The sequence below is a fragment of the Stenotrophomonas sp. ZAC14D2_NAIMI4_6 genome, from assembly GCF_003086875.1.
In the GTDB taxonomy this organism is placed as follows: Bacteria; Pseudomonadota; Gammaproteobacteria; order Xanthomonadales; family Xanthomonadaceae; genus Stenotrophomonas.
Genome location: NZ_CP025996.1, coordinates 115,344 through 228,257 on the forward strand (window position 1 = coordinate 115,344; position 112,914 = coordinate 228,257).

The following is a 112,914-nucleotide window of genomic DNA, read 5'->3' on the forward strand; positions in this document are numbered from 1 at the left end:
AGCGGCCGGTACCAGTTCCAGCAGGTCGCGCAGTGCCGACGGCGGCCGTGCGTGCACCGCATCGCAGTACTGCTGCCAGGCACGTGGATCACCGCTGCGCGCCGCGCGCTGCAGGGTGGTCACCACGTCCGGGTTGTACATGTGGTACTCGCCGCCGTGTACGTACTTCAGCAGGCCGCCTACATCCACGCCCTGCTGTGCATCCCAGGCCTGCGCGCACAGCTCGCGGGCGTCGGCGTCCAGGCGCGCGAAGCCGGCACCGCCAATGCGCGAAGCGGTATCGGGGAAGCACAACTCGACCACCTCCGGTTCCAGGCCGATGATCTCGAACAACTGCGCGCCGCGGTAACTGGCCACGGTACAGATGCCCATCTTCGAAATGATCTTCGACAGGCCCTTGTAGACGCCCTTGCGGTAGCGGCGGCCGATCTGCGACTGCTCGCCGCCCTTGCTGAGCTTGAGGATGCCGCGCCGGCCCAGGTCGAACAGGGTCTGGTAGGCCAGGTACGGGTACACCGCGGTGGCGCCGAAGCCGAGCAGGCAGGCCATGTGGTGCGGGTCGCGCGCGGTGCCGGTTTCGACGATCAGGTTGACGTCGCAGCGCAGGCCCAGGCGCGAGAGGTGGTGGTGGATGGCACTGGTGGCCAGCAGCGCATGCACCATCGGCCGCCCGGCCACCGGGTAACGGTCGGACAGCAGCAGCATCACCATGCCCTCGCGGGCGGCCTGTTCGGCCTCGCTGCAGATGCGTTCGATGCCGGCGCGCAGGCCCTCGTCTTCGCTGTAGGACAGATCCAGCAGACGGTTGGCCTGCACGTACTGGTCCATCTTCAGCAGCTGGCGCAGCTTGCGCTGGCTCAGCACCGGCGAATTCAGGATGACGTGGTTCACCGTCTCCGGGCCGGCGTGGAAGATGTTGGTCTCCTTGCCGAGCTGGGTGGACAGGGACATCGCGCAGTCTTCGCGCAGCGGATCGATCGGCGGGTTGGTGACCTGCGCGAACGCTTGGCGGAAGTAGTCGTAGAGCGGACGGCTGCGCTGGCTCAGCACCGCCATCGGCGTGTCATCGCCCATCGAGCCGGTGGCTTCCTGCTCGGTTTCGGCCAGCGGCCGCAGCACCTGCTCCACTTCTTCGCTGCTGAGCTGGTACAGCTTGTGGTAGCTGCGCAGGGTGCCTTCGTCGAAGGGTTCTTCCACCAGCGACGGGTCGATCAACTCGGTCTGCAGGTAGGTCACGCCCTGCTGCAGCCACTGCTTGTACGGCGCGCGGCCGCGGTTGATACGGTCGATGGCCTCCGAATCGAGCAGGTCGCCGCGCTTGAGGTCGATGGCGATCATCTCGCCCGGCCCCAGCTTGCCCTTGCGTACCACCCGTTCGGTGGGCACTTCCCACACACCGGCTTCGGAAGCGACCAGAAAGTGGCGGTCGGCGGTCAGCATCCAGCGCGCCGGGCGCAGGCCGTTGCGGTCCAGGGTACAGACCGCGTAGCGGCTGTCGCAGGCCACGATGCCGGCCGGGCCGTCCCAGGGTTCGCTGTTCAAACCGTAGAACTCGTAGAACGCGGCCAGGTCCGGGTCCTTGAATTCCAGCGACTGGGTGGCCGGCGGCACCAGGATGCGCAGCGCCTGGATCAGCTCCATGCCACCGGACACCATCAGTTCCAGCATGTTGTCCAGGCTCTGCGAATCCGAGCCGTGCATGGAAATGACCGGATCGAACTCGGCGATATCGAAGCGCGGGGTCTTCCACACCTTGCTGCGCGCCTGCGCCCAGCGCCGGTTGCCTTCGATGGTGTTGATCTCGCCGTTGTGGGCGAGCATGCGGAACGGGTGCGCCAGCGGCCAGCGCGGCAGCGTGTTGGTCGAGAAGCGCTGGTGGAACACGATCGCGCTGGAGGCCAGTTCGCGCCGCTGCAGATCGGTGTAGAAGCGGCTGAGCTTGTCCGGCAGCACCATGCCCTTGTAGCTGATCGCGTTCGGGGTGAGCGTGGTGACGTAGAAATCGGCGTGCTCGCGCAGCTGCTGTTCGCTGCGGCGGCGGGCCAGGAACAGGGCCAGCGCGAAGCCGGCATCGTCCTGGCCGACACCGGCATCGACGAACACCTGTTCGATGCGCGGCAGGGTGTCGCGCGCCAGTTGGCCGCACACGCTGTCGTCGGTCGGCACCAGGCGCCAGCCGGCCACCTTGCAGCCCACCGCTTCGATCTGCTGCTGCAGCTGCGCGCGGCAGGCCTGGGCGGCCGCTTCATCGTGCGGCAGGAACACCAGGCCAGCAGTGAAGCGTGCGCCGATGGCGATGCCGGCCTCGCTGGCCAGCAGTTTCAGGAAGGCATCGGGGCGCCGCAACAGCAGGCCGCAGCCGTCGCCGGTCAGGCCGTCAGCGGCGACGCCGCCGCGGTGGGTCATGCGCGAGAGCGCGGCAATGGCGGTGTCGACCAGCAGGCGCGAAGGCTGGTCGTCGAGCTGGGCGACCATGCCGAATCCACAGGCATCGCGCTCGGAGCGCGGGTCGTAAAGCCCTTGGCGGTTGCGGGGGGCCATCTCTACCTCGATGCGAAATGAAATGAGCGGGGACACTCGTGCCCGCTCATTCCCTGGAGCGCATCGTGAGGCCACCGGATGCCTCGACTAGATCACAGTTGCTGCAACGCCGCAACACACGGTTGCGCGTGCAACCAAAGCGCTGGCAAGTGCCTGCCAGCGCAGGGGTTTTTCAGCCGCAGCGAACGCCGCTCACCACGTCCTTGGCGTCCACTTCCACATTCAGGCGATCACCCAGGAATTCCATGGTGGCCACGTCGTTGGGCTTGAGCACGCGCACCTGGCTGGCGCCGGCATCTTCCTGGGCCTGCTTGCCCACCGCATCGGTGTAAGCCTGGCCGACCAGGCTCTGCACCTGGCTGGCATCGCAGGTGCCGGCCGGCGGTGCTTCGGTGGCCTTGCCGGCTTCGTCGGCCGGGGCCTTGGCCGCTTCGGCGGCCTGCTGGGCATGGGCGGTCGCCGCATCCTGCTCGTCCATCGACGGCGCCTGGCAGGCGGTCAAGGCCAGCACGGCCGGCAGCAGCAGGGCGGACAGGGATCGGGCGCGGATCGGGAACGACATCAAGGACTCCAGAAAGGGATGGAAGGGTATGCCCCGAGGATAGCCGCGAACCCACCCTCACGTGTTTGTCTTGCGTTATTGACGCGTCGGCTGCACGGCGCTGGCCATGCTGCCAGCCATGCCCAACGCCCCCACCCCCGAACGCCAGGCTGCACGCGCCGCCGGCCTGCGCTATGTCGATGACACCCAGCCGGGCATCAGCCGGCGCCGCGCCGGCAAGGGTTTCAGCTACCGCGATGCAGACGGCCACGCGCTGCGCGACGCCGCCACGCTGCAGCGCATCCGCGCGCTGGCCATTCCGCCGGCCTATACCGCGGTGTGGATCTGCGCCCATGCCAACGGCCACCTGCAGGCCACCGGCCGCGATGCGCGCGGCCGCAAGCAATACCGCTACCACGCCGACTGGGCCGCCGTGCGCGACGCCGGCAAGTTCGACCGCGTGATCGCCTTCGGCGAAGCGCTGCCTGCCCTGCGCCGGCGCCTGGCGCGCGACCTCAAGCAGCCCGGCTTCCCGCGCGACAAGGTGCTGGCAGTGGTGGTGGCCCTGCTGGCCGATACCCTGGTGCGGGTGGGCAACGAAAGCTATGCGCAGGAAAACAAATCCTACGGGCTGACCACGCTGCGCAACCGCCATCTGGACCTGCTGCGCGGTGGCCGTGTGCGCATGCGCTTCCGGGGCAAATCCGGGCAGTTGCACGAGGTGGTGGTGGGCGATCGCCGCCTGGGCACGCTGGTGCGCGGCATCCAGCAGCTGCCCGGGCAGTCGCTGTTCCAGTACCGCGATGACGAAGGCGCGCTGCAGCCGGTGGATTCCGGCGCGGTGAACGACTACCTGCGAGAGGTGATGGGTGAAGACTTCACCGCCAAGGATTTCCGCACCTGGGGCGGCACGCTGGCGGCGGTGCAGGCATTCGCCGCCACCGAACTGCCCGAACCGGCCAGCCAGCGGGCGCTGGCCAAGGCGCAGCGCGAGGTGGTGTGCCAGGTGGCGGCCCGGCTGGGCAACACGCCGGCCGTGTGCCGCAAGGCCTATATCGACCCGTGCGTGTTTGCCGGCTGGGAGCGCGGTGAGCTGGCCTCGCTGGCCGGCCTGCGCGGCCCGCGGCAGTGGGAACAGGCCACGCTGAAAGTGCTGCGCCGGGCGCGGCGGTTGGCCCGGCGGGGAGGCTAAGGTCGCGGCGACTCGGGTCGACTGCGGCTATTTCGGAATTGTCCGATTACGGTCTGTGCAGTAATTCAAGGATACGCCTGCGGGCGCTGGTTAGGCTGGGGCCCTGACGGATGACAAGGACGCGGACATGCCCGAGATGGATATCAGTAGTGCAGCCGACGAAGTAATGCGGTTGCTGCGGGAGAACCAGGCACGCGCTGCCGCTGAACGGCTGGAGGCTCTGTGTGATGGCCAGGCTGCGGTTGTCCAGGAGTCACTGGACCGGTACGTCTCGGTTCGCGGCGCGGCTGAGCTGGGAGCGCTGCAGGCCGCTGGGGGTGTTGCCGCCGGGCACAGGGCCATCGTCAGCCCGATGCTGGATCGACTGCGTGAGGCGTCGCGGCCGCCGCGGATGCCAGATGCTGAGGAAACGAGGGATCTGAGCCAGACACAGCAATACGACGTGTACGGCAGCGTAGTAGCAGTACGGGGTAGTGCGGCTGCGCATGATGCCATGGGTACCCAAGACCGGGTCATCCTTGGCTTGCGTAAGGAGGACCGCACGACCACGGAGCTCGGTCGAGGTGACTACAACGACCGCATCGTCGTGCTCTGGAAGGATGCTGAGGGTGGCCGGTATGCCCGTGAATTCAACGAGGCTACCACCGAACCTACCGCCCAGTACGATGCCCACGCCGCGACCAGGCAGCCGAGTCCGGGGTTTGAAAACGTGATTCGGAAGAAGAAGACCGAAGGAGAAGACGTCAATGGCGATGGTGTCAGGGATCTTGGCCGGTTGACCGAGGGAACCACCGAGATGCGGGCGGCCACACACCCGCGCCGAGATCATCCAGCCGAGTTCGCCCTTCGCCCGAGCTCGGCAGCAGTCATTGCCGGCGCTCGTCGCGTCGAGCGTGACAGCAATGGCGACGGTTGGTTTGATGCACGCGATACCTACGGAATGCAGGACCTCAACTCGACCTTCAAGATCCATCGTGGAAGCTCGCGGAACACCGATTCAGCCGGTTGCCAGACAATCGGTGGTGGAAAATACGACGACTTCATCGAGGTCGTGCGCGGTACGCCTGGACAGAACAGCTGGCAGTACGTCTTGACCTCGGTCGCACCAGGACAGGTTCGCGAGCGCGGTGGTCAGGAAGTTTCCCCCGCAGCAACAGATGATCCGCGTCTGCCGTCACATCGTGACCATCCCCTACAGCAGCAGATCAGCCAAGGCTTGCGTGCAATGGGCGGTGCCTATGCAGAGCACGCAGACGAGTACAGCCTGGTGATGTTGCTTGAAACGAAGGCTGCGGGTCTGAGCCGAGTAGACCAGGTGGTGGCAAGCAATCCGGTGCAGGGAGGCGCGGCCGGCGAGACGCTGTTCCTGGTTCAGGGGAGCCTCACCGATCCAGCTGCACAGCGCGTTGGAGTGAATGCGGCCAAGATTGCAGAGACCAACGCGGAGGCCAGTCTGCAGGAGCTTCAGCGGCAATCGCGGGAGCAGACGCCCCCGCACCAGACGCCTGCACAGCAACAGGAAGCACCTGTCTTGGGAGGACGCTGAGCCATGCAACACCGTTACCTGACTACATCGGTTGTTCTGTTTTCGCTGTTGATCTGCAGCGCCTGTACCTCCAGCCGTGAAAGCCCTCTGGCACCTCGCCTGATCCCGCCCGCCGGGGAATCCTCGTCCGTTGCTGCAGTGCGCGACGAAGGGTTGCCGGGGTTGCCCGATGTGAGCGGCGCCCCCGACCTTCCAGGCAGAGTGGGCTCGCTGCCTCCCGACGCCACGCGAATACTGACGGGGTTGGGCTGCGTTCTGGACGGTAGTGCCAAGGTGCTGCTGACCGAGGTCATGGGCGAGGATGGACGCCGCGATGTGATGGTGTCCGACCATATCGGCACGCGCTACCGCTACTGGCTCCGATCATTCTCCGGCAGTGGCGACACTACCGGCTATCTGGTGCAGCTGAACGGATGCCCCGTCTCTACGGTCGGCATGCGGGCATACATTGCCCGCGGCGCCGCCGCGCCGCAGGACGTGACGGCGTCGGTTCTTGCGAACAGTGCGCTGCCCGACGCCGCCACCATGGCCGCCTACGCTGAGGCCGGTGTGAGCGATCTGTTCGCCCTCACCTGGAAGCTGGATAAGGTCCCGGTAGTGCGCTGGGTGGCCGAGCCCGACGTGGATCGACCCATCGCATTGGATGGCCGAACTTTCGACCGGGGCAACATGGTGCACGCGGGCTTTCTGGTATGGGAAAAGGATCGCTTCACCTTTCACAAATCCGTTCCGGCAGCCCTGTGGCCCTGCAAAAAATGGGAGGCACTTTCCTGCAGTGAGGATCCTTTCCTGAAAGGCTGGTAGCGGATGGACAAGGACGCGGACATGCAGACGATCAGGACCAGACAGCCGATGCAGCACGCCGCTTCGACCGGTAAGGGAAGCCGAAGCAAGCTTCACCGTGGCCTGACGTCGTCGGCGTTCCTGCTATCGCTGCTGGCTTGCAGCACGTCCGCCACGGACCTTGGAGTCGGGCTGCCTGGATTGCCCGCCGCAAGCGGCAGCTCGGGTTCCGGGGGGAGTTACGGCCCGTTGCCGGCACACGCCAAGCAGGTGCTGACAGGGCTCGGGTGCCGTCTGGACGACACGGCCAAGACGCGGGTGCTCTATGTAGACGGTGCGGGTGGGCGTCAGGACGTGATGGTGACCGACATCAGCGGATCGGCTTTCCACTACTGGCTCCGATCATTCTCTGGCAGTGGCGACAGCACCGGCTACCTGCTGCAGCTGAAAGGCTGTCCTGCCTCCACGGTCGGCATGCGCGCCTACATCGCCAAGGGCGACGCCGCGCCGCAGGACGTGACTGCAGCGGTTCTGGCACAGAGCGCACTTCCCGACGCCGCCGCGATGGCCACGTACGCCAAGGCAGGGGTGAGCGAGATGTTCGCCCTGATCGAGCAGCTGGGCACCGTTCCCGTGCGGCGCTGGATTGCCGAACCGGACCCTGATCGCCCCATTGAAGAAGACGCCCGCACGATTGACCGCGGCAATTTCGTGCATGGCGGCTTCCTGGTATGGGAAGGGGATCGCTTCACGTTCCACTGGACGATCCCGACTGCGATGTGGCCATGCCGCCGCTACCCGACCATTCCCTGCAGCCATGACCCCTTCGTGAAGAGGCCATAGAGGTACTCCGTAGCGTCGAGCTTGCTCGACGGCTGTTACCCGCAATAAATGGCGGTGATGTTGTTGGTGCGGCCGGTCTCGATGGTCAGGCGATCACCGCCTTCGCTTGCCGCGCCCGCTGCGGGATCGGCGTTGCCGCTGGCCGTGTTGCCGCTTTGCTCGCGGCTGCCACGGGTGACCTGCACGTTCAGGCTGTCGCTGTCCACGCGGGCGCGTTCGACGGTCACGTCAGAGGCAGCCAGCCCGACCGCGCCGCGCACCATGTCGGTGTGGCACTGGCCGGAAATCACGCCGTCGATGGGCTGGATCTGGGCGACCGGGCTGCTGCTGCAGGCAGCCAAGGCGAAGCAGACGGCGGCGGTGGCAATGGCGTGCTTCATGGGGGCGTTCCTGATGTGTGTCGTTGCTGCAGGGTGCGACGACACGCGTGGTGGCGGAATGAAGCCGTGCACGCGATGGATACAACGCACTCACTGCGCCCAACAGCCCCGTAGGGACACTGCACGAGCGGCGCCCGCCGCCCCCGGTAGCGCCGGCCTTTGGCTGGCGGCCCCTTTCCCTCCCGAGGAGACCCGCATGGCCACGACCAAGACATTGCCCGCCCGCCGCAAGGCATCGCCCAAAGTGCGCAAAGGCAGCACCGCGACGAAGCCGGTTGCCGACAGCGATCGCCCGCGCGTGGTGAAGACCGCCACCCGCAAGGCCGCCGCCAGCGATCCGCGTGCGGCCCGCGTGGCGTCGCGGCAGCGGCGGCTGCAGGACCAGGAGAAAGCCAAGGAGGCGCGCGCCACCAAGAAGGCGGCGAAGAAGACGGCCACCCAGGCCGGCACGCGCAAGCAGCCGGAAACCATGCCGGCCCAGCATCTGCCCAAGCCCGGCCACGAACATGCGCTGGAGTTGGCGCCGCGCTTCCTCGCCCCCGACTACGTGGGCAGCGGCAAGCTGCAGGGCATGCGCGCGATCATCACCGGTGGTGACTCCGGCATCGGTCGCGCGGTGGCGGTGCTGTTTGCCCGCGAGGGCGCCGATGTGGCGGTGCTGCATCTGGACGAGGCCGAGGATGCGGACATCACCCGCCAGCATGTGGAACGCGAAGGCGGTCGCTGCGTGGTGATCGCCGGCGACGTGCGCGATCCGCGCTTCTGCAACAAGGCGGTGAAGCAGGTGGCCAAGGCCTTCGGCGGCATCGATATCCTGGTCAACAACGCCGCGTTCCAGCTGCATTGCCAGCGTCTGGAAGACCTGGAAGACGCCCACCTGCAGGAGACCCTGCAGACCAATATCGGCGGTTACATCCAGATGGCGCGCGCGGTGCTGCCGCACCTGGGCGAAGGCGCCAGCATCATCAACACCGGCTCGGAAACGGGCATCTTCGGCAGCAAGGCCTTGATCGACTATTCGGCCACCAAGGGCGCGATCCATGCCTTCACCAAGGCGCTGGCCAGCCAACTGCTGCCACGCGGTATCCGGGTGAACTGCGTGGCGCCGGGGCCGGTATGGACGCCGCTGAACCCGGCCGACAAGCAGGCGCAGGACGTGGCTGAATTCGGCAAGGACAGCGACATGGGTCGGCCCGCACAGCCGGAAGAGCTGTCGCCGGCTTATGTGTTCCTGGCCTCGCCCGCGTGCGCCAGCTATATCAGCGGCGCGATCCTGCCGGTGATGGGCGGGCCGCGCGGCTAGCGAAGAGCAACGTTGAGGCATGGGGTCAGATCCCTTTCGCAAGCGAAAGGGATCTGACCCCGCTCACTCCCCCTACCGTTCGTCGGCCCATGACTTCCGGGGGGTTGACTACATCTGTCGTCACGCCGACAGTAACTACACGTGTAGTCAATGGAGTGGTGTCATGCGCGGCAAGACCATCGGGGACCAGGAACTGGCCCTGCTGCAGTACATCGATGAACATGCGCCGGCCAGTGTCGGCGAGGTCGCCAGTGGCTATGGCGAGGCCCGCGGGCTGGCCCGTTCCACCGTGCTGACCATGATGGAGCGCCTGCGGGCGAAGGGGTATCTTCAGCGCCAGCAGCAGGACGGTGTCTACCGCTACCAGGCCACCCGTGGCCCGGAAAGCGTGCTGCAGGGCGCGGTGGCCCAGTTCGTCGACAACACCCTGCAGGGTTCGGTGTCGCCGTTCGTGGCCTATCTGTCGCAGCGCCAGCAGGTCAGTGACAACGAACTGGCCGAGCTGGAAGCGCTGGTCGCCGAACTTCAATCGCGTCGCCACGAGGGCTGAGCCATGGATACCACGATGCTGATCGCGTTGCTGGAACGGCTGGGATGGACCAGCCTGCAGACTGCCCTGCTGGTGGGGCTGGTGTATCTGGTGTGCAAGCGGCTGCCGTCGCTGTCGGCGGCCACGCGCTGCCGCCTGTGGTGGCTGGTGTCGCTGCAGGCCGTGTTCGGCCTGGCCTGGAGCCAACCGCTGCAGCTGCCCTGGCTGCCGGCTCCTGCTGAGGTGGCGATGACCACCACCGATCTGGCCGCCGATGCGATCTACCCGCTTGCGCCCGAAGCGTCGGCGCAGCTGCTGGCCGCCGCGCCGATCGACCAGACCCACGACATCGCCGCGTCCATCGGTACGGGCGCATCGCCGCTGGCCGTGTGGGCACTGGCGCTGGCCGCGCTGTGGTTGTCCGGCGTGCTGCTGATGGCATGGCGTACCTTCGGTGAATGGCGGCAGTGCCGCGCGCTGCTGGCCGCCGCGCACCCCTGCGAAGACGCCGCCCTGGTGCAGGCGCTGCAACTGGCGGCCGATGCCCATGGCGTGCGCCGTGCACCACGCCTGTGGATGAGCGCGCAGGTGGACGCACCGCAGCTGGTCGGGCCGCTGCGCCCGGTGCTGCTGCTGCCCGCCGGTGCCAACGCGCTGCAGGGCGATGCGCTGGACCTGGCGCTGACCCACGAACTGCAGCACCTGCAGCGCCGTGACCTGCAATGGGGGCTGCTGCCGGCCCTGGCGCAGCACCTGTTCTTCTTCCATCCGCTGCTGCGCATGGCCGTGCGCGAATATGCCCAGGCCCGCGAGGAAGCGGTGGATGCGGCGGTGGTCGGCCAGCACGGTGCCAGCCGCCACGCCTATGGCCGCCTGCTGCTGCAGCTGGGCGTAGCACCGGCACCGCATCTGGGCGTGGCCAGTGCCGCGCCCAGCACCACCAGCCTGAAGCGCCGCCTGCTTTCGCTCCAACCGCGCCGGTCCTGCCCGCGTGTGCTGGCGGCCGCGCTGACCACCCTGGTACTGGCGCTGAGCGTGGCGCCGATGCAGCTGGTGGCCGCCCCGGTGCCGCCGGCACCGCCCGCCCCGCCGTCGCCGCCGGCTGCGGTAGTGGCGCCCGCTGCACCGAAGGCGCCTGCCGCCCCGGCGCGCGCACTGCCCGCCGTGCCGGCACCGCCGTCCGCTCCCGCCGCGCCGCCCGCCCCGCCGGCCCCGCCGCTCGATGAGGACGATGACGACAGCTTCACCACGGTCGGCCAGCTGCACCTGGGCAACGACATGGAACGTGGCCACGTGTTGATCGACCACGGCCGCAGCTACGCCAGCGCCACCATCGACGACATCAAGCAGGCCCGCCGCGATGTCGGCCGCGAGGGCCCGGTGCTGTGGTTCCGCGAGGGCAACAAGCGCTACGCCGTGCGTGACCCGGCGCTGATCCAGCCGCTGCAGCGCGTCTACGCGCAGTCGGCGGAAGTGGGCCGGCAGCAAGGTGAACTGGGCCGCGAGCAGGGCGCGCTGGGGCGCCAACAGGGCGAGCTGGGCCGCAAGCAGGCGGTGCATGCACGGGAAATCGCCCGCGTGGCGACGCAGGCGGCCAGCAAGGCCGTGCGCGCCACCGACATCAACCGTGAGGCTGCGGCCGAGGCGGCAAGGGCGACACGCGGTGTGACCGACGATGCTGCGATTGCCCGCGCGGCCGATGCCGAAGTGCGTCGTGCAATGCAGGACCTGCAGGACACACACAGCCGCGACATCAGCGAGCTGGCCGATCAGCAGGCCCAGCTGGGCCTGCGCCAGTCCGCGCTGGGCAGCCAGCAGGCCGAACTGGGGGAACGCCAGGCCCAGCTGCAGGCGCAGGCCACCGCGCAGGTGAAGCAGGTGATCGCCCGCGCGATGGCCAGCGGCAAGGCACAGCAGCTGTAGGACCGCTTCGCTCGCCGGGCATGGCCCGGCGCTACCGGATCGATCGCGTCCGGTAGCGCTGGCGCGATTACATCAACCGCAGCTGGCGCGCTCGATCCTGTTCTGCGCGTCCACCTGCACGGTGACCCGGTCCTGGCGGAAGTCCATGGTGACCGCCATGCCCGGCTTCACCACCCGCGCGTTGCGCGCGCCGCTGTCGGCCACCAGCTTCTTGATGGTGGCCTCATCGGCGGTCTTGCCGGTGAATGCCTCCAGCGTGTCGGGACGGCACTCCTGCGGGCCATCGGACACCTTGGCCGGCAGGCTGCCGGTATCGGCGGTGCTGCTGCCGCCGGCATGGCTGCAGGCAGCCAAAGGCAGGATGGCGGCCAGCAGCAACAGGGAAGAAGATCGCATGGGCACGACTCCGCAGGATGGAATAACCGGCAGTGTCGCCGCTGCGCGTGTCAGCTGTGTCAACGCTGCCTGAATCCGCGCCGCGCTACTGCCCGACCAGCGCCAGCGTCTCGCGCTCGCGCTGTTCCTCGCGCACCAGCCGCTGCAGCAGCAGGGCCAGGGTCACCACGTCCTGGTGGTTGTGGTCGGCCACCCGGCGCAGGTTCAGCGCGTCGCCACCGCGCAGGTAGCGCAGCCACGCACCGGGTGCCTCCGAACCCGGCAGATCATCCTCGCGTACCACCCGCAGCAGCTGGCGTTCGATGGTGGACAGCTTGCAGTTTTCCCAGCTGCCGCGATAACGGCGGCGCGTGGGGTAGAGCAGGTCCACATGGTCCAGCGCGCTGATCGGATCGCGCTGCCGGGCCAGCCGGTAGCGTGCCTTCAGCAGCGGTGCGTCGTAGCTGCGGCCGTTGTAGCTGCAGAACACCGTGGACGGGTGCAGCCAGCCGGCGAACGTGGCCAGCATGGCCTCTTCGGCGGCCATCGTGGACATCAGCAGCTGGCGGATGCGCAGGCCTTCGCCGCGCTGCGGGCAGGCATGCCAGTCCGCGGCGCCGATCATGAAGGCGCGGGTGCCGGTGCCGCCGGCCAGGCCGGTGGTTTCGGTATCGAAGAACAGCAGGTCGCGTGCGGCCACGTACTGGCCATCGCGGCGGGCGAAGTCCAAGGACAGCGGCTGCGCCGGAATCGGCTGTGGCTGCAGCGATTCGATCAGGAACAGGCCCGGCGCGATTTCCTCGCCGGGCAGCTGCCGATCCTGCGCGCTGGCGCGTGCCGGTGCCGGACCGCCGCGTGTGCGCAGGCCAAGCAGGCGATGCAGGCTGCCCACGTCCGGCCGCCGCAGCGGTGCAGCGGCCGCCGCCGGCGCAGCGGCACCGGTCGGTTTGTGGCGGATTTCCTGTTCCACCCAGGCGAACACCGAGCGTTCGGCGGGCGGTTGCCGTGCATCGTTGGCGGCCACCGGGGGCGGTGCTGCCGGCGGCGGCTCGGGAACGGCCGGCGCACTGGCTTTCGGGTCACCGGCCTGTCTGCGCAGCAGGCGCAGTTTGTCCAGGCTCAGGCTCACGGCGCCAGCAGCTCCATCGGGTCGCGCGTGGTCACCACCACATCCGGCACGTGCTGGCAGGCGTGTGCATCGAACAGGTCAAGCACGCGCAGTGCCAGCGCACGCGGCGAGGTTTCGTCCTCTTCCTGCGCGGCCAGCACCGGGCCCACGCAGGCCGGGCAGCCGGCCTTGCAGTCGCAGCGCTGCACCAGTTCACGCGCGCGCTGCACCAGCTCGGCCTGGCGCTGCCACAGCGGCTCACTCAGGCCGACGCCGCCAGGGAAGTTGTCGTACAGGTACACGGTGGGCACGAATTCCTGCAGCAGTTCCACCACGCCGGGATCGCCATTGCTGCCGCGCAGCTGGCCACGGCCACTCTGGTCGGCAATCGCGAACCAGGCACCATCGCCATTGCCGACCGACTTCTGCAGATCGCGCGCGTCGGCCATCACCGCCACGGTGGCGACGATGTGCAGCGCATAGGCCGCGCCGAGGAAACCATCCAGCGCATCCTGCTTGCTGGCGAAGGCGCGCAGCAGCAGCGCCTGCGGCAGCTGCCACCACACCGCCGTGGTGTGCAGTTCCTGGTCGGGCAGGTTCACCGGCCCGTAGCCGATGTTCTCGTGGGTGTAATAGCGGATCTTCTTGTAGCCAGCCACGCGGCGCACCACGTGAACTTCGCCATGGTGTGAATCGCCACGACCAGCCACGCCACCGTCGAAGCGGTCCAGCACCTTGAGCTTGGTGAAGTCGATGCTGTCGGTGTAGTAGTCCACGTGGGTGCGGGTGACGTAGGCCTTGCGGCCTTCCCAGTCCAGCGTTTCCACCTGGTACGGGGTGGACTGCACCATGTGGATGGCGCCTTCGTACAGGGTGAGCGCGGCGGCGGAGTAATCCACTTCGGCGATGATCTGCTGGCGGCCATCGCTGCGGTCGACCACCACGAAGTTGCCATCGGCCACCGCGCGCAGACTGACCGCGTTGGCCGGATAGCTGTCGGCGATCCATTCCCAGCGCTCGCCTTCGCGGTGGATGACCTCGGTTTCGGCCAGCGCTTCCAGGAACACTTCCGGATCGATCGGGCCGAAGCCATCGCCGACCCGGAACGGCAGTTCGAAGGCGGCACAGCGGATGTGGTCGAACAGGATCAGTGGCTGGTCCGGCGCGATGCGCGCGTGCTCGGGCGAGGCCTCGGCAAAGAAGTCCGGATGGCGCACCACGTACTGGTCCAGCGGCTGCGAGCTGGCCACCATCACCCCCAGTGCGGGCTGCTGGCGGCGACCGGCGCGGCCGAAGCGCTGCCAGGTGGCGGCCACGCTGCCGGGGTAGCCATTGAGGATCACCACGTCCAGGCTGCCGATATCCACGCCCAGTTCCAGCGCCGAAGTGCTTACGATGCCGTCGATGTTGCCGGCACGCATGGCCCGCTCGGTCTCGCGGCGCTCGGTGGGCAGGTAGCCGCCGCGGTAGGCGCGGATGCGTGGCGGCTTGCGCGGGTCGTGGTCGAAGATGTCCTTCAGGTACTTGGTCAGCACTTCCACCATCAGCCGGGTCTGCGCGAACACCAGGGTCTTCAGCCCGGACTTGATCGCGATGCGGGCGATGCGGTTGCTCTGCGACCGTGCCGAGGCCCGCAGGCCAAGGTCGGGGTTGATGACCGGCGGGTTCCACAGCAGCACCTGCTTGGGCCCGCTGGGCGCACCCGATTCGGTGATGGCGGTGACCGGGGCTTCGATGAGCGCTTCGGCATGCGCCTGCGGATTGCCGATGGTGGCCGAGCATAGGATGAACTGCGGTTGCACGCCGTAGAACGCGCAGATGCGCTTGAGCCGGCGCAGCACGTTGGTCACGTGGCTGCCGAACACACCGCGGTAGGTGTGCACTTCGTCGATGACGATGTAGCGCAGGTTCTCGAAGAACTGCGCCCACTTGGTGTGGTGCGGCAGGATGGCCTGGTGCAGCATGTCCGGGTTGGACACCACGATGTCGCCGTGCAGGCGGATAGCCTGGCGCGCATCGCCGGGGGTGTCGCCGTCGAAGGTGAAGGCCTTCACGCCCAGGTCGCCGGCGCGGTTGAGTTCCAGCAGCTCGGCTACCTGGTCCTGGGCCAGTGCCTTGGTCGGGAACAGGTACAGCGCCTTGGCCTTGTCCTGCATGGCCGCGCTGACCACCGGCAGGGTGTAGCACAGCGACTTGCCGCTGGCGGTGGGGGTGACGATGGCCACGTGTTCGCCGCGCTGGCTGGCATTCCACGCTTCGGCCTGGTGGCTGTACAGCTGCTCGATGCCGCGCGCCTTCAGCGCGGCGGCCAGGGCCGGCGGCACCGACTCGGGAATGGGCGCGTAGCGGCCCTCGCGGCCGGGAATGGCGAAGCTGCCGGTAATGCGGTCGTGGTAGCGGCGCTGCAGGCGGGCGCTGAGCAGCGCGCCATCGCGCGCCGGAAGGCCATCGCGGGTGGCGAGCTTCTGCTCGGCATCGGCAGTGCGCTTGGCGAGTTCGTAGGCCATGGTGAGCGGGGTGACGGTTTGCGAGGGGTCACATGGCACCACAGATGGGTCTCAGGGTGTGAGACCGCGGGCCGGGATGCAGTAAACCATTCAGTGCCGGGGCCCCGCAGCCGCTGTCTTCCAGCCCAGCGCAGCGCGCCTGGAAGCGCGCCTGACACTGAACGCCTGCACGGCTCGCCAACAAAATCTGAAGCCGCCATGCGTATGCTCGCAGACTGGACACATCCGACAGGGCAATGGCTGTGGCACGACGGACACTGCAGGGAGCACTTCTGGCCGGCATGATGCTGGCCGTCACCGCGCATGCGCAGCAGCTGCCTGCGCCGCCGGCCGAGACCAACGTGCAGGCAACGCCAGCACCCGCATCCGCACCGACGCAGGACAGCGTGACCACGCTGGGTGAAGTTCGTGCCTTGAAGCCGGAAGACGACCAGCCGCTGGATCTGTACCGCTTCAAGAACCCGGTGAAGTTCGGCGACAACCGTTTCAGCCGCGATTGGCAGGAACCGCCTACGCCCGAGCAGGTCAGCCTTGGCGGGGGTTACATCATGATGGGCGTGGTCAAGGGTGTGCTCGCCGCAGGCCGCGGTCTTAACAAGCTGACCGGTGGGCCGGACCAGATCCAGTCGGCCATTGCACGGCCACCGCCGGAACTGAGTGCCGACCAGCAGCGGCGCGCATTGCAGTTCTGCCAGCAGCAGGACGGCTGCGGCGCACCGCCACAGGACTAGGCGCTATCCTGCGGTCTTTCTTTCCGAGGCTGCCTGGATGCTGCTGCGTTCCCTTTTCCTGATTGCCCTGTGCGGCCCGTCGTTGGCGCTGGCCAGCGAACTGGCAGACGACGGTTCATGCCGCAATGGTGCCTTCCCTTCGCAACAGTCCGACTTTGCCGTGGCCACCGTGGTGGGTACGCCGCGTCTGTACCTGCTGCGCGACCTGGACGGCTGCCCGGAAAAGGGTGAGGCCGTGTGCCGCCAGCGCAGCTACGTGGTCAGCGGCGATACGGTGGTGACTGGCCGCGACCTGGGCTCGTACCGCTGCGCGTTCTTCCCCAACAAGGTGGGCGGCAGCGCGGGGTGGGTGGACCGCAGCAAGCTGCAGCCTGTGCCGCAGTTGACGCCGACCCTGCAGGGATGGGCGGGTGACTGGAAGGACGGCGACAACGGCCTGCAGATCCGCGTACGTGGCAGCCAGTTGCAGGTGGAAGGCGATGCCTACTGGCCGTCGGCCAATCCGTCGCTGGAAGAGCGGCCGGGTGGGCCGCACATCGGTGCGGTAAACGCGTCGGCTACGCCGCGCGGAAGCCAGGTTGATTTCGTCGAGGATACCTGCAGCGTGCACGCGCAGCTGCTGGGCGATGTGCTGGTGGTGTCGGACAACAGCGAATGTGGCGGCATGAACGTGCGCTTCGACGGGGTGTACCGGCGTGCGGGCAAACGCTGAGGGATCCGACCCCGGTAGATCCACGCCATGCGTGGATGCTGTCTGCGATCCGCGTGATGGGGTCAGAGCCCTTTCGCACGCGAAAGGGATCCGACCCCGGCGTTCATCTACGCCGTTCAAGCCACCACAGCTGCGAAGCGCACAGCACGAACGCCAGCCACCATGGCCAACGCGGGCCGGCCACCGGCTGCATCGCCTGCGCGCTGACCGGCACGGTGGTTGCCAGCGCCTGCGTCGTTGCATCGATCATCGCCTGGCGGTGCAGGACGGCGGCGTCCTTCGTGTCGAACACATAGCGCCATACCGCCGCGTCGCCATGCTGCAGCCGCTGCCAGCCTGCTTCACGCGGCCACCAGCCAGCGCAGCGCTGCGACGCTGTGGCGGCGTCAACGACCAGTGGCACGCCTGCATCCTTTGCATCGAAGGCCTGCAGCGGTGCCTGCACGCCGCACAGGGCAACGCGCTCGCCCAGCCAGGCCTGCGGCTGCGGTGACCAGAGCGCGTCGCCGTTACGCTGCGCGCGGGCCACGCTGGCCAGCACCGTGCTCCACAGTTCGCCGTGGCGATCATCGCGACCGGCCAGCACCCAGCGCCACGTGTCGGTGAGCGGCAGCAGGCCGATACGGCCTTTGCCGACGCTGCGCCAGCTGCCGATCGGCGCGCCGGTCTGGTCGTGCAGCAGTGCATTGCTGCCGGGCGACTGCAGATCCAGTGCTTCCAGCGCGGGCAGTGCGGCCGTGTGCGAGCTGCGGTCGGCGGCTTCGCCGTCGGCGCTGGGCAGTGTGCCGGCGGCCAGCGGACCCCGGCGCGCGGCCAGCATCGCGCTGTCGCCATCGCCGGGCAGTGCAACGGCATGGCTGCCGCCATCACCCTGCACCGGCAAGCCGAGATCGCGCAGGCGCTGCCGTGCGCTGGCCGACGGCGCGCCGCCACTACGGACCAGCACGCCCAGCCCGTCGCGCAGGGCCTGGCGCAGCACGGACACCTGCCCGGCACCCAACGCTGCCAGGCTGCGTTCGTCCAGCAGCAACAGATCGCTGCGCGCCAGGCTGGCGGCGTCCAGCGGCACCGCACCGTCACCCACGCTGAGGCCGGCGCCGGTGTCGGCCTGGACCTGTACCTGCAGGCCGGCATCGGTGGCCCAGCGGCGCAGGTACTTCAGCTCCGGCCCCGGCGCGCTGGCGCGCACCCGCAGGCGCAGCGGCGGCGCCGCAACGGTCTGCTGCGGCACCGGCACGCTGTCCAGCACATGGGCCTGCGCATCCAGCAGGCGCAGATGGAACACGCTGCGGCCGGGCGCGCGGGCGATGCCGCTGAGGCGCACGCGACCATCGGCGCCCAACGTCGCTCGATCAACCACGGTGTCGGCCGGGTCCAACAGTTCGGCGCGTCCGCCGGTGACGCCGCGCGCCTGGGCATGCACCTCGAAACGGGCACCGGGCGCCGCATCGGCCGTGGGCTGCAGCGCGATCCAGCCACGCGGCGCAGGAGATGCCTGCCACGTCACGCTCGCTGGCAGCACGGCATCGCGATCGCGGGCTGCCAGCCCGGCACCGACCAGCGTGAGCGTGGCGGCAGGGTGCCTGCGCAGCGCGGTGGCCAGGTCGGGCACACGTTGGCCACCCACTACGTCGGGCGCCTCCGGCAACAGCAGCACTGGACCGTCACTGGCCGGCACGGCACCCGCGGCGGCGGCGTCTGCACTGAGCACGACCAGACCGCCCGCGGGCTGCTGCGCGCTGGGCGGCAACAGGCAGAAGTACAGCAGCACGGCGGCAATCGCCTGAAGGCCCAGCCGCACCGCGCGCCGGCCGCGATGCGCGGTGGGCGTGCGCAGCTGCAGCAGGCTGGCCACGACCACGATGACGGCCAGGGCGACGGCCAGCCACAGGTTCAACGCGGCGGCCGTCATGGCAGCGCCTCCAGTGCATCCAGATACTGCTGGCCCATCGCATCGGTGGCCGTGCGCAGCATCACCTGCGGCAGCGGGCGCTGCAGGGCGCGCCACAGCTGCGCACGCAGGCGCTGGCGGCAGTCCTTGCAGCCTGGCTCGATACGCAGTTGCTCGATGGCGGCGGCCAGGTCCAGTGCATCGGGCAGGAAAGCGGCATTGCGCTGCTGCCAGCTTGCCAGTGCATCCAGGTCGGCGGTGCCATCACCATCACCCAGCCGCTGCCAGGCCTCGACGATGGCCGGGTCCGGTGGCGTGCGTGGCGCCAACGGCAGTTCACGGCTGGCCAGCCCGGCGCGGTCACCGCCCAGGCGGCGGCTCTCATCAATGGGCGGCAGCTCCGGCCCCACGCGGGCCAGGTAGATGCGCTCGGCCTGCTGCACCTGCTTGATGAAACCCAGCGCCTTGTAGGCGAAGGGCAGTGCCTGCTCGGGGCGGCCCTGGCGCAGCTCGCCTTCGGCCGACCACATCTGGTCCAGCGCGGCCTTCAACGTGGCTCGCGTCTGTGGGTCCAGCAGGGTGGCCGCTTCGGCGTGGTCGTGGGTGTGGCCGTATTCGGAAAGCACGTCGGTGGAACTGCCGAATACCGGCGGCGTATCGGCGCTGCTGGCGGTGCCGCCGTGATCATGGTCATGATCGTCGCCGTGGTCGTCGTGATCGTGCGCGTCGGCGCTGGGCGCATCGCTGGTGGGCAGATCGCTGGTCGGCGGCGGCTTCGCTGCGCCTTCGCTCTCCTCGCCCAGGAACTGGCCGTAACGCAGGCGCAGGATGCGCTGGTCCACGCCGATGGCATCGCTGCGCGTCACGAACGCGTCGGCAGCGAGGGCACGCCGCTGCCGGATCAATGCTTCGGCATCGATGATGATCTGCCGCTGGCTGCGGAAGTAGGCCGGCAGGGTCTTCTTGATGCGGCCTTCCAGTTCGGCGGTGAGTGCCACCTCCGCACTCGGCAGGCGCAGGATCACGCTGCTGCTGCGCGCGGTCTGCGGCCGGGGGGCATGGTTGTCGCGGACCTCCAGCTGCGCGATCACATCGCCGCCGGGCTGCGCGCCCAGTGCGGCCAGATCCAGCGTGTGGGCGAAGCGCCGCGCGCTGGCTTCGCCGGTGCCGGTCAGCGCCACGCGGCGTGTTGCGAAGGTGATGTTCTCGCCACTGCCCTGGGTGGTGGTGATCGACAACATTGCCCCCGCAGCGACGCCATAGTCATCGCTGGCTTCGAAGCGCAGCGTCCACTGGCGTTGCCCGGGCGTGCCCAGCACCAGGCTGGATGCCGGTTCCAGCACGCGCACGCTGGGGGCCCGGTCGGCCACTACGTCCAGCCGGTGCAGGCGGGTTTCGGCCAGCGCCGGTTCGCTCACCACGCGGTACAGCACGGGCGCACGCGCAACGTCCTGCGCCAGCCAGTGGCCGTCCTGCTCGCGCAGCGGCAATTGCCGGCCATCGTGGAACTGCAGCCAGGCCCTGGTCGGGGCGCGATCAAAGCGCAGTGACCAGGACAGCCGGCTGTCGGCGGCGACCTTGGCATCCAGGGCATTCTGGGTGAGGGTCGGTTGCCCCGTGTAGGCCGGCGCGTCCACGCGCAGGCGAGTGGACTGCAGGTGCAGCGGTCCTGCGGGCGTCTGCCGGCCCGCTGCCGGCGCGTGCGCAGGCTGCGACGGTGTGCCCGCACGCGGCCAGCCCAGTGCCAGCAGCGCGATGGCCAGGCCGCCCAGCCAGCACAGCAGCAGCGCGCCGCGCGGCCAGCGCGGACGCAGCTCCGGCATTGCCCGTTCCAGGGTGGCCAGCACGTGCGTGCGCTGGCGCTGCTGCAGCGGATTGAGCGTGGCGGCATCGGCAAACAGCAGGTCGGCGCTGTCTTCGCTGCTGCCGCTGCTGTCGAGTTGCCGCTGCAGCCACTGCCGGTCCAGCCGACGGGCATGCGCGGTGGCCAGTGCCGCGCAGGCGAGCAGACCGACCGTGGCGACCACGCAGGCCATGTCGAACCCGCCCAGGCGCAGGGCCAACGTGGCGGCGGCCAACGCCCCGGGCAGTCCCAGCAGCAGGGTGATGAGCGCGCGTCGGCGTCGGGCGCGGCGCCATGCGAGTTGAGGTGTCTTCATGCCGTCGTCCTGCGCCGCGCGCTGCTGGCCATGCAGCGCTCCAGCGCGAACAGCAGCACGATGGCCAGCAACAGCCACGCGGTGGGCTCGAGCACTGGCGCTGTGGCGGCCGGCAGTGCCGCGCGCTGTGGCGCCTGGTCCAGGGCATTTCCCAGCCGCGGAGGCACCGGTGGCTGCAGCGCCAGCAGCAGGGCACGCGCCAAGTGCGGATCGCGCAGTGCCTGGGTCTTGGCGACATCCCAGTCAGCGGGCAGCGACAGCAGACGGCCGCGGCCGACGCGCTGCTGCCAGAGCAGGGGGGCACCACTGGCGTCGCGCAGCAGCACACTGGCGTTCGCGGCGGGCTTGGCGGCAGTCAGCACCTGGCCGCCGTCGCCCAGCCACGCCTGCCAGCGGGCGGGCAGTGCCTCGCCCCGGGTCCATACGGCGGTTTCGCCGCGCGCGGGCAGGGCATCGACAGGCAACGCATCCGGCGCTGCCTGCACGCCCCACGCGCGCTGCAGTGCGTTCACCCAGTGCTGCGCCGCCCTGGGCGCATCGGCCTGCACGCGCAGCCGCGGTGGCGCTGCTTCCGCCTGCTCCGTGGCGACTGCGAGCGGATGCGCATGCCATTGCACGTCGCGTGACAGCTGCACCCGTGCGCCATCCAGGCCGGGCAACGGATCGGGCACGTGCACGATCAACGCGGTGCCTGCAGAAAGCTGCGCGTCCAGTTCGCGCAGCAGGCTGGGCAGGGTGGCGCTGGCGGGCACCGGAGCTTGTTCGATGGCCGGGAAGCCGGGCGCCAGCCAATGCCAGGTCGCAGCGTCGGCGCCACCCCGCAAGGCGCCCGCATCCAGCCCCGGGGCGACCACGGTCCAGGCGGCGGGCACCGGCGCAGGGCCGGTCAGCGCAGGCCTTGCCAGAAGCAATGCCAGCGCAGCCAGCAACAGCAAGCGCACCAGCAGCAACGGCCAGTCATCGAAACGGATGCGCTGGCGCGGGCGGATCTGCGCGCGCAACCAGCGCAGGGCCGCGAAATCCAGCGGCGTGTAGGGATGGCGGCGGGCCAGGTGGATCAGCAGCGGCAGCAGCCAGGCAGCCAGTGCGGCCAGGCCCAGCGGGAACAGCAGGTTCATGCGCTGCCCCGGCGGCCGAACAGGGCCTGCAGTGGCTGGTCCAGCGGTTGGTCGAGCCAGCCGGTGGCGCTGGCGATGCCGCTGGCCTGCAGGCGTGACTGCAGGGCGGTGCGTGCGGCAGCGAAGCGCTGCAGGTAATCGCTGCGGATTGCCGCGCCATCGCCCAGCAGTTCGTCGCCGGTTTCCGGATCGCGGAAGCGATGGCCAGCATCGAACGGGAAGTCGCGTTCGTCGGCGGTCAGGATCTGCAGCAGCATCACCTCGCGGCGCGCGCCGGCCAGTTGTTCCAGCAAGGCGATACCGGCTTCGTCGAAGCCGTCGCCGATGGCCAGCAGCAGATCGCCGGGGCGCACGCGCTCCCACAGCGGCCGCAGGCGCTCAGCCACCGGCCACGCGCCGCGGGCCTGCAGGGCATGCAGCTGCAGATGGATGCGATCGCGCTGGCGTGCACCGCTGGCGGCCGGCACCAGTTGCAGGCCATCGCCGTTGATTGCCAGCAGGCCGAAGCGGTCGCCTTGCTGCAGGGCCAGTTCCAGCACACACGCGGCAACGCCGCGCATGTGGTCCAGGCGCGTGCGCTGCGGTGCTGCACGGTCGGCCTGGCCGGCCGAGGCGGTGGCGTCCAGCAGCAGCCAGACGGTGATCGGGCTTTCGCGTTCGGATTCGCGCACGAAGAAGCGGTCGGAGCGGGCGTACAGCTTCCAGTCGATCTGGCGCAGCGCGTCGCCCGGCTCATAGGCGCGGTACTGGGCAAACTCCAGGCCGGCACCGCGGCTGCGGCTGGCGTGCTGGCCGATGCCGCTTGCCCCGCTGGCGAAGCGCGGCGACAGCCGCAACGTGCGCAGGCGCGCACGCAGGTCTGGCGGCAGGGTCAGCGGGATGGCGGCGCTCACGCGGCAATCAACCGGGGAACGGTACGGCCTGCAGCAGCGCTGCAACCACGTCGTCGGCGCGCTTCTGCTCGGCTTCGGCGGCGAAGGACAGCAGCAGGCGATGGCGCATGACCGGTGCGGCCAGCGCCTGCACGTCCTCGCGCGTGGCGGCGAAACGGCCCTGCAGCAGTGCGCGGGCCTTGGCTGCCAGCACCAGTGACTGCCCGGCACGCGGGCCGGCGCCCCACTTCACCCACTGGTTGATGGCCGCCGGCGCACCGTCGCCGGGGCGGCTGGCGCGTACCAGGCGGGTGATCCAGGCCAGCACGTCGGGGCTCACGTGGACCTGGCGCACGGCGGCCTGCAGGGCGATCACCGCCTCGGCGTCCATCACTTTCGGTACCGCTGCGTTGGCGCCGCCGGTGGTCTGCTCCAGGATCTGCCGTTCCTCGTCTTCGCTGGGATAGTCCACCAGCACGTGCAGCAGGAAGCGGTCCAGCTGTGCTTCGGGCAGCGGGTAGGTGCCGGCCTGCTCGATCGGGTTCTGCGTGGCCAGCACGAAGAACGGCGCGGGCAGCGCATAGGTCGTTCCCGCGTAACTGACCGTGCGTTCCTGCATGGCCTCCAGCAGCGCCGCCTGGGTCTTGGGCGGGGTGCGGTTGAGCTCGTCGGCCAGCAGCAGGTTCGTGAAGATCGGGCCCTGCTGGAAGCGGAAATGACGATGGCCGGTGCCGTGGTCTTCCTCCAGCAGTTCGGTGCCGAGGATGTCGCTGGGCATCAGGTCGGGGGTGAACTGCACGCGCCGGAACTGCAGTTCCAAAGCCTGCCCCAGCGAGCGCACCAGCAGGGTCTTGCCCAGCCCGGGCGCGCCTTCCAGCAGGCAGTGGCCGCCGGCCAGCAGGCCGATCAGCAGTTGCTCGACCACCGCGTTCTGGCCCACCACGGCATGGGCCAGGGCATCGCGCAGTGCATGCAGGCGCGGCAGCAGGGAATCGAGGTCGGGCTGGGTCATGGCGGTGTTCCGATCAGTTGTTCAGTGCGTACATCACGATGTTGACGCCGAAGCGGGTGTTGTCTTCGGCCAGGAAGCGCTTGTTGCGCCAGTCGTAGTCCCACTCGCAGCCGTAATCCTTGTTGCTGTAGAGCACGCCCAGGCGGCCATCGACCTCGATGCCCTTCAGGTAGTCGTGCACCAGGTCGTCGCCCCAGCCGTTCAGTTCGAAGCTGGTAGCGGGTGGGCCTTCGGGGAAACGGAAGAAACTGCGGTACAGCGCGTGGTTGTTGGGCAGCTTCTGCAGTGCCTTCGGCCCGAACAGGCGCGCCATCTGCGCTTCGAACGAGGTGGCGAACAGGCCGTCGATGTCATGGTTGCAGTCATCGACGAAGACGAAGCCGCCGTTGCGCACGTAGCGCACGAAGTTCTGCCGTTCGGCGGCGTTGAACTCCACCAGGGTGTGGCCGGCCAGATAGCAGAAGGGGGCTTCCAGCATGCGTGGATCGGCCAGGGCCACTACGTGTTCCTGCGGGTCCACGCGCAACGAGGTGTAGTCGATCAAGGACGTAATGAGGTTGGACGGCATGCGCGCGTCCACGTCCCAATCGCCGGAATCGTACTGCAGGCGGGTGAACCAGAAGTCGTAGCGGGAACTGCGCGGGCCCGCCTGCGCCCACGCTGGCAGCGCCGCCGCCGAAGCGGCAGCGGCCAACCAGCGCAGGCAGGCCCGGCGATCCATCAGACCGCGTCGGACAACGACGTGAAGGTGAAGTCGCGCAGCTTCATCGGCGGGATCATCATCACGAAGCTGGATTCATCACCGGCCACGCGCACCGGCTTGCCCAGCTCTTCGATGTTGTTGAGCATGATGACCGGCGATTCGTTGAAGCGGAAATTCTTCACCGGGTGCTTGATCTGGCCGTTCTCGATGTAGAAGGTGCCGTCGCGGGTGAGGCCGGTCAGCAGCACGGTCTGCGGGTCGACCATGCGGATGTACCAGGTGCGGGTGACCAGGATGCCCTTCTGGGTGCCGCGCACCAGATCGGCGGTGCTCTTCTCGCCGCCGCTCATCAGCAGGTTGCCCGGCGTGGCCTTGGCGGTCTTGCCCTGCTTCTGCGCCCAGAAGCGCGAGTAGTCCAGGTTGGCTACCTTGCCGTTCTCGATGATGGCCATGCGCTCGCGCGGCATGCCTTCGCCATCCCACGGCAGCACCGGCGCTTCCGGGTGCCAGGGGTCGGCGTACATGCTCACGCGCGGGTCGTACACCTGCTCGCCCAGCTTGTTGCCGCCGCCCTTCTTCGACAGGAAGCTGCGGCCTTCGTCGGCCGAGCGGGCGCTGAAGAAATTCATCATGAAGCTGATCAGTCCCGCCGCCGCTGCCGGTTCCAGGATGACCGTGTACTTGCCCGGTTCCAGCGCCTTGGCCTCGGCCGATTCGGTGGCCTTGCGCATGGCGATGCGGATGTCCTGCTCGGCCTTGAAGTCGGCGGCGTCCTTCAGGTTGCGGCCGACCCAGCCCGAACCGCGGCCGTCTTCGGTGCGCACGGTGCAGGTGTAGTCGAAGCTGGTGGTGCGCTGGTAGCCGAAGTTGCCATTGCTGTTGGCCGTGGCATAGAAGCCCTGGCCATCTTCCAGGAAGCCGGCGGCGATCAGGCCGTTGCCACGGCAAGGGGCGATCGAATCGGCTGCGACCTTGGCCCGGAAGGCCGGGTCGATGGCCGCAGTGGACTCGCTGAAGGTCGGGCTGGAGCGGTAGCTCTGCTTGCCGATGGCCGGCATGAATTCCGGGTTTTCCGGGGCCAGGCGGGCCAGGTCTTCGGCGCGGCGCACCACGCGTTCCAACGCGGCATCGTCGAACTCGTTGATCGAGGCCGTGCCCACACGCTTGCCGAAGGCCACGGTGACGGCCAGTTCGGTGTTGTCGACAATGCCGCTGGTGGACACGTTGTTCAGCGCGAAACGGATGTTGCCGTTGAGCGAGCCGACCAGGACGGCGCTGCATTCATCGGCCTTGGACAGGGCGATGACCTTGTCGAGGATGGCCTTGGCCTGGGCTTCGGTGAAGATACTCATGGTGTAAGGGCTCCTGACCGGTCAGCCGAGGCTGCGTGCGGTGTTGATGACGTTGATGCCGTTGAAGCGCGCGGTGGACGAACCGTGCGAGACCGCCGAAACCTGGCCTGGCTGGCCCTTGCCGTCGAAGAACGAACCGCCCAGGCGGTAGTCGCGCTCGTCGGCCACGGCGGTGCAGGCGTTCCAGAACTCCGGCGTGCGGATCTGGTAGGCCACGTCTTCCAGCATGCGGGTGATCTGCCCGTTCTTGATCTCGTAGAACAACTGGCCACCGAACTGCGCGTTGTAGCGCTGCTGGTCGATCGAGAACGAACCGTCACCGATGATGTAGATGCCGTTCTCCACGTCCTTGATCATGTCGGCCACGCTGAGCGGGGTCTTGCCCGGTGCCATCGACACGTTGGCCATGCGCTGGAACTGCACGCTGGACCAGGAATCGGCATAGCAGCAGCCGTCCGATTCGGTCTTGCCCAGGATATGGGCCTGGTCGCGGATGGTCTGGTAGTCCACCAGCTTGCCGTTGCTGATCAGGTCCCAGCGCTTGCACTTCACGCCTTCATCGTCATAGGCAACCGCGCCCAGGCTGCCCGGCTGGGTCTTGTCGGCGAAGATGTTCACCTGCTCGCTGCCGTACTGGAAGTGCTGTTCGCGCTTGTCCAGGGTGGCGAAGCTGGTGCCGGCGTAGTTGGCTTCGTAGCCAAGCACGCGGTCCAGTTCCAGCGGGTGGCCGATCGATTCGTGGATGGTCAGCCAGGTGTGCGACGGGTCGAGGACCAGGTCGTACTTGCCGGGCTTCACCGACGGCGCCTTCAGCTTCTCCTGCGCCTGCTTGGCGGCCGCGATGGCGTCTTCCTTCATGTCGTAGGAGGAGCCGTAGTTCACCACGCCGTTGGGGGTGAGCACCTTGCCGGCGGCGGCGCCGTCCAGGTACTCGTAGCCCAGGCCCATCGGTGCGGACAGGCCTTCGCGGGTGCGGAACTTGCCGCTGGCCTTGTCGATGGCGGTGATCGTCATCGGTGCCCAGATGCGGTGCACGTCCTGGTCGATGTAGGAACCATCGGTGGAGGCAAAGTACTTCTGCTCGTTGACCAGGAACAGCATCGAGTTGACGAAGCTGGCACCGGCGCCCATCGCGGCCGCGTTGACGTCCAGCAGCAGGTCGACCTTTTCCTTGATCGGCACCTCCATGGCGTTCTTGCGGATCGGCGTCTTCCAACTCACCTCGCCCACGCCCGGTGCCTTGGCCAGCTGCACCGGTGCGGTCTGCACGCCGGCGTTGGCCTTGGCAATCGCGGCGGCCTGCTGCGCGGCGCGGGCCACGTCGGCGGTGCCCAGCGCATTGGTGGCGGCAAAGCCCCAGGCACCGTTGACGATCACGCGGATGCCCACGCCGGTGGACTCGGTGTTCACCACGTTCTGCACCTTGTCCTCGCGGGTGATCACGAACTGCCGCAGGTAGCGGCCGATGCGCACGTCGCAGTAGGTGGCGCCGGCGCTGCGCGCGGCCTGCAGGGCGGCGTCGGCCAGGCGCTTCTTCAGCGCCGGGTCCAGGCTGGACTGCAGCTGCTCGGCGGCAATGGCCTTGCCGAAGAACGAGGGCACGATCAGGCCGCCCGCGGTAAGCCCGGTCAGGGCCAGGAAGTCACGTCTTTGCAAGGCTGCTCTCCACGTCGAAGGATGGGAAGACTCAGGCGCCGAGACTGCGCGCGGTGTTGATGATGTTGATGCCGTTGAAGCGGGTGGTGGACGATCCGTGCGAGACCGCCGAGACCTGGCCGGGCTGGCCCTTGCCATCGAAGAAGGAACCGCCGAGGCGGAAGTCGCGCTGGTCGCAGATCGCGGTGCAGGCGTTCCAGAACTCCGGCGTGCGGATCTGGTAGGCCGCGTCCTCGACCATGCCGGCGATCTTGCCGTCCTTGATCTGGTAGTACAGCTGGCCGCCGAACTGCGCGTTGTAGCGCTGCTGGTCGATGGAATAGGAGCCGCGGCCGTGGATCCAGATGCCGTTCTCCACGTCCTTGATCATGTCGTCCACGCTCAGCGGCGCCTTGCCCGGCGCCAGAGAGACATTGGCCATGCGCTGGAACTGCACGCTGGACCAGGAATCGGCGTAGCTGCAGCCGTGCGAGGCCTCGCGGCCCAGAATGTGGGCTTCATCGCGGGTGGCCTGGTAATCGACCAGCACGCCGTCGCGCACCAGGTCCCAGCGCTGGGTCTTCACCCCTTCATCGTCGTAGCCCACCGCACCGAGGCTGCCCGGCTGGGTCTTGTCGGCGAAGAAGGTGACGAGGTCGCTGCCCCAGCGGAAACCGGCATCGCGCTTGTCCAGGGTGGCGAAGCTGGTACCCGCGTAGTTGGCCTCGTAGCCCAGCACGCGGTCCAGTTCCAGCGGGTGGCCGACGTTCTCGTGGATGGTCAGGAACAGGTTGGACGGGTCCAGCACCAGGTCGTACTTGCCGGGCTTCACCGAGGGCGCCTTCAGCTTCTCGCGCGCATGGCGGGCGGCGGCGATGGCGTCCTCGACCGGGTCGTAGGAATCGCGGTAGGCGGTGATGCCGCCGGGCAGCTGCACCTTGCCGCGCGCATCGCCATCGAGGAATTCATAGCCCATGCCCATCGGCGAGGACAGCCCGGCACGGGTGCGGAACTTGCCGCTGGCCTTGTCGATGGCGGTAGCGGTGAACGGCAGCCAGATGCGGTGGATGTCCTGGTCGATGAACGAGCCGTCGCTGGAGGCGAAGTACTTCTGCTCGTTGACCAGGAACAGGGTGGAGTTGATGAAGTCGGCGCCGGCGTCCAGCGCGGCGCTGTTGAGCGCCAGCAGCAGTTCCACCTTGTCCTGGATCGGTACGGCCATGGCGTTCCTGCGCACCGGCGTCTGCCAGCGCACGTCGCCCACGGCCGGGGTGGGGGCCAGTTGCACGGGGCGGGTCTGGATGGTCGCGTTGGCGCGGGCGATGGCGGCTGCCTGCTCGACGGCCCCGCGCACGGCGGCCTCGGTCTGCTGGTGGGTGGCGGCGAAGCCCCAGGCGCCATTGACGATCACCCGCACGCCCACGCCGGACGACTCCCGGTTGGTCACGTTGCCGACCTGGTGCTCGCGGGTGATGACCGACTGGTTGAGGTAGCGGCCGATGCGCACGTCGCAGTAGCTGGCCTTGGCGCTGCGGGCGGCGGACAGGGCCACCTCGGCCAGGCGCCTGCGCTGGGCGGTATCAACCGGGGCCAGCAGCTGCTCGGCCGCGATCAGCCGCGAATGCGGCAGCACCAGGCCCGCCAGACCCAGACCGGAAAAAGCCAGGAACTCACGTCGTTGCACAGCGTCTCTCTCTCACTTCCGTGCGGCTGGCAACGGGCCAGGCCGATCACTTCAACTCCCTGACTTTCGCCAGCGCGGGGCATGGCGGCAAGTGACTGCAGTCATGGGTGGGGAGGGTTTGGGCAGGGCTTGCAGCCCTGCACCTGCTTGGGGCAACGGCAACGGCCAAAGCCAGAGCCAGAGCCAGAGCGGCATTCCGTGGGTGGGCGGGGCGGTGTCGGATTGCGGGGACGCCGTGAATCCGTCCATGGAGGCTTGGCAGCCGCATCCATGCGGCTGACACCCCGCAATCCGACACCACCCCACCTCTGACAGATTCCTGCAGCTGTTGGGAACTGCGATGGTTGTCCGCGCGGCTGTTGGTAGGTGTCGACCTTGGTCGACACATCTGTCAGATATCGATACATAAAAATGGGGTCAGATCCGTTTTCCTTCGGAAAACGGATCTGACCCCAAGAGCTGTCCTGACAGAACGCAGCCAACTGTCGAAGGCGGGGTGGGTCCGGTTGAGGGGGCGTGAGCCGCATGGATGCGGCGACCGAGCTTACATGGACGTACTTGCAGCGTCCCCCTCAACCGGACCCACCCTGCCTACCCACAGGAAACCAGCTTTTGCTGTTGCTTTGGCCGTTGCCGTTGCCTCTGCAGGTGCAGGGCTGCAAGCCCTGCCCAACAATCCCCCCTCGTGCACAATGGGCCGACTCCGCCTGGACCCCGCCCTGATGTCGAGCAAGCCGTATTCAGAAGCCTGCGAACGCAACCGCGAACCAATCGCCGCGGCGCTCGACCCGTGGATGGGCGATCGCCACCGGGTGCTGGAAATCGGCAGCGGTACGGGCCAGCATGCCGCGTTCTTCGCGGAGCGCTGGCCGTGGCTGCGCTGGCAGCCCAGCGATCACCCCGACCATCTGCCGGGCATCGAGGCCTGGCGCGCCGAGGCGGCCTTGCTGAACCTGCTGCCGCCGCTGGCGCTGCAGGTGGAACTGCCGCCTGCGCCAGGTCTGGCGCTGCCCGCAGGCAGCACCTTCGACGCCGCATTCAGCGCCAACACGCTGCACATCATGGGCTGGGACTACGTGCAGGCCTTGTTCGCCGCCCTGCCGCCGCTGCTGCGCCACGGCGCGTTGCTTGCGGCGTACGGCCCGTTCAATTACGGCGGCCGCTACACCAGCGACAGCAATGCGCAGTTCGATGCCTGGCTGAAGGCGCGCGACCCGCGCAGCGGCATCCGCGATGTGGAAGCCGTGCAGGCGCTGGCCGCGGACAACGGCTTCACCCGCCTGCGCGACGTGGCCATGCCGGCCAACAACCGACTGCTGCTATGGCGATTGGGGTGATCAGGTAGCGGATTGTTCGAATTGACGCAGGCAGCGCTGGCAGCTTGCACTGATGCCGTCCACCAGACGTTCCAGAACCGGGTGGCGCATGCCTTCTGCCTGCAATCCCGCAAGCAACGCCCGGGCGATGCCGGGAAGCTCTGTTGCCATGTCGAACAGGCCCGACAGTGCTTTCTGCGGGTCCAGCTTCATTCCATCAGCGGTTGCCTCCCAATCCGCCAGGCGGACATCCCACCAGCGGTAATGACTGCCGATCTTCATGGCCATCTTGATCTTGCGTTGCTGCAGATGTGCATAGGGCAGTGCACTTGAGATGTCATACAGCGGGGCAAGGCGAACGTTTCCTTGTGCGCCGATCAGCAGCGAATAGTTCTTGGCATGCGCGTCAGTGCCGCCTATGAGATAGTTGAACTGCAGTGCCTGCAGCAGTCTTTCGACATCCGCTCGGGGCTTGCTGGAATGTTCCCAAAGCACGCGCGCCAGATCGGCCGGCCCCGGTCCGCCCTGATTCTGGTACTTGATGTGTGGCATGACACCCAACGCCTGGCAGAAGTCTTCCTGGTGAACGCGTTGCCAACCCTGCGCTGTTCGTACGCGGTCGAAGCGCGTCACCGCAATGGCCTGTGCATCCTCCATGCAGATCATTTCAGTGGACGCAGCCGACATGCCGAGTTGACTGGCCAGGCGCAGACAGAAGACCTCGTTCTCCACGAATCCGTCGTAGTCGCCACTGGGGGGTTTGAGGATATGCGTGGTGGGGATGCGACCGGCCGGAATTGCCCAACCTCCATCGTCGCGTTGCATCAGGGCGATCTTCGGTTGCGCCCCGGCCAGGCTGAACTGGCCGACATCATCGGGTTGCCGCGCTGCAATCTGGTCCACTCGGATCCGCTGAAGGCGCTGGGCGACCTCATGGAGGGACAGCGGCTCCTGCTGATCGTCCTCACCGGCAAGTACGGCGGCGAGCCGTTCGCCTCGTACGAACTGGACCGCGCCGGCACAGTCTTCACCGACATGTGACAGCAACGCGACCGGGTTGCGGGACGAAACATGGAACCGGGAAGCCCATCGCTGCAGAAGGGCCTCGTTGTCGGGCAGCAGCCCCCACAGGACCGCAGAGAGCGTGGCAGCGGGCGCGCTGTTCTCTGTCAATGGAAGTGCAAGTGACAAGGGATAGGCGCCCGGCGTCTGGCGCCAACTGTCTGCATACCGGAATGTCGGATGGCCATGTGCATCCTGTCCCAGGTATCCAGCCAGTCTGTTGGAAAGGAGTACGTTGAGGTCCATGCGGGAGGCACGATGTCCGGGAGGAAGGGGCTGTCAGACGGCCTTGTGGGGCTTTCTACGCCCCAACGTCATGGCAGTCGCGCGGTGCTCGTCCGGGCGCAGCCCGTTGCCATCCACGATAGTGTCGATATCAGGCAGTTCCAGAGGCATTTCCGACGATGCAGCGGAGGAGGCCATTCCCTCGACAGTGCCCGTAGCCAGTATCAGGCCGAGGACGTTGAGCGTCCGCAGCACCAGTTGCAGCTCCACCCGCGGCTTGCCCTTCTCCATTTCGATGACCCATTGCCGACTGACGCCTACGCGTTCGGCCAGCTGGGCCTGATCCCAACGGAGTGCTTTGCGACGCTGGCGGATGACCAGGCCCAGGTCTCGGGACGTTCGCAGGATGTCCATAGCTGGAATGTATGCGCTCGGCAACATTTAATCAAAAGTCGACGTTCGATAACATTTCAAGAATGTCATTGAACGGCGACAATTTCTCAAATGTTGGCGTTCGCTGGCATTGATCGCCAGCGCTTCAGGCGCGAAATCCTTCCGGGCAGTCGGCCAAGGGCCGGGAGGGTCCTGCTGCCGATTACGCCACCTGCACGATATGCAGCGCCTTCGGGTTGCGCCACTGCGCCAGGAGCGCCGCTTCGCGCGCCTTGGCCTGCGCGAAATGGGCTTCCTTGACGTGGCCGAAGCCGCGGATGTGCTCGGGCACGCTGGCAATCTCCACCGCCAGCGACAGCCGGTCGTCCTCCAGTCCGTCCAGCAGCAGCTGCACCGTCGCCTCGTAATCGGCAATCAGCTGGCGTTCCATGCGGCGCTCTTCGGTGCGGCCGAACACATCGAAGCGGCCGCCACGCAGGAACTTCAGCCTGGCCAGCAGGCCGAAGGCCTTGAACATCCACGGGCCGTATTCCTTCTTCAGCAGGCGGCCCTGTTCGTCCTTCTTGGCGAATAGCGGCGGCGCCAGGTGGAAGCGCAGCTGGTAGTCACCCTCGAACTGCTGCTGCAGGCGGCGCTGGAAATCGCCGCTGGTGTACAGGCGCGCCACTTCGTACTCGTCCTTGTAGGCCATCAGCTTGAACAGGTAGCGGGCCACGGTTTCGGTCAGCGCGGTGGAACCGCCGATGCGCTCGCCTTCGGCCACGCGCACGCGTGCAACCAGATCGCGGTAACGCGCGGCATAGGCGGCATCCTGGTAGTCGACCAGGAACGCAGCACGGCGTTCGATCATTTCATCCAGCGAACGCGACAGGCGTGCATCGTCCAACGGCAGGAACGCGACGTCGCCACCGTGCGAGGGCAGGCCACGCAGTTCGCGTTCGTCGCCGGTGTTGCGCGGCGCGGCGGTGGCACCCCATTCGTTGCCTTCCCATTCGCCCGGCGGCAGCGGGTGCAGCGGGCCGGGCGTGGCTTCGGTGTCGGTGTGGCGGTTGCGCACCAGGCCGGCAGCCTGCTGCACGGCCTGCGGGTCGACCGCGGCCAGGCGGCCCCAAGCGAAGGCCTGCTGGTTCATCGCCACGGCGGCGCCATTCAGTTCGATGGCACGCATCAGCGAATCGAACGACAGCGGCACCAGGCCCTGCTGCCAGGCGTAGCCCAGGATGAACAGGTTGGCGGCGATCGCATCGCCCAGCAGCGCGGTGGCCAACTGGGTGGCATCCAGCAGCAGCGGCTCCTGGCCGCCCAGCGCCACGCGCACGCCGGCAATGATGTCGGCGGCCGGGAACTGCATGTCCGGGCGGGTGGTGAAGGTGCCCGGCATCGCTTCGTAGGTGTTCAATACCACCTGCGAGCGGCCGGCGCGCACCTTCGACAGCGCCCAGTAGTCATTCACCACCACCATGTCGCAGCCCAGCACCAGGTCGGCCTCGCCGGCGGCAATGCGCACGGCGTGGATATCGTCCGGGCGCCGCGCGATGCGGATATGCGTGGTCACCGCGCCGCCCTTCTGCGCCAGGCCGGTCTGGTCCAGCACCGAAGCACCCTTGCCTTCCAGGTGGCCGGCCATGCCCAGCAGCGCGCCGATGGTCACCACGCCGGTGCCGCCCACGCCGGTGATCAGGATGTTCCAGGGCTGTTCCAGCGTGCCGCGCACGGTCGGCGCCGGCAGGTTGTCCAGCAGCGTGGAGGCATCGCGCTTGCTGCCCTTGCGCGGCTGGCCACCGTGCACGGTCACGAAGCTGGGGCAGAAGCCATTCACGCACGAATAGTCCTTGTTGCAGTTGGACTGGTCGATTTCGCGCTTGCGCCCGAACTCGGTGTCCTTCGGCAGCACCGACACGCAGAAGCTCTTCTTGCCGCAGTCGCCGCAGCCTTCGCAGACCAGTGAATTGATCAGCACCCGCTTCTGCGGATCTTCCAGCTTGCCGCGCTTGCGGCGGCGGCGCTTCTCGGTGGCGCAGGTCTGTTCGTAGATCAGGATCGAAACACCCTTCACTTCGCGCAGGCGCTTCTGTACCGCATCCAGTTCACTGCGGTCGTGGAACTCCACATCGCTGGGGAAATGCTCGCGCTGGCCGGTCCACTTGCCGATGTTGTCCGACAGCACCACGATGGTGTGGATGCCCTCGGCGCGCATCTGCCGGGCGATGTCGGGCACGCTCAGCGGGCCGTCCACCGGCTGGCCGCCGGTCATGGCCACCGCGTCGTTGTAGAGGATCTTGTAGGTGATGTTCACCCCGGCGGCCACCGCCTGGCGGATCGCCAGCGAGCCGCTGTGGAAGTAGGTGCCGTCGCCCAGGTTCTGGAACACGTGCGGGGTATCGGTGAACGGCGCCTGCCCGGCCCAGGTCACGCCTTCGCCGCCCATGTGGGTGAAGGTGTCGGTGCTGCGGTCCATCCAGGTCACCATGTAATGGCAACCAATACCGGCCAGCGCACGCGAGCCTTCCGGCACGGTGGTGGAGGTGTTGTGCGGGCAGCCCGAGCAGTAGTGCGGCACGCGCGGGAAGCTGGCGCGCGGCAACGCAAGCTCGGCTTCCTTTTCCTGCATCCACTGCAGGCGCTGCTCGATCGATTCGTTGTTGAAGAACTTCTGGATGCGGCGACCGATCACGCCGGCGATGGTGGCCGGGGTCAGTTCGCCGGTGGACGGCAGGATCCACTCGCCGCTCTCGTCGTACTTGCCGACGATGGACGGGCGCTGGCCCCAGCTGGCCGGCCAGTTGAAGAACTGCTCCTTCATCTGGCGCTCGATGAAGGCACGCTTCTCCTCCACCACGATGATGTCTTCCAGCCCCTGCGCGAAGCGGGCGATGCCCTGCGGTTCCAGCGGCCAGGTCATGCCGACCTTGTACACGCGGATGCCGATGTCGGCGCAGGCCGCTTCGTCCAGACCCAGGTATTCCAGCGCCTGCAGCACGTCCAGGTAGCTCTTGCCGGTGGTGACGATGCCCAGCCGCGCGCGCGGCGCGTCCATCACCACCTTGTCGATGCCATTGGCGCGGGCAAAGGCCTGCGCGGCCTTCACCGCATAGCGGTGCAGGCGCATCTCCTGGTCCAGCGGCGGGTCCGGCCAGCGGATGTTGAGGCCGCCGACGGGCATGTCGAAGTCTTCGGGCAGCACGATGCGCCGCGCCAGCGGATCGACTTCCACCGAAGCCGACGATTCCACCGTTTCGGCGATGGTCTTGAAGCCGACCCAGCGCCCGGTGTAACGGCTCATTGCCCAGCCGAGCAGGCCCATGTCCAGGATGTCCTGCACGCCGGCCGGGTTCAACACCGGCATCATCGCGCTGACGAACTCGTCTTCGCTGCCATGCGGCAGGGTCGAGCTGCGGCAGGCATGGTCATCGGCGGCCAGCGCCAGCACGCCGCCGTATCGCGAAGTGCCGGCGGCATTGGCGTGCTTGAAGACGTCACCGCAGCGGTCCACGCCCGGCCCCTTGCCGTACCACATGCCGAACACGCCCTGCACGTTGGCGCCGGGGAACAGGTTGGTCTGCTGCGTGCCCCAGACCATGGTGGCGCCCAGATCTTCGTTCAGGCCGGGGGTGAACTTCACCTTGGCCGCTTCCAGGTGCTTGCGTGCGCGCCACAGTTCCAGGTCGAAGCCGCCCAGCGGGCTGCCGCGGTAGCCACTGACGAAGCCGGCGCTGTCGATGCCTTCGGCGGCATCGCGCAGGCGCTGCATCAGCGGCAGCCGCACCAGCGCCTGCACGCCACTCAGGTAGATCCGCCCCTCGTTGCGGGTGTACTTGTGGTCGAGCGTGTAATCACGGTCGATCAGGTCGGCGGAAGAGGGCGAAGTGAGTTGCGCGGTACTGGTCATGGCTGGCCCGGTGAGGATCGGCTGGCACCGGCCCTGCGTGGGGCAGGGCGGGAAAGGCGCGGATTGTAACAGTGGGGGCGTGGTGGCCCGGCACTCGCATCGGCGGCCGTGCAGGGGTTAGGATCGGGGAGTGGGGGGTTGTTGTTTCAACCAGGGGGAAGTCTGATGTCCGTTTCATTGAAGTGGTTGGCCAGCGCCGTGCTGGCCTTGGGCGTGGCCAACGCATGGGCCGCGCCGGCGCTGCCAGCGCCGCAGGAGTTCTACTTCGACACCGATGCCGCGGCTGCACCGATGGTGGTGGCCCAGGGGGAAGGTGACGATCTGGTGGCCCAGCTGATGAAGCAGCGCGAGCGCGGCCGCAAGGTGCTGGAAGCCAACATACAGCTGGCATCGGTGGCGATCGGCATGGGCCGCACCGAGCTGGGCGAGAAGCTCTATCGCGACGCACTGGCCGATACCACGCCGCAGAGCGCAGCGGGCCGGGGCGTACGCTGGAACTACGGTTGGGACCTCATGCGCCAGGGCCAGCCGTTGGGCGCGCTGGAACAGTGGCTGTCGGCCACCAGCAGCCAGTACACCAACCCCAGCTGGGTGCCGCCCACCTTCGCGCTGGCGCTGTGGCGTGCCGGCCAGCAGCAGGAAGCGGTGAAGTGGTATGCCGCTGCCGTGCGCACCGAGCCCACGCAGTGGAGCGACAGCAGCCGCTACGCCGAACTGCTGCCGGGCTGGCGCGACGACGAACGGGCCAGCCTGGCCGAAGTGCAGCAGGCCTGGGCGGCCGCACCGCCGGCCTGGCCCTGAACCTGCTGAACCCCGCTGATGGCGTTTGATGCGTTCGCACTGATCCTGGCCATGCTGGGGTTGGGCATGTTGTTCGCGCGCCTGCGCGCATTGCCGGAAACCGCGCCGGAAACGCTGAACAAGGTGGTGCTGTACGTCTGCCTGCCGGCCGCGGTGCTGACCTACGTGCCGCGCCTGCACCTGGATGCCAGCCTGCTGGGCCTGATGGCCACGCCCTGGTTGCTGATGCTGGCCACCTGGGCGCTGGTCAGCCTGGCCACGCGGGTGTTTGGTTTCGCCCGCGATGTGCACGCCGTGCTGCTGATCTGTGTGGCGCTGGCCAATTCCAGCTTCATCGGCTACCCGATGGTGCGTGCGCTGCTGGGTGACGCGGCGCTGCCGTATGCGGTGGTGTACGACCAGTTCGGAACGTTCCTGCTGCTGTCGACGTTCGGTCTGCTGGTGCTGGCCCGCTACAGCGGCGACCGGCCGCCCACCGCGCGGCAGGTACTGGGGCGGATCGCACGCTTTCCGCCGCTGTGGGCACTGGTCTTCGCCCTGCTGCTGATGCCGGCGCAGCCGCCGGCCTGGATCGGCACCGCGCTGAAGCAACTGGCCGATGCGATGCTGCCGCTGGTGATGCTGGCGGTGGGCCTGTCGATCCAGTTGCGCCTGCGCCGCGAAGAGCTGAAGCCGCTGGCCGTGGGCCTGCTGCTGAAGCTGCTGGTGCTGCCGGCGCTGGCCCTGCCGCTGTCGTGGCTGTTGGGCATGCAGGGCCTGATGCTGCAGGCCAACGTACTCGAATCGGCCATGCCGACCATGATCACCGCCGCCGCGCTGGCGATCTCGCACCGCCTGGCGCCGCGGTTGGCGGCCGCGCTGGTGGGCTACGGCATCGTGCTGTCGCTGGTCACCCTGCCGGCATGGATGTGGGTACTGGGGTGAGGTTGTGTGGCAGGGCTTGCAGCCCTGCACCCGCTGTAGAGTCGAGCCATGCTCGACTGAAGCAACGGCAAAAGCTGGCATTCCGTGGGGGGCGGGGTGGTGTGGGTAGGCGGGACACGCCGTAAACCCTTCCATGGGGGCTTGTAGGCGCCATCCATGGCGCCTGCGGTCCCGCCTACCCACACCGCCCCACCTCCGACAGTTTCCTGCGATCTGCCGGAACGACACGGGATCTGATCTGCTCTGGTAGGTGTCGACCTTGGTCGACACGGTAGATCCACGCCATGCGTGGATGCGAGCGAAGCGACCCGCTTCTGCTCTTGCTCTTCTTTTTCTTCTCCGTGGCTGACCGCGCACGGAAGCTGTCAGAGGGTCGGGCGGGTTGGGTTCGCGGGACCGCAGGCGCCATGGATGGCGCCTACGAGCCTACAAGGACGTACTTGCGGCGTGTCCCGCGAATCCAACCCGCCCGGCCCAGACACATGATCCGCATTTCGCGACCAACCACCCCTGCCACGAGGGGCTGCGCCGTTGGCCGATAACCCTTCAGTCGTCCGCAGACACCGTCCGCCCCGACGCCCATTCGCGCAATGCCGACACCTGTTCGGCCATGAGCACCGACAACGGGCGCGTGGCCCGCAGCTCGGTCATCAGCAGCTCGGTATCCAGCGGACGGCCCTCGGCATGGGCCGAATACAGGCCAGCCACGATCGCCTGCTCGATCTCGGCACCCGAGAACCCGTTCGCGGCCGCGGCCAGCGCCGGCAACGCGAAATCATCGGGATTCAATTGGCGCCGCCCCAGGTGCAGGCGCAGCAGTTCCACGCGCACATCCGGCGCGGGCAGGTCGACGAAGAAGATCTCGTCGAAGCGGCCCTTGCGCAGCAGCTCGGCCGGCAGTTCATGCACCTGGTTGGCGGTGGCCACGATGAACACCGGGGCCTTGCGCTCGGCCATCCAGGTCAGCAGGTAGCCCAGCACGCGGCGCGACACGCCGCCATCTTCGCCGCCACTGGCCAGGCCCTTCTCGATTTCATCCATCCACAGCACGCACGGCGCCAGCTGCTCGGCCGAGGCCAGCGCCTGGCGCAGGTTGGCCTCGGTTTCGCCGTGGTACTTGTTGTACAGCGCGCCCACGTCCAGGCGCAGCAGCGGCACGCCGAAGCCGGCGGCGGTGGCCTTGGCCAGCATCGATTTGCCGCAGCCCTGCACGCCCAGCAGCAGCATGCCGCGCGGCGGGTCCAGCCCGGCCGGGGCAGACCCGGCAATGAAGGCCACCCGGCGCTGGTTGATCCAGCGCTTGAGCCGGTTGGCACCGGCCACATCGCCGAAGCGCGCACTGTCGTGTTCGAAGAACAGGTGGCCGCTGCGGTTCAGCAGCTCGAACTTCAGCCGCGCCAGCTGCGGCAGGTCGTCGTCGCGCAGCGCGCCGTCGGCGTAGATCAGCTGCCGGGCAATGCGCCGCGCATCGACCAGGCTCAGCCCCTGCAGGTTCTTCAGGATCTTCTTCACCGCCTCGCTGTCCACTTCCACGCGGCGGCCGCCGTGTTCGCGGGCGTAGGCATCGGCCTCTTCGCGCAGCATCTTCAGCAGCGCGTTGGCGTCGGGCAGGCGCGGGTTGAAGCGCACCGCCAGGGCTTCCAGTTCGGCCGGCAGTTCCACCTTCGCGCCGATCAGCACCAGCACGTGCGGCTGGCTGTGGCGGCGCTGGATCAGGTCGCGCAACGCCCGCTGGTGGCTGGCATAGCCCAGGTAGGGGTGGAAATCGAGCAGCAGGTAGATGCCGCGCTGTTCGGCCTGGCGGATCATCTGCAGCGCCGCGCTGGCGTCCGGCGGCCCCACCGCCTCGTCCTCGCGTTCCAGGTCGATGCGGCGCAGGCCCTCGGTGATGGACCAGCGGTGCAGGGCACGCCAGACATGCATCAGCGTCTGCCGGAACAGTTCGACGATGCGACCCTCATCCTGGGTCTCGATCACGATCAAGGGCGTGTTGGCGCGGATCAGCGCGCTCAGGTCCTGCAGTTCGCTCATGCGGGTTCGATCCTTCGGGGGCGCCACGATAGCAAAGGCCGGGGCCGGGGTTCAGCACAGCGCTACCTTCCGTCACGGGCGCCGGTGTACGCTCGGGGCACATACCCGGAAGCGAGGCTGGCATGAAGACGATCCTGGTGGCCGGTTCCAAGGGCGGGGTGGGCAAGACCACCGTCGCCACCCACCTGGCCGCATACGCGGCATTGCAGGGCAAGGCCACGGTGATCGCCGATGCCGACCCGCAGGGCTCCAGCACGCGCTGGGCCCAGCGCCGGGCCGGGCTGGAAAGCGCGGTGCTGCCGATCGACGTGTACCGCAAGAAGCAGTGGGCGCAGAAGCTGCCCGACGGCACAGATACCGTCATCATCGATGCACCGGCCGGCGCGCTGGCCGACGATATCCCCCATTTCCTGGACGCCGCCGATGCCGTGGTGGTGCCGGTACTGCCCTCTGCGCTGGACATCGAAGCCATCGTCGGCTTCCTCAACAGCCTGGTCGGCAACCCGCGCGTACACAGCCGCAGGCTGCCGGTGGGGCTGGTGCTGAACCGTACCAAGCCGTGGACCCAGACGTCGCAGCAGGCCTTGCAGATGTTGGCCGAATGGCCCTACCCGGTAGTCACGCAGCTGCGCGACAGCCAGAGTTATGTGGTCATGACCGGCCTGGGCCGCAGTCTGTTCGACTACCGTTCGGCGCAGGTGCGCGAGCACCAGGCCGACTGGGAACCGCTGCTGGCCTGGCTGAAACTGTAAGGCTGGTGTTCTTCCTTCCTGTGTCACTCCCGTAGGCCAATGGAAAACTGCAATGCGTGAACTGATCCTGCTGCGCCATGCCCATGCCGAACCGGCCACCCCTGGCCAGGCTGACCTTGACCGGCCGTTGTCGCCGGTGGGGCTGGCCGAGGCCGAAGCCGCCGGCAAGTGGCTGAAGGACAACAACCTGCTGCCCGACTGTGTGCTGTGCTCGCCGGCGCGGCGCACCCGCGAAACGCTGGAAGCGGTGATGGCGGCCATCGGCTATGTCGAAAAGCGCCTGGAAGACAGTGTCTACGAGGCCACCCCCGGCACCCTGGCGGCGCTGGTCGATGACCGCCGCGACCTGGACCGGCTGCTGATCGTCGGCCACAACCCGGGCCTGGAACGGCTGGTGGCCCTGATGACCGAAGGCACCAGCAGCGACTACCGGGGCATGCCGCCGGCGGGCGTGGCGGTGCTGGGCTTCCCCCGCGAGGCCAGCATCGAGCCCGGTGTGGCCAGCTTGAACGCGTTCTGGTGGCCGTGAAGCCATGAGCCTGGCGTTGCCGGGCCGCTGCCTGCTGGCCTGGCTGCTGCTCCCCGGCGCAGCCTGGGCCGGGGTGCCGGCGCCCTCTACCCCCACCTCCCTGCCGCCGGTGGTGAGCGAAGCCCGGCGCACGATGCTGCTGGACCTGGAACGCTCGCAGATCGGCTTCGAGGTGCGCTCGCGGCTGGGCCAGCGCATCGAAGGCGTGTTTCCGCATTTCGAAGGGCGGGTGGACGTGCTGTCCGACGGTCGCCACCAGGTGCACCTGAAGATGTTCACCCGCACCGTGGAAATTCCCGGCAAGGAACGCTACACCGGCTGGATGCGCGGACCCGAATTCTTCGATGCCGGGCGCTATCCCTTCGTCGAATTCGACTCGCTGCCGTACTGGCCGGAAACGGTCGAACGTGGCGGTGAGATCCAGGGCCGGCTGACCCTGCGCGGCGTCAGCCATCCTGAATCGCTGCGGGTAGAGAAGGCGGAATGTGGCCGACCCGGCTATGATTGCGATGTCGTCAGCCGCGGTACCGTGCAACGAGGCCGGTACGGCATGGACAGCTGGCAGCTTGCCTTGAGTGACCGAGTGACTTTCGTATTGCGCGCGCGCCTGAGCGAGGCGTCCAAACCGTGAATTTCCTGTTGCGCGTGGTAGCGCTGGCAACGGTGTTGCTGGGCAGCGGGTGTGCGTCGTTGTCGCACGCCCAGCGTGACCGTGCCGAGGCCATCGCCGTGCAGGCGCGCTCGACCCAGGTCGATTGCCAGCGCGCCGACCGCTGCGCGCAGGATTCACCGCTGCGCGCCCTGGCCGGCCGTGCCTTCAGCGAATCCACCGATACCCAGCCGCGGCACTACGCCACCCTGCTGGACGAGGGCGAGGGCGCGCTGGTGGCGCGCCTGAACCTGATGCGCAGCGCTACCCGCAGCATCGACCTGCAGACCTACATCTTCGACAAGGACGACAGTGCGCGCCTGGTCATCGACGAACTGCTGGCCGCCGCCCGGCGCGGGGTGAAGGTGCGGGTGCTGATCGACCAGCTGTCGGCCATCTCCGACCTGCAGATCCTGGGCGCGCTGTCCGGCGCCCACCAGAACTTCCAGCTGCGGGTGTACAACCCGACCTTCGGCAAGGCGCGGTTGAATTACTTCGACTACGCCGGTAGCGTTCTGTGCTGCTTCCGCCGCTTCAACCAGCGCATGCACAACAAGCTGCTGGTGATCGACGACGCCATCGGCGTGGTGGGCGGGCGCAACTACCAGGACGACTATTACGACTGGGACCGCGAATACAACTTCCGCGACCGCGATGTGCTGATTGCCGGCCCCGAAGCGCGCGCCATGGCCGCCAACTTCGATGCGTTCTGGCGTGCCCCGCGCAGCGTGCCGGCCGAGCGCCTGAACGATGTCGGCCGCACCCTGCTCAACGAGGGCGTGCCGACGTTGCCGCCCGCGCAGTTCCGCCGCCCCGAACGGGTGGAGCGGGTCAGCGAGGAGGCCAACGACCAGGGCTTCATCACCCGCAGCTTCGTGGACACCGCACTGCCGGTAGCCTCGGTGCGCTACGTGGCCGACCTGCCGCGCAAGCACCGCCGCGAGCGTGCCGACGCGCCCCTGGCCGGCCAGCACGTGACCGAACCGCAGCTGGACAACCTGATTGCCGGTGCGCAGAAGGAAGTGATCCTGCAGACCCCGTACCTGGTGCTGTCCAAGCCGGCGCAGGCGCTGTTCCGCGACCTGCGCAAGCGGCCCGAACCGCCGCGCATCGTGGTGTCCAGCAACAGCCTGGCGGCCACCGACAACCCCATCGTCTATGCGCTGTCGTACAAGTACAAGCGGCGCAACATGCGCGAACTGGGCTTCAATATCTTCGAATACAAGCCGTTCCCGCTGGATGCGCCGGTGGACTACCGCAACCTGCTGCCCGATCCGATCGCCGGCACGGGCAGCGAGGCGAGCGGGCGCAGCAGCCTGATCGGTGGCAGCGCGGCTGGCAGCAATGCTGGCGGCAACGATGCGCCGCCGGCGCCGCAGGTGGACAGCGAGCCGGTGCGCCGGGTCAACCCGCGGCTGGGCAGTGCCTACGAAAACGGCCGTGCGCGCCGTCGCGCCGCCGGCAGCGAGGTGGAAACCCGCCTGCTGCGTACTGAAACACGCCCCTCGTTCCTGGGCAGCAAGGCCGTGAACAAACCCCTGCCCGTGACCCGCAAGGGCGCGCGCATGGGCCTGCACGCCAAGTCGCTGGTGGTCGACCGCCGCATCGGCGTGGTCGGTACCCACAACTTCGACCCGCGCAGCGAGAACTACAACACCGAAGGCGCGGTGATCATCGACGACCCGGTGTTCGCCGAACAGCTGGCGCAGAGCATCCTGCGCGACACCCACCCGCAGAACGCGTGGACGGTGGCGCCGCGCACCAAGCCGCCGGTGTTGTCCGGGCTGAACTACAGCGTGGGCAAGGCCTCCGAAGCCTTGCCCATCCTCGATTTCTGGCCGTGGCGCTATGCCACCGACTACGAGTTCCAGCCCGGCCCCGACTGCCCGCAGCCGTTGCCGCGGCAGAGCCCGGATTTCCATACGTGTTATGTGGCCGTGGGTGACTTCCCGGAAGTCAACGTCGGCCCGAAGTGGTTGCTGGTGCGCATGCTGACCGCATTCGGCGCCGGTCTCGTTCCCATTCTCTGAAGGTGCCCCATGCCGCAGGTGTTCCGCGAAGCCGTCTCGATCGACCAGCTCAATGCGCTCAGCCGCAACACCGCCATCCAGTCGCTGGGCATCGTCTTCAGCGCCGCCGGTGAGGACTGGCTGCAGGCCACCATGCCGGTGGACGAACGCACCCGCCAGCCGTACGGCATCCTGCACGGTGGCGCCTCGGTAGTGCTGGCCGAAACCCTGGGCAGCAGCGCCGGCAACCTGTGCGTGGATACCGCCAAGCAGATCTGCGTGGGCCTGGAAATCAACGCCAACCACGTGCGCGCAGTGCGCTCGGGCACCGTCACTGGCACGGCGCGTGCGCTGCACGTGGGCCGCAGCACCCAGCTGTGGGAAATCCGCATTGAAGACGAGCAGGGCAAGCTGGTGTGTGTGTCCCGCCTGACCCTGGCGGTGGTTGCAGCAGGCCACGGCTGAGCTCGGTGGCCGCGGTGCCTTCCAGCGCAGCGTTGCCGCTGCGCATCGTGTCCAGCGGCGCCTGGCTGCCGCGCCGGCGCATCGCCTCGACCGTGTTCGACCAGCGCTGGAACAAACCGGCGGGCTGGGTCGAACGCCACAGTGGCGTAGCCAGCCGCGCCCATGCCGATGCAGACGAGCGTGCCTCGTGGATGGGCGCGCAGGCCGCGCGCGATGCGCTGCAGCGGGCCGGGCTGGGGTTGGGCGACATCGACTGCATCATTTCCGCGTGCGGGGTGATGGAACAGGCCATTCCCTGCCAGGCCGTGCTGATCCAGCGGGCGCTTGGGCTGGGCGACAGCGGCGTGCCTTCCTTCGATGTGAATGCCACCTGCCTGGGCTTCGTGGTGGCGCTGGAAATGGCCGGCAGCCTGCTGGCGTTGCAGCGCTACCGGCGCGTGCTGATCGTGTGCAGTGATATTCCCAGCGCCGGGCTCGACCCCGATGACCCGTTGACCGCGCCGTTGTTCGGCGATGGCGCCGTGGCGGTGCTGGTCGAACGTGCCAGCGACGACCAGGCATCGGCCCTGCTGGCCACGCGCCTGCGCAGCTACGGCGATGGCGCAGCGTTGTGCCAGGTGCCGACCTGCGGCACCGGCATGCGCCTGCACGATGGGCCCGAGGCCTACCGCGCCGCGCACTACTTCCAGATGCAGGGCCGCGCGCTGTACCGCGAGGCGGCGCGGCGCCTGCCGGGTTTCCTGCAGGACCTGCTGGCCAGCGCCGGCATCGACCTGCAGGGCTGCGATGTGATCGTGCCGCACCAGGCCAGCGGCCAGGCCCTGGGCCACCTGCAGCGCGTGCTGGGTCTGCCGCCGCAGCGGCTGGTGCGCATCCTGGCCGAGCACGGCAACCAGTTGGCGGCATCGCTGCCGATGGCCCTGCACCAGGCCCTGCTCGATGGCCGCCTGGTGCGCGGCGGGCACGCCCTGCTGATCGGTACCGGGGCCGGCCTGGCCCTGGGCGGCGCGGTGCTGCGCTACTGATGGCACGCGTCCTGGTCACCGGCGCCAGCGGTTTCATCGGCCAGCACGTGGCACGCGCGCTGGCCCGCGACGGCTGGCAGGTACGCGCCAGTGGCCGCGATCTGGCCCGCCTGCAGCCGCTTGCACTGGACGGCATCGAAGCCTGGCCCGGCGATCTGGCGCAGGCGCCGCTGCAGCCCCTGCTGCAGGGCTGCCAGGCGGTGGTGCACTGCGCGGCGTTGTCCCAGCCGTGGGGCCCGGCGGCAGACTTCCAGCGTGCCAATGTGCTGGCCACCCAGCGCCTGCTGCAGGCCGCACAGGCGGCCGGCGTGGACCGCTTCGTCCACCTGGGCTCGCCCAGCATCTACTTCCGCTTCGCCGACCAGTACAACGTGGGCGAAGCGTTCCAGCCGCCGGCGCGCTGGATCACCGACTACGCACGCAGCAAATGGGAATCGGAACTGGCCGTGGCCAGCGCCGCAGGGCAGGGCCTGCACACGGTGGTGCTGCGCCCGCGCGCGGTGTTCGGGCCAGGCGACCGCGCCATCCTGCCGCGCCTGCTGGCCGTGGCCGCCGCTGGCCGCTTCCCGTTGATCCATGCGGGCCGCGCGATGATCGACGTGACCCCGGTGGACGATGCCGTGCAGTCGGTGCGTTGCGCCCTGCGCGCCGGCCACGCATGCGCCGGTCGTGCCTACAACATCAGCGCCGGCGAACCGGTGGCCGTGCGCGCGCTGGTGCAGGGGCTGTTCCAGGCGATGGGGCTGCAGGTGCAGCTGCGCAACGTGCCGCGCCGCGTCGCGCTGGCTGCCGCCGGCGTTGCCGAGACACTGGCCCGGCTGCGCCCGGGCTGTCCCGAACCACGCCTGACCCGCTACGGCGTGGGCGTGCTGGGCTATTCGCAGACCCTGGATATCAGCGCCGCACGGCGTGATCTGGGCTACCAGCCGCAGGTGGGCGTGCAGGCCGCATTGCAGCAGTTCGCCGACCACTGGCACCGCAGCGGAGGGCGCGATGCTGCGCTTTGAGTGGGAACTGCTGGAAGCCGGCCACTGCGTGCACCGGCAGCGGGCGGTGCGCCAGGGGGCCAGCTGGCGTCGCTGCGAATTCCCCGCGCTGGTGGCACTGCTGCGCCACCCGCAGCGCGGCTACCTGTTGTTCGACACCGGCTATTCCGACGCCTTCCTGCAGGCCACCGCGCGCTTTCCCGAGCGCCTGTACCGGTGGGTCACGCCGGTGCACCTGGCCCCCGGCCAGAGCGTGCGCGCACAACTGCAGCAACGTGGCATCGGCACAGACCAGATCCACCAGGTGGTGCTGTCGCACCTGCATGGCGACCACGTCGGTGGCGTACTCGATTTTCCCGGCGTGCCGCTGCTGTGTTCGCGCGCCGCCTGGCAGGACCAGGCCGCACGCGGTCGCCTGCGCGCGCTCAGCGTGGGCCTGCTGCCCGCCCTGACCCGCGATGCCGCCCCGCGCATGCGCTGGCTGGAAGAACTGCCGGAAGTGGACCTGCCGGCTGCGTTCGCCGCCTTCGGCAAGGGGCGCGACGTGCTGGGCGATGGCAGCCTGCTGGCAGTACCGCTGCCCGGCCACGCGGTGGGCCAGCATGGGCTGCTGTTTGAAGGGGCCGACGGCCGCCCGGTGTTCCTGGTGGCCGATGCAGCGTGGTCCAGTGGCGCCATCGCCGATGGCGTGCCGCCGCCGCGCCTGGTCACCGCCCTGCTGGGCCACACCGGCGCCTACCGCCAGACCCTGCAGCGCCTGCAGCACGTCGGCCGGCAGGTGGATGACCTGCAACTGGTGCCGGCGCATTGCGGGCAGTGGCGGCCGCGCGCCCCCCGGTAGAGTCGAGCTTGCTCGACTGCCCTTCGCGGCCCGGTTGATTCCGCGCCAGAAGCCGTCGATCAAGCTCCACCCCACCGCCATACGGCGCCGTCAACAGGACACCGTGTTCCTGCCCATGGCCTCCGTCAATAGGACTTATGGCCGAAATCGGCTGGCAGCGATGGCAGCCCTCCGGTATCGTTCGCGGATGACTTCCCCCACTCCGGCCCCCCGCGGCGGCGTGGCGCGTGTGTGCCGTTACCTGTACCGCGTACCGCTGCTGTTGGTCCATATCTTCGTGTTCCTGCCGCTGACCCTGATCGGCATGCTTCCGCCGTGGGCCGATATCCGTGTCGGCCAGGTCCGGCTGGGCGCCAAGGTGGTGAACCTGTGGCAGGGCGGCCTGATGTGGATCTTCGGCTTCCGCCTGTCACGGGTGGGCGAGCCGTTGCCCGGCGCCGTGCTGTTCGTCGCCAACCACGTCAGCTGGGTCGATATCAGCATTCTGCACAGCCAGCGCATGATGGGCTTCGTGGCCAAGCGCGAAATCGCCAGTTGGCCGGTGGTGGGTTGGCTGGCCGCGCGTGGCCAGACCATCTTCCACCAGCGCGGCAACACTGAATCGCTCGGTGGCGTGATGCAGGTGATGGCCGAGCGCCTGCGCGAAGGCAAGGGCGTGGGTGTGTTCCCGGAAGGGCGTACCCGTGGCGGCCACGAAGTGGGTCCGTTCCACGCGCGCATCTTCCAGGCCGCGGTCGAAACCGGCGTGCCGGTGCAGCCGGTGGCGCTGATCTACGGCGCACACGGCAACGCGCAGACCATCGTGGCATTCGGCCCCGGCGAAAGTTTCTTCGCCAACTTCCTGCGCCTGCTGGGTGAACCGGCGCGGCGCGCGGAAGTGCATTTCCTGGCGCCGATCGGGGCGCAGGACCTGGAAGGCCGCCGGCGCATCGCCGAAACCTCGCGCGCGCGCATCGTCGCGGCCATGGAAACGGCGTAAGGCGGCGGTGGCCATAGACCCGCCACCGTCCCTGTCGGCTGTACCGCCGATGCTCACTGCGGCCGATTACCAGCCGCCGCGCTGGCTGCGCAACCCGCACCTGCAGTCCATGCTCAGTTCCAGCCGCATGCGCCTGCAGCGCGGCCTGCTGCTGCTGGCCGCCACCGGTGCGGTCAGTGAAGAACTGATCCTGGACGGCGGCGATGGCGTGCGCCTGCAGGGCTGGCACAACTACATCGAAGGGCGCGAGCCCAAGGGCATGGCCCTGCTGCTGCACGGCTGGGAAGGCAGCGCCGAATCCAGCTACATGCGCATGGCGGCCGCGCGCATGATTGAAGAAGGGTTCGACGTGGTGCGGCTGAACTTCCGCGACCACGGCAACACCCATCACCTCAATCCCGGCATTTTCCATTCCAACCGCATCGACGAAGTGGTGCAGGCCACCGGCGATATCGCGCGGCGCTGGCCGGGGCTGCCGCTGGTGGCGGCCGGCTATTCGCTGGGCGGCAACTTCGTGCTGCGGCTGGCCCTGCGCGCGCCCGCCGCCGGCGTGCCGCTGCTGCAGGTGGCCTCGGTCTGTCCCGTGCTGGATCCGGCCCTGACCATGGAAAGCATCGAGAACGGCCCGGCCATGTACGACTGGTACTTCCGCCGCAAGTGGGCCGGCTCGCTGCGCCGCAAGCGCGATCTGTTCCCCGAACTGAGCGACTGCGACGACCGCGTACTGAAGCTGGACATCCGCGCGCTCACCGCCTGGCTGGTGGAACGGCATACCGATTTCGGCTCGCTGCAGGCCTATTTCGACGGCTATTCCATCGCCGGCGACCGCCTGTCCACGCTGCAGGTGCCGGCCGATATCCTGATGGCCCAGGACGATCCGGTCATTCCGTACTCCACCTTCGGCAACTGGCAGTTGCCGCAGCAGGCACGGCTGGAAACCGCGTGCTGGGGTGGCCACTGCGGGTTCCTGGAAAACTGGCGTGGCGATGGCTTTTCCGAACGTTGGGTGGCCCAGCGCCTGCGCCGGGTACTGGGCGGCTGAACCGGCAGCACCGCGCGGCCCGCTACAATGCGGGTTTGCACTTGAACCGGACCGCCATGCAAGACCAGATCATCCAGGCGCTGCGCCAGAACCAGGCCGACCAGGCCGTGCAGCTGGCCCAGGCGTGGACCCACGACGAACCGGGCCAGGCCCAGGCCCACCGCTGGCTGGCGCTTGCGCTGCAGCAGCAGGGCCAGCCGCAGGCCGCGCTGGACGCGCTGCAGCAGGCACTGCAACTGGCCCCCGACGACGCCCAGCTGCACCTGCAGCAGGCCGGGCTGCTGCTGGCCCTGCGCCAGTTCGACGGTGTTGACGATGCGCTGCTGCGCACCACCGACCTGAACCCGAATGCGTTCCCGGCCTACCTGATGCAGGCCCACCTGGCCATCAGCCGCAACGACTTCGATGAAGCGCAGCGCCTGTCCACCCTGGCCGGCCGGCTGGAGCCGGATCATCCGGAACTGCTGACCATCGATGGCATGGTGGCCCTGCGCCGCGGCGATGCCGACCGCGCACTGGCCCTGCTGTCGGCCGCGGGCCAGGCCCTGCCGGATGACCCGCGCGTGCTGTACGCGCTGGGCTTTGCCTACCTGGGCAAGGACATGCTGGCCTTCGCCGAACAGGCCTTCCGCCGCGTGCTGCTGCTGAACCCGGCCATCACCTCGCTGCATGGCCTGGTGGTGCAGCTGGCGCTGCGCCAGGGCAACCTGGACGCCGCCGCCGAGGCCATGCAGGTCGCCCTGCAGCAGCCGTCGCTGGACGTGCCGCCGATGCGCCGCCTGGCCGGTGAACTGTCGCTGCGCAGCGGCCAGCCGCTGCAGGCACTGGAACACCTGCTGCCGCTGCTGGATTCCCAGCCCGAAGACCGCCAGGTGCTGCAGCTGCTGCTGATGGCCTGGCAGCGACTGGGCCGCGAAGAAGAAGCGCGCGCACGCCTGGACGCGGTGCTGGAGACGAATGCTTCGCTGCACGACCCGTGGCTGGCCCGCCTGGCCGTGGAAGAAGTGGGCAGCGATGCCGCCGTGGCCGTGGTCGAGCGCTGGATCGCCGCCATGCCTGCGCACCTGCCGGCACTGGAAGCGCGCATGCGCCTGCACGACATGGCCGGCCAGCACGCCGAGGCCGAAGCAGTGGCCGAACGCATCGTGGCGCTGGAACCGGGCCGGGTGAGTGCCGAAACCCGCCTGATCGACGGCCTGATGCAGCGTGACCCCGACGCCGCCATCGCCCGTGTGCAGGCGCTGATCGGCCAGGCAGGCGAGGGCGCGCAGAGCGACCTGCGTACCTGGCTGGGCGAAGTACAGGACCGCGCCGGCAAGCCGGCCGATGCCCTGCGCACCTGGTTGGCCCTGCAGACCGAGCAGGCCCCGCAGCGCCTGCCGCTGCCGCCGCAGGCCAAGGCGCCGCCCAGCTGGCCGGCGCTGGCCGAGATTGACGAGGCAACGCGCCAGAGCGGTTCGGCGCCGATCTTCCTGTGGGGTGCACCGGGTTCGGGCGTGGAACGGGTTGCCACGGGTCTGGCGGCCGCCAGCCCGGTGCTGCGCAGCGATCGCTACACCAACACCCCGCCCGACGATGCCTTCCAGAACTACCACACCCTGCAGGACCTGGCGTCGGGCGTGCTGACCCCGGAACGCCTGGTGCAGCGCTGGCGCGAGCAGTTGCCGGCGCGTGGCGTGGAAGATGACACCATCATCGACTGGCTGCTGTGGTGGGACAACGCGCTGCTGTGGTCGCTGCGCCCGCAGTTGCCGCAGGGCCGCCTGCTGGTGGTGCTGCGCGACCCGCGCGACATGTTGCTGGACTGGGTGGCCTACGGCTCGGCCGCGCCGCTGGCGATGACCTCGCTGGCCGAGGCCGCCGAGTGGCTGGCGCGTGCGCTGGCCCAGGTGGCCAGCCTGCACGAGGACGATCTGTACCCGCACGTGCTGCTGCGCATCGATGCCATCGGCAATGATCCGCGCGCGATGGCGGCCATGCTGGAACAGTTGTTCGAGCGGCCGATGCCGGTGGCCCCGCAGCTGGGTGCACCGCGCTTCCCGCCGGGCCACTGGCGCGTCTACCGCGACGTGATGAATGCCGCCTTCGCCCAGCTCACCCCGGTCGCGGTGCGCCTGGGTTACCCGGAAGAATAAGGAGAGCCTGATGCAACTGAGCAGCCACAGCCTGGTCAACGGCGCCCCGGTGCCGCGCGAATTCGCCGCCGGCGATGCCAATGGCTTCGCGCCGGACCGCAACCCGCACCTGGCCTGGAGCGAGGTGCCGGCCGGCACCCGTTCCTTCCTGCTGGTGTGTGTGGACCCGGATGTTCCCACGGTGCCGGAAACCGTCGGCCGCAGCGACATGACCGTGCCGCGCGACCAGCCGCGCTGCGATTTCGTGCATTGGGTGATGGCCGATATTCCGGCCGACGTGCACGAGATCGCTGCCGGCAGCTGCAGCGATGGCTTCGTGGTGAAGGGCAAGACCGCGCCCACCGGCCCGGTCGGCAGCCGCCAGGGCGTGAACGATTTCACCGGCTGGTTTGCCGGCAATCCGGACATGGCCGGCGATTACCTGGGCTACGACGGCCCGTACCCGCCGTTCAACGACGAGCGCGTGCATCGCTACTTCTTCCGCGTGTTCGCCCTGGACGTGGCCAGCTTGGACCTGCCGCAGCGTTTCACCGCGAACGACGCCTACCGCGCCATGCACGGCCACGTGCTGGCCGAAGCGGCGCTGCACGGCACCTACACGCTGAACCCCGCGCTGTAAGCCCAACCGCGCCGTCGTAGAGTCGAGCCATGCTCGACTTGGCCCTCTGTAGAGTCGAGCCATGCTCGACTGCATGAGAAGCAGTCGAGCAAGCTCGACTCTACCAAGCAGCAGTCGAGCATGGCTCGACTCTACCCAGCAGCAGTCGAGCAAGCTCGACGCTACTTATTTCTTCTCGATGGCCGACTCGACCACCATGTCCAGCACGTATGCCTGCGACTGTGCATCGGCCGGCGGGTTCTTCACTGCGTAGCGCTTCACCCGCACCACGTTGCGCACGCCGTCTTCATGCGTGTAGCCCTCGATGTTGCCGTAGAAGTTCTCGAACGCGCCCGGGGTGCCCTGCTTCAGGCCCTTGTCGTCGAACTTCACTTCACGCACCTGCAGGCACTGGTAGTCCGGAATCAGCGGGTGCGAGCACTTGGCGGTCTTCGCTGCCACTTCCAGGAACACCGTTTCGCCCGGCCCGCCGTAGCGCGTTTCCGCGGTGGGTTCGGCCGCGAACACCAGCACGTCGCCCTTGGCGGTGGTCAGGGTCAGGCTGCCGTCGGCACCCTGGGCGGTCTTCAGTTCACCCTGCAGGCGGCTCGACACGGCTTCATCCAGCGCCATCACCGCAGCGTCGGTGCAGGCCATCTGGGTCGATGCCATCGGGCTGATCGTCAGCGTGCCCTCGGCCAGGGTGTAGCTGCCGCCCATGCGGTTGCAGGTATTGCTGATCGACACGCGGCCGTCGGCGAAATCCAGCGTGACCGGCGCGTCGCTGCGGGCGAACAGTGCGTCGATGCGGGCGCCGTCGGCGCCGGTGGCCTGCTGCAGGCGCCAGTGCTGGCTCTGCAGGCGCTGCGCATCCAGATGGGCCACGGCCTTCTGGTCGCCAGCCTTGGCGGCCGCCGGGGCCAGGTCATCGCCGCCGGTGCCGGCCGGTGCGGTGGTCGGGGTCTGGCTGCAGGCGGCCAGCAGGGCCAGCGGCAGGAGCAGGGTAACGGTGCGCTTCATGGTGGATCTCCTTGGGAACCCGGATGCAAACGGATCACGGCCGGGCAGGGGGTTGGCCTGCCCCGGCGTCGTTCAGCTGCCGGACGGCAACCACAGCAGCAGCGCCGCGCCCAGCGCGATGCGGTAGAACGCGAACGCGGTGAAGCGGTGCGACTTGATATAGCCCAGCAGCCACTTCACTACGACGAAGCCGGTGATGACCGCGGCAACGAAGGCCACGCCCACGTCGGTCCAGTTCTCGCTGGCCAGCTTGCCTTCCTTGGCCAGTTCCAGGAACGCGTAGGCACTGGCGGCGAACATGGTGGGAATGCCCACCAGGAAGACGAATTCAGCGGCGGCCGCGCGCCGGCTCAAGCCCAGCAGCATGGCCAGGAAGATGGCCGAGGCCGAACGCGAGGTGCCGGGGAACACGCCGGCCACCACCTGCGCCAGGCCCACGCCGATGGCCACGGTCCAGGTTACCTGGTCGCGGTCGGGCAGGCGCGTGGTGTAGGCCTCCACCAGCAGCATCCAGATGCCACCGATGATCAGCGCCCAGGCCACCGGGCTGACCGTTTCCGGCAGCTCCCAGCCCAGCATGCGCACCGGCAGGCCGACCACGGCGGTCACCAGGAACGCGGCGCCCAGCTTGAACACGTAGTCGCGGTTCTCGCGCTGGCCCAGCCCGGTGGCCAGTTGCCACAGGCGCTGGCGGAACACCAGCACCACGGCCACGATCGCGCCGGCCTGGATGATGATGTTGAAGAAATCCGAACGCGGGCCCAGCCAGTGCTGGGCGATCAGCAGGTGGCCGGTGCTGGAGATCGGCAGGAACTCGGTCAGGCCTTCGAGGATGCCCAGCAGCAGGGCGGAGAGCAGGTCGTACATGGGCAGGGCAGGCACGTTCGGTGGCGGGAACAAGCCCGAGAGAATAGACCATCCCTGCCGCACCAAACGGGTGCGCGTGGGGCGCTGTGCACCCCTTTGGTGCGCACGGTCGTGCACCCCGCTGGGGCGTGCCATTGCAAATCAAGCAGTTGCGGCCAAGAAAAAGTTGGCACGGTCATTGCTGTACCTCAGCAGGCATTCATTCCCACCCGAGGTCGTACCGATGTCCGTGGAAAACGTTGAGAAGCTGATCAAGGACAACCAGATCGAATTCGTCGATCTGCGTTTCGTGGATATGCGTGGCGTCGAACAGCACGTCACCTTCCCGGTCAGCATCGTCGAGCCGTCGCTGTTCGAAGAGGGCAAGATGTTCGACGGCAGCTCCATCGCTGGCTGGAAGGGCATCAACGAATCGGACATGGTCCTGCTGCCGGACCCGGCCAGCGCCTATGTCGATCCGTTCTATGCCGATCCGACCATCGTGATCAGCTGCGACATCCTCGACCCGGCCACCATGCAGCCGTACGGCCGCTGCCCGCGCGGCATCGCCAAGCGCGCCGAGGCCTACCTGAAGTCGTCGGGCATCGCCGAATCGGCGTTCTTCGGCCCGGAGCCGGAATTCTTCATCTTCGACGCCGTGCGTTTTGCCAATGAAATGGGCAACACCTTCTTCAAGGTGGAATCGGAAGAAGCGGCCTGGAACAGCGGCGCCAAGTACGACGGCACCAACAGCGGCTACCGCCCCGGCGTGAAGGGTGGCTACTTCCCCGTGCCGCCGACCGATTCGCTGCACGACCTGCGCGCTGAAATGTGCAAGACGCTGGAACAGGTCGGCATTGAAGTGGAAGTGCAGCACCACGAAGTGGCCACCGCCGGCCAGTGCGAGATCGGCACCAAGTTCAGCACCCTGGTGCAGAAGGCCGACGAACTGCTGCGCATGAAGTACGTCATCAAGAACGTGGCGCACCGCAACGGCAAGACCGTCACCTTCATGCCCAAGCCGATCGTCGGCGACAACGGCAGCGGCATGCACGTGCACCAGTCGCTGTCCAAGGGCGGCACCAACCTGTTCTCCGGCGACGGCTACGGCGGCCTGAGCCAGCTGGCGCTGTGGTACATCGGCGGCATCTTCAAGCACGCCAAGGCCATCAACGCCTTCGCCAACTCGGGCACCAACAGCTACAAGCGCCTGGTGCCGGGCTTCGAAGCCCCGGTCATGCTGGCCTACTCGGCCCGCAACCGTTCGGCCTCGTGCCGCATTCCGTGGGTGTCCAACCCGAAGGCGCGCCGCATTGAAATGCGCTTCCCCGATCCGATCCAGTCGGGCTACCTGACCTTCACCGCGCTGATGATGGCCGGCCTGGACGGCATCAAGAACCAGATCGACCCGGGCGCACCGAGCGACAAGGATCTGTACGACCTGCCGCCGGAAGAAGAGAAGCTGATTCCGCAGGTCTGCTCCTCGCTGGACCAGGCCCTGGAAGCGCTGGACAAGGACCGCGAGTTCCTGAAGGCCGGCGGCGTGATGAGCGATGACTTCATCGACGGTTACATCGCGCTGAAGATGCAGGAAGTGACCAAGTTCCGCGCGGCCACCCACCCGCTGGAATACCAGATGTACTACGCCAACTGATTGGGCGGCGATGGCGGCGGGTACCCCTCCCACCCGTCGCCATCGCCTCCGATCTTTGCGGCTGGGGAGCCGCCGTCAGACCGGGGTCGGACCCCTTTCGCATGCGAAAGGGCTCTGACCCCCGATCCAGGGGCAAGAGAGACCGGACACGCGACAAGGGCCGCCCTCCCTCCCGCGTCGGCCGTGCAAGGAGAGAGGCACGGCCGTCCCGGCCCCGTTCGTGTCCGGTGCAACAGCCACGGCCATCGCACTGATGGCCCGTGGTTGCCAGATGCCACCGCGCAACCGCGCCGTGGCCCCATCCACCATCGGGACATGCGCATGAAACTGATCTCCGCCATCATCCGACCGTTCAAGCTCGACGAGGTCCGCGAGGCCCTTTCCGACGCAGGCGTGTCGGGCATCACCGTGACCGAAGTGAAAGGCTTCGGCCGCCAGAAGGGCCATACCGAGCTGTACCGCGGCGCCGAGTACGTCGTCGATTTCCTGCCCAAGATCAAGATCGAAACCGTGGTCACCGACGAGCGTGCCGAAGCGGTGATCGAAGCGATCCAGAGTTCGGCAGGCACCGGCAAGATCGGCGACGGCAAGATCTTCGTCACCGCCGTCGAGCAGGTCATCCGTATCCGCACCGGCGAAATCGGCGCCGACGCGCTGTAAGCCCCCTTCCGGAGATTCCCCCATGAAGATGCGCCTTCTCGCCGGGTGGCAAGCCCGGTTCCATCTGGTGTGCCTGTTGATGCTGCTCAGCGCACTGGCCGCTGGCGTCTGGCCGGGCGCTGCCCATGCCCAGGCCCAGGTCACCCCGCTGGGCAATGAAACCGTGGCCGTTGAGCCGCTGCAGGCCCCGGCTGCGGCCGCACCGGCGGCCGCTGAAGCGGCTGCGCCGGCGTTCGACCACGGCGACGTCGCCTGGATGCTCACCTCCACCCTGCTGGTGCTGCTGATGGTGGTGCCGGGCCTGGCCCTGTTCTACGGCGGCCTGGTGCGTTCGAAGAACGTGCTGTCGGTGCTCAGCCAGATCCTGGTGGTGTTCTCGCTGGTGCTGCTGCTGTGGGTGGCCTACGGCTACAGCGCGGTGTTCAGCGCAGGCAACCCGTTCTTCGGTTCGTTCACCGAATTCGCCTTCCTGAAGGGCTTTACCCCCGATTCGGTGGGCAACACGCCCATCGCCGGGCTGCCCGATTACTTGTTCGTGGCCTTCCAGTCCACCTTCGCCGGCATCACCACCGCACTGATCGTCGGCGCCTTCGCCGAACGCATCAAGTTCCGCGCGGTGCTGCTGTTCTCGGCGCTGTGGTTCACCTTCAGCTACATCCCGATGGCGCACATCGTCTGGGGTGGCGGCTACCTGGGTGAAATGGGCGCGATCGATTTCGCTGGTGGCACCGTGGTGCACATCAACGCCGGTGTGGCCGGCCTGGTCGGCGCATGGTTCCTGGGCAAGCGCCTGGGCTATGGGCAGACCGCACTGAAGCCGCACAACGTGCCGTTCACCTATATCGGCGCGATGCTGCTGTGGGTGGGCTGGTTCGGCTTCAATGCCGGTTCCGCCGCGGCCGCTGACACCGTCGCCTCGCTGGCGTTCCTCAACACCGTGCTGGCCACTGCGGCGGCGGTGCTGGGCTGGACCCTGGTGGAAGCCATCACCAAGGGCAAGCCGTCGGCACTGGGTGCTGCGTCGGGTGCAGTCGCCGGCCTGGTCGGCATCACCCCGGCCTGCGGCACCGTCGGCCCGCTCGGCGCGATCGTGATCGGCTTCGTGGCCGGCGTGGTCTGCGTCTGGGGCGTTACCGGCCTGAAGCGCCTGCTGAAGGTGGACGACACCGCCGACGTGTTCGGTGTGCACGGCGTGGGCGGCATCGTCGGCGCCATCCTCACCGGTGTGTTCAGCGCGCAGTCGCTGGGCGGCACCAAGGCCGATCTGGATATCGGCCACCAGGTCTGGGTGCAGGTGGTCAGCGTTGGCCTCACCGTGGTCTGGTCGGCGGTGGTGACCGCGGCCATCCTGCTGCTGGTGAAGGTGGTGGTGGGCCTGCGCGTGACCGAAGAGGCCGAGCGTACCGGCCTGGATGTCACCTCGCATGGTGAATCGGCCTACGAGGCCTGATGCAACGGCGGGCGGCCTGCGAAGGTCGCCCGCCACAGCATCCACGCACGGCGTGGATCTACTCCGTGGGCATGCATCGTCGCGCCTGATCGCGCACAATCGGTGCATGCACCCGATCCGCACGCCCCTTCTGCTGTCGGCCTGCCTGCTGCTGGCCGCCTGCGCGTCCACGCCGCAGGATGTCCGCAACCCGCTGGCTACGTGGGTGCCATCACCCAACCAGAATGCGCGTGGCCCGGTGGCCATCGTCATCCACCATACCGACCAGGAATCGGTGCAGCAGAGCCTGCACACGCTGCGCACCGCCAACAGCGGCGGCCCGGTCAGCGCGCACTACCTGATCGGCGCCGATGGCCATCGCTACCAGCTGGTGGCCGATGCACGCCGCGCCTGGCATGCCGGCGCCGGCCGCTGGGGCACGCTCACCGATCTGAATTCCACGTCGATCGGCATCGAACTGGACAACAACGGGCAGACGCCGTTCACCGCGGCGCAGATCGACGCGCTCATCGTCCTCCTGCGTGATCTCACCACGCGCCTGAACATTCCGCCGCGGCAAGTGATCGGTCACGCCGATCTGGCTCCCACGCGCAAGGCCGATCCCAGCCGTTTCTTCCCGTGGCAGCAGCTGGCCGCCGCCGGTTTCGGCGTGTGGCCGCGCGCCAGCGATGGTCCCGCACCGGACGGCTTCGACGCGTGGAACGCGCTGGCCCGTTTCGGCTACCCGCTGGACGATCGCGAAGCGGCTGTCGCCGCGTTCCATCGCCGTTTCCGTGGCAGTGACGATCTGCCCAGGACGCTGGATGCAGAAGACGCGCGCATCCTGCATTCGCTGCTGCTGCAGACGCCGTAAGCCTGAACACCCGCGGGGCGTGGTCCGGCGCTACCCGTGCTCAAGGTTGCCGGGCCACCATCGGCCCCACTACATTGCGACGATGATCACTGTTACGTCGTCCCCGCGCGCGCTCCTCACCCTCCTGGCCGTTGCCCTGCTTGCTGGCTGTGCCACCACCGGCACCGGCCCGGGCGCACCGGCCGCCCCGCCGGCTGCCGCCACCTACGCCAAGGCCGACTGGAATGCGTTGCCGGCCGTTTCCGATGCCGACCTGCTGGCCGGCTTCAGCGCCTGGCGCAGCAGCTGCAGCCGCCTGAAGAACGATGCGATCTGGGCACGACCCTGCACGACCGCAGCCACGGTGTCCGACAAGGACCCGGCCGCCATCCGCGCCTTCCTGCAGCGCGATCTGCAGGTCTATGCACTGCGCGCCGGCGGCCACCGCGAACAGGGCCTGATCACCGGCTACTACGAACCCATCTACAGCGGCAGCCTGACCCGCACCGCGACCGCCACCGTGCCGGTGTATGGCACGCCCGATGACCTGGTGGTGGTGCAGCTGGACAGCCTGTACCCGGAACTGAAGGGCAAGCGCCTGCGCGGCCGCCTGGACGGCAAGGTGCTCAAGCCCTATGACGATGCCGGCACCATCGCCAGCAAGGGCGCCAAGGCCCCGGTACTGGCCTGGCTGACCGACCCGATGGACCTGCAGTTGCTGCAGATCCAGGGCTCGGGCCGGGTGCGCCTGGCCGATGGCAGCCAGGTGCGGCTGGCCTACGCCGAACAGAACGGCCACCCATACCGCGCCATCGGCCGCTGGCTGGTGGACCAGGGCGCGCTGAAGAAGGAGGACGTGACCATGGATGCGATCCGCGCCTGGGCCCGGGCCAACCCGGCGCGCGTGCCCGAACTGCTGCGCAGCAACCCCAGCTACGTGTTCTTCGTGCGCAACCCCGACAGCCCGGAAGGCCCACGCGGCTCGTTGAACGTACCGCTCACCGCCGGCTACAGCGTGGCGGTGGACCGCAGCGTGGTGCCGCTGGGCAGCCTGCTGTGGCTGTCCACCACGCGACCCGATGGCAGCCCGGTGGTGCGGCCGGTGGCCGCGCAGGACACCGGCGGTGCCATTGCCGGCGAAGTGCGTGCCGACCTGTACTGGGGCAGCGGCGACGCCGCAGGCAAGCTGGCCGGCGACATGAAGCAGCAGGGCCGCATCTGGCTGCTGTGGCCGAAGGGCGCCGCCCTGCCGAACTGACCCGGCCGGGGTCGGATCCCTTTCAGTAGGAAAGGGCTCTGACCCCGGATGCCTGATAATGGCGCCATCCGAACTGTCCGGCCCCCGCAATGAAGAACGTCAAAAGCCACACCACCAAGAAGTACTACAAGCACTGGGCCGAATCGGGCCTGGGCAAGGGCAACGTGCTGATGGAAGCCCGCGGCGAGAAGATCGTGCGCCAGGTGGAAATCTACGGCACCAAGCTGGTCTGGGCCGACGAGCACGGCCAGAGCGACGACCGCTTCGTGCTGGCCGACCAGCCCGTCTCGTTCCTGGATTTCGACGAAGACGACGAAATCAGCGCCCGTGAATTCGAAAGCGCCTGGAAGAAGGCCCGCGAAGCCACCGGCTACCCGGTGTAACCCCCCGCGCGATACCCGCTCCACCGCCCTTGTAGAGTCGAGCTTGCTCGACTGCTCCACCGCTCTTGTAGAGTCGAGCTTGCTCGACTGCTCCACCGCTCTTGTAGAGTCGAGCTTGCTCGACTGCTCTCGGCAACGGCAGGTGCGAAGTCGAGCATGGCTCGACTCTACAAAGCGCGCGGGCGAAATGTTATAGAATTACATTTTGCCCGCGCCCTTCCACCCCCATGAAGACCCCCACCCTGGTCGCAGCCCTAGCGGCCGCCCCTTTCGCTCCCGATGCCTTCGCGCAATCGGCCGACGCTGCGCTCACCCTGGGCAAAGTCGACGTACACCAGCACAGCGAAGGCCAGTTGAGCGCCCACCAGGTGCTGACCTCGGTGGACGTGCTGGGCGCAGACCAGATCGAAGACCGCAACGTCTCGCACAGCTGGGAACTGCTGGGGCAGATGCCCGGCATCCAGCTCACCGAAACCCGGCAGGGCGCCGAATCGGGCAAGGTCAGCTTCCGCGCCTTCAACGGCGAGGGCTACCTCAATGCCATCAAGACCCTGATCGACGGCATTCCCAGCAACGTCAACAGCGGCAACCAGCGCTTCATCGACATGCTGTTCCCGCTGGAAATCAGCTACATCGAAGTAGTGCGCGGCACCAACGACCCGCGCTACGGGCTGCACAACATCGGCGGCAACGTGAACTTCGGTACCCGCCAGGGCGGCAACTACACCGACGCGCGGCTGGCCTACGGCAGTTACAACACCCGCGATGCGCAGCTGGCGATCGGCCGTGAAAGCAACGGCTTTGCGCAGAACTACTTCGTCGGCCAGCAGGCCAGCGATGGCTACCGCGACCACGACACCTCGAAGAAGTACGCGCTGGGCGGCAAGTGGTTCTACGGTTCGCTGGAAGACGGCCTGCGCGTGGGCGTGACCGCGCGCGCCTACCACCACGAAGCCGACGAACCGGGCTTCATGACCGCCGAGGAACTGCGCACGCACCGTCGTGGCAGCGACCTGCGCAATGCCAACGATGGCGATGACCGTGACATGCGGCAGATCGCCGCGCATCTGGATCTGGCGCTCAGCGACGCCCTCAGCTTCGGCACCCGCCTGTACTACAACCGCTACGAAGACGACCGCCGCGTCACCTTCAGCGACCTGCCCAGCGGCAACCTGCCGCGCCAGCGCCGCGTGTGGGATGAGCGCCAGGCCGGCCTGATCAGCACGCTTACCTGGCAGGCCGCGCCCGTGCTCACTGTCGAAGCTGGCCTGAACTACGAACAGCAGGACAACGGCTACACCCGCGAGCGCTACAGCTACGCCGAGCCCACCGACTTCAGCGTGGCGCCGGCGCGGGTGCAGAACAACGATCGCCACAGCTTCGACAACTGGGGCGCCTACGTGCAGGCCATCTACCAGCCAAACACCGCCTGGAAGATCGTGCCGGCCTACCGCGTGGACCGCTTCAGCGGCCGCACCCGCTTGATGGATGGCAGCACCGGCCGCCTGCAGGATTACGGCAGCATCGGCCAGCCCAAGCTGAGCGTGATCCACAGCCTGGGTGCCAACACGCACGTCTACGCCAACTGGGGCCGCACCTTCCAGGTGCTCACCGGGTCCACCGCGCCGGCCTATCTCAGCCCCGGCCAGGCGCCGATGCAGCCGTCCACCAACACCGGCATGGAGCTGGGCCTGAAGTTCCAGCCGTTCCAGGGCGCGCAGGCGCGTCTGGCGGTGTGGCAGCAGGATGCGGAAAACGAGGTGTCCAACATGCCGGCCACCGGTACCACGGTCACCCTGGGCAAGACCCGCCGCCGTGGCGTGGATGCGCAGCTGAGCCTGCAGCTGGGCGATGACTGGACGGTGTGGGCCTCGCATGCCTACCAGGAAGCGAAGATCACCCGCGACGACCGCGATGCCAGCGTTTCCCTGCAGGGCCGCGAAGTGGCCGCCACGCCGCGCCACATCAGCAACCTGGGCGTGGATTACCAGGCCAGCGACGCATTGCGGCTGGGCCTGCAGGCACGCGCACAGGGCGACTACTACCTGGAAGAGCGCAACGTGGCCGGCAAGTTCGGTGGCTTTGCCGTGCTCGACCTCAGCGCCGCCTACCAGTTCAACCCGCGCTGGAGCGTGGACCTGCAGCTGAAGAACGTCACCGGCCGCGAGTACGCCTACGCCTGGTACGACAGTTTCTTCTGGGACAGCGCCCGCCCGATGTTCTCGCCCGCGCCCGGCCGCAGCGTCTTCGTCGGCCTGAACATGAAGCTGTAACCCGGCCACGCACCCGGTCGTGGTCGAGCTTGCTCGACCTGCGGCAGGGGTCACCGCGCATGGGGTCACCGCGCATGGGGTCAGATCCCTTTTCGCAGAAAAGGGCTCTGACCCCCACACCTCGTTTTGCACTACATTGGTGCAATGTCCGACCCCGCACCCCCGCCCTCCCTTGATGCCCTCGGCACGCCGCTGGCCTGGGCCGGGGCCGATGGCCGCATCATCGGCTGCAACCCCGCCTTCGCCCGCTGGCTGGGCGTCAGCGTCCGCCGCCTGCTGGGCCAACCGCTGGCCGCGCTGGAAGTGCAGGGCGAGGCACTGGCCCATTTCCTGGCCCGCGACGAGCGCGACAGCCTGCGCCTGAACCGGCTGGCGCTGGCCGTACCGGGCGAAGGCGCGCGCTTCGCCGAAGGCTGGATGAGCCGCCGCGATGACGGCGGCTGGCTGCTGGAAGCGCACCCGGTGGATGAATTTCCCGGCCTGGACCCGACCCAGGCCCTGCCCAGCGCGCTCAGCGCCGCCTTGAAGGGCCTGGCCCACGAACTGCGCAATCCGCTGGCCGGGCTGAAGGGCGCCGCCCAGCTGCTGGCCCGCCGGGCGGCCCAGCGCGATGCCAGCGAACGCGAACTGATCGAACTGATCGGCTCGGAAATCGAACGCCTCAATGGCCTGCTCGACCAGCTGCTGTCGCCGGCACCGGCCGCGCCGCACGCCTCGCTGAACATCCACGCTTCGCTGGAGCGCGTGCTGCGCCTGGCCGAAAGCGAAGCCGGCTGGGCGGTGCGCCTGCAGCGCGACTACGACCCCAGCATTCCCGAATTCGCCGGCGACGCCGACCGCCTCACCCAGGCCGTGTGGAACCTGGTGCGCAACGCCATCCAGGCCGGCGCCGGGGTCATCACCCTGCGCACGCGCGTCGAGCATGGCGTGCGCATTGCCGAACAACTGCACACGCTGGCGCTGCGCCTGGAAATTGCCGACGACGGCCGTGGCGTGCCCGAAGAACTGGCCGAGCACCTGTTCCTGCCGCTGGTCAGCGGCCGCGCCGAGGGCACCGGGCTTGGCCTGGCGCTGGCCCAGCAGGTCACCCGCGAGCATCGCGGCACGCTCACCTACCGCTCGCGCCCCGGCCATACCGTGTTCACCCTGCTGCTGCCGATCGGCAACGGCACCGCCCCGGCCGAGGAGGCCCCGCGCGATGTCTGACGTCTCTCTTTCCGCGCAGCGCGTCTGGGTGGTCGACGATGACCGCGCCGTGCGCTTCGTGCTGTGCACCGCACTGCGTGAAGCCGGCTACCAGGTCGACGATTTCGACAGCGCGGCAGCGGCACTGAAAGCGCTGGCCGAAAACCCGCCGCCGGCACTGCTGTTCACCGATGTACGCATGCCCGGCGACGATGGCCTGGTGCTGCTGGACAAGCTGAAGACTGCACTGCCGCAGCTGCCGGTGGTGGTGATGTCGGCCTACACCGATGTGGCCAGCACGGCCGGTGCGTTCCGCGGCGGCGCCCACGAATTCCTGTCCAAGCCCTTCGATCTGGACGATGCGGTGGCGCTGGCCCAGCGCGTGCTGCCGGCGGTGGCCCCGGCCCTGGCCGCGCCAACCCCGGTGAACGAAGCGCCCAGCGACCAGCCGCCGCAGCTGGTGGGAGACACCCCGCCCATGCGCGCGCTGTTCCGTGCCATCGGCCGCCTGGCGCAGGCGCCGCTGGCGGTGCTGATCACCGGCGAAACCGGCACCGGCAAGGAACTGGTGGCCAACGCGCTGCACCGTGAATCGCCGCGTGCGCAGGGCCCGTTCGTGGCGCTCAACACCGCCGCCATTCCCGCCGAGCTGCTGGAAAGCGAATTGTTCGGCCACGAAGCCGGCGCCTTCACCGGCGCGCAGCGCCGCCATATCGGCCGCTTCGAACAGGCCAACGGCGGCACCCTGTTCCTGGATGAAATCGGCGACATGCCGCTGCCACTGCAGACCCGCCTGCTGCGTGTGCTGGCCCAGGGCGAGTTCTTCCGGGTCGGCGGCCGCGAGCTGATCCATGTGGACGTGCGCGTGGTCGCCGCCACCCACCAGGATCTGGAAGGGCTGGTGGCGCAGGGCAAGTTCCGCGCCGATCTGCTGCACCGGCTGGACGTGGTGCGCCTGCAGCTGCCACCGCTGCGCGAGCGCCGCGAAGACATCGCGCAGCTGGCCAGCACCTTTCTGGCCGCCGCCGCCCACAAGCTGGACACGCCGCCGAAGCGGCTGACCGCTGCCGCCCTGCAGGCGCTGCGCGAACACGACTGGCCCGGCAACGTGCGTGAACTGGAAAATGTCTGCTGGCGCATGGCCGCGCTGGCCGCCGCCGAGACCATCGGCGTGGCCGACGTGGACACCGCGCTGAACCGCACCCGCCAGCGACGCGGCAGTGGCCACGCAGCGGGTGCCGATCCGGGGCAGTGGGAAACCCTGCTGTCCGAATGGGCGCGCCGGCAGTTGCAGGAAGGGGCCGAAGGCCTGCATGCGCAGGTGCGCGATCGGGTGGACCACGCCCTGCTGGAGGCCGCCCTGCAGATCACCCACGGCCGCCGTGCCGAGGCCGCGGCACGCCTGGGGCTGGGCCGCAACACACTCACCCGCAAGCTGGGCGCCGGCCGCCGCCGCGGCGGCCATTGAACGGAATCTGCACACCCTGCTCGCGCCCGCTTGCCGAACCGTTGATCCGTCATGGACGATGCCGTCCGTAGTGTTACCTGCAAGGAGTCTTCGATGCGTCTCTCACATGCCCTTCTGCCGCTGTCCGCCGCCGTGCTGCTGTCTGCCTGCGGCAGCGCGCCGAAGAAGCCGCAGCCCACGCCGCCGCCGCCGAACGTGATCAGCACCGCGCAGCAGGCCGAAGCGAACCTGGCGCCGGCCTCGGCCAGCATCGTCAGCGGTCGCCTGGTGTTGAAGCCGGAAAGTGGCGGCGTGCACCTGACCGGGTTGATCGGTGGGCTGCAGCCGATGCAGCAGGCCGGCTTCCACATCCACGAACGCGGCGACTGCAGTGCGGTCGACGCCAGCAGTGCCGGCAATCATTTCAACCCCGGTGGCAGCGCGCACGGTCGCGCCGGCAGTGGCAAGCATCACTTGGGTGACATCGACAACCTGCAGGCCGATGCGCAGGGCCGCGCCAACATCGATGTACACCTGAAGGGCGTTACCCTAGGCGGAGGCGCCGCCACCGATATCGCCGGTCGTGCACTGGTCGTGCATGCCAACGCCGATGACTATCGCAGCCAGCCCGCCGGCAATGCCGGCGTCCGCATCGCCTGCGGCGTGATCCGGGTTACCCGCTGATCGCCCGCCGGCACCCTCACCAAGGAGATTCACATGCGTCTGATCCACACTTCGCTGTTCGCGGCCATCGCCGCCCTGGGCCTGGCGGCCTGCAGCCAGCCGGCCACGCCGGAAGCCGAAGCACCGGCCACCACCCCGGCCGAAGGTTCGGCAGCACCGGCCGATCCGGCCAGTGCCCCGGCTGCCGACGCGGCTGCTGCCGCCACCACCGACGCCACGGCCAGCGCCGAACTGGCACCGACCCAGGGCAATGAAACCAAGGGCAGCGTCACCTTCAAAGTGGTCGATGGCAAGGTGCACGTCAGCGGCCAGATCAGTGGCCTGAAGCCGGGCAGCGAGCACGGCTTCCACATCCATGAAAAGGGTGACTGCAGCGCGCCGGACGGCATGAGCGCCGGCGGCCACTTCAACCCGGGCAAGCAGGACCACGGCAGCGTGGCGGCCGATCCGCACCACGGCGGCGACATGCCCAACATCAAGGCCGACGACAAGGGCGTGGCCACCATCGATGGCCCGGTGTCCAGCAACGTCAACATCGGCAAGGGTGATGACTTCGACATCATCGGCCGAGGCCTGATCGTCCACGCCGACGCCGACGACTACAAGACCCAGCCGACCGGCAACGCCGGCGCGCGCCTGGCCTGCGCGGTCATCCAGAAGGCCCCGTAAGAAAGCAGAAACGCCGGCGAAAGCCGGCGTTTTTCATTGCGCTGGCGCCGGGCCATGCCAGGCGGATTGCATCCGATCGCCTTACAACGGTGCCGCGGCCAACTTCCTGGCCTGCACCGCCACTGCATCGCAGGCGGCCGTGCTGCCCTCGCAGAGGGTGGCTATCTTGCGGGTGCGACGAAACGGATGTTCGCGATCCCAGCCGATCGCCGTGCGCATGCGCACCACCGAGGGCGCCAACGGATGTGGCGCGGTGAACAACACCCAGGTCGTGGCGGTGTAGTCGGGGTCGTTCTCCACGGTTTCCTTGCTCGTCTGCAGCACGACCATGCCGGCCGGCGTCTGCGCCTGCAGTCGCTCGATGTCCTTGCGCTGCGGCAGCTTCTCAGCGAACGCTGCCACGCTGGTGTACTCCAGCGGCAGATTGTCATCACCCGTGCGCACCGGGGCGCTGGCCTGGGCCAACCCGCTCAGGGCCAGCCCGAGCAGGCAGGCGGCACGTCGGCACGCAGAAACGGTCATCGCAGGAACTCCTGTATGGGGCGCCGGGTCATGCCCGGCGGAACGCCGCTTTCGTAGAGTCGAGCTTGCTCGACTGGCCCTTCGCGCAGACGCGCCCGGGCACGGTAGCGCCGGGCCATGCCCGGCGGAAGGTATCCCGGAAGATCAGCGCGCCAGCAGCGCGCGCGCGTCCTGGCCGGCTTCGCAGTGCACGAACAGCACCGGCACGCCGTGTGCCTCCAGCACCGCGGCCATCTGCCGCTGGCGCATCAGGAACTGTTCGTAGATGCCCTGCAGGCGATCACAATCGCCCTTGCCATGGTTGTAGTAGGCGCACCAGCCGGCCGGGTCGAACAGCGCCATGCGCGCCTCGCCCTGCACATAGCGCAGCAGCGGTTCCGGCGCCGCGTCCAGCCACTCTTCCTCGGCCGGGGCCAGGATCGCCGTCTCGATCAGCGGCCACAGCGCGGCCAGGCCCTGGTTGTCGTACTGCATCGACATCATCGCGGCCAGGTCATTCACCGTGAAATAGCGCGCGTGCTCGACCCGGGCGCCGAAGCCCTTCTGCGCCATCAGCGCGGTATCGGCATGGGCCATGCCGTTGGCCAGCAGCGTTTCTTCCAGCGCATCGGCCACCGCGGCAATGGTGGCCGCATCGGTGCCGGTCAGCAGGAACGGCACCACGCGCAGGCCACCGCCCACCAGGGTGGTATCGGCCTGGAACGGCAGCGGCACGTCGCCCTGCGCATCGGCACCGAAGGCCAGCAGACGCGGGCCCTGGTTGCTGCCGGGCGCGCGCATCTGCAGTTCTTCCAGGCGGCGGTGGATCGGCCAGCCCGGGCGCAGTACTTCGGCCGGGTCGAAATGGGCGGCGGCGAAGACCAGGTCCAGCTCGGCCACCTGCGGCACCAGCTTGGAAAGATCGCGGCCGACACGTTCGGCCAGTTCGCCGGCCTGTTCGGCGCTGAGGACCGCCTGGCCAGGAATTTCTCCGCCGGCCAGTTCCAGGGCCAGCACGCCAAGGGCGTTCATCGCGGGGTCGGGTTTGCTCATGGTTCCACGGTTGGCCCATCACAGGGCGGCAGCTACACTTGGCCCCATTATGCCTGCTCTGTCGTGCAGGCCATGTTGCAGACACCCTCATCCATGCCAGGTATCTCCATGCCCAACGCTCGTCCCGTCGCCATCCTCGGTGGCGTCCGCATTCCGTTCTGCCGCCAGAACACCGCGTATTCGGATGTCGGCAACCTTGGCATGTCGGTACGTACGCTGGGCGCGCTGGTCGAACGGTTCGGCCTGCATGGCCAGCAACTGGGCGAAGTGGCCATGGGTGCGGTCATCAAGCATTCCAGCGACTGGAACCTGGGCCGCGAGGCCACCCTGTCCTCGGGCCTGTCGCCTTTGACCCCGGGCATCACCCTGCAGCGCGCCTGCGGCACCTCGCTGGACAGCATCATCACCGTGGCCAACAAGATCGCCCTGGGGCAGATCGAATCGGGCATCGGTGGCGGTTCCGATACCACCTCCGACGTGCCGATCGTCTACGGCAAGAAGCTGCGCGCGCGCCTGCTGGCCGCCAACCGGGCCAAGACCACCGGCGACAAGATCCGTGCCCTCACCTCGGGGTTCAAGTTCTCTGAACTGAAGCCCGAGTTCCCCGGCGTGGCCGAGCCGCGCACCGGCAAGAGCATGGGCGACCACTGCGAGGACATGGCCAAGGAATGGAACATCTCGCGCGATTCGCAGGACGAGTGGGCTGTCTCGTCGCACAAGAAGCTGGCCGCTGCCTATGAGCGCGGCTTCTTCAATGACCTGATCGCACCGTTCCGCGGCGTGGAGCGCGACAACATCCTGCGCGCCGATACCTCGCTTGAAAAGCTGGCGACCTTGAAGCCCGCGTTCGACAAGGTCTCCGGCCGTGGCACGCTCACCGCGGCCAATTCCACCCCGCTCACCGACGGCGCCGCGGCCGTGCTGCTGGCCAGCGAAGAATGGGCCCGCGCGCACGGCCACGAGCCGCAGGCCTACCTGCGTGATGCGCACGTGTCGGCGGTGGATTTCGTGCACGGCGAAGGCCTGCTGATGGCGCCGACCGTGGCCGTGCCGGAAATGCTGAAGCGCAATGGCCTGACCCTGCAGGATTTCGACATCTACGAAATCCATGAAGCCTTCGCCGCCCAGGTGCTGTGCACCCTGCGCGCGTGGGAGAGCGAGGATTACTGCCGCAACCGCCTGGGCCTGGATGCACCGATGGGCCGCATCGACCCGGACAAGATCAACCTGCTGGGTTCGTCGCTGGCCACCGGCCACCCGTTCGCCGCAACCGGCGCCCGCGTGATCGCCACCGCCGCCAAGCAGCTGGCCGAACGTGGCGGCGGCCGTGCCCTGGTGTCGATCTGCACCGCCGGCGGCATGGGCGTGGTGGCGATCGTCGAACGCTGAGCGCATCAAACGTTGGAATTGAAAACGCCGCCCATCGGGCGGCGTTTTCGTTGCGCGATGCGTCGATGGTCACGGCAATCGCGGGTTGCCGAACGCGTCGCGTTCTTCGTTCGCGTCATACACCGGCGGCTGCACCGCCGTAGGCTGCTCTTCCACCGTGGCCCGCAGCGGTGCCTCGGCGGTGCCGTCACGCGCCAGCGCCACGCTGTCCTCGCCGCGCTGCAGGCGCAGGGCGTTGCCCAGGCACTGCGCGGCCAGTGCAGGTTCGCCACGCTGGGCGAAGGCTTCACCCAGTGCTTCCCACGCCGGCGCCCCGGCACCGGCGGCAACGGCCTCGTGCAGGAAGGTTTCCGCCGCCGCCCAATCCTGCTGCGCCAGCGCCACCCGGCCCTGGGCCAGGCGCAACGCCGCCGAATCCGCATGCACGTTGCGCCAGCGCTGCAGGTTGGCCTGGCGGGTGGCCAGTCGGTCTACCGGCAGGCGGCCGTACAGCGCCACCAGTTCGTCGTCCCAGCGCTGGTCCAGTGCCTGTTCCAGCGCCAGCAGGGCGGGTTCGTCCCATTCCAACGCCACCGCGCGGGTGGCATAGGCACCCACCACATCGGGCGTCGGCCGCAGCGCCTTGGGCGTGGTTTCCCACTGCGCGGCCAGCGCGTTCACATCGGCCGCTTCCAGCAGCGCCTGCGCGGCAAGCCGGGCTTCCAGTTCGCTGGCGGCCTCGCTGGGCAGCACCTTGCTCTGGCGCAGCGCGCCCAGCTGGCCGTAAGCCTCGTGGGCGCGGCCAGCGCGGGCCAGCGCTTCGGTGCGCAGCCACAGGCCACGCGGCGGCAGCGGCTGGATCGCCGCCACGTCCAGCGCATTGATCGCATCCACCGGCAGATCGCGGGCCAGCAGCTGTTCGGCGCGCAGCAACGCATGCAGCGTGGCATCGCGCTCGCCCAGCCGCTGCAGCAGCGCTTCACCGCCGGCGCCGTCGGCCCGCGCCTGCGCGCTGCGCACCGCGTTGGCCAGCGCGATCGCCGTCACTTCCGAATCCTGCGCGGCACCGTCCAGGAGCTTCTCCGCGCGCTGCCACTGGCCGTGTTCATAGGCCTGCAGGCCATCGATCAGGCGCACCCGGCCCTGCTTGCGGCGGTAGCGGCCCCAGGCACGGAACGGTGCGGCAATCAGGCTCCACAGCAGCCACAGCACCAGCACGGCGATCACCGCCAGCAGCGCCACCTTGGGCAGGTTGCTGTGGTAGTCGTAGCCACCGTGGCGCAGGATCACCTCGCCATAGCGGTTCAGGTCTTCGGCGCCCAGCCATTGCGCGGCAACGATGCCGATGGCCACGGCCAGCAACAGCACGACCAGGGATTGCACGGGCTTCATACGGTCTTACCTCCGGTCGGTCTGGGTGCGCAGCTGCCGCAGCGTGCTGCCAAGTACGTTGCCATCGGCCTGTAGCGGCAGTTGGCGCAGGGCCTGCAGTTCAGCACGTTGCGCGCGCAGGGCTGGTGAATCCGGCCAGCGGCGCTGGGCCCACTGGTCCACACGGGCCAGCGCGGCATCGCGGCCGCGGCCATCACCGCGTTCAATGGCGGCACGGGCCAGGGTCAGTTCCAGTTCCAGTGCCTGTTCGGCGCTGGCACGTTCGCCGGCGGTCAGTGGCCCCTGCAGGCGGCTGGGGGTGATATCGACGAAGGCTGCGATGGCCGCCTGCCACCAGGGCCGCGCGACCGGCGCCACGGGCGCTGTGGGCTGCACCTGCGAAGGCAGGCGCTGCAACGCCTGCGAGACCGCATCCAAGCGCTGCAGGGCCAGCACGCGCGGGCCATTGCCCAGTGCATCCAGCGCTTCGCGTTCCTGCACCAGCGCCTGGCGCAGGTTCAGGCCATCGCTGTCGGGCAGTTCGGCCAGCGCGGTGGCGGCCAGGCCGTACAGGCGGCGCGCGCCATCCACATCGTCGGCGAAGGCCAGGCGCTGGGCGGCCTGGGTCAGCAGCAGCTCGGCCTCGTCGCGCTGCACCGCCTGGCGGCCCAGGTTGGCGCTCTCGGTCAGCTTGGCCAGGTTTTCTTCCAGCAGCGCGCTGCGCTGGGACAGGCCCAGCATCTCGTCGCGCAGCACGCGGTTGGTGGCCGCCGCATCCTGCAGGCGCTGGCTGCTGGCGCGCTGGTCGCGGCGCAGGGCGTCCACCGCTGCTTCCAGGCCCCGCAGCTGCACGGCGGCGGTCTGCGCCTGTGCCTGCTGTTCGCGCTGCTGGTGCTGCCAGAAGTACCAGGCGCCGTAGCCGGCGGCCGCCAGGCCCACCACCACGGCGCTGGCCAGCAGCCAGCGGGCAGGGGAACGGGGGGCGGCAGGGGGCGTAGTGTCGTTCATCAGGCTTCCTTGTCGGCGGCGCGCCCGGGTGGGCCCGGCCGGCGGCGTTGCACACAGCATCACCGTTGGCGATCAGCGCAGCAAGCGTGTGCCCAGCGCCTGTTCAGTTCGCTGCCGGGGCGGTGAGTGCGGCGTGTGCGGCCGCGGTCATCTGCGCGACAGTGGGGCCTTCGCTGCGCACCACGCGCTGCAGGCTCAGCGCCTGCGCCTGCGCGGCCAGTCGTTCGCTGGCGGCCAGCACGGTGGCCTGCTGGCGCAGGCGCTGCTGCCAGGCCGGTGACAACTGCTGCCAGAACCGCTGCAACGCCTCGCCACTGCTGACGGCCAGCAGCCAGGGTGTCGCCGATTGGGCCAGGCGCGACAAGGTACGGCGCGGAAGGCGCAGCGGCACGCGTTCGTAGACGTCCGAACGCAGGATCTGCGCGCCGGCCTGCTGCAACTGGGCCGCAATCAGGCCGCGGCCGCCGGGGGCGGTTACCAGGCCGATCTGCAGCCCCTGCACGTTGTCCAGGGCGGGCAGGCCCAGCAGCCCTTCGCTGTCCATGCGCTGAGGTGCCTGCACGTCGGCCACGCCCAGCGCCTGCAATGCACGTGCGGTGCCTTCGCCCACGGTCAGCCACGGGCCGCGCTGCGCGGCGGGCAGGTCCACCCACGCCGCTGCAGCCGCCACCGCCGCCGGGCTGGTGAAGACCACCCGCGGGCAGGCCAGCGCCTGGTTCAGCCGTTGTTCCACCGCCGCGCCCTGCAAGCGCCGCAGCCGCCACGGCGAAAACGCCAGCGTGGTCCCGCCGTAGCGGGCTGCGGCGCGGCGCAGCCCGGCATGCTGCCCCTGCGGGCGCAGCGATATCAGGGTCCAGCCAGTGGGTATCGTATGGTTGGGCATTGACGTCATTATGCGGGCCCTTCGTTGTCGTGGTTGCTGCTCGATGTCCGTTGATGCCCTGACTTCCTCGCTGGCCTCCCTGCAGGACGTGCTCGACTGCATGCCGGCCGTGCGCGCCATGCAGATCCGTCTGGATGGCTACGCCGACGGCGTGCTGCGCATCACCGCGCCGCTGGCCGCCAACGTCAACGACAAGGGCAATGCCTTCGGCGGCAGCCTGGCCTCGGTGCTCACCCTGTCCGGCTGGGCCCTGGTCAGCCTGCGCCTGCGCCTGGCCGGGCACGACGCCGAGGTCTACGTGGCCGACAGCAACCTGCGCTACCTGGCGCCGGTCTACGAGGACCTGCACGCCCATGCGGCCGCCGCCGAAAGCAGCGCCTGGGACACCTTCCTGTCCACCTTCCGCCAGCGCGGCAAGGCACGCATCAGCATCGTCGCCACCCAGCCCGGCGCCGATGGCCGGCCGGCGGCTGAATTCAGTGGTCGCTTCGTTGCCTTCGCCAAAGGGTAGGATGTCAGGCTGACGTCCTTGGGGAACCCACCGATGCGCCGCTTGATCCAGATCCTGTTGTGTTCGTTGCTGCTGGTCAGCGCCGTTGCCGGCGCGGCCGCCGACGATCTGACCCGCAAGCAGCGCAAGCTGCTGGAAGAAACCCAGATCGCCTACGGGGCCACCATCCGCTGGGGCACGATGGACGACGCCATCGCTTACCTGGACCCGCAGCTGCGCAAGGACAAGCCGCCCACCCAGTTCGAGCTGAACCGCTACGCCCAGCTGCGGGTGTCGTCCTACCGCGAGCGCAGCTCGGCTTCGCTGGACGGCGGCCAGGTCGAGCGCCGGGTGGAAATCGGGGTGATCAACCAGAACACCCAGGCCGAGCGCACCGTGGTGGTGACCGAGCGCTGGCGCTGGGACCCGGAAGCCAAGCGCTGGTGGCAGGCGGCCGGCCTGCCGGACCTCTGGCAGGGGCAGTGACGGCCCGCCTGCGGCTTGTGCGACAATCGGCCCCCGCTTATAGACCCGTGATCTGAGTGAATTACGAAGAGCTGCTGGCCTTTGCCGGCCGAAACCCGATGCTGTCCGCAGCCCTGGTGGGCCTGACCGTGGCGATCATCGTCACCGAGGTCCGCCGCCTGTTCCGGGGCTTCAAGGGCATCAAGCCGGCTGAACTGACCCAGCTGATGAATGCCGGCGGCGCCGTGGTGGTCGACCTGTCGGCCAGTGGCGACTTCGAGAAGGGCCACATTGCCGGCAGCCGCCAGGCGCAGGCCAGCGCGTTCGGTCCGGAGCACAAGCTGGTGGCCAACGCCAAGCAGAGCCCGGTGGTGCTGGTGTGCCGCAGCGGCAACGCCTCGGAAACCGCCGCCAAGGCGCTGAAGAAGGCCGGTTTCGAAAAAGTGTTCGTGCTCGACGGCGGCATTCCCGCCTGGCAGCAGGCCGAACTGCCGCTGGTCAAGGGTCGCAACTGATCGAACGCGGTGGCGGCATTGGCCTTGTGTGGGCCGCCTGCCGCCCCCATCGCTGTAGTTCGACCTACGTTTTCATTGCATTCATCTGGAGTTACAGGAAATGTCCGAAGAGATCACCAACGGCGCCGCTGCGCCGGTCGATGCCGCTACCGGCCCCGCTTTCACCGTCGAGAAGATCTACGTCAAGGACGTTTCCTTCGAGTCGCCGAACGCGCCGACCATCTTCAATGACCAGGTGCAGCCGGAGCTGCAGCTGAACCTGAACCAGCAGGTGCAGCGCCTGGGCGAAAACGCCTTCGAAGTCGTGCTGGCCGTGACCCTGACCTGCCAGGCCGGTGAGCGCACCGCCTACGTGGCCGAAGTGAAGCAGGCCGGCGTGTTCGGTCTGGTCGGCCTGGACCCGCAGTCGATCGACGTGCTGCTGGGCACCCAGTGCCCGAACATCCTGTTCCCGTACGTGCGCCAGCTGGTCAGCGACCTGATCCAGGCCGGCGGCTTCCCGCCGTTCTTCCTGCAGCCGATCAACTTCGAAGGCCTGTACGCCGAAACCCTGCGCCAGCGCCAGGAACAGGGCGACGCGCCGTCGCTGGCTGATTCCGAGCCGGCCGGCAACGCCTGAGCTTGGCTACGACGTCACGGATGAGCGATACCGCTGACAAAGTCGCCGTGCTTGGCGCCGGTTCCTGGGGAACCGCGCTGGCCACGCTGCTCGCCCGGCACGGTCACCCGACCGTGCTGTGGGGGCGCGATGCCGCCGTGGTCGAGGCCATCGACCAGCGCCATGAAAACCCCCGCTACCTGCCGGGCATCCCGCTGCCGGACAGCCTGCGCGCGACCACCGACATGGCGGCCGCCCTGCAGGATGCCGCCTGGATCCTGGTGGTGACCCCGTCGCACGCGTTCAATGAAACCGTGCGCGCGCTGGCGCCGCTGCGACCGGCCGGTGCCGGCGTGGCTTGGGCCACCAAGGGCTTCGAACCGGGTTCGGGCCGCTTCCTGCACGAAGTAGCGCGCGAAATCCTGGGAGACGACGTGCCGCTGGCCGTGGTCACCGGGCCGTCGTTCGCCAAGGAAGTGACCCAGGGCCTGCCGACGGCGATCACCGTGCACGGCGACGTGCCCGAGTTCGCGCAGACGGTGGCCGAAGCCATGCATGGCCCGGCGTTCCGTGCCTATACCGGCGATGACATGGTGGGTGCCGAACTGGGTGGCGCCATGAAGAACGTGCTGGCCGTGGCCACCGGCGTGGCCGATGGCATGCAGCTGGGCCTGAATGCCCGTGCCGGCCTGATCACCCGTGGCCTGAACGAAATGCTGCGGCTGGCCGCGGCCATCGGTGCCAAGCCGGAAACCCTGATGGGTCTGGCCGGGCTGGGCGATCTGGTGCTGACCTGCACCGGCGATCTGTCGCGCAACCGCCGCCTGGGCCTGGCCCTGGGCCGTGGGCAGACGCTGCAGGATGCCGTGCGCGAAATCGGCCAGGTGGTTGAATCGGTGCAGACCGCCGACGAAGTGATGCGACAGGCGCGCCGTCATGGCATCGACCTGCCCATTTCCGACCGCGTGCGTGCCGTGCTGCACGGCGAGCAGACGCCTGAAGAAGGCCTGCGCGCGTTGCTGGCGCGGGAACAGAAACCGGAATACCCGGATACCCTGTTCAAGTGATCTGAAGAACCCCGGCCCAGCGCCGGGGTTTTTTTTGGGGCGCGCGCGCGGCCATCCACGCATGGCGTGGATCTACAACCTGCGGGAACCCGCTCTTGGTAGGTGCCAAGCTTGCTTGGCACAGTGCATCACCGCGCGCGGCCCATCCACGCATGGCGTGGATCTACAACCTGCGGGAACCCGCTCCTGGTAGGTGCCAAGCTTGCTTGGCACAGTGCATCACCGCGCGCGGCCCATCCACGCGTGGCGTGGATCTACAACGTGCGGGAACCCGCTTTTGGTAGGTGCCAAGCTTGCTTGGCACAGCGCATCAGCGCACGCGGCCCATCCACGCGTGGCGTGGATCTACAACGTGCGGGAACCCGCTCCTGGTAGGTGCCAAGCTTGCTTGGCACAGTGCATCACCGCGCGCGGCCATCCACGCATGGCGTGGATCTACAACCTGCGGGAACCCGCTCCTGGTAGGTGCCAAGCTTGCTTGGCACAGTGCATCACCGCGCGCGGCCCATCCACGCGTGGCGTGGATCTACAATCGCGGCTTTACATCACGACACGGACAGGGAATGAAGTCCAGGAATCTCGCCATCTCATGGCTCATCGCGCTGTTGGCTGCGTGTTCGCCGGCACCTACACCGGCACCGCAGGCAGAGGCTGCGCCTGCACCCACGCCGATGGCACCCGAACCCGTACCCGCACCCGAACCCGAACCGTCCATCGAAGACGGCGTTGACCCATCGGTGTGGGACAACGAAGGCGAGCCCGAAGGCGAAACCCCCAGCGGCGAACTGAGCTGCCAGGACAGTCCGCTGGCCACCTACTTCTTCACCCTGGTGGGCGGCAACACGGTGGACGACTGCGGACGCAAGGACGCCCGGCTGCTGGCTGCGTTCGACGCGCTCATGCAGGACACCGCAGATGCCGAGTCCAGCGAGCCCGGCATCGCGCCGCTGCGCGAACGGCTGCTCAGTGGGCCCAGCGCACCGGGCCAACCGGTGCAGCTGCAGGACGGCGCCTGGTGGTTCTACACCGCCTGCCAAGCCCACCAGTGCCCCGGCACCGCGCTGGCGGTGCTGTACTCGCCCGAGCAGGGGCGCATGGTGGGCCGGCTGGCCGCGCGCTGCAAGGTGCGCTGGCTGGGCGGGCCCAACGACGAACAGCGCCAGCGCATCGCCCACCTGCGGCCGCTGGACCCGGCAACCCTGGCCGGCGAGGACGAGGACTGCCGGTAAGCGGGTGGCCTGGGCTATGCGTCCGGGCGCAGGCGCGTGCTGATCTGCGCGGTCATCGCCAGGCAGGCCATCATCAGCCCTTCCACCACGCGGTCGCCGGGGTGATCGCTGGGCGGGCCGTTCTGGCGGATACGCTCGGCGGCCAGCAGCATTTCCAGGCCCACACGCAGGCCGGACAACGCGCATTCGGCGTCGGCCAGTGCCTGCTGCCGGCCGGGCATCAACTGGCGTTCGGGCCAGGGCTGGCCATCGGCGGCCGCGCCCTGGCCGATGCGGCGCAGCGCGGCAACGAAGGCGCTGGGCAGTTCAGCGGTGTCGGCCGTGGCCGGTTGATCGGCGCTGGGGGCAGCGCGGTGCGGGTGCAGGCGGGGGAATTCCGGGGTGGTCATGGCTGGGGCTCCGTGCGGGACGAACGGTGGCCGCCACACAAAGGTGGCGGGCGGAGACGTGGCTCGAAAACCGGGGCTTCTGCTATTCCGGCAGGCACAAGGCCTCCACGCTCCGCCCGCCATGGCCGGCAGACGGATTGCCAGCCGGCGCCACGTTAGGCGACGCCGGCTGGCAAGCGTAATCAAGCAGAAGCACGGGTTTTCGAGGCCCGGCCACCGGTGCGCTGGTGGCCCACCCTGTCTACCCGCGCAGCCGCGCTGCGCCCATCAGACAAGTTGCAATCGCACCACGGTGCGACGCGCCTGCGTAGTCTTCCATGCCGTCCAAACCCCTGCGGCAACACGTGACGCAGGCGAACGCCGCCCAGTGCCGATATGCGACAACGGTCTTCATCGCGCCCCTTTGCTGCGCACCATCCAGTGCCAGTTGCGACAGCGCTGCAGTGCTACGCTGCGCCCAAACCGTCGCACCGTTCCTCCACGTTGTTCCGATAAGGGCCCGAGCCATGACGGATGCCACAACGCCTGTCGACCTGTTCGCCGCACTGCGCAGCCTGCTGCGCGACGCCGCCGGTTCACTGCAGGTGGTGCACGACAGCCCCGAACACTTCTACGCCAACGGCCCGCACCCCGATGCCAAGGGCAAGCCGCAGTTCTTCGGCGCGGTGAAAGTGTCCGGGCGCAAGCACGCCTTCCACTTCATGCCGGTCTATGAATTCCCCGAGCTGCTGGCCGGTATCAGCCCGGCGTTGAAGAAGCGCATGCAGGGCAAGTCCTGCTTCAACTTCGACACATGGGATCCGGTGCTGATGGACGAACTGGCACAGCTGGTCACGCAGGGAACAGCCCGCTACCGCGCGCTGGGTCGGCTGTAGGCGGCGCCGTTTCGAACGGCAGATCCGTACTCAGCCTTCGTGCACGTAGCGGTCCTCGACAATCTCGGTTACCTCGTCATCCTCGTCCAGGCGGAACTCGAGATACCCGTCGTGTTCGCTGAAGACGGCCACGCCCTTCGTTTCATCGATCACGCAGAAGGACAGCGGCACGGCCATGAAGAAGCCGCCGCGACTTCGCAGTTCAACACGGCGCGCATGGCTGAAATCGAGCACGCCCAGACCTCTTTCGCGCAGTTCCTGCGCTGAACGCCCGCGCTTTATCGACAGTTCCTCTGCCCAGTCGCGCACGACGTCCATGGGGCTGCGTAGGGGCTTGATCTGCATGATGTGCCATTCCGTCTGCGTGGACGACAAGCCTAACCTGCATGACCTGTGGCATGGACCGACCGCTATCTGAAGCGGCTGGAAGGCGGCGGTTGAAGCTCGCGCGGCCTAGCGCGGTGAACCCGCCGCGCGCACCGACGCCCTGGCAATGATCACCACATAGGTGACCAGCATGCCGGCAGCCAGGCCCATGACTTCCATTTCCCAGTTGTCACGGTACGGGGAAGGGCCGGCGATGGCCCAGCCCAGCAGCAATGCCGCCATCAGCGCCATCATGCGGTGGGCCGAGGTGATCAGTGCATCTTCGCTGGCGTGGCCCAGGTTGGGATCCCAGCGGCCGATCAACCAGCCAAAGCCACGCCAGTAGTCCCGCCCCACCAGGTAGTGAAGGAACACCACCCCGGCCAGTGCGCTCAGCAGGAACTGCAACAGGGGATGCATGGGTCGTCCTTGTACGCGCGTGGGGGATCAGCCGTGTGGTTCAGCCGGGCAAGCAGGTCGACCGCCAGCACGAGACATCGCGTGCATCACCTCGTCGCTGGAGGTTTGAAGGCAGGTCTTGCCTGCTTACCCCGCTGCACGGTGGGGCCGCCGCCCTCGACCCTGCTCAGAAAGTTCTCGCTCACCCGATCCCAAGCCTTGGCTGCGGTACTGAACCCTCGCCCTGGCGAGGACTTACGTTAAATCGCCCCGCATCGCGGGGAATCGTCACGTTGTGAGGGATTCTACGAACTTCCCATCCATCGGGCCAAACCACTACAAGTTCCCTGAACGGGAACTTCATTCATGTACTGGTCAGTACAATATTCAGGGTCGATTTCACCAGCAAACGGATAATTCACACCTGTCGACCGCCTCCTCTCTCCCTCTCCCGGGAGGCGGCCGACGAAACCAAAAATAATTAAAGGTGTGTCCCGATGATCAAGAATTCGCTGCTTGCCCTGGGTCTGCTGGCTGCCCTGCCGTTCGCTGCATCGGCTGCCGATGGCCTGTCGTACAACTACGTTGAAGGCGGTTACGTGAACACCGATGCCAAGGGCGGCGACGCCGATGGCTGGGGCGTGAAGGGCTCGGTTGCAGTGCACCCGAACTTCTCGGTCTTCGGTGACTACAGCAAGCAGGAAACCGACACCTTCAAGAACGATGTCGCCCAGTGGCGCATCGGTGCCGGCTACAACTATGGCATCGCACCGAACACCGACCTGGTGGCTCGTGTTGCGTACCAGAAGTTCGACCTGAAGCACGGCCTGGACTTCAACGGCTACTCCACCGAAGTGGGTCTGCGTACCGCGTTCAACCCGTACCTGGAAGGCTATGCGCTGGCCGGTTACGAGGATTACAGCAAGAAGCACGGCATCAATCCGGAAGGCGAGTTCTACGGCCGCGTCGGCGCCACCGCCAAGTTCAACCAGAACTGGGGCCTGAGCGGCGAAGTGAAGCTGGCCAAGGCCGGCGATCGCGAGTGGTTCGTGGGTCCGCGCTTCAGCTGGTAAGACATCGCTCTGTCGTTAGTGCGTGTAAGTGGCATGTGACTCTCTCTCTCTCCCGCATGCCATCCGAAGCCCGGCCTTGTGCCGGGCTTCTTTTTTGCCTGGAATCGCCGCGTCGCCCAACGGTAGATCCACGCCATGCGTGGATGCTCTCCTCAGCCACGCATGGCGTGGCTCTACTGCAGCCGTGTTCGGGGTGGTTCGGCTATGATCGCCGCCTCAAGCCAGCAGGATGTTCCATGAATTCCCAGCCCGCCCCGATCACCGCCCTGAACCACACGCTGGACAACGAGCCGCAGCAGATCACTGCGCCGTTGACCCATTGCGCGGCCTTCCTGGTGCTGAAGGTGAAGGACGATGCCGATTCCATCGCCACGGTGCGGCAGGTGCTGGGCAGCACGGACGATCTGATCAAGAACACCGCCATCCGCGAGATCGAGCGCACATTCACCTGCAACGTGGCCATCGGCCATCGCGTGTGGGAACCGCTGGTGGGCAGCACGCCGCCGCGCGAGCTGAAGCCGTTCCGCCAGATCCAGGGCGCCACCCACACCGCGGTTTCCACCCCGGGTGATCTGCTGTACCACATCCGCGCGCGCACCCAGGACCTGATCGTGGCCTTCGAGCGCAACCTGCTGCTGGCCTTCGGCGATGCGGTGGAAACGGTGGATGAAGTGGCCGGCTTCCGTTACTTCGACGGCCGCGACCTGCTCGACTTCGTCGATGGCACGGCCAACCCGGAAGGGCTGTCGCTGCCGGAGGCCACCATCGTGGGCGACGAAGACCCCGACCATGCCGGCGGCAGCTACGTGGTGGTGCAGAAGTACCTGCACAACCTGGAGGCCTGGCGCGCGCAGAAGACCGAAGCACAGGAAGCCATCATCGGCCGCACCAAGCACGACAACATGGAACTGGACGATGCACCGGCCGATGCGCAGAAATCGCACAAGACGCTGTGCACCATCGAAGATGCCGACGGCGAGCACGAGATCCTGCGCGACAACATGCCGTTCGCGCGCCCGGGCCACAACGAGTACGGCACCTACTTCATCGGCTACACGCGCCGGCTGTGGGTGATCGAGCAGATGCTGGAGCGCATGTTCATCGGCAATCCGGCGCCGCTGCACGACCGCATCCTGGATTTCTCCACGGCGGTCACCGGCGTCACCTTCTTCGCGCCCTCGCGCAAGGTGTTGGCCGACCTGGGCGAGTAGATCCACGCCATGCGTGGATGAAGCCGCGCGGCCCGGCGCACCTGGGCAGTCGAGCAAGCTCGACTCTACGGGGCCGAGGCGACCTGCGGTGCGCGCGCGGCGGCCTGCCACGCGCGCAGGCCGAATACCGCCAGGCCCAGGAAGAACACGTACAGCGCCGCGGTCACGTGCAGCGACTTGAACAGGTACGTGCCCACGTACACCACGTCCACGCCGATCCACACCCACCAGCACGCCGCATGCCGGCGTGCCTGCCACCACTGGCCGACCAGGCTGAGTCCGGTCAGCAGGGCATCCAGCCACGGCAGTGCGGCATCGGTGAAGCTGTGCATGACCGCACCCAGCGCCACCCCGCCGCACACGCCGATGGCCAGGTCGCGCAGCAGCTTGCCGCGCGCCAGCGGCACGATGCGGATGCTGCCTTCATCGGCGGCATGCTGGCGCCAGTTCAACCAGCCGTAGACCAGGAAGCCGCCGAAGATCACCTGCAGCAGGGTGTCCGAATACAGCTTGGCTTCGGCGAACACCAGCCCGTACAGCGTTACCGACAGCAGCCCCACTGGCCAGGCCGACAGCCGGCGCCGGGCCATCAGCCAGACGCCCAGCACGCTGCACAGCGCGGCGGTCCACTCGAGCACGGCCCCGTTCACAGCGCGAACGTCACCGACAGGCGCGCCTGTCGCGGCGCACCGGGGAACAGGTAGTAATCACCGGCGCTGCTGCCGGTGTCACGCCAGTAGAAGCGGTTGAACACGTTGTCCACTGACAGGTTCCAGGTGACCGCACGTTCGTGCAGGCGGTGCTGGAAGCGCAGGCCGGCATCGAACACCGAATAGTCCGGCGCACGCACCGCGCCATCGGCACGCGCCACGTTGGCCGATGCGTAGCGCCAGCCCCCGGTCACCTGCAGGCCCTGCACGAACGGCAGCGCGTAGGCCAGGTGCACGCTGGCGCGCACCTTCGGCACGTTCACCAGCTGGTGCCCTTCATAGGCCGGCGTTCCGGCATCGCGTGCGCGTGCGCGCAGCACGCTGGCGCTGGCCACCACCTGCAGCGCATCGGTCAGCTGGCCGTTGGCGGTCAGCTCCAGGCCGGTGTGGGTCTGCTGGCCTTCCTGCACGAAGGTGAAGCCCACATCGCTGTCGTCCGGCTTGGCGTACTGGTAGGGCTGGCTGATGCGGAACACCGCCGCGCCCACGCTCAGCGCCTCGTTCGGCGCGTACTTCACGCCCGCTTCCAGCTGGCGCGATTCCACCGCCGGCAGGAAGGTGTCGGCGTTGCTGGTCCAGAACGGCGCTTCCTGCCCCAGCGAAATGCCACGCACGTAGCTGGCGTAGGCATTCAGCTGGTCGGTGGCCTTCCACACCAGGGCGGTCTGCGGCAGGAAGCGCGACAGGCGGCTGTGTCGTTGCGGGTTGCCGCGCTTGTCGTAGGCGCGCTCGTCCAGGCGCACGTAGCGGCCACCGGCCAGCCACTGCCAGTCGTCACCGAAGCTGAGCCGGTTCAGCGCAAAGAAGGCGTTCTGGCGGCTGTCCAGGCGCCGCGCGGACGGGCCCGGCTGCAGCGGCGACGGATCGAACACCGGCACCTGGCCGTCGTGGTAGTTGGCGGTGCCCACGTACTCGTTCACGCTGGGGCGGCGGTCCACGGTGCGGCGGTAGGTTTCGCCGCCCAGGGTCAGCTCATGGCCCACGCTGCCGGTAGTGAAGCGCCCGCGCAGCTCGGCGCGTGCCTGCTGGTTGCGGCGGGTGTCGTCGGGGCTGCGGTAATCGTAGACATCGTAATCGCCATTGGGCGCGAAGTAGTTGCCCGGCACGCTGCCGTCGGCGCACTGCGCGGCGTAGTAGCAGCCGTAGGCGAAGGCCACGTTGTCATCGATCACCGTGCGGCTGTGGCCCAACGCCACGCGCGACTGCCAGCTGCTGCTGAAATCGTAGGTGTGCTGCACAGTGATGTTGGTGCTGGCAATGCCCACCGGCATCTGCCACGGCTGGTAGCCCAGCAGGTGGTCACGGTCCACGCCGCGCGGCAGTTCGCTGGCACCCAGCAGCTGGTAGCCCGATGCCGAGCGCTGCGAACTGGTCTGGTAGTTGGCATCCATTTCCAGCTTGCCGCGTTCGCCGATCAGCCAGTCGGCGGCCAGCGAATAGAAATTGCGGCGGCCATCGAGGTGTTCGATATACGAATCGCTGGCATCCCAGGCGGCGTTGAAGCGCACGCCGAAGCGCGGGGTCAGCCAGTGGCCCACGTCCACGGCGGCGTAGCGCGAGCCTTCCGAATCGGTGCCCAGGGTGACCGTGCGCACTTCGGCCGGGCGCTTGCCCACGTAGTTGATGATGCCGCCCGGGGCCATCACCCCGGCAGCCAGGCCGGCTTCACCCTTCAGGATTTCCACCGATTCCACGTTCTCCAGCGCCAGCCGCTGTTCGCCGGCCATCGACAGGCCGTTGAAGCGGTAGCCGGTGGCGGCGTCCAGCGCGAAGCCGCGAATGGCCACGTTCTGGTAGTAGCCCACCGGGGCATAGGCATCGCCCAGCGAGGCATCGTTGCTGGCCAGTTCGGACAGCGAACGCACCTGGCGCTGTTCCAGGTAGCTGCGGTCGAGCACGTTCACCGATGCCGGGGTGTCTTTCCAGCTGCCACCGCCGAAGGCATTGGCGCGCGAACTGGCAGAGGCGGGCTTGCCGGCCTGCACGCGCACGGCGGCCAGATCGGTGGGCGAACGATCGGAGGTGTCGGCGGCATCGGTGGCGGCCTCGCTGGCATGCAGCGGCAGGGCGGCACACAGGGCCAGGGCGAGCAGGGTGGGGCGCAGGCAGCGGTTCATTCGGTTCGTCTTCTGACAGCAAGGGAGACGAAGCGACGGCGCACGGACGCACGGGCCCAGGGAACGGGGTGCGACAGCTGCTCAAAGCTCCCTACGCCGGTGCAAACCGGATCAGGTTCCAAGGGACTCTCTCAGCCTGGCAGATCCAGGCACCCCCGCTTCAGGTGACCATTTCACTACAAACCGTACGGATTTGCGAGTCCGGGAACGGGGCAGGGGGGCCGGGGCTGGGGGTCAGATCCCTTTCCGCAGGAAAGGGCTCTGACCCCCAGGCCTGTAGGACGCTATGCCGCAGCGCGCAGCGCCTGCAGCAGGCCCTGGCCGGCCTCGGTATGGAACCAGGCCGGGTGGCCCAGCATGAACGGCTGCCAGGCTACGTCGGCATTGGCAGTAGAGCCGGTGATGCCTTCGAAGTACTCCACTTCGGACAGTGCGAAGTCGAAATGCACCATCGGCAGCAGGTCGACCAGCAGGTGCACGCGCTCGGCCGACAGCGGCAGCACCTGCCGGTAGCCGGCCAGCAGGGCCAGGGCGATATCGGGGCGCACCGCGTCGGCGCCGCGCTGCAGCTCCAGCCAGGCCACCGCATTGCGCTCGATGGCCGTGGCCAGGTCGAACAGCGCGCTGGTGGGCGAGGCCAGGCCGAAATCCAGTACGGTGGCGATCTGCCCGTCGCGGGCCCACAGCAGGTTGGAGACGTGCCAGTCGTTGTGCGCCCACAGCCGCGGTTCGTGCTGCAGCCGCTGGGCCAGGCCGGCATGCCAGGGCAGCACGTGCTCGCGCAGCTGCGCCTGCCAGGGAATGCGCGCCAGGTAGCGGGCCAGGCCGGGGCGATCAGGCAGGCTGGCCTGCAGCGCCGCGATGGGATCGTGTGCGCGGATCAGATCGTCGCGTGCCACCAGGATGTGGGTATCGCGCTGCGGCGCCTGGTAATCGGCTGCGGCACGGTGCAGCCGGGCCAGCATGCGGCCTGCTTCCTGCGCCTGTGCGATGTCGGTCAGCAGGGACCACGAAGGTGCATCGCGATAGAGGTCCACGCCGGCGCCCACCGCGTGCAGTTCGTAAGTCCAGGGGCCCTGCTCCAGCGCGGTCTGCCCGTTGTCTGCAGCCAGCACCTGCACCACCGGTACATCACGCGCCGCCAGATGGGCAACGAAACGGTGTTCTTCCTGCAGCACGGCGGCACTGCGCACGCTGTGGTGGTGGCGCTTGATGAAAACGGCGCCGTGTTCGCCGCGCGCGATCGCCGCGGCCGAGAGCGGGCGCGGGCTGTGCCATTGCAGCGTGGCAGTAAGGCCGAGCTGCGTATAGCGCTGCCCCAACCAGGCCAGGTCCTGCGCGGAAATCGCCGGCCAGTCGGCCGCGACCTCATCGTTGTTCAGGCCCTGCACGCGGTGGGATGTATCGGTCATGGTGGCGCGTTCGCAGATCGGATGGGCAGCAGCACAGCGCGCTCATGGTACCGCCCGTGCCGCGTTCCTGCGCTGGCCCGGTGAAGAGGGCGCATACCCGTGCTGGTTACACTGGCAGGCTTACATTTTGGAAACAGGGAGGCACCGGGACGCAATCGTGCGATGTTTTTTCTCTATTTTTCTTGGCGCACTGGCGTGCGCATCGGCCGGCCAGGCGCTGGCACAGCCCCACGATCCCAATGCGGAACCGTGGTTCGACGCAGGCGGCGCCGTCCGCTTCAACTATGGGTGGCTGGATTACGGCCCCACCAGCGGACTGCAGCTGGAACTGCTGCGTGCCGACATCGATGCCGGTGCCGGGCCGTTGTTTTTCTCGGCGCAGTACCGCTGGTATGACGGCTTCGATGCGGTCCACCATGCCTATGCAGGTTGGCAGTTCAACGAAGACACCGATCTGCGTGCGGGTATCCAGCAGGTGCCGTTCGGACTGCTGCCCACGGCTTCGCAGAGTTTCTGGTTCGGCTCTGGCTACTACCTGGGCATCGAGGATGACTACGATCCCGGCCTGGTGCTGCAGCATCGCAGTGGCCACCACCTGTGGCACGTCGGCTGGTTTGCCGGCGATGAGTACGGCGACGCGGCGCGCTACGACCGCTACTCGTTCGATGTGGCGCGCACGCCGGAGCTGCCCTATCGCGAGCGCGACCGGGTAAACCTGCGTTACGAGCATGACCGTGACTGGCACGGTGGAACCCTGTTGTTGGGTGCGTCGGCGTTCAGCGGTTCGGTGCAGAACGTGGAAACGCGCCGCCATCATGAACACCACGGCATGGCCGTGCATGCGCAATGGGCGCGCGATGGCTGGACCACCCAGCTGCAATGGGCGCGCTACCACTACGCTGTGCCGGGCGCGACGATCGCGTTATCGGCTTTCCAGGCACCGTTCCAGATCGCGCGCAAGGCTGATGTGCCCAGCGTCAACGTGGCCTATTCGTTTGGCGAACAGCGTTGGCTGGATGACATCACCTGCTACAACAACCTGAGCATGACCCGCCCGCTGCAACGCCAGCCCGGCATGCGCGACTCGTGGCAGAACGTCACCGGCTGCAGCCTGGGCAGGGGCATGATGCTGACCTACATCGACTGGATCGCCGGGAAGAATATGTGGTTCGCCGGCGGCGATGGCATCGGCCTGGACCCGCAAGGGCCCTCACGCTGGCACTCACGCCTGAACCTCAATATCGGTTTCTACTTCTAGGACGCCCTTCATCGCGGTCCGCCGCGTATTCCCTTCACGCATTTCCGTTCACGGAGGACGACATGCCGAGCTCCGCTCCGCACCCCACCCCCGTCAGGCAGCGCATCCTGCCGCAGGTATTCATTCCCACCGCGGCGATCGTCATCGCCCTGCTCGCCCTGGCCGCGTTCGCCCCGGACCTGGCCACACGCTGGTTCACCGCCGCCAAGACCTGGACCGCCAACGATGCCGGCTGGTTCACCATCCTGGCCGTCGCCGGCTTCCTGGTGTTCGTGGTGGGCGTGGCCATCAGCGGCTATGGCCGCATCAAGCTGGGCCCGGACCACAGTCGCCCCGACTACAGCTATGCCTCGTGGTTCGCGATGCTGTTTGCCGCCGGCATGGGCATCGGCCTGATGTTCTTCGGCGTGGCCGAACCGATCATGCACTACGCCACCCCGCCCACCGGCACGCCGGAATCGGCCGCGGCGGCGCGCCAGGCCATGCGCATCACCTTCTTCCACTGGGGCGTGCATGCCTGGGCGATCTACGCGGTGGTGGCGCTGGCGCTGGCGTACTTCGGCTTCCGCCACAACCTGCCGCTGCGCGTGCGCTCGGCGCTGTACCCGCTCATCGGTGAACGCATCCACGGGCCGATCGGCCACACCGTGGATACCTTTGCTGCGCTGGGCACCATCTTCGGCCTGGCCACCTCGCTGGGGCTGGGCGTGATGCAGATCAACTCGGGCCTGAACTACCTGTTCGGGCTGGAAGTGAGCACGCTGGTCCAGGTGGTGCTGATCGCCGTCATCACCCTGGTGGCCACCGGCTCGGTAGTGGCGGGCCTGGACAGCGGCGTGCGCAGGTTGTCGGAATTGAACATGATCCTGGCGGCGGCACTGCTGGCCTTCGTGCTGGTCTGCGGGCCCACCGTGCACCTGTTGCAGGTGCTGGTGCAGAACACCGGCATGTACGTGTCGCAGCTGTTCTCGATGACCTTCAACCTGTACGCCTACGAGCCCACCGGCTGGCTGGGCGGTTGGACGCTGTTCTATTGGGGCTGGTGGATCGCCTGGTCACCGTTCGTGGGCATGTTCATCGCGCGTATCTCGCGTGGCCGCACCGTGCGCGAATTCGTGGTGGGCGTGCTGCTGGTGCCGCTGGGCTTCACCTTCCTGTGGATGACCATCTACGGCAACACCGCTTTGTTCATGGTGCGCGCCGAAGGGGTACAGGAACTGGTGCAGACCGTTTCCAGCGACAGCTCCATGGCGCTGTTCGAATTCCTGCGCCACCTGCCGTGGACGATGGCAACCTCGTGCCTGGCGGTGCTGCTGGTGGCGTTGTTCTTCGTCACCTCGGCCGATTCGGGAGCATTGGTGATCGACATGCTCACCTCCAAGGGTGAGGAGGAATCACCGCTGTGGCAGCGCATCTTCTGGGCGTTGCTGGTGGGTGCGCTGGCGGTGGCGCTGTTGTTTGCCGGTGGCCTGGAATCACTGCAGGCGGCCACGATCGCCAGCGCGTTCCCCTTCACCCTGGTGATGATCCTGATGTGCTGGGGCCTGCTGAAAGCGATGCGCCTGGATGCCACCAAGCGCTCGATCATCCGCGACGCACGCATCCTGCCCGGCACCAGCGATGACTGGCGTGCGCGCCTGCGGTTGCTGGCGCACAACCCGGTGCAGGCCGAGGTGCTGCGCTTCATCGACCAGCAGGTGATGCCGGCCCTGCAGGACGTGGCCGGTGAACTGCGGCGACAGGAGCTGGAGGTCGAGGTGACCCTGGGCGAGGATGGCCGCGCCTGGCTGCAGGTCGGCCATGGCCAGGAAATGGACTTCTTCTACTCGGTGCGGCCGCAGCCGTACGAGCCGCCCAGCTTCACCCTGCAGGACCCGCGCCGTGCCGCCAAGGCCGGGCGTTACTTCCGCGCCGAGGTCTACCTGCGCGAGGGCGGGCAGGACTATGACGTGATGGGCTGGACCCGCGTGCAGCTGATCCACGATGTGCTGGATCAGTACGCCCGCCACCGGCAGTTCCTGGACCACGTGCGCTGAACAGCAGAACGCCGGCCGTCACTGCGGCCGGCGTTCCGGGTGTTGCCAGGTGTACTTACCAGCCGCGGTGGCGACCGCGGTCGTGGCGGTAGCGGCGATCGTCGTGGCGGTAGTAGCGGCGGTCGTGGCCGCGGTCATGGCCGTAGCGACGGTCATAACGGCGGTCGTAGCGACGATCGTCGTGACGGTCCTTGGTGGTCAGGTTGCCGATGGCACCACCGGCCACGGCACCGCCCACGGTGGCGGTCGGGTCGCCGTTGGAAATCAGGTGACCGGCCACGCCGCCCACCACGGCACCGACCACGGTGCGCTTGTCCTTGCGTGACAGGGCGCTGGCATCGCCGACCACGGCCAAGCCGGCCAGCAGCGCCAGGGCGAGGCCGAGGCTGCGGAAGCTGAGTGAGGACGTATTGAGCATGTTCGGGTCTCCAGTTGGGGGCATGCCACGCGGGGCAGGGAAGGCGCCAGGGCGCCGTGGCTGCCGCAGGTACCACGCTGGGCTTCGGACATTGCCGGAACATTGCGTGGGCCACCCGGTCGGCGTGCGCATTCATCTAGCGTCATGCGCCATGAAGCCCGCCTGAAAGGAGAAAGCTGAACCGAAGGTTCGGAGCCCGCCCTGCGGACGGAATCCGAACCCAGGGTCAGATCCCCTTCCGCAGGAAAGGGCTCTGACCCGAAGCCGGCACCACCGGCCTCAGTGCCCCATCGCGCGCTGGTTCTGGCGCACCTGTTCCTGCTGCTGATCGTCCTGCTGCTGCAGCACGTTCGGTGCGCCCTGCACGGCACCGCTGCTCAGGGCCACGCTCTGTTCGCTGGCGGCCTTGGCATCGACCGAGGCACGCACGGCGGCCGGGTCGCCCATCGCGCCCTGCACGGCAAACAGACGTTCACCGTTCATGCTGGGCACCACCGAATCGATGCGCTGCAGACCGGCGGCATGGGCGTCGCGGGTGAGCGTGGCGGCGGTGGCTTCCAGCGCGTGGCGGTCCTTGAACGTACCGGGCGGCAACTGCTCCAGACCGTGCACGGCCTGGTTGTACATCGGGTTGCGCGGGTGGCGTTCGTCGTTCAGCAGCGGACGTTCGCGCGCATCGTTGATGGCATCGAGCGTCTTCGGGCCGATGATGCCGTCCACGGCCAGGCCGTTGTCCTTCTGGAACTCACGCACGGCCGCTTCGGTGTTGCGGCCGAACTTGCCATCCTCGAACAGCGGCTTGCCGTCGGCACCCACGTAGCCCAGGTGGCCCAGCTGTTCCTGCGCCTTGCGCACGCCTTCGCTGTGGTCGCCATTGCGGTGGATCTCGCTGCGCGGCGCGCTGGCGGTGGCCTGCGCAGGTGCTTCCTTGCCCTGTTCGTGCTGTTGGGTCTGGCTGCGGTTTTCCAGCAGGTCGCGCGCCTTGTGCAGCGGGTCGGAGGCGAACAGCTTCCAGTTCGGGTGGTTTTCCACCTGCTTCAGGTAGTCCTCCACCGGCATGGTGTGCACGCCCAGCTTGCCGGTGGACTGGCTGATCAGCAGCTTGTCGGTGTTGGGGTCGCGCACCACCATCACGATGTGGTCGATGCCGTTCCAGTGCTCGTGCTTGGTCTTGGCCGTGTCCAGGCCGATCACCATGCCTTCCTGCAGCGCGCCCGGCTTCAGGATGTCGTCGCGCTGCAGCAGCACGCCCGAATCCTTGTAGGCCTGCTGCACGATGCCGCCGGAACCGGCGAAGCCCAGCTTGATCTTGTCGGCATCGCCATAGACGGCGTGGCCGGCCTTCTGGTTGATCTCGTCCTGGGTCTTGTTCAGCATCGTGCCGACCCAGCCGGAGCAGTCCACGTAGCCCTGGTCCACGTTCTTGCCGGTGATGCCGTTGCCACGGTAGTACTGGCTGGACGCGATGTTGATTGCGTACTTCACATCGTCGTACTTCACGCCGGCATCGTAGGCGGCGGTCAGGGCGATGCCCGGCTTGTCCTGGTTGGCCGCCGCTGCAGCCGACACGGTGGCGGCGGTGGGCGCCGGCACGGTCTGGGTCGGGCCCGCGGCGGCCTGCACCGGTGCACTGCGCGCCGGCGCATCGGCGCTGATGGCGGCGATGTTCTTTTCCGGAATGCTGATGCCGTCGTACTTGCGGTCGTAGTACTGGGCGAAGGTGCTGGCCAGGTCCTTGTCGTTCATCGTGCGCATTTCCGCGCGGGTGTGGCCGGTCAGCGCTTCGATGTCGCTGCCGATCTGGCCCATGATGCGCGGGCGCATGTTGATCGGTTCGCCGTGGCCATCACGCACCACGCCGAAGGTGCCGGTGGCGATGGCGGTCTGGATGGAGCCGTAACCGGCCGCACCCTGCTGGTGGGCCAGGTACAGGTCCAGGCCGGTGGGCGATGCTTCGCCGGACAGGTACGGGTGGCCGGTGCGCGCGTGGCGCTTTTCCATGTCGGCCAGGTTGCGCTGGAACATGTCCGCGGCCGCTTCGGTGTTGCGGGTCGGGTCGTACTCGTGGCCGCTCAGGCCGTACTGGCGCGCCGACGACGGCAGGAACTGGAACAGCCCCTTGGCGTCGGTGCGGCTGTTGTGCGCGCGCTCGTCGAACTGGCCGCCGGTCTCGATATGGGCAAAGCGCAGGAAGTCTTCGCTGGGAATGCCCTTGCGCTGGGCCACCTGTTCGATGATGTCGAGAACTTCCTGTCTGCTGTAGTCACGTTGTGCCATGACGTTTTCCTCTGGGGTTGATGGAGCGGCCTGTGCCGCGTTACGCCAACCGGACTCATCCGTGAGTCATCAACATGTCGGTCAACAGGTACTGCGTGTAAGGGTTACTGCGCGACGTAGGCCTTGCGGGCGGCGTCGTAGTAATAGCGGCGCGCATCGCCGGCACCCAGTGCACGGGTCTGCCCCGGTGCATCGATGGTGGTGCCGGTGGCGGCCACGGTGATGGCCGGCAGGTCGCTGCCCGCCACGGCGCTGAAGCTGAGCGTGCCCTGGTTGCTGATGCACGGCATCACCGCGCCGTCGTCGCAGGCAGCCGAATTGTCTTCGCCGGTGTTCACCGTGCCGGCACTGGCCCAGACCTGACCATCTTCGGACGTCTCGTAGTCCGGGTTGAACACCAGGATCTCGTAGCCTTCCACGCTGGTGCCGTTGCTGAAGCTGCGGGTGGGCACGGCCAGCACCAGCTTGCCGGCGGCGGTGCGGTGTTCGACCGGCTTGCGCTTGCCGTCCACGTCCGGGGCGGTGCCATAGGCGCCGATCGCACCGATCCACGGCTCCACGCCCTTCAACACCCAGGGGCGGTCGGGCTTGTCACCGCTCAGGGTGAAGGTGGCTTCGGACAGGGTGACACGGCTTTCCGGGCCCACGTCGTCTTCGCCGGGCTTGCCGAACTTCTGCGGCGTGTTCCAGGCAAAGCCGGTGTAGTAACGGGTGCCGGCCACTTCGTAGCTGTGGCCGAACCAGAAGGTCGCCACGGCGCCATTGGCCACTTCGTAGGAGACGGCGCCGTCGCCATCCACCTGGTAGATGAAATACAGCACGCTGCCGGCATCGGGCGGGGTGGCAACCGCGGCGGGGGTCGCGGCGGCGGTGGCGGAGTTCTGCATGGGGGCAACTTCCTGTCGTGGCGCGGCGGCGCCCTGGGGTGACGCGGTCGAGGTCGAGGGAGTGCAGGCGCTGGCCAGCAGCGAAACGGCCAGGCCAGCCAACGCCATGCGCAATCGCGGGCGGGCGGCAGCCGGGACGTATCGGGGGGAATGGGTCATGCGCCTCTCCATGGTGTGCGGGCGTCGGGCCGGATGGCCAACGCAGAATGCGCGCCGCCCGCAGTCGGGCAGCGTGGTGATGGGCCGGTCGATTCCTTCGACCTCGCATGGGAGAGCCCATCGGCGCGGATCATGGCACAGCTGTGGCGTCGATCACAGTGTCAGCAGCGGGCGGCCACCGTGAAACCGTGAATCAGTTCTCAGATTTTGCCGTCGCGCAGGTAATCGAACAGCTCGGCGTCGCCCTTCAGCCCCAGCTTCAGCATGGCATCGCCTTTCTGCCGGCTGATGGTGCTGACGCTCTTGTGCAGCTGCAGCGAGATCTCCTTCACGGTCATGCCGGTGCCGAGCAGGCGCAGCACTTCCACTTCGCGCGGTGACAGCGGCTTGCCGTCGCCTTCGCGCATGCGCCAGCTGCCGGCCTCTTCCACGCGCTCGCGCAGGCTGCGGCTGATGTAGGACTGGCCGCGGTAGACCGCCTGGATCGCCTGTGGCAGTTCTTCCATGGACGAGCTCTTGTCCACCAGGCCGAGCACGCCGCTGTCCAGCACCATGCGCAGGATGGCCAGGTTGTTGGACACGCTGAGCAGCAGCACCGGCAGATCGGGATAGCGGCGGCGGATCATGCCGATCATCGCGAAGCCGTCGGCCTGGGCGCTGCCGGGCATGGAATAGTCGGTGACCAGCAGGTCGCAGGGCTGGCTGGCCAGCAGTGCGATCAGGGCCTGGGCATTGTCGGCTTCGCCAACCACCCGGCCCACGCCGCTGGATTCGATGACCGCGCGGGTTCCGATGCGGACCACGGGGTGATCGTCTGCGATGATGATGCGCAAGGTCATGCTCTAGTATGGCCTTCGGGCAGTGCCGGCCGCGAGCAGCGCGGTACCCGGCGGGTTCAAGGGAGATCGTCGCAGATGCGGAACGGCGCTGTTCGTGGATGGGTCCTGTTACTGGGCTTGCTGGGCCTGTCGCTGCTGGCCCAGGCCGAGCCCGGACCCTTGCCGCTCACCCCGTTGCAGCGCCAGTTCCTGGCCGCGCATCCGGTGGTGGTTGTCGGCCAGTATGACAGCGGCTGGCCGCCCTACGAGTTCCTGCAGGACGACCGGCCGGCCGGGCTGGGGCCAGATTACCTGTCGCTTCTGACCCGTCAACTGGGCAGCAAACTGGAGTTCCGTCGCTACCCGGACTGGAACGCGGTGCTGGACGCGGCGTGCCGTGGCGAGATCGATGTGGTGATGAACATCGCCCTCAGCGCCGAGCGCACCCGTTGCATGGTCTATACCCGCGCCTACGCCGAAGCGCCGCTGGCGATGGTGGGCCGACCGGGTGACCTGCGCGCGTCCGAGGCGCCGGATCTGGACGGGCTGCGGGTGGTGATCGAGCAGGATTTCATGACCGCGCCGCAGGTGCGTGCCCGCTTCCCGCGTGCCCGACAGCTTGTCGCAAACAACACGCAAGCCGCGTTGGAAATGGTCAGAGACGACAAAGCTGACGTGTTCATCGGCAATGCCTATGTCGCCACCGAGCTGATCGCCCAGGAAAAACTACAGGGTGTGGTGCTGCTGCGGCCCAGCGATCTACCGCCCGAGCGGCTGCATTTCGGTGTGCCCAACGGCAAGCAGCCGCTGGCCGAGGCGCTGGACTTGGCGCTGGCGGCCAGCAGCGCCTCGCAGCAGGAGGCGCTGGTGCAGCGCTGGCTGCCGCCGCTGCAGTGGTCGGCATCGGCCCAGCTGGCCCTCAGCCAGGCCGAAAAGCGCGTGCTGCAGGAGCCGCTGAAGATCGGCTTCCCGCCCAATGCGGCGCCGCTGTCCTTCGCCGACGCGGGCGGCCAGCCCACGGGCCTGGCCGCCGAATACCTGCGCCTGCTGGTAAAGGCCGGCGCCAACCTGCAGATCGAACCCAGCCACGACTGGTTCGAGGTGCGGGCCAAGGCCAAGCGCGGCGATGTGCAGGCAGTGATGGGCATTCCGCTGGATTCGCAGTACCTGGGGCCCGACTGGGTGTTCAGCCAGCCCTTCATCAGCGTGCCCAACGTGATCGTGACCGCGCAGGGCAGCCCGGTGCTGCTGGGGCTGGCCGACCTGCAGGGCAAGCGCGTGCTGCTGTCCGACCCCGAACGCGTGCGTGGCTATGTGCTGCAGCAGGCGCCGCAGGCGCGCATCATTCCCGCGCGCAGTGCCGAACAGGCGCTGCAGCGGCTGCTGGACGGTGATGCCGATGCGTACGTGGGCAACCTGGCGCTGGTCGACCACATGCTGCGCGAGCGCTTCCCCGGCCGCCTGCAGATTGCCGCACCGGCAGGTTTCAACGACCAGTTGGCGCTTGCGGTGAACCACCGCCATGCCGCCCTGGCCACCACCTTCGACCGCCTGCTGCTGCAGATGACCCCGCGCGAACGCGAATCGCTGCGTGGCGACTGGCTGGCCGTGGAATACCGCCAGGGCGTGCACTGGAGCGGGCTGCTGCGCTGGATCATTCCGCTGCTGCTGGTGCTGCTGACCGCGGCCACCGTGCATGGCTTGGGCCACTGGCGCCTGCGCCGTGAAGTGGCCGGGCGCCGCCACGTGGAGCAGCGCCTGGCCGAGGTGACCGACAACCTGCCGGCGATCGTCTACCAGGCCCGCCGCGCGGCCGACGGCACGCTCACCTTCCCGTTCATTGCCGGCGATGTGCAGGCGCTGTTCGGCATTACGCGGCAGCAGGCGATGGAGGAGACCGGGGCGTTGCTGGGCCGTATTGCGCCGGATGATCGCGCCGTGATCCTGCAGGCCACCGCGCAGGCCGCGCGTCACTTCGCTGCACTGTCGTTCGAGTTCCGCGTGCTGACCGACGATGACAGTCAGCGCTGGGTACGCAGCCAGGCCCATCCGTATGCCGCCGAGGCCGGTGCGGTGACCTGGAGCGGCTACTGGGTGGATGTGAGCGAGGCGCGCGCGCAGGCCGATGCGCTGGCCGCGGCCAAGGTGGAAGCCGAGCAGGCGGCCGACGCCAAGTCGCGCTTCCTGGCCACGATGAGCCACGAGATCCGCACGCCCATGAGCGGCGTGCTGGGCATGCTGGAAGTGCTGTCCCATTCGCCGCTGGACCAGGAACAGCAGCGCATCATCACGGTGATCGAGGATTCGGCGCAGATGCTGCGGCAGATCCTGGACGACATCCTGGATTATTCGCGCATGGAAGCGGGCGCGCTGCGCCTGGCGCCGGTGCCGATGCCGCTGCGCCCGCTGCTGGACAGCGTGTGCCGGTTGCTTTCGCCGCAGGCCACGGCACGGGGCCTGGAGCTGCAGGTGGAAATCGACCCGCGCCTGGCCCAGGCACACGAGGTCGATGGCGTGCGCCTGCGGCAGATCGTCTTCAACCTGCTCAGCAACGCGATCAAGTTCACCAACGAGGGCCATGTGCGCCTGCAGGTGGATGTGCTGGGTGCCACCGCCGAGGATGGCAGCCAGCCGCTGCGACTGACCGTGTCCGATACCGGCATCGGCATTGCCGAGGACCAGATTCCGCACCTGTTCGCGCCCTTCACCCAGGCCGGCGCCTACATCCAGCGCGAGCATGGCGGCACCGGGCTGGGGTTGAGCATCTGCCGGCGCCTGGTGCACAAGATGGGCGGTGAGCTGAGCCTGCACAGTGTGCTGGGCGAAGGCACGCGGGTGGACGTGGAGGTGGCGCTGGTGGAGGCGCGCGCCGAAGACGTGGCCGCGCTGCTGGCCGAGCAGGAACAGACCGCGCTGCTGCCGCCGGCGTTGCGGGCGGCGCGCGTGCTGGTGGTGGAAGACCACCCGACCAACCAGGCGATGATGGCCTGGCGCCTGCAGCAGCTGGGCGTGCCGCATGTGCTGGTCGATGACGGGCGGCAGGCCCTGGATCGCTTGGCGAAGGAACCGTTCGATCTGGTGATCACCGACTGCCGCATGCCGGTGATGGATGGCTTCGCCTTCGCCCGCCTGCTGCGCGAGCGTGAGAGCCGCAACGGCCAGCCGCGGCTGCCGGTGCTGGCGCTGACCGCCAGCGTGCTGGACGACGACGCACGGCGCTGCCGCGAGGCGGGCATGGACGATGTGCTGGCCAAGCCGTTGTCGCTGGCCACGCTGCGCCAGGCCTTGCTGCGCTGGCTGCCACAGGCGGCCGGGCTGGATGCGGCCGAGCTGGCCGCCGCCACCCATGCGCCGGGTGAGGTGGTGGATGCATCGCTGGCGCTGCCGGATCTGGCGGCCCTGCAGCAGCGCTTCGGTTCGCTGCAGGTGGCCACCCAGTTGCGCGACAGCCTGCTGGCCGCCACGACCAGCGACATGGCCGATCTGCACGCCGCGCTGCGCGACGGCGACCGCGCCCAGCTGGTGCAGCACCTGCACCGCATGACCGGCGCGCTGGGCGCGGTGGGCGCGCAGGGCCTGGCCGCGCGCGCCGGCGCCCTGGAAGAGCAACTGCAGCAGGGCGACGAGGCGGCCATGGGGCCGTTGCTGCAGCAGGTGAGCGAGTTCATGGCCCTGCTGCAACAGCAGCTGCAGCGGCTGGCTCAGTGAACGCTGTGCTCCTACTGGGCATGCTCCTGCAGGTAGGCGATCACCAGGGCGCGCCGTTCCGGGCTGGGGAACGCGTTGTACATGCGCGTGCCGGGCACCATGTGGCTGGGTGACTGCAGGAAGGTGTCCAGGGTCTGCGCGCTCCACACGAAATCGGCGCGGCGCATGGCGTCGGAATAGCCGTAGTCGGGCAGGCTGCCGGCACGCCGGCCGAGTACCCCATGCAGGTTCGGACCGAAGCGATGGATGCCGCCGGCCTTCACCGTGTGGCAGCCGGCGCACAGTTCAAACGCGCGCTGCATCGCCTGCTGGCGCGCCTGTTCGGGGCTGGCCGGTGCGGCGGGTGGGCGCTGGCAGCCGGTGGCCGCCAGGGCCACGGCGAATGCAACAGGTAGAACGATCGCGCGCATGGGCCGGTAGCATACCGGCCCCTGCGTGGACGCGGGCTGCGACACGCCGTCGCAGCCCGGGGCCTTACATGCCCGAGTAGTTGGGGCCGCCACCGCCCTGCGGGGTCACCCAGACGATGTTCTGGGTCGGGTCCTTGATATCGCAGGTCTTGCAGTGCACGCAGTTCTGCGCGTTGATCTGCAGCCGCGCGTTGTCGGCTTCGCCAACGAACTCGTACACACCGGCCGGGCAGTAGCGCGCCTCCGGGCCGGCGTACTCGGCCAGGTTCACCTTCACCGGAATGCTGGCGTCCTTCAGGGTCAGGTGGCTGGGCTGGTTTTCGTCGTGGTTGGTGCTGCTCAGGAACACCGAGCTGAGACGGTCGAAGGTGAGCACGCCATCGGGCTTGGGGTAGGCAATGCGGGTGTGCTTGGACGCCGGCTCCAGGCAGGCGTGGTCCGGGGTGCTGTGGCGCAGGGTCCACGGCGGGTTGCGCACGCCCAGCTTGGGCAGCAGCCACTGTTCCACGCCAGTCATCAGCGTGGCCACGGTCTGGCCCTTCTTGAACCACTGCTTGAAGTTCTTGGCCTGCTGCAGTTCGGTGAACAGCCAGCTGGCTTCGAACGCCTGCGGGTAGGCGCTCAGTTCATCGTGCTGGCGGTCGGCCACCAGCGCATCGAAGGCGGCGTCGGCGCACAGCATGCCGGTCTTGATGGCCGCGTGGCTGCCCTTGATGCGGCTGACGTTGAGGTAGCCGGCTTCGCAGCCGACCAGCGCGCCGCCGGGGAACACCGTCTTCGGCAGTGACATCAGGCCACCGGCGGTGATGGCACGTGCGCCGTAGCCGATGCGGGTGCCGCCTTCCAGGTGCTTGCGGATCTGCGGGTGGGTCTTGAAGCGCTGGAATTCCTCGAACGGGCTCAGCCACGGGTTCTTGTAGTCCAGGCCCACCACGTAGCCCACCGCCACCTTGCCGCCGTCGGCGTGGTACAGGAAGGCGCCGCCATAGGTGTCGTTGTCCAGCGGCCAGCCGGCGGCGTGCACCACCAGGCCCGGCTCATGCTTGGCCGGGTCGATCTGCCACAGTTCCTTGATGCCGATGCCGTAGGCCTGCGGGTCCTTGCCTTCATCCAGCTTGTAACGGGCGATCAGCTGGCGGCCGAGGTGGCCGCGCGCACCTTCGCCGAAGATCGTGTACTTGGCGTGCAGGGCCATGCCGCGCTCGAAGGCCGGACCAATGCTGCCGTCCTTTTCGATGCCCATGTCGCCGGTAGCCACGCCGACCACTTCACCGTTGTCGCCGTACAGCACCTCGGCGGCGGCGAAGCCGGGGAAGATCGCCACTTCCAACGCCTCGGCCTGCTGTGCCAGCCAGCGGGTCACTTCGCCCAGGCTGATGATGTAGTTGCCTTCGTTGTGGAAGCATTCGGGCAGCAGCGCGTTGGGCGTGCTGCGCGAACCGGTCTCGCTGAGGAACAGGAATTCATCGCGGGTGACCTTCTGCTTCAGCGGCGCGCCGCGTTCGGCCCAGTCCGGGAACAGTTCGGTCAGTGCCCGCGGGTCCATCACCGCACCGGACAGCACATGCGCGCCGGGCTCGGAGCCCTTTTCCAGCACGCACACCGACAGTTCACGGTCGGCTTCGATCGCGCGCTGGCGCAGGCGGATGGCGGTGGCCAGGCCGGCAGGACCGGCGCCGACGATCACCACGTCGAATTCCATTACTTCACGCGGGGGCAGGGCGTTGGCTTCAGCGCTCATCGAATGCATGACTCGTGGGTAGTGCCGGCATCGGGGCCACCGGCGGTGCCTGGGAATCGCGCGTGCTGCCACGTGCGAAACGCTTGTTTGAATGTGTCAGGGTACCGGGCCGCGCGTGATCGAGCTAGATCGCCGATGTTCACGTCATGATTGCTGCAGTGCAGCGTAATGCTCGTGGCCGGGTAGGTGCCAACCTGAGTTGGCACATTGTTTCACCGCCCGGACCCGCTTCCGTGTGGACCAAGGTCCACACCTACCAGACGCGATGCTTGCCGATGACCGACAATGGCCCGGTCCTGACTGCGTGTGAGTGCCATGGCTTTGCATCCGTACGATCTGTTCGATGTCCGTTCACTGCTCAGCGAGGAAGAACGCGCGGTGCAGGACAGCGTGGCCCGTTTCACCAACGAACGGGTGCTGCCCATCATCGGCGATGCCTTCGACCAGGCGCGTTTTCCCGACGAACTGGTGCCGGAGATCGCCGCACTGGGCCTGCTGGGCGCGACCCTGCCGTCTGAATATGGCGGCGGCGACCTGGGCGCGGTCAGCTACGGCCTGATCTGCCAGGAGCTGGAACGCGGCGATTCGGGCCTGCGCAGTTTCGTTTCCGTGCAGAGCTCGCTGTGCATGTACCCCATCTACGCCTACGGCAGCGAGGAACAGCGGCGGCAGTGGCTGCCGGCGATGGCCCGTGGCGAGCTGATCGGTTGCTTCGGCCTGACCGAAGCGCATGGCGGTTCGGACCCGGCCGCGATGAAGACCCGCGCGGTACGCGACGGCAGCGACTGGCGCATCAGCGGCAGCAAGATGTGGATCACCAGCGGCCCGGTGGCCGACCTTGCCATTGTCTGGGCGCAGACCGAAGACGGCATCCAGGGCTTCGTGCTGGAAAAGGGCATGGCCGGCTTCACGAGCCAGGAGATCAAGCACAAGATGAGCCTGCGCGCCTCGCTGACCGGTGCGCTGTACTTCGACGACGTGCGCGTGCCCGACAGCCACCGCCTGCCCAACGTGAAGGGCCTGAAGGGGCCGCTGGGCTGCCTGACCCAGGCCCGCTTCGGCATCAGCTGGGGCCCGATCGGTTCGGCCATTGCCTGCCTGGACGAAGCGCTGGGCTATGCCAAGGAGCGGGTGCTGTTCGGCCGCCCGTTGGCCGCCACCCAGAGCGCGCAGATCAAGCTGGCCGAAATGGCCCGCCGCATCACCACCGCGCAGCTGCTGGCCCTGCAGCTGGGGCGCCTGAAGGAAGCCGGCCAGCTGCAGCCGCAGCAGGTCAGCCTGGCCAAGTGGAACAACTGCCGCATGGCGATTGATATCGCCCGCGAATGCCGCGACCTGCTGGGCGGGGCCGGCATCACCACCGAGCACGTGGCGATCCGGCATGCGCTGAATCTGGAATCGGTGATTACCTATGAAGGCACCGAGACCGTGCACCAGTTGGTGATTGGTCGCGAGCTGACCGGTATCAACGCGTTCTGACCGTCATCCACGCATGGCGTGGATCTACCGGGTAGGTGCCGACCTTGGTGGTAGGTGCCAACCTTGGTTGGCACAGACCCTCCGCGCGCGACCGGGCATTGGTGCGGACCAAGGTCCGCACCCACCAGAAGCGGCATTGGTAGGTGCCGACCTTGGTCGGCACAGTCCTTCAGCGCGCGACCAGGCATTGGTGCGGACCAAGGTCCGCACCCACCAGGGGCGGGCCGTACCTACCCAAGGCGCATCATGCGCCGCCGGCAAACCCGTGCTGGCGCCAGGCTTCGTACATCAGTACGGCCACGGTGTTGGACAGGTTGAGGCTGCGGTTGCCCGGCTGCATCGGCAGGCGCAGGCGCTGGCCGTCGGGCAGGGCGTCGAGCACATCCTGCGGCAGGCCACGGCTTTCCGGGCCGAACAGGAATGCATCGCCGTCTTCAAACGCCACGCTGTCGTAGCGCACGCTGGCCCGGGTACTGAGTGCGAACAGCCGCTTCGGCGCGATGCGCGCCAGCGCGGTGTCCAGGTCGGGGTGCACCTGCAGGCGCGAATACTCGTGGTAGTCCAGCCCGGCGCGCTTGAGCTGCTTGTCTTCCAGTGCGAACCCGAGCGGTTCGACCAGGTGCAGCTGCGCGCCGGTGTTGGCACAGAGCCGGATCACGTTGCCCGTGTTGGGCGGGATTTCCGGTTGGAACAGGATCACATGGAACTGGGGCGCGGCATTCATCGGTGCAGTGTACCTGCCACCACTGCCGCCTTTACGGCGCACGCCCTGCGCGGGGCAGGGCGGCACCGGTTACGGGCGCAGCAGCACCTGGGCGGTTTCGCTGGCCAGGGCCTGCAGATCGGCGGCGCTGGGGCGAACCTGCAGGGTCGGCAGGTTGGTGATCACCTGGTTGGCCACCGAGGTGGCAGCGGCAGCCAGGGTGGCGGCGTAGCGCTGTGCTTCCTGTTCGGCGGCCAGGGCGACGCGCTGTTCCAGGCTGGGGCGCACTTCGACGGCGGCCAGGGTGGTGATCGGCATTGCAGCGGCGACCGGGGCAGCCACGTAGCCGTTGCGTTCGGCCAGCTGGTCAGCACTCGGGCGCACCTGCACTGCTGCCAGGGTGGGGATGCCGCTGGCCTGTTCCCAGGCCTGCTGGGCCAGCTGGTCGGCGGCCGGGCGCACCTGCACGGTGTCCAGGGTCTTGATGGATTCGGAGGCCTGCACCGACGAAACAACCGCGGTGCCGGCGATCAGGGCGATGGCGATGGCAATGGTCTTGGCGTTCATGACGGGGCCTGTTTAGTGTTGTTGAGCGGTGGTGTGGTAGTAAGGTAGTACACCAATTCTGGGCATGCAAGAGAAATTTTCGCTTTTCTCTATTTGTTCAGCGTTCGGTCAGTTTCGATCTGAAGCCCTTCCTGGCGCAGGAACTACACAGCAATCGCCGTGCCAACTTTCAAGCGTTGATTTCAAAGGGTTTTTTGCGGTCTTCGGAGTGTCCGCGGGGCGGACACCTGTCCGTTCGGCAGGCCGTGGACACTGTCCGGACGCGCTGGCGCGGCTTACGTGACCGCTACGGCGGGGCGGTCCGGCGCCCCCAGGGCAGTGACTGCTGGCCGATACCGGGCGGGCGGGACACACGCTAGGATCGGCATTCACCAACGTGACCAAGGATCTGGAAATGTCTTTCGCCCTGCGCCCGCGCACCGCGCTGCTCGCCGTTGCCCTCAGCACCGCCCTCGGCACGCTTGCGCCGACCACCGCCCTGGCGGCCAAGCCGGCCGCGCCGGCCAAAGTGGACATTCCCTTCGAGCAGTTCACCCTGCCCAACGGCCTGCGCGTGATCGTGCACACCGACCGCAAGGCGCCGATCGTGGCGGTGAACGTCTGGTACCACGTGGGCAGCAAGGACGAGCCGGCCGGCCGTACCGGCTTCGCCCATCTGTTCGAACACCTGATGTTCCAGAGCAGCGAAAACCACGACGGCGAATACTTCGAACCGTTCAAGCAGGTGGGTGCCACCGGCCAGAACGGCACCACCAATACCGACCGCACCAACTACTTCGAGAACGTGCCGACCACCGCGCTGGACATGGCACTGTGGATGGAATCGGACCGCATGGGCCACCTGGTGGGGGCGATCGACCAGGCCGCGCTGGACGAACAGCGTGGCGTGGTGCAGAACGAGAAGCGCCAGGGCGAAAACCAGCCCTATGGCCAGGTCTGGGAAAAGCTGAACCGCGCGCTGTATCCGGCCGGCCACCCGTACCACCACAGCGTGATCGGGTCGATGAACGACCTCAACGCCGCGTCGCTGGATGACGTGAAGACCTGGTTCCGGACCTGGTACGGCCCGAACAACGCGGTGCTGGTGCTGGCCGGTGACATCGACCTGGCCACCGCCAAGGAAAAGGTGGCGCGCTATTTCGGCAGCATCCCGGCCGGCCCGACCATGGCGCAGCCGAAGGTGGACGTGGCCAAGCGCGATGCCGACACCCGCGAAGTGATGACCGACAAGGTGCCGCAGGCGCGCATCTACCGCGCCTGGAACGTGGCCCAGGTCGGCACGGCCGACATCGACCAGCTGCAGCTGCTGGCCGAAGTGCTGGGCGGTGCCAAGTCCTCGCGCCTGAGCCAGCGCCTGCAGCACCAGGACAAGCTGGTGGACAACATCACCGCCGGCGCCTACGCCTCGCAGCTGGGGTCCAACTTCATGGTGATGGCCACGGTGAAGAAGGGCCAGGACCCGGCCCGCATCGAGAAGATCATTGACGAGGAAATCGAGCGCCTGCTGAAGGACGGCCCGACTGCCGATGAACTGGCACGCGCCAAGACCGGCTTCCGCGCCGGCTTCATCCGCGGCATCGAGCGCATTGGTGGCTTCGGCGGCAAGGCCGATGCGCTGGCCGAATGCGCGGTCTACACCGGCGACCCGGGCTGCTTCCGCACCTCGCTGGCCAACATCGACAAGGCTACCGCCGCCGATCTGAAGCGCTTGGGGGCACAGTGGCTGGACAAGGGCAGCCACACCCTGGTGGTGGAACCGGGCGAGCGCGTGGCACTGAAGGAAGAAGCCTCGGCCACGCCCAAGCCGTTCAACGTGCCGGCCGTGGACAGCAAGTACAGCACCCTGCCCGAGCAGGTCGACCGCAAGGCCGGCGTGCCGCAGACCCGCGAATTCCCGCAGTTGAAGTTCCCGGCCCTGCAGCGCGCCACCCTGAAGAACGGCACCCAGGTGGTGCTGGCCGAGCGCCACGAGATTCCGGTGGTGCAGTTCAGCTACCAGTTCCCGGGTGGCTTCACCGCCGACCAGGGGCGCAAGCCGGGCACGGCCAACTTCACCATGAGCCTGATGACCGAAGGCGCCGGCAAGCTGGGCTCGCTGGCCTTCGCCGATGCCGCCGATGCGCTGGGCGCCAGCCTGGATGCCTCGGCCGGGCTGGATTCGGTGGATGTTGAACTGTCGGCACTGAAGGAAAACCTGGTGCCGTCGCTGGCGCTGTACGCCAGCCTGCTGCGCGAACCGCGCTTCGAGCAGGGCGAGATCGACCGCGTAAAGGCTTCGTGGATCGCCGGCATCCAGCAGGAAAAGGTCAACCCCAATGCGGTGGCCATGCGCGTGCTGCCGCCGCTGCTGTACGGCAAGGGCCACCCGTATGCGATTCCGTTCACCGGCAGCGGTGACGAAGCGGCAATCGCCAGCCTGGACCGCGAGGACCTGGTCGATTTCCACCGCGACTGGCTGCGCCCGCAGGACGGCACCCTGATCGTGGTGGGCGACACTACCCTGGCCGAGATCGTGCCGCTGCTGGACAAGCAGCTGGGCGACTGGAAGGCCAGCGGCGATGCGCCCACGGTCAAGGCCACCACCGCCGTTGCCGTGCCCAGCGCACCGCGCGTGTTCCTGATCGACCAGCCGGGTGCGGTGCAGGCCAACCTGTTCGCCGGCCAGGTGGTTCCGCCGTCCAGCGATGCCGGTTCGACCCGCTTCGACATTGCCAACGGCGTGATCGGTGGCGACTTCACCTCGCGCCTGAACATGAACCTGCGCGAGGACAAGCACTGGTCCTACGGTGCCCGCACCATGGCCAGCAACACCGTGGGCCAGCGCCCGTGGATGGCGATGGCGCCGGTGCAGATCGACAAGACCGGCCCGGCGCTGGCGGAAATGCGCAAGGAGATCGCCGGCTTTGCCGATGGCAGCAAGCCGGCCACCGAGGCCGAGGTCAACCGCATCCGCAACATCCAGACCCTGAGCCTGCCGGGTGCGTATGAAACCGCCGCGGCCGTGGCCTCGACCATCGGCAACATCGTGCAGTTCAAGCGTCCCGACGACTACGTGCTGCGCCGCAAGGCCGAGATCGAAGCGATGACCCCGGCGCAGGTGCAGCAGGCCGCGGCCGAGATCAAGCCGCAGGCGCTGACGTGGGTGGTGGTGGGTGACCTGAAGCAGACCGAAGCAGCGGTGCGCGCGCTGAACCTGGGCGAGGTGACCGTGATCGATGCCGACGGCAACCCGGTGAAGAAATAAGGCAAGACCCGGCCAGGGGTCGGATCCCTCCTGCAAGGAGGGCTCCGACCCCCAGTGTGCATCCGGGGTCAGAGCCCCCTGCCGGGGGATCTGGCCCCATCCCCGGCTACCCCCGATTCAGGCTGTTCAGGCAGAATCGCCCCATACCCTTCCAGGATCTGCCCATGCGCGTTCTGCTGCTTTCTTCCCTGCTGCTCACCGTCACCGCCTGCACTTGGGTGCCGATCGAACCGGCCGGCAAGGCGACCCGCGTGCTGCCGGCAGGCCCGGTTCCGGCCGGCTGCATCACCAAGGGCGAGGTGGTGGTAACGGTCAAGAGCAAGGTCGGCTTCTACAACCGCAACCCGCTGCGCGTGCAGGAAGAGCTGGAAACCTTGGCCCGCAACGAGGCCCCCAGTGCCGGCGCCAACGCCGTGCAGGCCGCCGCCGCCCCGGCCGATGGCAGCCAGCGCTTCGCCGCGTTCCAGTGCCCGCCACGCTGAATCCTTCACCATACGGGGAAGGCTGAATTCGTAAAGATGCGGTGAAGGCGCGGGGGTTATAGAATAGCGCCCCCTTTTGCCTGAGCCTTGGCGCTAACCTCGATGCTCTTCAAGAATGTCTCGATCGCCGGCCTCGCACACGTCGACGCGCCGCATACGTTGACGACCAAGGAAATCAACGACCGCCTGCAGCCGACCCTGGACCGCCTGGGTATCCGCACCGACGTGCTGGGCGATATCGCCGGCATCCACGCCCGCCGCCTGTGGGACACCGGCGTGCTGGCCTCGGACGCGGCCACCATGGCCGGCCGCAAGGCGCTGGAAGATGCCGGCATCACCGCCGGCCAGGTCGGCCTGCTGGTCAACACCTCGGTCAGCCGCGACTACCTGGAGCCGTCCACGGCCTCCATCGTGTCGGGCAACCTGGGCGTCAGCGACGAATGCATGACCTTCGACGTGGCCAATGCGTGTCTGGCCTTCATCAACGGCATGGATATCGCCGCGCGCATGCTCGAGCGCGGTGACATCGACTACGCGCTGGTGGTGGATGGCGAAACCGCCAACCTGGTCTACGAAAAGACCCTGGAGCGCATGACCGCCCCGGACGTCACCGCCGACGATTTCCGCAACGAACTGGCGGCCCTGACCACCGGATCGGGTGCTGCGGCCATGGTCATGGCGCGCTCGGAACTGGTTCCGGACGCCCCGCGCTACAAGGGTGGCGTAACCCGCTCGGCCACCGAGTGGAACCAGCTGTGCCTGGGCAACCTGGACCGCATGGTGACCGACACCCGCCTGCTGCTGATCGAAGGCATCAAGCTGGCGCAGAAGACCTTCGCCGCCGCCAAGATCGCCCTGGGCTGGGCCGTGGAGGAACTGGACCAGTTCGTCATCCACCAGGTCAGCCAGCCGCACACCGCCGCGTTCATCAAGAACTTCGGCATCGACCCGAAGAAGGTGATGACCATCTTCGGCGAGCACGGCAACATCGGCCCGGCCTCGGTGCCGATCGTGCTGAGCAAGCTCAAGCAGCTGGGCAAGCTGAAGAAGGGCGATCGCATCGCGCTTCTGGGCATCGGCTCGGGCCTGAACTGCTCGATGGCCGAAGTGGTCTGGTAAACAGCCTGCTGCACGATCTCCTGTAGAGCCGAGCCCTGCTCGGCTCACGCGCGCAGCGCGGCTCTTCAGCAGCGGACGAGAAAGCAGCCGAGCATGGCTCGGCTCTACAGTGCGCCGCGACTCTCCTTAGGTGCTCCGCATGCGCGATCTTCCCGGTTACCCCGCCCACCCGCAGCGTTTCGAGGTTCGCCCCGGTCTGTCGATGAACTATCTCGACGAGGGCCCGCGCGATGGCGAGGTGGTGGTGATGGTGCACGGCAACCCGTCGTGGAGCTACTACTGGCGCACGCTGGTGGCCGGCCTGTCGGACAGGTACCGCTGCATCGTGCCCGACCATATCGGCATGGGCCTGTCGGACAAGCCCGATGACAGCCGCTACGAGTACACGCTGCAGTCGCGCGTGGACGACCTGGATGCGCTGCTGAAGCACCTGGGCATCACCGGTCCGGTCACCCTGGCCGTGCACGACTGGGGCGGCATGATCGGCTTCGGCTGGGCGCTGTCGCACCACGACCAGGTCAAGCGCCTGGTGGTGCTCAACACCGCGGCCTTCCCGCTGCCGGCGGCGAAGAAGATGCCGTGGCAGATCGCGCTGGGCCGGCACTGGAAGATCGGTGAGTGGATCATCCGCACCTTCAATGCGTTCTCGTCCGGTGCCTCGTGGCTGGGCGTGGAGCGGAAGATGCCGGCCGATGTGCGCCGCGCCTACGTGGCGCCGTACAACAGCTACGCCAACCGCATCAGCACGATCCGTTTCATGCAGGACATTCCGCTGTCGCCGGCCGACAAGGGCTGGTCGCTGCTGGAACGCGCCGGCCAGGCGCTGCCGTCCTTCGCCGACCGCCCGGCCTTCATCGGCTGGGGCCTGCGCGACATCGTGTTCGACCACCACTTCCTGAAGGGCTTCCAGGCCGCGCTGCCGGCCGCCCAGGTGCATGCGTTCGACGATGCCAACCACTACGTGCTGGAAGACAAGCACGAAGTGCTGGTGCCGAAGATCCGCGCCTTCCTGGATGCCAACCCGATCTGATCGGTGCGCGGGGTCAGAGCCGTTTCTGCGAAACGGATCCGACCCCTGGCCTCAGGCCGCGATCGGGCTGCCGTCGCTGCCTTCCCAGTCCGCCGGGGTCAGCGGGTCCAGGCCATAGGCAAGGCGCGCCTTGTCGCACTGCGGGCTGGCCTTGCCGTATTCCCACGAGGCATCGACCTCGCGGCACACGCTGGGCCGGTTGGGGTGGATGGTGCAGCGTGAATACACGCCGATCTGCGCATCCAGGGCCACGCAGCGCACCGGCTTGGAATGGGTGCCGCGCATGCACAGGCGGTGCGGGTCCAGCGTTTCGGTCAGCTGGTGCGGTACCCCGCCGGGGGTGACCTCGTCCGATTCCATCCAGTGAAAAGCCACGCGGTACTGGGTGCAGCAGGCGCCGCAGGTCATGCAGGGATGTTGCATGGTCAAGCCGCCTCGGGCGGCAGTGGAATGGGTGACGAGGCTGCGGATTTTCCACGAAGTCGGCCGCCGCGCAAGAAATTCCGTAAGCGGCGACAATGAACGGATGAACCGACCCTGCAATATTGCCGCGCGCCTGCCGGAACTGGCCCGTGAACGCCCCGACCAGATCGCCATCCGCTGCCCCGGCCGCCGCGGCGCCGGCAACGGCATGGCCGCCTATGACGTGACTCTGGACTACCGCCAGCTGGACGCCCGCAGCGATGCCATGGCCGCCGGCCTGGCTGGCTACGGCATCGGCCGCGGCGTGCGCACGGTGGTGATGGTGCGGCCTTCGCCGGAGTTCTTCCTGCTGATGTTCGCCCTGTTCAAGCTGGGCGCGGTGCCGGTGCTGGTCGATCCGGGCATCGACAAGCGCGCGCTGAAGCAGTGCCTGGACGAAGCGCAGCCGGAGGCCTTCATCGGCATTCCACTGGCCCACGTGGCCCGTCTGGCGCTGCGCTGGGCACCGTCGGCCACCCGTCTGGTGACCGTGGGCCAGCGCCTGGGCTGGGGCGGCACCACCCTGGCCGCGCTGGAGCGCGCCGGCGCCGCCAGCGGCCCGATGCTGGCCGCCACCGACGGCGAGGACATGGCCGCGATCCTGTTCACCAGCGGCTCCACCGGCGTGCCCAAGGGCGTGGTCTACCGCCACCGCCATTTCGTCGGCCAGATCGAACTGCTGGGCAACGCCTTCGGCATGGAAGCGGGCGGGGTGGACCTGCCGACCTTCCCGCCGTTCGCGCTGTTCGACCCGGCGCTGGGGCTGACCTCGGTCATTCCGGACATGGACCCGACCCGGCCGGCGCAGGCCGACCCGGCGCGGCTGCACGATGCCATCCAGCGTTTCGGCGTGACCCAGCTGTTCGGTTCGCCGGCATTGATGCGCGTGCTTGCCCGCCATGGCCGGCCGCTGCCCTCGGTCACCCGGGTCACCTCGGCCGGCGCCCCGGTGCCGCCGGACGTGGTGGCCACCATCCGCCGCCTGCTGCCGGGCGATGCGCAGTTCTGGACGCCCTATGGCGCTACCGAATGCCTGCCGGTGGCCGTGGTGGAAGGGCGCGAGCTGGAACGTACGCGCGCCGCCACCGAAGCCGGCGCCGGCACCTGCGTGGGCAGCGTGGTGGCCCCCAACCAAGTGCGCATCATCGCCATCGATGACGCCCCGCTGCCCGACTGGTCGCAGGTGCGCGTGCTGGGCGTGGGCGAAGTGGGCGAGATCACCGTGGCCGGACCGACCGCCACCGACAGCTACTTCAACCGCCCGCAGGCCACCGCCGCGGCGAAGATTGCCGAAGCCCTGGCCGACGGCAGCACCCGCATCGTGCACCGCATGGGCGATGTCGGCTACTTCGATGCGCAGGGCCGCCTGTGGTTCTGTGGGCGCAAGACCCACCGCGTGGAAACCGCGCGCGGGCCGCTGTACACCGAACAGGTGGAGCCGGTGTTCAACACGTTGCCTGGCGTGGCCCGCACCGCACTGGTGGGCGTGGGCGCGGCCGGTGCGCAGGTGCCGGTGCTGTGCGTGGAGCTGCAGCGCGGCACCCGCGATGGCGCGGCCCTGCAGGAGGCGCTGCGCGCCCATGCGGCCACGCACTTGCCCGCTGCCGGCGTGCAGCACTTCCTGGTCCACCCGGGCTTCCCGGTGGACATTCGACACAACGCCAAGATCGGCCGCGAAAAGCTGGCCGTCTGGGCCAGCGCTGCATTGGAGAAGCGTGCATGAAGATCCTGGTTACCGGTGGTGGTGGCTTCCTCGGACAGGCCCTGTGCCGCGGCCTGCTTGAGCGCGGCCACCAGGTGCTGGCGCTCAACCGTGGCCACTACCCGGCGTTGCAGGCGATGGGTGTGGGCCAGATCCGCGGCGACCTGGCCGACCCGCAGGCTGTGCAGCATGCGGTGGCCGGGGTGGACGCGGTGTTCCACAACGGCGCCAAGGCCGGTGCCTGGGGCAGCTATGACAGCTACCACCAGGCCAACGTGGTGGGCACCGACAACGTGATTGCCGCCTGCCGCGCGCACGGCGTCGGCCGCCTGGTCTACACCTCCACGCCCAGCGTGACCCACCGCGCCACCCACCCGGTGGAAGGGCTGGGCGCCGACGAAGTCCCGTACGGCGAGAATTTCCAGGCCCCGTACGCGGCAACCAAGGCGATTGCCGAGCAGCGCGTGCTGGCCGCCAACGATGCCAGCCTGGCCACGGTGGCGCTGCGCCCGCGCTTGATCTGGGGCCCGGGTGATCTGCAGCTGGTACCGCGGCTGGCCGAGCGTGCCCGCCAGGGCCGCCTGCGCCTGGTCGGTGACGGCAGCAACAAGGTCGACACCACCTACATCGACAACGCCGCATTGGCGCACTTCCTGGCGTTCGACGCGCTGGCCCCGGGTGCGGCCTGTGCCGGCAAGGCGTACTTCATTTCCAACGGCGAACCGCTGCCGATGCGCGAGCTGTTGAACAAGCTGCTGGCGGCGGTGAATGCCCCGGCCGTGGAGAAAACCCTCAGCTTCAAGACCGCCTACCGCATCGGCGCCGTGTGCGAGCGCCTGTGGCCGCTGCTGCGCCTGCCCGGCGAACCGCCGTTGACCCGGTTCCTGGCCGAACAGCTGTGCACGCCGCACTGGTACAGCATGGAACCGGCGCGCCGCGATTTCGGTTACGTGCCGCAGGTCAGCATCGAAGAAGGGCTGCGCCGCCTGCACGCGGCCTCGTGACGGCGGCATCACGGCGCTGAAGGCTTCATCGCGCGCAGAAGTTGCCGTCACCGGTTGCACACCGCCGGATCGGGAGGATGGACCCACGCCATCCACGGCCCGACCCATCGCGAGGAGCGCCATGCTGCACTACGCCGTTATTTTCTTCGTCATCGCCATCATCGCCGCCGTGCTCGGCTTCTCCGGCATTGCCGGCGCCGCCAGCAACATCGCCTGGATCCTGTTCGTCGTGTTCCTGATCCTTGCGGTGATCTCGATGTTCCGCAAGCGCGGGTAGAGTCGAGCTTGCTCGACCGCCCTTGTAGAGTCGAGCCATGCTCGACTGTTCCAACAGCAGTCGAGCAAGCTCGACTCTACAGAAGCGGGGCCCCGCATGTCGCACGCGATGCGGGGTCCCCCGCACTACACCAGCGCCTTGTCGGCCGCGTGCCGTTCCAGCGCCAGTTCAATCAGCCGCGTGATCAGCGCGGTGTAGCCCAGCCCACTTGCGCCCCACAGCTTGGGATACATGCTGATGCGGGTGAAGCCGGGCAAGGTGTTGATCTCGTTGATGGTGATCTTCCCATCCGCGCCCAGGAACACATCCACCCGTGCCATGCCCGCGCACTCCAGCGCCTGGTAGGCCTGCAGCGCGATCTGCTGGATACGCGCTTGGCTGTCGGCATCGATCGCCGCCGGCACCACTACATCGGCACCTGCCGCGTTCAGATACTTGGTGTCATAGGCGTAGAACTCGTCATGCACCACCACCTCGCCACAGACACTGGCCTGCGGCTGTGCGTTGCCCAGCACCGCACATTCGATCTCGCGACCGGCCACGGCCGATTCCACCAGCACCTTGTGGTCGTGGCGCAGCGCCAGTTCCAGCGCCGCCGCGAAGCCGGCCGCATCCTTCACCTTGCTCACGCCCACCGACGAACCCTGGTTGGCCGGCTTCACGAACAGGGGCAGGCCCAACTGTGCGATCAGCGCGGCCACATCCACCTGCGCCGCCTGGTGGCGGCGGATGCACACCCACGGCGCCACCGGCAGGCCGGCATCGCGCAGCAGTCGCTTGGCCACGTCCTTGTCCATCGCCGCCGCCGAACCCAGCACCGACGAGCCCACGAACGGCAGACCGGCCATGCGCAGCAGGCCCTGCAGCGCACCGTCCTCACCCAGCGGGCCGTGCACGATCGGCAGCACCACATCGATCGGCCCCAGTGCCGCCGGTGCGTTCACCGGTTGCAGCTGCGCCTGCCCTGCACCCGGCTGCAGCGCCAGCGTGGCGCCGGACGGGCGCAGCGCGATCCGCGCCGGATCATCGGCGTTGAGCAGGAACGCATCGGGTTGCAGCAGATGCCACTGGCCCTGCTTGTCGATGCCGACCAGCACTGGTTCGTAGCGCTCGCGATCCAGCGCATCGAGGATGTTCTTCGCCGACTGCAGCGAAACTTCGTGTTCGGAAGACGTGCCGCCGAAAATGATGCCAACCCGGGTACGTGCCATGGGCAATGCGATGTCCTGTGCAACAAGGGCCCACAGCATGAACCGCCCGGTGGCACGGGGAAAGGTAGAGTCGACCGTTGGTCGACTGGCAGGACGCGGAAGGTCAGTCGACCAACGGTCGACTCTACCGCGGCAACGTGCCTGCATCCGCCCACCACCCACGCAGGTAGAATGGCCACATGGCTCTTTCCCTGCTCAAGTCCCTCAAGCCGGTCGCTGGCCGCGCCCTGCAGATCGCCCTGAACCGCGCGCTGGCGCTGGATCCGGACACCCGCCACGCCCTGGCCAGCCTGCACGGCCGGCATATCGACCTGACCCTGGAAGCGCCGGCGCTGGCCATGCGCATCAGCGTGGACGGCGACCAGCTGCG

The 112,914-nt window shown here is 68.0% G+C and carries 99 protein-coding genes and 1 riboswitch (2 of these 100 running past the window's edge); of the genes, 57 read left to right on the forward strand and 42 right to left on the reverse strand.

All coding sequences use genetic code 11. From position 1 onward, the window contains the following. Both gltB and C1933_RS00455 read right to left on the reverse strand, forming a co-directional pair. Positions 1-2,541, reverse strand: partial view of a glutamate synthase large subunit gene (gene gltB, locus C1933_RS00450; RefSeq protein WP_108751743.1) — the 5' portion only. Its footprint begins 1,914 nt before the window's first position; 2,541 of the gene's 4,455 nt are visible here — the first part of the coding sequence; the start codon lies at positions 2,539-2,541; its stop codon lies beyond the left edge, outside the window. Positions 2,542-2,713: 172 nt separating this feature from the next. Then, positions 2,714-3,103: an I78 family peptidase inhibitor gene (locus tag C1933_RS00455; protein ID WP_108751744.1), complete on the reverse strand. Its 390-nt coding sequence runs from the start codon at positions 3,101-3,103 to the stop codon at positions 2,714-2,716. 118 nt (positions 3,104-3,221) lie between these two features. Between C1933_RS00455 and C1933_RS00460 the strand changes: the two genes are divergently transcribed. The 4 genes from C1933_RS00460 to C1933_RS00475 all read left to right on the forward strand — a co-directional run bounded on the left by C1933_RS00460 (position 3,222) and on the right by C1933_RS00475 (position 7,446). Beyond that, entirely contained in the window at positions 3,222-4,274 is a 1,053-nt protein-coding gene (locus tag C1933_RS00460; RefSeq protein ID WP_108754683.1) for a DNA topoisomerase IB, read from the forward strand. A 127-nt stretch (positions 4,275-4,401) separates the two neighbouring features. Then, positions 4,402-5,820: an XVIPCD domain-containing protein gene (locus tag C1933_RS00465; protein WP_108751745.1), complete on the forward strand. Its 1,419-nt coding sequence runs from the start codon at positions 4,402-4,404 to the stop codon at positions 5,818-5,820. A 3-nt stretch (positions 5,821-5,823) separates the two neighbouring features. Beyond that, entirely contained in the window at positions 5,824-6,624 is an 801-nt protein-coding gene (locus C1933_RS00470) for a hypothetical protein (protein WP_108751746.1), read from the forward strand. A gap of 3 nt (positions 6,625-6,627) precedes the next feature. Continuing rightward, complete coding sequence (locus C1933_RS00475; protein ID WP_234414602.1) at positions 6,628-7,446, forward strand: hypothetical protein; 819 nt, start codon at positions 6,628-6,630, stop codon at positions 7,444-7,446. Between the two features lie 35 nt (positions 7,447-7,481). Here the strand turns inward: C1933_RS00475 and C1933_RS00480 are convergent, their stop codons facing one another. Continuing rightward, complete coding sequence (locus tag C1933_RS00480) at positions 7,482-7,826, reverse strand: hypothetical protein (protein ID WP_108751747.1); 345 nt, start codon at positions 7,824-7,826, stop codon at positions 7,482-7,484. A 196-nt stretch (positions 7,827-8,022) separates the two neighbouring features. Between C1933_RS00480 and C1933_RS00485 the strand changes: the two genes are divergently transcribed. From C1933_RS00485 to C1933_RS00495, 3 genes are all read left to right on the forward strand, one after another. Next, positions 8,023-9,129, forward strand: a complete 1,107-nt coding sequence (locus C1933_RS00485) for an SDR family oxidoreductase (protein ID WP_108751748.1) — start codon at positions 8,023-8,025, stop codon at positions 9,127-9,129. Positions 9,130-9,292: 163 nt separating this feature from the next. Then, positions 9,293-9,679 carry a BlaI/MecI/CopY family transcriptional regulator gene (locus C1933_RS00490; protein ID WP_108751749.1) on the forward strand — a complete coding sequence of 129 codons (387 nt, stop codon included), beginning with the start codon at positions 9,293-9,295 and terminating at the stop codon, positions 9,677-9,679. A 3-nt stretch (positions 9,680-9,682) separates the two neighbouring features. Then, complete coding sequence (locus tag C1933_RS00495) at positions 9,683-11,581, forward strand: M56 family metallopeptidase (protein ID WP_108751750.1); 1,899 nt, start codon at positions 9,683-9,685, stop codon at positions 11,579-11,581. Between the two features lie 72 nt (positions 11,582-11,653). Here C1933_RS00495 and C1933_RS00500 read toward each other — a convergent pair whose 3' ends face one another. From C1933_RS00500 to C1933_RS00510, 3 genes are all read right to left on the reverse strand, one after another. Continuing rightward, positions 11,654-11,977 carry an I78 family peptidase inhibitor gene (locus tag C1933_RS00500; RefSeq protein ID WP_108751751.1) on the reverse strand — a complete coding sequence of 108 codons (324 nt, stop codon included), beginning with the start codon at positions 11,975-11,977 and terminating at the stop codon, positions 11,654-11,656. A gap of 85 nt (positions 11,978-12,062) precedes the next feature. After that, a complete protein-coding gene (locus C1933_RS00505; RefSeq protein WP_108751752.1) occupies positions 12,063-13,085 on the reverse strand; it encodes a ribonuclease H-like domain-containing protein in 1,023 nt (340 codons plus the stop codon). Then, a complete protein-coding gene (locus C1933_RS00510; protein WP_108751753.1) occupies positions 13,082-15,571 on the reverse strand; it encodes a DEAD/DEAH box helicase in 2,490 nt (829 codons plus the stop codon). Before C1933_RS00510 ends, C1933_RS00505 begins: the two co-directional genes overlap by 4 nt. A 236-nt stretch (positions 15,572-15,807) precedes the next feature. Between C1933_RS00510 and C1933_RS00515 the strand changes: the two genes are divergently transcribed. Further along, positions 15,808-16,302 carry a hypothetical protein gene (locus C1933_RS00515; RefSeq protein WP_108751754.1) on the forward strand — a complete coding sequence of 165 codons (495 nt, stop codon included), beginning with the start codon at positions 15,808-15,810 and terminating at the stop codon, positions 16,300-16,302. 37 nt (positions 16,303-16,339) lie between these two features. Continuing rightward, on the forward strand, positions 16,340-17,014 hold the full coding sequence (locus tag C1933_RS00520) for a hypothetical protein (RefSeq protein ID WP_108751755.1): 675 nt from the start codon (positions 16,340-16,342) through the stop codon (positions 17,012-17,014). A gap of 103 nt (positions 17,015-17,117) precedes the next feature. Here C1933_RS00520 and C1933_RS00525 read toward each other — a convergent pair whose 3' ends face one another. Genes C1933_RS00525 through C1933_RS00565 form a run of 9 tightly spaced genes read right to left on the reverse strand, consistent with a single transcriptional unit; the run spans position 17,118 to position 29,440 of the window. Next, positions 17,118-18,926 carry a hypothetical protein gene (locus C1933_RS00525; protein WP_108751756.1) on the reverse strand — a complete coding sequence of 603 codons (1,809 nt, stop codon included), beginning with the start codon at positions 18,924-18,926 and terminating at the stop codon, positions 17,118-17,120. Then, positions 18,923-21,064: a hypothetical protein gene (locus C1933_RS00530; RefSeq protein WP_108751757.1), complete on the reverse strand. Its 2,142-nt coding sequence runs from the start codon at positions 21,062-21,064 to the stop codon at positions 18,923-18,925. Before C1933_RS00530 ends, C1933_RS00525 begins: the two co-directional genes overlap by 4 nt. Continuing rightward, positions 21,061-22,182 (reverse strand): BatA domain-containing protein, encoded by a 1,122-nt coding sequence (locus C1933_RS00535; protein ID WP_108751758.1) that lies wholly within the window; start codon positions 22,180-22,182, stop codon positions 21,061-21,063. Before C1933_RS00535 ends, C1933_RS00530 begins: the two co-directional genes overlap by 4 nt. Next, positions 22,179-23,075, reverse strand: coding sequence for a DUF58 domain-containing protein (locus C1933_RS00540; RefSeq protein WP_108751759.1), 897 nt, complete (start codon positions 23,073-23,075; stop codon positions 22,179-22,181). The genes C1933_RS00535 and C1933_RS00540 overlap by 4 nt, the downstream gene beginning before the upstream one ends. 7 nt (positions 23,076-23,082) lie before the next feature. Further along, complete coding sequence (locus C1933_RS00545) at positions 23,083-24,066, reverse strand: MoxR family ATPase (RefSeq protein WP_108751760.1); 984 nt, start codon at positions 24,064-24,066, stop codon at positions 23,083-23,085. Between the two features lie 13 nt (positions 24,067-24,079). Beyond that, positions 24,080-24,787 carry a DUF4159 domain-containing protein gene (locus C1933_RS00550; protein ID WP_108751761.1) on the reverse strand — a complete coding sequence of 236 codons (708 nt, stop codon included), beginning with the start codon at positions 24,785-24,787 and terminating at the stop codon, positions 24,080-24,082. After that, positions 24,787-26,121, reverse strand: a complete 1,335-nt coding sequence (locus tag C1933_RS00555) for a TldD/PmbA family protein (RefSeq protein WP_108751762.1) — start codon at positions 26,119-26,121, stop codon at positions 24,787-24,789. Before C1933_RS00555 ends, C1933_RS00550 begins: the two co-directional genes overlap by 1 nt. Before the next feature lie 21 nt (positions 26,122-26,142). Then, positions 26,143-27,777 carry a TldD/PmbA family protein gene (locus C1933_RS00560; RefSeq protein WP_108751763.1) on the reverse strand — a complete coding sequence of 545 codons (1,635 nt, stop codon included), beginning with the start codon at positions 27,775-27,777 and terminating at the stop codon, positions 26,143-26,145. A gap of 31 nt (positions 27,778-27,808) precedes the next feature. Beyond that, positions 27,809-29,440 carry a TldD/PmbA family protein gene (locus tag C1933_RS00565; protein ID WP_199911398.1) on the reverse strand — a complete coding sequence of 544 codons (1,632 nt, stop codon included), beginning with the start codon at positions 29,438-29,440 and terminating at the stop codon, positions 27,809-27,811. A gap of 722 nt (positions 29,441-30,162) precedes the next feature. Here C1933_RS00565 and C1933_RS00570 point away from each other — a divergent pair. After that, complete coding sequence (locus tag C1933_RS00570; protein WP_108751764.1) at positions 30,163-30,777, forward strand: DUF938 domain-containing protein; 615 nt, start codon at positions 30,163-30,165, stop codon at positions 30,775-30,777. Here C1933_RS00570 and C1933_RS00575 read toward each other — a convergent pair whose 3' ends face one another. The 3 genes from C1933_RS00575 to C1933_RS00585 form a co-directional block, all read right to left on the reverse strand. Next, the gene (locus tag C1933_RS00575; RefSeq protein ID WP_108751765.1) at positions 30,778-32,064 is read right to left on the reverse strand and encodes a type II toxin-antitoxin system HipA family toxin; all 1,287 of its coding nucleotides are present in this window, start codon (positions 32,062-32,064) and stop codon (positions 30,778-30,780) included. It lies immediately after the preceding gene. Between the two features lie 33 nt (positions 32,065-32,097). Next, the gene (locus C1933_RS00580) at positions 32,098-32,457 is read right to left on the reverse strand and encodes a helix-turn-helix transcriptional regulator (protein ID WP_070488755.1); all 360 of its coding nucleotides are present in this window, start codon (positions 32,455-32,457) and stop codon (positions 32,098-32,100) included. 181 nt (positions 32,458-32,638) lie between these two features. Then, positions 32,639-36,325 carry an indolepyruvate ferredoxin oxidoreductase family protein gene (locus C1933_RS00585; protein WP_108751766.1) on the reverse strand — a complete coding sequence of 1,229 codons (3,687 nt, stop codon included), beginning with the start codon at positions 36,323-36,325 and terminating at the stop codon, positions 32,639-32,641. A gap of 165 nt (positions 36,326-36,490) precedes the next feature. Here C1933_RS00585 and C1933_RS00590 point away from each other — a divergent pair, with 165 nt between their 5' ends. Both C1933_RS00590 and C1933_RS00595 read left to right on the forward strand, forming a co-directional pair. Beyond that, a complete protein-coding gene (locus C1933_RS00590; protein WP_108748014.1) occupies positions 36,491-37,126 on the forward strand; it encodes a hypothetical protein in 636 nt (211 codons plus the stop codon). Positions 37,127-37,144: 18 nt separating this feature from the next. Next, positions 37,145-38,050: an AEC family transporter gene (locus tag C1933_RS00595; RefSeq protein WP_108751767.1), complete on the forward strand. Its 906-nt coding sequence runs from the start codon at positions 37,145-37,147 to the stop codon at positions 38,048-38,050. A 546-nt stretch (positions 38,051-38,596) separates the two neighbouring features. On the opposite strand, the gene C1933_RS00600 is transcribed toward C1933_RS00595, so the two are convergent. Further along, a complete protein-coding gene (locus C1933_RS00600) occupies positions 38,597-40,081 on the reverse strand; it encodes an AAA family ATPase (RefSeq protein ID WP_108751768.1) in 1,485 nt (494 codons plus the stop codon). Positions 40,082-40,203: 122 nt separating this feature from the next. Between C1933_RS00600 and C1933_RS00605 the strand changes: the two genes are divergently transcribed. The 12 genes from C1933_RS00605 to C1933_RS00660 all read left to right on the forward strand — a co-directional run bounded on the left by C1933_RS00605 (position 40,204) and on the right by C1933_RS00660 (position 52,112). After that, positions 40,204-40,833, forward strand: coding sequence for a ParA family protein (locus C1933_RS00605; RefSeq protein WP_108751769.1), 630 nt, complete (start codon positions 40,204-40,206; stop codon positions 40,831-40,833). A 52-nt stretch (positions 40,834-40,885) separates the two neighbouring features. Continuing rightward, a complete protein-coding gene (locus C1933_RS00610) occupies positions 40,886-41,362 on the forward strand; it encodes a histidine phosphatase family protein (RefSeq protein ID WP_108748018.1) in 477 nt (158 codons plus the stop codon). Between the two features lie 4 nt (positions 41,363-41,366). Continuing rightward, positions 41,367-41,993: a YceI family protein gene (locus C1933_RS00615; protein WP_108751770.1), complete on the forward strand. Its 627-nt coding sequence runs from the start codon at positions 41,367-41,369 to the stop codon at positions 41,991-41,993. Further along, complete coding sequence (locus C1933_RS00620) at positions 41,990-44,041, forward strand: phospholipase D family protein (RefSeq protein ID WP_108751771.1); 2,052 nt, start codon at positions 41,990-41,992, stop codon at positions 44,039-44,041. Before C1933_RS00615 ends, C1933_RS00620 begins: the two co-directional genes overlap by 4 nt. A gap of 9 nt (positions 44,042-44,050) precedes the next feature. Then, positions 44,051-44,485 carry a hotdog fold thioesterase gene (locus C1933_RS00625; RefSeq protein ID WP_108748021.1) on the forward strand — a complete coding sequence of 145 codons (435 nt, stop codon included), beginning with the start codon at positions 44,051-44,053 and terminating at the stop codon, positions 44,483-44,485. A gap of 5 nt (positions 44,486-44,490) precedes the next feature. After that, on the forward strand, positions 44,491-45,510 hold the full coding sequence (locus C1933_RS00630; protein ID WP_108751772.1) for a 3-oxoacyl-[acyl-carrier-protein] synthase III C-terminal domain-containing protein: 1,020 nt from the start codon (positions 44,491-44,493) through the stop codon (positions 45,508-45,510). After that, complete coding sequence (locus C1933_RS00635; protein ID WP_108751773.1) at positions 45,510-46,517, forward strand: NAD-dependent epimerase/dehydratase family protein; 1,008 nt, start codon at positions 45,510-45,512, stop codon at positions 46,515-46,517. The genes C1933_RS00630 and C1933_RS00635 overlap by 1 nt, the downstream gene beginning before the upstream one ends. Then, entirely contained in the window at positions 46,504-47,337 is an 834-nt protein-coding gene (locus C1933_RS00640) for an MBL fold metallo-hydrolase (RefSeq protein ID WP_108751774.1), read from the forward strand. Before C1933_RS00635 ends, C1933_RS00640 begins: the two co-directional genes overlap by 14 nt. 187 nt (positions 47,338-47,524) lie before the next feature. After that, complete coding sequence (locus C1933_RS00645) at positions 47,525-48,316, forward strand: lysophospholipid acyltransferase family protein (protein WP_108748025.1); 792 nt, start codon at positions 47,525-47,527, stop codon at positions 48,314-48,316. A 7-nt stretch (positions 48,317-48,323) separates the two neighbouring features. Then, entirely contained in the window at positions 48,324-49,358 is a 1,035-nt protein-coding gene (locus tag C1933_RS00650; RefSeq protein ID WP_108751775.1) for an alpha/beta fold hydrolase, read from the forward strand. Between the two features lie 56 nt (positions 49,359-49,414). After that, on the forward strand, positions 49,415-51,493 hold the full coding sequence (locus C1933_RS00655) for a tetratricopeptide repeat protein (RefSeq protein ID WP_108751776.1): 2,079 nt from the start codon (positions 49,415-49,417) through the stop codon (positions 51,491-51,493). Between the two features lie 10 nt (positions 51,494-51,503). Further along, a complete protein-coding gene (locus tag C1933_RS00660; RefSeq protein WP_108751777.1) occupies positions 51,504-52,112 on the forward strand; it encodes a YbhB/YbcL family Raf kinase inhibitor-like protein in 609 nt (202 codons plus the stop codon). A gap of 165 nt (positions 52,113-52,277) precedes the next feature. Here C1933_RS00660 and C1933_RS00665 read toward each other — a convergent pair whose 3' ends face one another. Together C1933_RS00665 and C1933_RS00670 are read right to left on the reverse strand one after the other, a co-directional pair. After that, positions 52,278-53,111, reverse strand: coding sequence for an META and DUF4377 domain-containing protein (locus C1933_RS00665; protein ID WP_108751778.1), 834 nt, complete (start codon positions 53,109-53,111; stop codon positions 52,278-52,280). Positions 53,112-53,183: 72 nt separating this feature from the next. Continuing rightward, complete coding sequence (locus C1933_RS00670) at positions 53,184-53,978, reverse strand: undecaprenyl-diphosphate phosphatase (RefSeq protein WP_108748030.1); 795 nt, start codon at positions 53,976-53,978, stop codon at positions 53,184-53,186. 223 nt (positions 53,979-54,201) lie between these two features. Here C1933_RS00670 and glnA point away from each other — a divergent pair, with 223 nt between their 5' ends. The 11 genes from glnA (at position 54,202) to C1933_RS00725 (ending at position 66,452) form a co-directional block, all read left to right on the forward strand. Continuing rightward, positions 54,202-55,611, forward strand: a complete 1,410-nt coding sequence (gene glnA / locus C1933_RS00675) for a type I glutamate--ammonia ligase (RefSeq protein WP_108751779.1) — start codon at positions 54,202-54,204, stop codon at positions 55,609-55,611. Positions 55,612-55,932: 321 nt separating this feature from the next. Further along, positions 55,933-56,271: a P-II family nitrogen regulator gene (locus tag C1933_RS00680; RefSeq protein ID WP_164275288.1), complete on the forward strand. Its 339-nt coding sequence runs from the start codon at positions 55,933-55,935 to the stop codon at positions 56,269-56,271. Positions 56,272-56,293: 22 nt separating this feature from the next. Then, positions 56,294-57,721 carry an ammonium transporter gene (amt, locus tag C1933_RS00685; protein WP_108751781.1) on the forward strand — a complete coding sequence of 476 codons (1,428 nt, stop codon included), beginning with the start codon at positions 56,294-56,296 and terminating at the stop codon, positions 57,719-57,721. Between the two features lie 106 nt (positions 57,722-57,827). Then, entirely contained in the window at positions 57,828-58,574 is a 747-nt protein-coding gene (locus C1933_RS00690) for an N-acetylmuramoyl-L-alanine amidase (protein WP_108751782.1), read from the forward strand. An 82-nt stretch (positions 58,575-58,656) separates the two neighbouring features. Next, positions 58,657-59,811, forward strand: a complete 1,155-nt coding sequence (locus tag C1933_RS00695) for an MltA domain-containing protein (RefSeq protein ID WP_108751783.1) — start codon at positions 58,657-58,659, stop codon at positions 59,809-59,811. 89 nt (positions 59,812-59,900) lie between these two features. Then, positions 59,901-60,194 (forward strand): hypothetical protein, encoded by a 294-nt coding sequence (locus C1933_RS00700; RefSeq protein ID WP_108751784.1) that lies wholly within the window; start codon positions 59,901-59,903, stop codon positions 60,192-60,194. A gap of 227 nt (positions 60,195-60,421) precedes the next feature. After that, positions 60,422-62,467: a TonB-dependent receptor gene (locus C1933_RS00705; RefSeq protein WP_108751785.1), complete on the forward strand. Its 2,046-nt coding sequence runs from the start codon at positions 60,422-60,424 to the stop codon at positions 62,465-62,467. Positions 62,468-62,611: 144 nt separating this feature from the next. Beyond that, positions 62,612-63,673, forward strand: coding sequence for an ATP-binding protein (locus tag C1933_RS00710; RefSeq protein ID WP_108751786.1), 1,062 nt, complete (start codon positions 62,612-62,614; stop codon positions 63,671-63,673). Continuing rightward, positions 63,666-65,120 (forward strand): nitrogen regulation protein NR(I), encoded by a 1,455-nt coding sequence (gene ntrC, locus C1933_RS00715; RefSeq protein WP_108751787.1) that lies wholly within the window; start codon positions 63,666-63,668, stop codon positions 65,118-65,120. Before C1933_RS00710 ends, ntrC begins: the two co-directional genes overlap by 8 nt. Positions 65,121-65,213: 93 nt before the next feature. After that, positions 65,214-65,783, forward strand: a complete 570-nt coding sequence (locus tag C1933_RS00720) for a superoxide dismutase family protein (protein WP_108751788.1) — start codon at positions 65,214-65,216, stop codon at positions 65,781-65,783. Positions 65,784-65,816: 33 nt separating this feature from the next. Beyond that, a complete protein-coding gene (locus C1933_RS00725; protein ID WP_108748041.1) occupies positions 65,817-66,452 on the forward strand; it encodes a superoxide dismutase family protein in 636 nt (211 codons plus the stop codon). Positions 66,453-66,533: 81 nt separating this feature from the next. Here the strand turns inward: C1933_RS00725 and C1933_RS00730 are convergent, their stop codons facing one another. Continuing rightward, positions 66,534-66,974, reverse strand: a complete 441-nt coding sequence (locus tag C1933_RS00730; RefSeq protein ID WP_108751789.1) for a hypothetical protein — start codon at positions 66,972-66,974, stop codon at positions 66,534-66,536. A 144-nt stretch (positions 66,975-67,118) separates the two neighbouring features. Beyond that, on the reverse strand, positions 67,119-68,006 hold the full coding sequence (locus tag C1933_RS00735; protein WP_108751790.1) for a hypothetical protein: 888 nt from the start codon (positions 68,004-68,006) through the stop codon (positions 67,119-67,121). Between the two features lie 93 nt (positions 68,007-68,099). Between C1933_RS00735 and C1933_RS00740 the strand changes: the two genes are divergently transcribed. Continuing rightward, positions 68,100-69,395: an acetyl-CoA C-acetyltransferase gene (locus tag C1933_RS00740; RefSeq protein WP_108748044.1), complete on the forward strand. Its 1,296-nt coding sequence runs from the start codon at positions 68,100-68,102 to the stop codon at positions 69,393-69,395. Between the two features lie 69 nt (positions 69,396-69,464). Here the strand turns inward: C1933_RS00740 and C1933_RS00745 are convergent, their stop codons facing one another. From C1933_RS00745 to C1933_RS00755, 3 genes are all read right to left on the reverse strand, one after another. Beyond that, on the reverse strand, positions 69,465-70,766 hold the full coding sequence (locus C1933_RS00745; RefSeq protein ID WP_108751791.1) for a heme biosynthesis HemY N-terminal domain-containing protein: 1,302 nt from the start codon (positions 70,764-70,766) through the stop codon (positions 69,465-69,467). Positions 70,767-70,772: 6 nt separating this feature from the next. Then, positions 70,773-71,753, reverse strand: coding sequence for a uroporphyrinogen-III C-methyltransferase (locus C1933_RS00750; protein ID WP_108751792.1), 981 nt, complete (start codon positions 71,751-71,753; stop codon positions 70,773-70,775). A 103-nt stretch (positions 71,754-71,856) separates the two neighbouring features. Continuing rightward, the gene (locus C1933_RS00755) at positions 71,857-72,645 is read right to left on the reverse strand and encodes a uroporphyrinogen-III synthase (protein ID WP_108751793.1); all 789 of its coding nucleotides are present in this window, start codon (positions 72,643-72,645) and stop codon (positions 71,857-71,859) included. 34 nt (positions 72,646-72,679) lie between these two features. Between C1933_RS00755 and C1933_RS00760 the strand changes: the two genes are divergently transcribed. The 6 genes from C1933_RS00760 to C1933_RS00785 all read left to right on the forward strand — a co-directional run bounded on the left by C1933_RS00760 (position 72,680) and on the right by C1933_RS00785 (position 77,000). Continuing rightward, complete coding sequence (locus C1933_RS00760; RefSeq protein ID WP_108748048.1) at positions 72,680-73,147, forward strand: YiiD C-terminal domain-containing protein; 468 nt, start codon at positions 72,680-72,682, stop codon at positions 73,145-73,147. A gap of 33 nt (positions 73,148-73,180) precedes the next feature. Further along, positions 73,181-73,612: a hypothetical protein gene (locus tag C1933_RS00765; protein WP_108751794.1), complete on the forward strand. Its 432-nt coding sequence runs from the start codon at positions 73,181-73,183 to the stop codon at positions 73,610-73,612. A gap of 56 nt (positions 73,613-73,668) precedes the next feature. Next, positions 73,669-74,106 carry a rhodanese-like domain-containing protein gene (locus C1933_RS00770; RefSeq protein WP_108748050.1) on the forward strand — a complete coding sequence of 146 codons (438 nt, stop codon included), beginning with the start codon at positions 73,669-73,671 and terminating at the stop codon, positions 74,104-74,106. A gap of 100 nt (positions 74,107-74,206) precedes the next feature. Beyond that, positions 74,207-74,725, forward strand: coding sequence for a protein-export chaperone SecB (gene secB, locus C1933_RS00775; RefSeq protein WP_004153553.1), 519 nt, complete (start codon positions 74,207-74,209; stop codon positions 74,723-74,725). 20 nt (positions 74,726-74,745) lie between these two features. Further along, a complete protein-coding gene (locus C1933_RS00780; protein ID WP_108748051.1) occupies positions 74,746-75,771 on the forward strand; it encodes an NAD(P)H-dependent glycerol-3-phosphate dehydrogenase in 1,026 nt (341 codons plus the stop codon). A 671-nt stretch (positions 75,772-76,442) separates the two neighbouring features. Then, positions 76,443-77,000, forward strand: a complete 558-nt coding sequence (locus tag C1933_RS00785; RefSeq protein WP_234414604.1) for an Ivy family c-type lysozyme inhibitor — start codon at positions 76,443-76,445, stop codon at positions 76,998-77,000. Between the two features lie 14 nt (positions 77,001-77,014). Here C1933_RS00785 and C1933_RS00790 read toward each other — a convergent pair whose 3' ends face one another. Further along, entirely contained in the window at positions 77,015-77,389 is a 375-nt protein-coding gene (locus tag C1933_RS00790; RefSeq protein WP_108748053.1) for a hypothetical protein, read from the reverse strand. A 506-nt stretch (positions 77,390-77,895) separates the two neighbouring features. Here C1933_RS00790 and C1933_RS00795 point away from each other — a divergent pair. Beyond that, on the forward strand, positions 77,896-78,264 hold the full coding sequence (locus C1933_RS00795; protein ID WP_108751796.1) for a hypothetical protein: 369 nt from the start codon (positions 77,896-77,898) through the stop codon (positions 78,262-78,264). 30 nt (positions 78,265-78,294) lie between these two features. Here C1933_RS00795 and C1933_RS00800 read toward each other — a convergent pair whose 3' ends face one another. Beyond that, positions 78,295-78,609, reverse strand: coding sequence for a hypothetical protein (locus C1933_RS00800; RefSeq protein WP_159093923.1), 315 nt, complete (start codon positions 78,607-78,609; stop codon positions 78,295-78,297). 108 nt (positions 78,610-78,717) lie between these two features. Beyond that, positions 78,718-79,050 carry a hypothetical protein gene (locus tag C1933_RS00805; protein WP_108751798.1) on the reverse strand — a complete coding sequence of 111 codons (333 nt, stop codon included), beginning with the start codon at positions 79,048-79,050 and terminating at the stop codon, positions 78,718-78,720. Between the two features lie 479 nt (positions 79,051-79,529). On the opposite strand from C1933_RS00805, the gene C1933_RS00810 reads away from it, so the two are divergent. Then, entirely contained in the window at positions 79,530-80,102 is a 573-nt protein-coding gene (locus C1933_RS00810) for an Ax21 family protein (protein ID WP_199911434.1), read from the forward strand. Positions 80,103-80,338: 236 nt separating this feature from the next. Further along, positions 80,339-81,313 (forward strand): Dyp-type peroxidase, encoded by a 975-nt coding sequence (locus C1933_RS00815; RefSeq protein ID WP_108751800.1) that lies wholly within the window; start codon positions 80,339-80,341, stop codon positions 81,311-81,313. Between the two features lie 65 nt (positions 81,314-81,378). On the opposite strand, the gene pnuC is transcribed toward C1933_RS00815, so the two are convergent. From pnuC to C1933_RS00830, 3 genes are all read right to left on the reverse strand, one after another. Then, positions 81,379-81,951 carry a nicotinamide riboside transporter PnuC gene (gene pnuC, locus C1933_RS00820; protein WP_108754686.1) on the reverse strand — a complete coding sequence of 191 codons (573 nt, stop codon included), beginning with the start codon at positions 81,949-81,951 and terminating at the stop codon, positions 81,379-81,381. An 8-nt stretch (positions 81,952-81,959) separates the two neighbouring features. Next, complete coding sequence (locus C1933_RS00825; protein WP_108751801.1) at positions 81,960-84,140, reverse strand: TonB-dependent siderophore receptor; 2,181 nt, start codon at positions 84,138-84,140, stop codon at positions 81,960-81,962. Between the two features lie 71 nt (positions 84,141-84,211). Continuing rightward, positions 84,212-84,307: riboswitch (TPP riboswitch) on the reverse strand. A gap of 117 nt (positions 84,308-84,424) precedes the next feature. Then, positions 84,425-85,552 (reverse strand): phosphotransferase, encoded by a 1,128-nt coding sequence (locus tag C1933_RS00830; protein WP_108751802.1) that lies wholly within the window; start codon positions 85,550-85,552, stop codon positions 84,425-84,427. Between C1933_RS00830 and C1933_RS00835 the strand changes: the two genes are divergently transcribed. After that, positions 85,551-86,810 carry a hypothetical protein gene (locus tag C1933_RS00835; RefSeq protein WP_234414605.1) on the forward strand — a complete coding sequence of 420 codons (1,260 nt, stop codon included), beginning with the start codon at positions 85,551-85,553 and terminating at the stop codon, positions 86,808-86,810. The two genes, C1933_RS00830 and C1933_RS00835, sit on opposite strands and share 2 nt — an antisense overlap. 62 nt (positions 86,811-86,872) lie before the next feature. Next, complete coding sequence (gene betT, locus C1933_RS00840; RefSeq protein ID WP_108751803.1) at positions 86,873-88,846, forward strand: choline BCCT transporter BetT; 1,974 nt, start codon at positions 86,873-86,875, stop codon at positions 88,844-88,846. A 55-nt stretch (positions 88,847-88,901) separates the two neighbouring features. Here the strand turns inward: betT and C1933_RS00845 are convergent, their stop codons facing one another. From C1933_RS00845 to C1933_RS00860, 4 genes are all read right to left on the reverse strand, one after another. Next, positions 88,902-89,264, reverse strand: coding sequence for a glycine zipper 2TM domain-containing protein (locus tag C1933_RS00845; RefSeq protein WP_108751804.1), 363 nt, complete (start codon positions 89,262-89,264; stop codon positions 88,902-88,904). Positions 89,265-89,543: 279 nt separating this feature from the next. Next, entirely contained in the window at positions 89,544-91,541 is a 1,998-nt protein-coding gene (locus C1933_RS00850) for an XVIPCD domain-containing protein (RefSeq protein ID WP_108751805.1), read from the reverse strand. 104 nt (positions 91,542-91,645) lie between these two features. Beyond that, positions 91,646-92,428: a hypothetical protein gene (locus C1933_RS00855; RefSeq protein ID WP_108751806.1), complete on the reverse strand. Its 783-nt coding sequence runs from the start codon at positions 92,426-92,428 to the stop codon at positions 91,646-91,648. Between the two features lie 359 nt (positions 92,429-92,787). Continuing rightward, positions 92,788-93,426 carry a response regulator transcription factor gene (locus C1933_RS00860; RefSeq protein WP_108748073.1) on the reverse strand — a complete coding sequence of 213 codons (639 nt, stop codon included), beginning with the start codon at positions 93,424-93,426 and terminating at the stop codon, positions 92,788-92,790. A gap of 75 nt (positions 93,427-93,501) precedes the next feature. Between C1933_RS00860 and C1933_RS00865 the strand changes: the two genes are divergently transcribed. Further along, complete coding sequence (locus C1933_RS00865; protein ID WP_108751807.1) at positions 93,502-97,113, forward strand: transporter substrate-binding domain-containing protein; 3,612 nt, start codon at positions 93,502-93,504, stop codon at positions 97,111-97,113. Between the two features lie 11 nt (positions 97,114-97,124). Here C1933_RS00865 and C1933_RS00870 read toward each other — a convergent pair whose 3' ends face one another. Together C1933_RS00870 and C1933_RS00875 are read right to left on the reverse strand one after the other, a co-directional pair. After that, a complete protein-coding gene (locus tag C1933_RS00870; RefSeq protein WP_108751808.1) occupies positions 97,125-97,523 on the reverse strand; it encodes a c-type cytochrome in 399 nt (132 codons plus the stop codon). Between the two features lie 64 nt (positions 97,524-97,587). After that, positions 97,588-99,264, reverse strand: a complete 1,677-nt coding sequence (locus C1933_RS00875) for an electron transfer flavoprotein-ubiquinone oxidoreductase (RefSeq protein ID WP_108751809.1) — start codon at positions 99,262-99,264, stop codon at positions 97,588-97,590. Between the two features lie 315 nt (positions 99,265-99,579). Here C1933_RS00875 and C1933_RS00880 point away from each other — a divergent pair, with 315 nt between their 5' ends. After that, positions 99,580-100,743, forward strand: a complete 1,164-nt coding sequence (locus C1933_RS00880) for an acyl-CoA dehydrogenase family protein (RefSeq protein ID WP_108751810.1) — start codon at positions 99,580-99,582, stop codon at positions 100,741-100,743. A gap of 244 nt (positions 100,744-100,987) precedes the next feature. Here C1933_RS00880 and C1933_RS00885 read toward each other — a convergent pair whose 3' ends face one another. Together C1933_RS00885 and C1933_RS00890 are read right to left on the reverse strand one after the other, a co-directional pair. Further along, positions 100,988-101,467: a tRNA (cytidine(34)-2'-O)-methyltransferase gene (locus C1933_RS00885; protein WP_108751811.1), complete on the reverse strand. Its 480-nt coding sequence runs from the start codon at positions 101,465-101,467 to the stop codon at positions 100,988-100,990. 69 nt (positions 101,468-101,536) lie between these two features. Further along, on the reverse strand, positions 101,537-102,013 hold the full coding sequence (locus tag C1933_RS00890; RefSeq protein WP_108751812.1) for a hypothetical protein: 477 nt from the start codon (positions 102,011-102,013) through the stop codon (positions 101,537-101,539). A 394-nt stretch (positions 102,014-102,407) separates the two neighbouring features. Here C1933_RS00890 and C1933_RS00895 point away from each other — a divergent pair, with 394 nt between their 5' ends. The 4 genes from C1933_RS00895 to C1933_RS00910 all read left to right on the forward strand — a co-directional run bounded on the left by C1933_RS00895 (position 102,408) and on the right by C1933_RS00910 (position 107,888). Beyond that, on the forward strand, positions 102,408-105,257 hold the full coding sequence (locus tag C1933_RS00895; RefSeq protein WP_108754688.1) for a pitrilysin family protein: 2,850 nt from the start codon (positions 102,408-102,410) through the stop codon (positions 105,255-105,257). Between the two features lie 164 nt (positions 105,258-105,421). Next, entirely contained in the window at positions 105,422-105,739 is a 318-nt protein-coding gene (locus tag C1933_RS00900; RefSeq protein WP_087921159.1) for a DUF4156 domain-containing protein, read from the forward strand. 102 nt (positions 105,740-105,841) lie between these two features. After that, positions 105,842-106,858 (forward strand): 3-oxoacyl-ACP synthase III, encoded by a 1,017-nt coding sequence (locus C1933_RS00905; protein WP_108748081.1) that lies wholly within the window; start codon positions 105,842-105,844, stop codon positions 106,856-106,858. Between the two features lie 139 nt (positions 106,859-106,997). Further along, positions 106,998-107,888 (forward strand): alpha/beta fold hydrolase, encoded by an 891-nt coding sequence (locus tag C1933_RS00910; protein ID WP_108754689.1) that lies wholly within the window; start codon positions 106,998-107,000, stop codon positions 107,886-107,888. Positions 107,889-107,939: 51 nt separating this feature from the next. On the opposite strand, the gene C1933_RS00915 is transcribed toward C1933_RS00910, so the two are convergent. After that, positions 107,940-108,311 (reverse strand): YkgJ family cysteine cluster protein, encoded by a 372-nt coding sequence (locus C1933_RS00915; protein ID WP_108751813.1) that lies wholly within the window; start codon positions 108,309-108,311, stop codon positions 107,940-107,942. Positions 108,312-108,414: 103 nt separating this feature from the next. On the opposite strand from C1933_RS00915, the gene oleC reads away from it, so the two are divergent. The 3 genes from oleC (at position 108,415) to C1933_RS00930 (ending at position 111,333) form a co-directional block, all read left to right on the forward strand. Beyond that, positions 108,415-110,073 (forward strand): olefin beta-lactone synthetase, encoded by a 1,659-nt coding sequence (gene oleC, locus C1933_RS00920; protein ID WP_108751814.1) that lies wholly within the window; start codon positions 108,415-108,417, stop codon positions 110,071-110,073. After that, positions 110,070-111,056, forward strand: a complete 987-nt coding sequence (gene oleD, locus C1933_RS00925; protein WP_108751815.1) for a 2-alkyl-3-oxoalkanoate reductase — start codon at positions 110,070-110,072, stop codon at positions 111,054-111,056. Before oleC ends, oleD begins: the two co-directional genes overlap by 4 nt. A 121-nt stretch (positions 111,057-111,177) precedes the next feature. Next, a complete protein-coding gene (locus tag C1933_RS00930; protein WP_107231440.1) occupies positions 111,178-111,333 on the forward strand; it encodes a DUF1328 domain-containing protein in 156 nt (51 codons plus the stop codon). A 125-nt stretch (positions 111,334-111,458) separates the two neighbouring features. Here C1933_RS00930 and ddlA read toward each other — a convergent pair whose 3' ends face one another. Further along, complete coding sequence (gene ddlA, locus C1933_RS00935) at positions 111,459-112,544, reverse strand: D-alanine--D-alanine ligase (RefSeq protein WP_108751816.1); 1,086 nt, start codon at positions 112,542-112,544, stop codon at positions 111,459-111,461. Between the two features lie 179 nt (positions 112,545-112,723). Here ddlA and C1933_RS00940 point away from each other — a divergent pair, with 179 nt between their 5' ends. After that, positions 112,724-112,914 carry the start of an SCP2 sterol-binding domain-containing protein gene (locus C1933_RS00940; RefSeq protein WP_108751817.1) on the forward strand. The gene runs 445 nt beyond the window's last position, so only the first 191 of its 636 coding nucleotides appear in the window; it begins with the start codon at positions 112,724-112,726; its stop codon lies beyond the right edge, outside the window.

What these genes read in the sequence shown, in the direction of transcription:
- C1933_RS00720 (WP_108751788.1), top strand. Translation starts at nt 65,214, where the DNA reads ATGCGTCTCTCACATGCCCTTCTGCCGCTGTCCGCCGCCGTGCTGCTG.
- C1933_RS00475 (WP_234414602.1), top strand. Translation starts at nt 6,628, where the DNA reads ATGGACAAGGACGCGGACATGCAGACGATCAGGACCAGACAGCCGATG.
- C1933_RS00845 (WP_108751804.1), bottom strand. Translation starts at nt 89,264, where the DNA reads ATGCTCAATACGTCCTCACTCAGCTTCCGCAGCCTCGGCCTCGCCCTG.
- C1933_RS00700 (WP_108751784.1), top strand. Translation starts at nt 59,901, where the DNA reads ATGAAGAACGTCAAAAGCCACACCACCAAGAAGTACTACAAGCACTGG.
- C1933_RS00795 (WP_108751796.1), top strand. Translation starts at nt 77,896, where the DNA reads ATGACGGATGCCACAACGCCTGTCGACCTGTTCGCCGCACTGCGCAGC.
- C1933_RS00600 (WP_108751768.1), bottom strand. Translation starts at nt 40,081, where the DNA reads ATGAGCGAACTGCAGGACCTGAGCGCGCTGATCCGCGCCAACACGCCC.
- C1933_RS00490 (WP_108751749.1), top strand. Translation starts at nt 9,293, where the DNA reads ATGCGCGGCAAGACCATCGGGGACCAGGAACTGGCCCTGCTGCAGTAC.
- C1933_RS00885 (WP_108751811.1), bottom strand. Translation starts at nt 101,467, where the DNA reads ATGAATGCCGCGCCCCAGTTCCATGTGATCCTGTTCCAACCGGAAATC.
- C1933_RS00660 (WP_108751777.1), top strand. Translation starts at nt 51,504, where the DNA reads ATGCAACTGAGCAGCCACAGCCTGGTCAACGGCGCCCCGGTGCCGCGC.
- C1933_RS00710 (WP_108751786.1), top strand. Translation starts at nt 62,612, where the DNA reads ATGTCCGACCCCGCACCCCCGCCCTCCCTTGATGCCCTCGGCACGCCG.
- C1933_RS00495 (WP_108751750.1), top strand. Translation starts at nt 9,683, where the DNA reads ATGGATACCACGATGCTGATCGCGTTGCTGGAACGGCTGGGATGGACC.
- C1933_RS00855 (WP_108751806.1), bottom strand. Translation starts at nt 92,428, where the DNA reads ATGCAGAACTCCGCCACCGCCGCCGCGACCCCCGCCGCGGTTGCCACC.
- amt (WP_108751781.1), top strand. Translation starts at nt 56,294, where the DNA reads ATGAAGATGCGCCTTCTCGCCGGGTGGCAAGCCCGGTTCCATCTGGTG.
- C1933_RS00605 (WP_108751769.1), top strand. Translation starts at nt 40,204, where the DNA reads ATGAAGACGATCCTGGTGGCCGGTTCCAAGGGCGGGGTGGGCAAGACC.
- C1933_RS00655 (WP_108751776.1), top strand. Translation starts at nt 49,415, where the DNA reads ATGCAAGACCAGATCATCCAGGCGCTGCGCCAGAACCAGGCCGACCAG.
- secB (WP_004153553.1), top strand. Translation starts at nt 74,207, where the DNA reads ATGTCCGAAGAGATCACCAACGGCGCCGCTGCGCCGGTCGATGCCGCT.
- C1933_RS00640 (WP_108751774.1), top strand. Translation starts at nt 46,504, where the DNA reads ATGCTGCGCTTTGAGTGGGAACTGCTGGAAGCCGGCCACTGCGTGCAC.
- C1933_RS00500 (WP_108751751.1), bottom strand. Translation starts at nt 11,977, where the DNA reads ATGCGATCTTCTTCCCTGTTGCTGCTGGCCGCCATCCTGCCTTTGGCT.
- C1933_RS00460 (WP_108754683.1), top strand. Translation starts at nt 3,222, where the DNA reads ATGCCCAACGCCCCCACCCCCGAACGCCAGGCTGCACGCGCCGCCGGC.
- oleD (WP_108751815.1), top strand. Translation starts at nt 110,070, where the DNA reads ATGAAGATCCTGGTTACCGGTGGTGGTGGCTTCCTCGGACAGGCCCTG.
- C1933_RS00830 (WP_108751802.1), bottom strand. Translation starts at nt 85,552, where the DNA reads ATGACCGATACATCCCACCGCGTGCAGGGCCTGAACAACGATGAGGTC.
- C1933_RS00550 (WP_108751761.1), bottom strand. Translation starts at nt 24,787, where the DNA reads ATGGATCGCCGGGCCTGCCTGCGCTGGTTGGCCGCTGCCGCTTCGGCG.
- C1933_RS00825 (WP_108751801.1), bottom strand. Translation starts at nt 84,140, where the DNA reads ATGAACCGCTGCCTGCGCCCCACCCTGCTCGCCCTGGCCCTGTGTGCC.
- C1933_RS00705 (WP_108751785.1), top strand. Translation starts at nt 60,422, where the DNA reads ATGAAGACCCCCACCCTGGTCGCAGCCCTAGCGGCCGCCCCTTTCGCT.
- C1933_RS00865 (WP_108751807.1), top strand. Translation starts at nt 93,502, where the DNA reads ATGCGGAACGGCGCTGTTCGTGGATGGGTCCTGTTACTGGGCTTGCTG.
- C1933_RS00570 (WP_108751764.1), top strand. Translation starts at nt 30,163, where the DNA reads ATGTCGAGCAAGCCGTATTCAGAAGCCTGCGAACGCAACCGCGAACCA.
- C1933_RS00870 (WP_108751808.1), bottom strand. Translation starts at nt 97,523, where the DNA reads ATGCGCGCGATCGTTCTACCTGTTGCATTCGCCGTGGCCCTGGCGGCC.
- C1933_RS00625 (WP_108748021.1), top strand. Translation starts at nt 44,051, where the DNA reads ATGCCGCAGGTGTTCCGCGAAGCCGTCTCGATCGACCAGCTCAATGCG.
- C1933_RS00590 (WP_108748014.1), top strand. Translation starts at nt 36,491, where the DNA reads ATGTCCGTTTCATTGAAGTGGTTGGCCAGCGCCGTGCTGGCCTTGGGC.
- C1933_RS00880 (WP_108751810.1), top strand. Translation starts at nt 99,580, where the DNA reads ATGGCTTTGCATCCGTACGATCTGTTCGATGTCCGTTCACTGCTCAGC.
- C1933_RS00915 (WP_108751813.1), bottom strand. Translation starts at nt 108,311, where the DNA reads ATGCAACATCCCTGCATGACCTGCGGCGCCTGCTGCACCCAGTACCGC.
- C1933_RS00695 (WP_108751783.1), top strand. Translation starts at nt 58,657, where the DNA reads ATGATCACTGTTACGTCGTCCCCGCGCGCGCTCCTCACCCTCCTGGCC.
- C1933_RS00895 (WP_108754688.1), top strand. Translation starts at nt 102,408, where the DNA reads ATGTCTTTCGCCCTGCGCCCGCGCACCGCGCTGCTCGCCGTTGCCCTC.
- C1933_RS00785 (WP_234414604.1), top strand. Translation starts at nt 76,443, where the DNA reads ATGGCACCCGAACCCGTACCCGCACCCGAACCCGAACCGTCCATCGAA.
- C1933_RS00665 (WP_108751778.1), bottom strand. Translation starts at nt 53,111, where the DNA reads ATGAAGCGCACCGTTACCCTGCTCCTGCCGCTGGCCCTGCTGGCCGCC.
- C1933_RS00755 (WP_108751793.1), bottom strand. Translation starts at nt 72,645, where the DNA reads ATGACGTCAATGCCCAACCATACGATACCCACTGGCTGGACCCTGATA.
- oleC (WP_108751814.1), top strand. Translation starts at nt 108,415, where the DNA reads ATGAACCGACCCTGCAATATTGCCGCGCGCCTGCCGGAACTGGCCCGT.
- C1933_RS00580 (WP_070488755.1), bottom strand. Translation starts at nt 32,457, where the DNA reads ATGGACATCCTGCGAACGTCCCGAGACCTGGGCCTGGTCATCCGCCAG.
- C1933_RS00740 (WP_108748044.1), top strand. Translation starts at nt 68,100, where the DNA reads ATGCCAGGTATCTCCATGCCCAACGCTCGTCCCGTCGCCATCCTCGGT.
- C1933_RS00595 (WP_108751767.1), top strand. Translation starts at nt 37,145, where the DNA reads ATGGCGTTTGATGCGTTCGCACTGATCCTGGCCATGCTGGGGTTGGGC.
- C1933_RS00790 (WP_108748053.1), bottom strand. Translation starts at nt 77,389, where the DNA reads ATGACCACCCCGGAATTCCCCCGCCTGCACCCGCACCGCGCTGCCCCC.
- C1933_RS00850 (WP_108751805.1), bottom strand. Translation starts at nt 91,541, where the DNA reads ATGGCACAACGTGACTACAGCAGACAGGAAGTTCTCGACATCATCGAA.
- C1933_RS00760 (WP_108748048.1), top strand. Translation starts at nt 72,680, where the DNA reads ATGTCCGTTGATGCCCTGACTTCCTCGCTGGCCTCCCTGCAGGACGTG.
- C1933_RS00805 (WP_108751798.1), bottom strand. Translation starts at nt 79,050, where the DNA reads ATGCATCCCCTGTTGCAGTTCCTGCTGAGCGCACTGGCCGGGGTGGTG.
- C1933_RS00575 (WP_108751765.1), bottom strand. Translation starts at nt 32,064, where the DNA reads ATGGACCTCAACGTACTCCTTTCCAACAGACTGGCTGGATACCTGGGA.
- C1933_RS00610 (WP_108748018.1), top strand. Translation starts at nt 40,886, where the DNA reads ATGCGTGAACTGATCCTGCTGCGCCATGCCCATGCCGAACCGGCCACC.
- C1933_RS00515 (WP_108751754.1), top strand. Translation starts at nt 15,808, where the DNA reads ATGGCTGTGGCACGACGGACACTGCAGGGAGCACTTCTGGCCGGCATG.
- C1933_RS00530 (WP_108751757.1), bottom strand. Translation starts at nt 21,064, where the DNA reads ATGAAGACACCTCAACTCGCATGGCGCCGCGCCCGACGCCGACGCGCG.
- C1933_RS00585 (WP_108751766.1), bottom strand. Translation starts at nt 36,325, where the DNA reads ATGACCAGTACCGCGCAACTCACTTCGCCCTCTTCCGCCGACCTGATC.
- C1933_RS00615 (WP_108751770.1), top strand. Translation starts at nt 41,367, where the DNA reads ATGAGCCTGGCGTTGCCGGGCCGCTGCCTGCTGGCCTGGCTGCTGCTC.
- C1933_RS00765 (WP_108751794.1), top strand. Translation starts at nt 73,181, where the DNA reads ATGCGCCGCTTGATCCAGATCCTGTTGTGTTCGTTGCTGCTGGTCAGC.
- glnA (WP_108751779.1), top strand. Translation starts at nt 54,202, where the DNA reads ATGTCCGTGGAAAACGTTGAGAAGCTGATCAAGGACAACCAGATCGAA.
- C1933_RS00800 (WP_159093923.1), bottom strand. Translation starts at nt 78,609, where the DNA reads ATGCAGATCAAGCCCCTACGCAGCCCCATGGACGTCGTGCGCGACTGG.
- C1933_RS00815 (WP_108751800.1), top strand. Translation starts at nt 80,339, where the DNA reads ATGAATTCCCAGCCCGCCCCGATCACCGCCCTGAACCACACGCTGGAC.
- C1933_RS00680 (WP_164275288.1), top strand. Translation starts at nt 55,933, where the DNA reads ATGAAACTGATCTCCGCCATCATCCGACCGTTCAAGCTCGACGAGGTC.
- C1933_RS00725 (WP_108748041.1), top strand. Translation starts at nt 65,817, where the DNA reads ATGCGTCTGATCCACACTTCGCTGTTCGCGGCCATCGCCGCCCTGGGC.
- C1933_RS00645 (WP_108748025.1), top strand. Translation starts at nt 47,525, where the DNA reads ATGACTTCCCCCACTCCGGCCCCCCGCGGCGGCGTGGCGCGTGTGTGC.
- C1933_RS00930 (WP_107231440.1), top strand. Translation starts at nt 111,178, where the DNA reads ATGCTGCACTACGCCGTTATTTTCTTCGTCATCGCCATCATCGCCGCC.
- betT (WP_108751803.1), top strand. Translation starts at nt 86,873, where the DNA reads ATGCCGAGCTCCGCTCCGCACCCCACCCCCGTCAGGCAGCGCATCCTG.
- C1933_RS00745 (WP_108751791.1), bottom strand. Translation starts at nt 70,766, where the DNA reads ATGAAGCCCGTGCAATCCCTGGTCGTGCTGTTGCTGGCCGTGGCCATC.
- C1933_RS00890 (WP_108751812.1), bottom strand. Translation starts at nt 102,013, where the DNA reads ATGAACGCCAAGACCATTGCCATCGCCATCGCCCTGATCGCCGGCACC.
- C1933_RS00520 (WP_108751755.1), top strand. Translation starts at nt 16,340, where the DNA reads ATGCTGCTGCGTTCCCTTTTCCTGATTGCCCTGTGCGGCCCGTCGTTG.
- C1933_RS00455 (WP_108751744.1), bottom strand. Translation starts at nt 3,103, where the DNA reads ATGTCGTTCCCGATCCGCGCCCGATCCCTGTCCGCCCTGCTGCTGCCG.
- C1933_RS00510 (WP_108751753.1), bottom strand. Translation starts at nt 15,571, where the DNA reads ATGGCCTACGAACTCGCCAAGCGCACTGCCGATGCCGAGCAGAAGCTC.
- C1933_RS00900 (WP_087921159.1), top strand. Translation starts at nt 105,422, where the DNA reads ATGCGCGTTCTGCTGCTTTCTTCCCTGCTGCTCACCGTCACCGCCTGC.
- C1933_RS00690 (WP_108751782.1), top strand. Translation starts at nt 57,828, where the DNA reads ATGCACCCGATCCGCACGCCCCTTCTGCTGTCGGCCTGCCTGCTGCTG.
- ddlA (WP_108751816.1), bottom strand. Translation starts at nt 112,544, where the DNA reads ATGGCACGTACCCGGGTTGGCATCATTTTCGGCGGCACGTCTTCCGAA.
- C1933_RS00480 (WP_108751747.1), bottom strand. Translation starts at nt 7,826, where the DNA reads ATGAAGCACGCCATTGCCACCGCCGCCGTCTGCTTCGCCTTGGCTGCC.
- C1933_RS00635 (WP_108751773.1), top strand. Translation starts at nt 45,510, where the DNA reads ATGGCACGCGTCCTGGTCACCGGCGCCAGCGGTTTCATCGGCCAGCAC.
- C1933_RS00670 (WP_108748030.1), bottom strand. Translation starts at nt 53,978, where the DNA reads ATGTACGACCTGCTCTCCGCCCTGCTGCTGGGCATCCTCGAAGGCCTG.
- C1933_RS00545 (WP_108751760.1), bottom strand. Translation starts at nt 24,066, where the DNA reads ATGACCCAGCCCGACCTCGATTCCCTGCTGCCGCGCCTGCATGCACTG.
- C1933_RS00750 (WP_108751792.1), bottom strand. Translation starts at nt 71,753, where the DNA reads ATGAACGACACTACGCCCCCTGCCGCCCCCCGTTCCCCTGCCCGCTGG.
- C1933_RS00875 (WP_108751809.1), bottom strand. Translation starts at nt 99,264, where the DNA reads ATGAGCGCTGAAGCCAACGCCCTGCCCCCGCGTGAAGTAATGGAATTC.
- C1933_RS00555 (WP_108751762.1), bottom strand. Translation starts at nt 26,121, where the DNA reads ATGAGTATCTTCACCGAAGCCCAGGCCAAGGCCATCCTCGACAAGGTC.
- C1933_RS00535 (WP_108751758.1), bottom strand. Translation starts at nt 22,182, where the DNA reads ATGAACCTGCTGTTCCCGCTGGGCCTGGCCGCACTGGCTGCCTGGCTG.
- C1933_RS00735 (WP_108751790.1), bottom strand. Translation starts at nt 68,006, where the DNA reads ATGAGCAAACCCGACCCCGCGATGAACGCCCTTGGCGTGCTGGCCCTG.
- C1933_RS00525 (WP_108751756.1), bottom strand. Translation starts at nt 18,926, where the DNA reads ATGACGGCCGCCGCGTTGAACCTGTGGCTGGCCGTCGCCCTGGCCGTC.
- C1933_RS00470 (WP_108751746.1), top strand. Translation starts at nt 5,824, where the DNA reads ATGCAACACCGTTACCTGACTACATCGGTTGTTCTGTTTTCGCTGTTG.
- C1933_RS00730 (WP_108751789.1), bottom strand. Translation starts at nt 66,974, where the DNA reads ATGACCGTTTCTGCGTGCCGACGTGCCGCCTGCCTGCTCGGGCTGGCC.
- C1933_RS00465 (WP_108751745.1), top strand. Translation starts at nt 4,402, where the DNA reads ATGCCCGAGATGGATATCAGTAGTGCAGCCGACGAAGTAATGCGGTTG.
- ntrC (WP_108751787.1), top strand. Translation starts at nt 63,666, where the DNA reads ATGTCTGACGTCTCTCTTTCCGCGCAGCGCGTCTGGGTGGTCGACGAT.
- C1933_RS00860 (WP_108748073.1), bottom strand. Translation starts at nt 93,426, where the DNA reads ATGACCTTGCGCATCATCATCGCAGACGATCACCCCGTGGTCCGCATC.
- C1933_RS00780 (WP_108748051.1), top strand. Translation starts at nt 74,746, where the DNA reads ATGAGCGATACCGCTGACAAAGTCGCCGTGCTTGGCGCCGGTTCCTGG.
- C1933_RS00910 (WP_108754689.1), top strand. Translation starts at nt 106,998, where the DNA reads ATGCGCGATCTTCCCGGTTACCCCGCCCACCCGCAGCGTTTCGAGGTT.
- C1933_RS00485 (WP_108751748.1), top strand. Translation starts at nt 8,023, where the DNA reads ATGGCCACGACCAAGACATTGCCCGCCCGCCGCAAGGCATCGCCCAAA.
- C1933_RS00905 (WP_108748081.1), top strand. Translation starts at nt 105,842, where the DNA reads ATGCTCTTCAAGAATGTCTCGATCGCCGGCCTCGCACACGTCGACGCG.
- C1933_RS00835 (WP_234414605.1), top strand. Translation starts at nt 85,551, where the DNA reads ATGGTGGCGCGTTCGCAGATCGGATGGGCAGCAGCACAGCGCGCTCAT.